This is a genomic window from Micromonospora sp. NPDC127501 (genome assembly GCF_040302185.1).
Classification (GTDB): domain Bacteria; phylum Actinomycetota; class Actinomycetes; order Mycobacteriales; family Micromonosporaceae; genus Micromonospora.
In genome coordinates this window covers 339075-452320 of sequence record NZ_JBEORJ010000002.1, presented here as the reverse complement: position 1 = coordinate 452320, position 113246 = coordinate 339075, and the positions used below count along the sequence as shown (strand labels likewise).

105 protein-coding genes, 1 tRNA gene and 1 riboswitch (2 of these 107 cut by a window edge) are annotated in these 113246 nt (G+C 71.4%); of the genes, 55 read left to right on the top strand and 51 right to left on the bottom strand.

The window, feature by feature from the left end; genetic code table 11:
- On the bottom strand, window positions 1–223 hold the 5' end (the start) of the coding sequence (locus ABTW72_RS06090; protein WP_350854901.1) for a class E sortase. The gene continues 1475 nt to the left of window position 1, outside the view; only the first 223 of its 1698 coding nucleotides appear in the window; its start codon is at window positions 221–223; its stop codon lies beyond the left edge, outside the window.
- Window positions 220–1020: a DUF881 domain-containing protein gene (locus ABTW72_RS06085; RefSeq protein WP_350854898.1), complete on the bottom strand. Its 801-nt coding sequence runs from the start codon at window positions 1018–1020 to the stop codon at window positions 220–222. The genes ABTW72_RS06090 and ABTW72_RS06085 overlap by 4 nt, the downstream gene beginning before the upstream one ends.
- A gap of 221 nt (window positions 1021–1241) precedes the next feature.
- Here ABTW72_RS06085 and ABTW72_RS06080 point away from each other — a divergent pair, with 221 nt between their 5' ends.
- The 5 genes from ABTW72_RS06080 to ABTW72_RS06060 all read left to right on the top strand — a co-directional run bounded on the left by ABTW72_RS06080 (window position 1242) and on the right by ABTW72_RS06060 (window position 7514).
- Complete coding sequence (locus ABTW72_RS06080; protein WP_350854895.1) at window positions 1242–1505, top strand: cell division protein CrgA; 264 nt, start codon at window positions 1242–1244, stop codon at window positions 1503–1505.
- Between the two features lie 205 nt (window positions 1506–1710).
- Window positions 1711–3909: a (Fe-S)-binding protein gene (locus ABTW72_RS06075; protein WP_350855437.1), complete on the top strand. Its 2199-nt coding sequence runs from the start codon at window positions 1711–1713 to the stop codon at window positions 3907–3909.
- Window positions 3910–4013: 104 nt separating this feature from the next.
- The gene (locus tag ABTW72_RS06070; RefSeq protein WP_238410867.1) at window positions 4014–5339 is read left to right on the top strand and encodes a hemolysin family protein; all 1326 of its coding nucleotides are present in this window, start codon (window positions 4014–4016) and stop codon (window positions 5337–5339) included.
- A complete protein-coding gene (locus tag ABTW72_RS06065; protein ID WP_091396333.1) occupies window positions 5332–6333 on the top strand; it encodes a hemolysin family protein in 1002 nt (333 codons plus the stop codon). Before ABTW72_RS06070 ends, ABTW72_RS06065 begins: the two co-directional genes overlap by 8 nt.
- Window positions 6334–6500: 167 nt before the next feature.
- A complete protein-coding gene (locus ABTW72_RS06060) occupies window positions 6501–7514 on the top strand; it encodes a C40 family peptidase (protein WP_350854891.1) in 1014 nt (337 codons plus the stop codon).
- A gap of 55 nt (window positions 7515–7569) precedes the next feature.
- On the opposite strand, the gene ABTW72_RS06055 is transcribed toward ABTW72_RS06060, so the two are convergent.
- On the bottom strand, window positions 7570–9552 hold the full coding sequence (locus ABTW72_RS06055; protein WP_350854888.1) for an N-acetylmuramoyl-L-alanine amidase: 1983 nt from the start codon (window positions 9550–9552) through the stop codon (window positions 7570–7572).
- 235 nt (window positions 9553–9787) lie between these two features.
- Window positions 9788–9923, top strand: a riboswitch (cyclic di-AMP (ydaO/yuaA leader).
- Between the two features lie 76 nt (window positions 9924–9999).
- Between ABTW72_RS06055 and ABTW72_RS06050 the strand changes: the two genes are divergently transcribed.
- A complete protein-coding gene (locus ABTW72_RS06050) occupies window positions 10000–10977 on the top strand; it encodes a C40 family peptidase (RefSeq protein ID WP_350854885.1) in 978 nt (325 codons plus the stop codon).
- A gap of 74 nt (window positions 10978–11051) precedes the next feature.
- Here ABTW72_RS06050 and dcd read toward each other — a convergent pair whose 3' ends face one another.
- The gene (gene dcd, locus ABTW72_RS06045) at window positions 11052–11630 is read right to left on the bottom strand and encodes a dCTP deaminase (protein ID WP_030332009.1); all 579 of its coding nucleotides are present in this window, start codon (window positions 11628–11630) and stop codon (window positions 11052–11054) included.
- Between the two features lie 99 nt (window positions 11631–11729).
- Between dcd and ABTW72_RS06040 the strand changes: the two genes are divergently transcribed.
- On the top strand, window positions 11730–12287 hold the full coding sequence (locus ABTW72_RS06040) for a pyridoxamine 5'-phosphate oxidase family protein (protein WP_350854882.1): 558 nt from the start codon (window positions 11730–11732) through the stop codon (window positions 12285–12287).
- Between the two features lie 231 nt (window positions 12288–12518).
- Window positions 12519–12592: transfer RNA gene (locus tag ABTW72_RS06035), tRNA-Gly, on the top strand.
- Window positions 12593–12909: 317 nt separating this feature from the next.
- On the opposite strand, the gene ABTW72_RS06030 is transcribed toward ABTW72_RS06035, so the two are convergent.
- Both ABTW72_RS06030 and ABTW72_RS06025 read right to left on the bottom strand, forming a co-directional pair.
- Window positions 12910–13479, bottom strand: a complete 570-nt coding sequence (locus ABTW72_RS06030; RefSeq protein WP_350854879.1) for a 2'-5' RNA ligase family protein — start codon at window positions 13477–13479, stop codon at window positions 12910–12912.
- Window positions 13480–13492: 13 nt separating this feature from the next.
- On the bottom strand, window positions 13493–14431 hold the full coding sequence (locus ABTW72_RS06025) for an LD-carboxypeptidase (protein WP_350854876.1): 939 nt from the start codon (window positions 14429–14431) through the stop codon (window positions 13493–13495).
- 208 nt (window positions 14432–14639) lie between these two features.
- Between ABTW72_RS06025 and ABTW72_RS06020 the strand changes: the two genes are divergently transcribed.
- Window positions 14640–17777 carry an ATP-binding protein gene (locus ABTW72_RS06020; RefSeq protein WP_350854873.1) on the top strand — a complete coding sequence of 1046 codons (3138 nt, stop codon included), beginning with the start codon at window positions 14640–14642 and terminating at the stop codon, window positions 17775–17777.
- Here the strand turns inward: ABTW72_RS06020 and ABTW72_RS06015 are convergent.
- Window positions 17761–18510, bottom strand: a complete 750-nt coding sequence (locus ABTW72_RS06015; protein ID WP_350854870.1) for an ABC transporter permease — start codon at window positions 18508–18510, stop codon at window positions 17761–17763. The two genes, ABTW72_RS06020 and ABTW72_RS06015, sit on opposite strands and share 17 nt — an antisense overlap.
- Complete coding sequence (locus ABTW72_RS06010; protein ID WP_350854867.1) at window positions 18507–19451, bottom strand: ATP-binding cassette domain-containing protein; 945 nt, start codon at window positions 19449–19451, stop codon at window positions 18507–18509. The genes ABTW72_RS06015 and ABTW72_RS06010 overlap by 4 nt, the downstream gene beginning before the upstream one ends.
- Window positions 19452–19616: 165 nt before the next feature.
- Between ABTW72_RS06010 and ABTW72_RS06005 the strand changes: the two genes are divergently transcribed.
- Window positions 19617–19958: a VOC family protein gene (locus tag ABTW72_RS06005; RefSeq protein ID WP_238669724.1), complete on the top strand. Its 342-nt coding sequence runs from the start codon at window positions 19617–19619 to the stop codon at window positions 19956–19958.
- A gap of 25 nt (window positions 19959–19983) precedes the next feature.
- Here ABTW72_RS06005 and ABTW72_RS06000 read toward each other — a convergent pair whose 3' ends face one another.
- The 4 genes from ABTW72_RS06000 to ABTW72_RS05985 all read right to left on the bottom strand — a co-directional run bounded on the left by ABTW72_RS06000 (window position 19984) and on the right by ABTW72_RS05985 (window position 22440).
- Window positions 19984–20628: a dihydrofolate reductase family protein gene (locus ABTW72_RS06000; RefSeq protein WP_350854864.1), complete on the bottom strand. Its 645-nt coding sequence runs from the start codon at window positions 20626–20628 to the stop codon at window positions 19984–19986.
- A gap of 32 nt (window positions 20629–20660) precedes the next feature.
- Window positions 20661–21365, bottom strand: a complete 705-nt coding sequence (locus ABTW72_RS05995; protein ID WP_350854862.1) for a dihydrofolate reductase family protein — start codon at window positions 21363–21365, stop codon at window positions 20661–20663.
- A 77-nt stretch (window positions 21366–21442) separates the two neighbouring features.
- Window positions 21443–21871 carry a hypothetical protein gene (locus ABTW72_RS05990; RefSeq protein ID WP_350854859.1) on the bottom strand — a complete coding sequence of 143 codons (429 nt, stop codon included), beginning with the start codon at window positions 21869–21871 and terminating at the stop codon, window positions 21443–21445.
- A 74-nt stretch (window positions 21872–21945) separates the two neighbouring features.
- Window positions 21946–22440, bottom strand: coding sequence for a GNAT family N-acetyltransferase (locus ABTW72_RS05985; protein ID WP_350854856.1), 495 nt, complete (start codon window positions 22438–22440; stop codon window positions 21946–21948).
- Window positions 22441–22461: 21 nt separating this feature from the next.
- Between ABTW72_RS05985 and ABTW72_RS05980 the strand changes: the two genes are divergently transcribed.
- A complete protein-coding gene (locus ABTW72_RS05980; protein WP_350854853.1) occupies window positions 22462–23370 on the top strand; it encodes an LLM class flavin-dependent oxidoreductase in 909 nt (302 codons plus the stop codon).
- Window positions 23371–23402: 32 nt separating this feature from the next.
- On the opposite strand, the gene ABTW72_RS05975 is transcribed toward ABTW72_RS05980, so the two are convergent.
- The 3 genes from ABTW72_RS05975 to ABTW72_RS05965 are packed head-to-tail and all read right to left on the bottom strand — an operon-like array spanning window position 23403 to window position 25522.
- Window positions 23403–23834, bottom strand: a complete 432-nt coding sequence (locus tag ABTW72_RS05975) for an ASCH domain-containing protein (RefSeq protein ID WP_112700111.1) — start codon at window positions 23832–23834, stop codon at window positions 23403–23405.
- Window positions 23835–23890: 56 nt separating this feature from the next.
- Window positions 23891–24937 carry a questin oxidase family protein gene (locus tag ABTW72_RS05970; protein ID WP_350854850.1) on the bottom strand — a complete coding sequence of 349 codons (1047 nt, stop codon included), beginning with the start codon at window positions 24935–24937 and terminating at the stop codon, window positions 23891–23893.
- A gap of 33 nt (window positions 24938–24970) precedes the next feature.
- Window positions 24971–25522: a phosphoribosyltransferase family protein gene (locus ABTW72_RS05965; RefSeq protein WP_350854847.1), complete on the bottom strand. Its 552-nt coding sequence runs from the start codon at window positions 25520–25522 to the stop codon at window positions 24971–24973.
- Window positions 25523–25709: 187 nt separating this feature from the next.
- Between ABTW72_RS05965 and ABTW72_RS05960 the strand changes: the two genes are divergently transcribed.
- The 4 genes from ABTW72_RS05960 (at window position 25710) to ABTW72_RS05945 (ending at window position 30033) form a co-directional block, all read left to right on the top strand.
- Entirely contained in the window at window positions 25710–26348 is a 639-nt protein-coding gene (locus tag ABTW72_RS05960; protein ID WP_350854844.1) for a septal ring lytic transglycosylase RlpA family protein, read from the top strand.
- Between the two features lie 104 nt (window positions 26349–26452).
- A complete protein-coding gene (locus ABTW72_RS05955) occupies window positions 26453–27577 on the top strand; it encodes a PP2C family protein-serine/threonine phosphatase (protein WP_350855434.1) in 1125 nt (374 codons plus the stop codon).
- Between the two features lie 129 nt (window positions 27578–27706).
- Window positions 27707–29563, top strand: coding sequence for an acyl-CoA dehydrogenase (locus ABTW72_RS05950; RefSeq protein ID WP_350854841.1), 1857 nt, complete (start codon window positions 27707–27709; stop codon window positions 29561–29563).
- Between the two features lie 200 nt (window positions 29564–29763).
- Entirely contained in the window at window positions 29764–30033 is a 270-nt protein-coding gene (locus tag ABTW72_RS05945; RefSeq protein WP_030487564.1) for a DUF6458 family protein, read from the top strand.
- Between the two features lie 48 nt (window positions 30034–30081).
- Here ABTW72_RS05945 and ABTW72_RS05940 read toward each other — a convergent pair whose 3' ends face one another.
- Window positions 30082–30621, bottom strand: coding sequence for a SixA phosphatase family protein (locus ABTW72_RS05940; RefSeq protein WP_350854838.1), 540 nt, complete (start codon window positions 30619–30621; stop codon window positions 30082–30084).
- Window positions 30622–30733: 112 nt separating this feature from the next.
- On the opposite strand from ABTW72_RS05940, the gene ABTW72_RS05935 reads away from it, so the two are divergent.
- Window positions 30734–31021, top strand: coding sequence for a DUF6458 family protein (locus ABTW72_RS05935; RefSeq protein ID WP_350854835.1), 288 nt, complete (start codon window positions 30734–30736; stop codon window positions 31019–31021).
- Window positions 31022–31432: 411 nt separating this feature from the next.
- On the opposite strand, the gene trhA is transcribed toward ABTW72_RS05935, so the two are convergent.
- Window positions 31433–32110 (bottom strand): PAQR family membrane homeostasis protein TrhA, encoded by a 678-nt coding sequence (gene trhA, locus ABTW72_RS05930; RefSeq protein WP_350854832.1) that lies wholly within the window; start codon window positions 32108–32110, stop codon window positions 31433–31435.
- 107 nt (window positions 32111–32217) lie between these two features.
- Here trhA and ABTW72_RS05925 point away from each other — a divergent pair, with 107 nt between their 5' ends.
- From ABTW72_RS05925 to ABTW72_RS05915, 3 genes are read left to right on the top strand one after another with little or no spacing between them, the layout of a single operon-like run.
- Window positions 32218–32949 (top strand): 5-oxoprolinase subunit B family protein, encoded by a 732-nt coding sequence (locus tag ABTW72_RS05925; protein WP_350854831.1) that lies wholly within the window; start codon window positions 32218–32220, stop codon window positions 32947–32949.
- On the top strand, window positions 32847–33809 hold the full coding sequence (locus ABTW72_RS05920; RefSeq protein ID WP_502892169.1) for a 5-oxoprolinase subunit C family protein: 963 nt from the start codon (window positions 32847–32849) through the stop codon (window positions 33807–33809). The genes ABTW72_RS05925 and ABTW72_RS05920 overlap by 103 nt, the downstream gene beginning before the upstream one ends.
- The gene (locus ABTW72_RS05915) at window positions 33793–34542 is read left to right on the top strand and encodes a LamB/YcsF family protein (protein WP_350854826.1); all 750 of its coding nucleotides are present in this window, start codon (window positions 33793–33795) and stop codon (window positions 34540–34542) included. The genes ABTW72_RS05920 and ABTW72_RS05915 overlap by 17 nt, the downstream gene beginning before the upstream one ends.
- Window positions 34543–34565: 23 nt before the next feature.
- Here the strand turns inward: ABTW72_RS05915 and ABTW72_RS05910 are convergent, their stop codons facing one another.
- The 6 genes from ABTW72_RS05910 to pdhA form a co-directional block, all read right to left on the bottom strand.
- Entirely contained in the window at window positions 34566–36398 is a 1833-nt protein-coding gene (locus ABTW72_RS05910; protein WP_350854823.1) for an NHL domain-containing thioredoxin family protein, read from the bottom strand.
- Between the two features lie 117 nt (window positions 36399–36515).
- Window positions 36516–39182 carry an LppU/SCO3897 family protein gene (locus ABTW72_RS05905; RefSeq protein ID WP_350854820.1) on the bottom strand — a complete coding sequence of 889 codons (2667 nt, stop codon included), beginning with the start codon at window positions 39180–39182 and terminating at the stop codon, window positions 36516–36518.
- A gap of 343 nt (window positions 39183–39525) precedes the next feature.
- On the bottom strand, window positions 39526–39663 hold the full coding sequence (locus ABTW72_RS05900; protein WP_165435866.1) for a hypothetical protein: 138 nt from the start codon (window positions 39661–39663) through the stop codon (window positions 39526–39528).
- Between the two features lie 218 nt (window positions 39664–39881).
- Entirely contained in the window at window positions 39882–41378 is a 1497-nt protein-coding gene (locus ABTW72_RS05895; RefSeq protein WP_350854817.1) for a dihydrolipoamide acetyltransferase family protein, read from the bottom strand.
- Window positions 41375–42364: an alpha-ketoacid dehydrogenase subunit beta gene (locus ABTW72_RS05890; protein ID WP_091396229.1), complete on the bottom strand. Its 990-nt coding sequence runs from the start codon at window positions 42362–42364 to the stop codon at window positions 41375–41377. Before ABTW72_RS05890 ends, ABTW72_RS05895 begins: the two co-directional genes overlap by 4 nt.
- Entirely contained in the window at window positions 42364–43539 is a 1176-nt protein-coding gene (pdhA, locus tag ABTW72_RS05885) for a pyruvate dehydrogenase (acetyl-transferring) E1 component subunit alpha (RefSeq protein WP_091396226.1), read from the bottom strand. The genes ABTW72_RS05890 and pdhA overlap by 1 nt, the downstream gene beginning before the upstream one ends.
- Window positions 43540–44065: 526 nt before the next feature.
- Here pdhA and ABTW72_RS05880 point away from each other — a divergent pair.
- Window positions 44066–44959, top strand: coding sequence for a hypothetical protein (locus ABTW72_RS05880; protein WP_350854814.1), 894 nt, complete (start codon window positions 44066–44068; stop codon window positions 44957–44959).
- Between the two features lie 65 nt (window positions 44960–45024).
- A complete protein-coding gene (locus ABTW72_RS05875; RefSeq protein ID WP_350854812.1) occupies window positions 45025–45648 on the top strand; it encodes a phosphatase PAP2 family protein in 624 nt (207 codons plus the stop codon).
- Between the two features lie 99 nt (window positions 45649–45747).
- Here ABTW72_RS05875 and ABTW72_RS05870 read toward each other — a convergent pair whose 3' ends face one another.
- Genes ABTW72_RS05870 through ABTW72_RS05860 form a run of 3 tightly spaced genes read right to left on the bottom strand, consistent with a single transcriptional unit; the run spans window position 45748 to window position 50531 of the window.
- Window positions 45748–46971, bottom strand: coding sequence for a hypothetical protein (locus ABTW72_RS05870; protein ID WP_350854809.1), 1224 nt, complete (start codon window positions 46969–46971; stop codon window positions 45748–45750).
- 57 nt (window positions 46972–47028) lie between these two features.
- Window positions 47029–48714: a GTPase gene (locus ABTW72_RS05865; RefSeq protein ID WP_350854807.1), complete on the bottom strand. Its 1686-nt coding sequence runs from the start codon at window positions 48712–48714 to the stop codon at window positions 47029–47031.
- Entirely contained in the window at window positions 48711–50531 is a 1821-nt protein-coding gene (locus ABTW72_RS05860; RefSeq protein WP_350854804.1) for an ABC transporter, read from the bottom strand. The genes ABTW72_RS05865 and ABTW72_RS05860 overlap by 4 nt, the downstream gene beginning before the upstream one ends.
- Before the next feature lie 220 nt (window positions 50532–50751).
- Here ABTW72_RS05860 and dnaK point away from each other — a divergent pair, with 220 nt between their 5' ends.
- From dnaK to ABTW72_RS05835, 5 genes are all read left to right on the top strand, one after another.
- A complete protein-coding gene (dnaK, locus tag ABTW72_RS05855) occupies window positions 50752–52620 on the top strand; it encodes a molecular chaperone DnaK (RefSeq protein WP_350854801.1) in 1869 nt (622 codons plus the stop codon).
- 48 nt (window positions 52621–52668) lie between these two features.
- Window positions 52669–53424, top strand: coding sequence for a nucleotide exchange factor GrpE (gene grpE / locus ABTW72_RS05850; protein WP_350854798.1), 756 nt, complete (start codon window positions 52669–52671; stop codon window positions 53422–53424).
- An 85-nt stretch (window positions 53425–53509) separates the two neighbouring features.
- The gene (gene dnaJ / locus ABTW72_RS05845) at window positions 53510–54691 is read left to right on the top strand and encodes a molecular chaperone DnaJ (protein WP_350854795.1); all 1182 of its coding nucleotides are present in this window, start codon (window positions 53510–53512) and stop codon (window positions 54689–54691) included.
- Window positions 54692–54721: 30 nt separating this feature from the next.
- Window positions 54722–55162: a heat shock protein transcriptional repressor HspR gene (locus ABTW72_RS05840; RefSeq protein WP_030332087.1), complete on the top strand. Its 441-nt coding sequence runs from the start codon at window positions 54722–54724 to the stop codon at window positions 55160–55162.
- 136 nt (window positions 55163–55298) lie between these two features.
- Window positions 55299–55490: a hypothetical protein gene (locus ABTW72_RS05835; RefSeq protein ID WP_350854792.1), complete on the top strand. Its 192-nt coding sequence runs from the start codon at window positions 55299–55301 to the stop codon at window positions 55488–55490.
- A gap of 327 nt (window positions 55491–55817) precedes the next feature.
- On the opposite strand, the gene ABTW72_RS05830 is transcribed toward ABTW72_RS05835, so the two are convergent.
- The 4 genes from ABTW72_RS05830 to ABTW72_RS05815 all read right to left on the bottom strand — a co-directional run bounded on the left by ABTW72_RS05830 (window position 55818) and on the right by ABTW72_RS05815 (window position 59522).
- The gene (locus ABTW72_RS05830) at window positions 55818–56249 is read right to left on the bottom strand and encodes a hypothetical protein (RefSeq protein WP_112677468.1); all 432 of its coding nucleotides are present in this window, start codon (window positions 56247–56249) and stop codon (window positions 55818–55820) included.
- 299 nt (window positions 56250–56548) lie between these two features.
- Window positions 56549–57763, bottom strand: coding sequence for a cation:proton antiporter (locus ABTW72_RS05825; RefSeq protein WP_350854789.1), 1215 nt, complete (start codon window positions 57761–57763; stop codon window positions 56549–56551).
- 5 nt (window positions 57764–57768) lie between these two features.
- Complete coding sequence (locus ABTW72_RS05820; protein ID WP_030332098.1) at window positions 57769–58269, bottom strand: cation:proton antiporter regulatory subunit; 501 nt, start codon at window positions 58267–58269, stop codon at window positions 57769–57771.
- Window positions 58270–58385: 116 nt separating this feature from the next.
- Window positions 58386–59522: an epoxide hydrolase family protein gene (locus tag ABTW72_RS05815; protein WP_350854786.1), complete on the bottom strand. Its 1137-nt coding sequence runs from the start codon at window positions 59520–59522 to the stop codon at window positions 58386–58388.
- A gap of 85 nt (window positions 59523–59607) precedes the next feature.
- Here ABTW72_RS05815 and ABTW72_RS05810 point away from each other — a divergent pair, with 85 nt between their 5' ends.
- The 9 genes from ABTW72_RS05810 to ABTW72_RS05770 all read left to right on the top strand — a co-directional run bounded on the left by ABTW72_RS05810 (window position 59608) and on the right by ABTW72_RS05770 (window position 67911).
- Window positions 59608–60252, top strand: a complete 645-nt coding sequence (locus tag ABTW72_RS05810) for a TetR/AcrR family transcriptional regulator (RefSeq protein WP_350854783.1) — start codon at window positions 59608–59610, stop codon at window positions 60250–60252.
- An 85-nt stretch (window positions 60253–60337) separates the two neighbouring features.
- On the top strand, window positions 60338–62929 hold the full coding sequence (gene clpB, locus ABTW72_RS05805) for an ATP-dependent chaperone ClpB (RefSeq protein ID WP_350854781.1): 2592 nt from the start codon (window positions 60338–60340) through the stop codon (window positions 62927–62929).
- A gap of 236 nt (window positions 62930–63165) precedes the next feature.
- The gene (locus ABTW72_RS05800; RefSeq protein WP_350854778.1) at window positions 63166–63537 is read left to right on the top strand and encodes a hypothetical protein; all 372 of its coding nucleotides are present in this window, start codon (window positions 63166–63168) and stop codon (window positions 63535–63537) included.
- A 232-nt stretch (window positions 63538–63769) separates the two neighbouring features.
- Window positions 63770–64348 carry a DUF4178 domain-containing protein gene (locus ABTW72_RS05795; RefSeq protein WP_350854776.1) on the top strand — a complete coding sequence of 193 codons (579 nt, stop codon included), beginning with the start codon at window positions 63770–63772 and terminating at the stop codon, window positions 64346–64348.
- 102 nt (window positions 64349–64450) lie between these two features.
- Window positions 64451–65218 carry a hypothetical protein gene (locus ABTW72_RS05790; protein ID WP_350854773.1) on the top strand — a complete coding sequence of 256 codons (768 nt, stop codon included), beginning with the start codon at window positions 64451–64453 and terminating at the stop codon, window positions 65216–65218.
- A gap of 72 nt (window positions 65219–65290) precedes the next feature.
- Window positions 65291–65947 (top strand): hypothetical protein, encoded by a 657-nt coding sequence (locus ABTW72_RS05785; RefSeq protein WP_350854770.1) that lies wholly within the window; start codon window positions 65291–65293, stop codon window positions 65945–65947.
- A gap of 10 nt (window positions 65948–65957) precedes the next feature.
- Complete coding sequence (locus ABTW72_RS05780; protein ID WP_350854767.1) at window positions 65958–66767, top strand: SDR family NAD(P)-dependent oxidoreductase; 810 nt, start codon at window positions 65958–65960, stop codon at window positions 66765–66767.
- A 169-nt stretch (window positions 66768–66936) separates the two neighbouring features.
- Window positions 66937–67476, top strand: coding sequence for an orotate phosphoribosyltransferase (gene pyrE / locus ABTW72_RS05775; protein ID WP_091396156.1), 540 nt, complete (start codon window positions 66937–66939; stop codon window positions 67474–67476).
- Window positions 67477–67533: 57 nt separating this feature from the next.
- The gene (locus ABTW72_RS05770; protein ID WP_030332125.1) at window positions 67534–67911 is read left to right on the top strand and encodes an ArsR/SmtB family transcription factor; all 378 of its coding nucleotides are present in this window, start codon (window positions 67534–67536) and stop codon (window positions 67909–67911) included.
- Between the two features lie 165 nt (window positions 67912–68076).
- Here the strand turns inward: ABTW72_RS05770 and ABTW72_RS05765 are convergent, their stop codons facing one another.
- Window positions 68077–68898, bottom strand: coding sequence for a DedA family protein (locus tag ABTW72_RS05765; protein WP_350854763.1), 822 nt, complete (start codon window positions 68896–68898; stop codon window positions 68077–68079).
- Window positions 68899–69027: 129 nt separating this feature from the next.
- A complete protein-coding gene (locus ABTW72_RS05760) occupies window positions 69028–70587 on the bottom strand; it encodes an LPXTG cell wall anchor domain-containing protein (RefSeq protein WP_350854760.1) in 1560 nt (519 codons plus the stop codon).
- A 179-nt stretch (window positions 70588–70766) separates the two neighbouring features.
- Here ABTW72_RS05760 and ABTW72_RS05755 point away from each other — a divergent pair, with 179 nt between their 5' ends.
- Window positions 70767–71246: a SigE family RNA polymerase sigma factor gene (locus tag ABTW72_RS05755; RefSeq protein ID WP_350854757.1), complete on the top strand. Its 480-nt coding sequence runs from the start codon at window positions 70767–70769 to the stop codon at window positions 71244–71246.
- A gap of 2 nt (window positions 71247–71248) precedes the next feature.
- Window positions 71249–72307, top strand: coding sequence for an LCP family protein (locus ABTW72_RS05750; protein WP_350854755.1), 1059 nt, complete (start codon window positions 71249–71251; stop codon window positions 72305–72307).
- Window positions 72308–72382: 75 nt separating this feature from the next.
- Here ABTW72_RS05750 and ABTW72_RS05745 read toward each other — a convergent pair whose 3' ends face one another.
- Together ABTW72_RS05745 and ABTW72_RS05740 are read right to left on the bottom strand one after the other, a co-directional pair.
- Window positions 72383–73960, bottom strand: coding sequence for an LPXTG cell wall anchor domain-containing protein (locus ABTW72_RS05745; RefSeq protein ID WP_350854752.1), 1578 nt, complete (start codon window positions 73958–73960; stop codon window positions 72383–72385).
- A 147-nt stretch (window positions 73961–74107) separates the two neighbouring features.
- Window positions 74108–74320, bottom strand: a complete 213-nt coding sequence (locus ABTW72_RS05740; RefSeq protein WP_350854749.1) for a hypothetical protein — start codon at window positions 74318–74320, stop codon at window positions 74108–74110.
- Between the two features lie 124 nt (window positions 74321–74444).
- Here ABTW72_RS05740 and ABTW72_RS05735 point away from each other — a divergent pair, with 124 nt between their 5' ends.
- Together ABTW72_RS05735 and fbaA are read left to right on the top strand one after the other, a co-directional pair.
- Window positions 74445–74828, top strand: coding sequence for a phage holin family protein (locus ABTW72_RS05735; protein ID WP_350854746.1), 384 nt, complete (start codon window positions 74445–74447; stop codon window positions 74826–74828).
- Window positions 74829–74964: 136 nt separating this feature from the next.
- The gene (gene fbaA, locus ABTW72_RS05730; protein ID WP_350854743.1) at window positions 74965–75990 is read left to right on the top strand and encodes a class II fructose-bisphosphate aldolase; all 1026 of its coding nucleotides are present in this window, start codon (window positions 74965–74967) and stop codon (window positions 75988–75990) included.
- Window positions 75991–76042: 52 nt separating this feature from the next.
- Here fbaA and ABTW72_RS05725 read toward each other — a convergent pair whose 3' ends face one another.
- The gene (locus ABTW72_RS05725) at window positions 76043–77236 is read right to left on the bottom strand and encodes an LOG family protein (protein ID WP_350854740.1); all 1194 of its coding nucleotides are present in this window, start codon (window positions 77234–77236) and stop codon (window positions 76043–76045) included.
- Between the two features lie 249 nt (window positions 77237–77485).
- On the opposite strand from ABTW72_RS05725, the gene ABTW72_RS05720 reads away from it, so the two are divergent.
- Window positions 77486–77914: a DUF3151 domain-containing protein gene (locus ABTW72_RS05720; protein ID WP_091396135.1), complete on the top strand. Its 429-nt coding sequence runs from the start codon at window positions 77486–77488 to the stop codon at window positions 77912–77914.
- Between the two features lie 43 nt (window positions 77915–77957).
- Here the strand turns inward: ABTW72_RS05720 and ABTW72_RS05715 are convergent, their stop codons facing one another.
- Both ABTW72_RS05715 and ABTW72_RS05710 read right to left on the bottom strand, forming a co-directional pair.
- Window positions 77958–79784, bottom strand: a complete 1827-nt coding sequence (locus ABTW72_RS05715) for a MinD/ParA family ATP-binding protein (RefSeq protein ID WP_502892168.1) — start codon at window positions 79782–79784, stop codon at window positions 77958–77960.
- A gap of 705 nt (window positions 79785–80489) precedes the next feature.
- A complete protein-coding gene (locus tag ABTW72_RS05710) occupies window positions 80490–81548 on the bottom strand; it encodes a diacylglycerol kinase family protein (protein ID WP_350854736.1) in 1059 nt (352 codons plus the stop codon).
- A 124-nt stretch (window positions 81549–81672) separates the two neighbouring features.
- Here ABTW72_RS05710 and ABTW72_RS05705 point away from each other — a divergent pair, with 124 nt between their 5' ends.
- From ABTW72_RS05705 to ABTW72_RS05685, 5 genes are all read left to right on the top strand, one after another.
- Window positions 81673–82962, top strand: coding sequence for an adenylosuccinate synthase (locus ABTW72_RS05705; protein WP_091396127.1), 1290 nt, complete (start codon window positions 81673–81675; stop codon window positions 82960–82962).
- 163 nt (window positions 82963–83125) lie between these two features.
- Window positions 83126–84055, top strand: coding sequence for a type IV toxin-antitoxin system AbiEi family antitoxin domain-containing protein (locus ABTW72_RS05700; protein WP_350854732.1), 930 nt, complete (start codon window positions 83126–83128; stop codon window positions 84053–84055).
- An 89-nt stretch (window positions 84056–84144) separates the two neighbouring features.
- The gene (gene purD / locus ABTW72_RS05695) at window positions 84145–85395 is read left to right on the top strand and encodes a phosphoribosylamine--glycine ligase (RefSeq protein WP_350854730.1); all 1251 of its coding nucleotides are present in this window, start codon (window positions 84145–84147) and stop codon (window positions 85393–85395) included.
- Between the two features lie 61 nt (window positions 85396–85456).
- A complete protein-coding gene (locus ABTW72_RS05690) occupies window positions 85457–85978 on the top strand; it encodes a SigE family RNA polymerase sigma factor (RefSeq protein ID WP_350854727.1) in 522 nt (173 codons plus the stop codon).
- Entirely contained in the window at window positions 85971–86762 is a 792-nt protein-coding gene (locus ABTW72_RS05685) for a hypothetical protein (RefSeq protein WP_350854724.1), read from the top strand. Before ABTW72_RS05690 ends, ABTW72_RS05685 begins: the two co-directional genes overlap by 8 nt.
- A gap of 19 nt (window positions 86763–86781) precedes the next feature.
- Here ABTW72_RS05685 and ABTW72_RS05680 read toward each other — a convergent pair whose 3' ends face one another.
- From ABTW72_RS05680 to ABTW72_RS05670, 3 genes are all read right to left on the bottom strand, one after another.
- Entirely contained in the window at window positions 86782–88344 is a 1563-nt protein-coding gene (locus ABTW72_RS05680) for an AMP-binding protein (RefSeq protein WP_350855427.1), read from the bottom strand.
- Window positions 88345–88541: 197 nt separating this feature from the next.
- Entirely contained in the window at window positions 88542–89756 is a 1215-nt protein-coding gene (locus ABTW72_RS05675; RefSeq protein WP_112677494.1) for an acyl-CoA dehydrogenase family protein, read from the bottom strand.
- Between the two features lies 1 nt (window position 89757).
- The gene (locus tag ABTW72_RS05670; protein ID WP_030332160.1) at window positions 89758–90210 is read right to left on the bottom strand and encodes an SCP2 sterol-binding domain-containing protein; all 453 of its coding nucleotides are present in this window, start codon (window positions 90208–90210) and stop codon (window positions 89758–89760) included.
- Window positions 90211–90277: 67 nt separating this feature from the next.
- On the opposite strand from ABTW72_RS05670, the gene ABTW72_RS05665 reads away from it, so the two are divergent.
- The gene (locus ABTW72_RS05665; protein WP_350854720.1) at window positions 90278–90916 is read left to right on the top strand and encodes a TetR/AcrR family transcriptional regulator; all 639 of its coding nucleotides are present in this window, start codon (window positions 90278–90280) and stop codon (window positions 90914–90916) included.
- On the opposite strand, the gene ABTW72_RS05660 is transcribed toward ABTW72_RS05665, so the two are convergent.
- Window positions 90891–91556 (bottom strand): DedA family protein, encoded by a 666-nt coding sequence (locus tag ABTW72_RS05660; RefSeq protein ID WP_502892160.1) that lies wholly within the window; start codon window positions 91554–91556, stop codon window positions 90891–90893. The genes ABTW72_RS05665 and ABTW72_RS05660 overlap by 26 nt on opposite strands.
- Window positions 91557–91726: 170 nt before the next feature.
- On the opposite strand from ABTW72_RS05660, the gene ABTW72_RS05655 reads away from it, so the two are divergent.
- Together ABTW72_RS05655 and ABTW72_RS05650 are read left to right on the top strand one after the other, a co-directional pair.
- Window positions 91727–92878, top strand: coding sequence for a sensor histidine kinase (locus tag ABTW72_RS05655; RefSeq protein ID WP_350854718.1), 1152 nt, complete (start codon window positions 91727–91729; stop codon window positions 92876–92878).
- Entirely contained in the window at window positions 92875–93516 is a 642-nt protein-coding gene (locus ABTW72_RS05650; protein ID WP_350854716.1) for a response regulator, read from the top strand. Before ABTW72_RS05655 ends, ABTW72_RS05650 begins: the two co-directional genes overlap by 4 nt.
- Window positions 93517–93522: 6 nt before the next feature.
- Here ABTW72_RS05650 and ABTW72_RS05645 read toward each other — a convergent pair whose 3' ends face one another.
- The 7 genes from ABTW72_RS05645 to ABTW72_RS05615 all read right to left on the bottom strand — a co-directional run bounded on the left by ABTW72_RS05645 (window position 93523) and on the right by ABTW72_RS05615 (window position 100623).
- The gene (locus tag ABTW72_RS05645) at window positions 93523–94158 is read right to left on the bottom strand and encodes a DedA family protein (RefSeq protein WP_350854714.1); all 636 of its coding nucleotides are present in this window, start codon (window positions 94156–94158) and stop codon (window positions 93523–93525) included.
- Window positions 94159–94320: 162 nt separating this feature from the next.
- Window positions 94321–95583: an adenylosuccinate synthetase gene (locus ABTW72_RS05640; RefSeq protein ID WP_350854711.1), complete on the bottom strand. Its 1263-nt coding sequence runs from the start codon at window positions 95581–95583 to the stop codon at window positions 94321–94323.
- Window positions 95580–96539, bottom strand: a complete 960-nt coding sequence (locus ABTW72_RS05635; RefSeq protein WP_350854708.1) for a hypothetical protein — start codon at window positions 96537–96539, stop codon at window positions 95580–95582. The genes ABTW72_RS05640 and ABTW72_RS05635 overlap by 4 nt, the downstream gene beginning before the upstream one ends.
- A gap of 9 nt (window positions 96540–96548) precedes the next feature.
- The gene (locus ABTW72_RS05630) at window positions 96549–97517 is read right to left on the bottom strand and encodes a BUD32 family EKC/KEOPS complex subunit (RefSeq protein WP_350854705.1); all 969 of its coding nucleotides are present in this window, start codon (window positions 97515–97517) and stop codon (window positions 96549–96551) included.
- On the bottom strand, window positions 97514–98266 hold the full coding sequence (locus ABTW72_RS05625; protein WP_350854702.1) for an NUDIX hydrolase: 753 nt from the start codon (window positions 98264–98266) through the stop codon (window positions 97514–97516). Before ABTW72_RS05625 ends, ABTW72_RS05630 begins: the two co-directional genes overlap by 4 nt.
- A 102-nt stretch (window positions 98267–98368) precedes the next feature.
- Complete coding sequence (locus ABTW72_RS05620; protein ID WP_350854699.1) at window positions 98369–99235, bottom strand: MaoC/PaaZ C-terminal domain-containing protein; 867 nt, start codon at window positions 99233–99235, stop codon at window positions 98369–98371.
- Window positions 99235–100623, bottom strand: a complete 1389-nt coding sequence (locus tag ABTW72_RS05615) for a 3-oxoacyl-ACP reductase (RefSeq protein ID WP_350854696.1) — start codon at window positions 100621–100623, stop codon at window positions 99235–99237. The genes ABTW72_RS05620 and ABTW72_RS05615 overlap by 1 nt, the downstream gene beginning before the upstream one ends.
- Window positions 100624–100678: 55 nt before the next feature.
- On the opposite strand from ABTW72_RS05615, the gene ABTW72_RS05610 reads away from it, so the two are divergent.
- Window positions 100679–101971, top strand: a complete 1293-nt coding sequence (locus ABTW72_RS05610) for an acetyl-CoA C-acetyltransferase (protein WP_112586187.1) — start codon at window positions 100679–100681, stop codon at window positions 101969–101971.
- A gap of 66 nt (window positions 101972–102037) precedes the next feature.
- On the opposite strand, the gene ABTW72_RS05605 is transcribed toward ABTW72_RS05610, so the two are convergent.
- Window positions 102038–104347 carry a PKD domain-containing protein gene (locus tag ABTW72_RS05605; protein WP_350854692.1) on the bottom strand — a complete coding sequence of 770 codons (2310 nt, stop codon included), beginning with the start codon at window positions 104345–104347 and terminating at the stop codon, window positions 102038–102040.
- Window positions 104348–104670: 323 nt separating this feature from the next.
- Here ABTW72_RS05605 and ABTW72_RS05600 point away from each other — a divergent pair, with 323 nt between their 5' ends.
- The 3 genes from ABTW72_RS05600 (at window position 104671) to purB (ending at window position 109605) form a co-directional block, all read left to right on the top strand.
- Window positions 104671–105708, top strand: coding sequence for a glycosyltransferase family 2 protein (locus ABTW72_RS05600; RefSeq protein ID WP_350854689.1), 1038 nt, complete (start codon window positions 104671–104673; stop codon window positions 105706–105708).
- Window positions 105701–108097, top strand: coding sequence for a hypothetical protein (locus tag ABTW72_RS05595; protein WP_350854686.1), 2397 nt, complete (start codon window positions 105701–105703; stop codon window positions 108095–108097). Before ABTW72_RS05600 ends, ABTW72_RS05595 begins: the two co-directional genes overlap by 8 nt.
- Before the next feature lie 83 nt (window positions 108098–108180).
- Window positions 108181–109605 (top strand): adenylosuccinate lyase, encoded by a 1425-nt coding sequence (purB, locus tag ABTW72_RS05590; RefSeq protein WP_328651494.1) that lies wholly within the window; start codon window positions 108181–108183, stop codon window positions 109603–109605.
- Window positions 109606–109726: 121 nt separating this feature from the next.
- Here purB and ABTW72_RS05585 read toward each other — a convergent pair whose 3' ends face one another.
- Both ABTW72_RS05585 and ABTW72_RS05580 read right to left on the bottom strand, forming a co-directional pair.
- Window positions 109727–110290 carry a YbjQ family protein gene (locus ABTW72_RS05585; protein WP_350854682.1) on the bottom strand — a complete coding sequence of 188 codons (564 nt, stop codon included), beginning with the start codon at window positions 110288–110290 and terminating at the stop codon, window positions 109727–109729.
- A gap of 24 nt (window positions 110291–110314) precedes the next feature.
- Window positions 110315–110995 (bottom strand): S1 family peptidase, encoded by a 681-nt coding sequence (locus tag ABTW72_RS05580; RefSeq protein ID WP_350854679.1) that lies wholly within the window; start codon window positions 110993–110995, stop codon window positions 110315–110317.
- A 358-nt stretch (window positions 110996–111353) separates the two neighbouring features.
- Between ABTW72_RS05580 and purS the strand changes: the two genes are divergently transcribed.
- The 3 genes from purS to purL form a co-directional block, all read left to right on the top strand.
- Window positions 111354–111617, top strand: coding sequence for a phosphoribosylformylglycinamidine synthase subunit PurS (gene purS, locus ABTW72_RS05575; RefSeq protein ID WP_350854676.1), 264 nt, complete (start codon window positions 111354–111356; stop codon window positions 111615–111617).
- Window positions 111614–112297: a phosphoribosylformylglycinamidine synthase subunit PurQ gene (purQ, locus tag ABTW72_RS05570; RefSeq protein ID WP_091396055.1), complete on the top strand. Its 684-nt coding sequence runs from the start codon at window positions 111614–111616 to the stop codon at window positions 112295–112297. Before purS ends, purQ begins: the two co-directional genes overlap by 4 nt.
- A 67-nt stretch (window positions 112298–112364) precedes the next feature.
- Window positions 112365–113246, top strand: the start of a protein-coding gene (purL, locus tag ABTW72_RS05565) for a phosphoribosylformylglycinamidine synthase subunit PurL (RefSeq protein WP_350854673.1). The gene runs 1788 nt beyond the window's last position; only the first 882 of its 2670 coding nucleotides appear in the window; it begins with the start codon at window positions 112365–112367; its stop codon lies off the right edge, out of view.

Here is a 113246-nt window from a genome sequence, read left to right as displayed (position 1 = left end):
CGGGGGCCCCGGTCGGCTCGGGTCGCGTGGCGCTCGGCGGCGGCTGTTCGGCTCGCGGCGGCTGCTCGGTTCGCGGCGGGTGCAGCACCGGCTCGGGCCAGTTGCTGGCCGGGGTCGGTCGGCCGGGTGCCGACTCGGGCCGGTCGAACTTGGGCAGGAAGGCGGTCGGCTCGTCGGTCTGGTCCCGGTGTCGCCCGTCGCGTCGTTCGTCCGGCCCGCTCACTTGGGCACCGTAGCCGAGCGCAGGGCGGTGGAATCCTCGAATGCGGGAACTCGCACCGTGGAGGCCGTCTCCTTGTAGCCAAGCTGGTAGTCGTCGACCGCGTCCTTGAACAACCGGACTCCCTGGGAGCTGGCGAGGGCCTGCTGGAGGGCAGCGGGATCGCCGATTGCTACGATCTTGAACGGTGGGGAGTACACCCGGCCGTGAAGTAGCAGGGTGTTTCCGACGCAGCGTACCGCGCTGGTGGTGAGCACGCGGACATTCATGATTGACATGGCCTCGGCCCCGCCGGCCCAGAGCGCGTTGACCACCGCCTGTACGTCCCCCTGATGCACCACCAGGTCGTCGTTGCTGGCGTCCGGCTGCGTCTGGTCGAGCTGGGGCGCGTCGTTCAGCTCGACGGTGACCCCGGGCCCGCTGAGGGCGGTGAACCCGGCGTCCTGGAGGCTGCCCTGGGCGCGATTCTGCTGAGCCTTGATCGGGGCGTCCGAGCCGGCCAGCGTGTTGGTCCGTTGCTCGACCTCGCCGCGCAGCGTGGCGGCGCGGCGCTCGCTGGCGGCGACCTGTTCGCGGCGGTCCTCGATGAGCTGGTTGAGCTGGGGGCGCCGGTCCTCCCGGAGAGCGGTGCCGCCCGCGGTGGTCGCGGTGGTGGTGAAGAGCAACCCGGCCGCCGCGGCGATCAGGGGCACCCCGATCGACCAGCCCGGACGGCGTTGGCGCGGTCGCCGGGGCAGCAGCCCGGCGGCGGCCCGTCGGAGGACCTTCTGCCAGGAGGTTGCGCCGGATGTGTACTCCACCGAGCGTTCCTTCCGCGTGTCGGGGATCGGTCCGTGCCGGCTGGGCCGGTGATGCGAACAGTCCCGCCTCTTTCGGTCACTCCGTGCACCGGCCTGACCCCATTCGTGGTCCAGGCGGCCAATCGGGACTACGCTAGCTCTCGAACATTATTGGCCATGGACCGTCGCCCCCGCGCCCGGTTGTCAGGCCGGACGAGGTCGTCACCCCTCTGGAGAGCGCCGTGCCCAAGTCTCAGGTCCGTAAGAAGAAGGTGTACACCCCGCCGACGGACGTCCGTCCGACGACGACGTCGTCGTCGCGCAAGCCTAGCCCGGTGTGGTTGCCGGTCACCGCGGTCGCGTTGATCGTCGTCGGGATCGGCTGGCTGGTGCTCTACTACCTGTCCGAGCAGGAGTACCCGGTCATGGCGTGGGGTTACTGGAACCTCGCCGTCGGCTTCGGTGCGATGGTCGCCTCGCTGGCGTTGCTCTCTCGCTGGCGCTGATCCGAGCAGACCGTCGCGTCGGCGGTCCCACGTCACCCCGTGAGCCCCTGCCCGGCAGGATCGGGTGGGGCCCCCTATGGTGTGCGCAGGCAGCGCGGCCTACTGCGAGATGACTCACGTTACCGCTGGGTAACCTTCGCGTAGGCTGCACTGCATGACCGAGCAGAGCGAGGTCATCAGGCAGCAGACCGGGGAGGCCAACTCGATGGGCAGCGTCCAGATCGTCACCACGATCCTCGCGGCCGCCATCACCGCCGTGGCGGTGTGGCTTGCGGTACGTGCGGTCCTGAAGATGGTGGCAGTCATCCGGCTCGGGCAACCCGCGCCGGAGCGGTTCTCCGACAAGGTCGCCCGCGCCAGGACGATGCTGGTGGAGACGGCCGGCCACACCCGAATGCTCAAGTGGGGCGTGGTGGGCGCCGCGCACTGGTTCGTGATGGTCGGCTTCGTCGTGCTGTCGCTGCTGGTGCTCGAGGCGTACTTCGAGGTGGTCACCACCGACGGTGGTCTGCCGATCATCGGGCACTGGGCGATCTTCGGTCTGGTCACCGAGATCATCGGGGTGCTGGGTCTGGTCGGCATCCTGGTGCTGATGGCGATCCGGCTGCGCAACCGGCCGACCCGCCCGGGCGGGCGGTCCCGGTTCACCGGCTCGACCATGTGGCAGGGCTACTTCGTCGAGTGGATCGTGCTGCTGGTCCTGATCTTCGGCTTCGTGATCCGGGGCTTCAAGGTCGCCACCGACCACTTCGAGTTCCCGTTCTGGGCCACCCCGGTCAGCCACGCGGTCGGTGCGGTGCTGCCGGACTGGGCGGACGGCGTCAGCGTCGCCGCGGCCATCAAGATCATTATTTCGATGACGTGGCTGATCGTCATCTCCCTGAACGTCACGATGGGCGTCGCCTGGCACCGCTTCCTGGCGTTCCCCAACATCTTCTTCAAGCGAGAGCCGGCCAAGCCGGCCGGCTCCGGTCTCGGCGCGCTGCGCCCGATGACGAGCCAGGGCAAGCCGCTCGATTTCGAGGAGGCGGACCCGGAGAAGGACCAGTTCGGCGTCGCCCACGTCGAGCAGTTCAGCTGGAAGGGCCTCCTGGACTTCAGCACCTGCACCGAGTGCGGTCGCTGCCAGTCGCAGTGCCCCGCCTGGAACACCGGCAAGCCCCTGTCGCCGAAGCTGCTGGTGCTGAGCCTGCGCGACCACGCGTACGCGAAGGCGCCCTACCTGCTGGCCGGCGGCGGCAAGGACCTGACCGGCGAGGAGAAGGCCACCCAGGCGCAGCTCGCCCACCTGGACGTGCTGGCCCTCGCCGAGGCGGACAAGCCGTTGATCGGCACCGCCGAGGAGGGCGGTGTCATCGACCCGGACGTGCTCTGGTCCTGCACCACCTGCGGTGCCTGCGTCGAGCAGTGCCCGGTGGACATCGAGCACGTCGACCACATCGTCGACATGCGCCGCTACCAGGTGCTGATCGAGTCGAGCTTCCCGTCCGAGGCCGGGGTGATGCTGCGCAACCTGGAGAACAAGGGCAACCCGTGGGGCGCCCCGCAGAACACCCGCGAGGACTGGACCAAGGGCCTGGACTTCGAGGTGCCCCGGGTCGGCGAGGTGGACGACTTCGAGTACCTGTTCTGGGTCGGCTGCGCCGGCGCGTTCGAGGACCGGGCCAAGAAGACCACCCGCGCGGTGGCCACGCTGCTCAACGAGGCGGGCGTGAAGTTCGCGATCCTGGGCGAGGGCGAGACCTGCTCCGGCGACCCGGCGCGACGGATCGGCAACGAGTTCGTCTTCCAGATGCTCGCTCAGCAGAACGTGGAGACGCTGAACGAGGCGTTCGAGGGCCGGGACAAGGCCAAGCGCAAGATCGTCGCGACCTGCCCGCACTGCTTCAACACCCTGGGCAACGAGTACGGCCAGCTCGGCGGTGAGTTCGAGGTGGTCCACCACACCCAACTGCTCGCGCACCTGGTCGCCACCGGCAAGCTCACGCCGGTGCAGCCGGTCGACGGGGGCGTCACCTACCACGACCCCTGCTACCTGGGTCGGCACAACCGCGTCTTCGCGGCCCCCCGGGAGGTCCTCGGCGACGCCATCGCGGGCGACCTGACCGAGATGCCGCGGAACAGCGAACGCTCCTTCTGCTGCGGTGCCGGCGGCGCCCGGATGTGGATGGAAGAGAAGATCGGCAAGCGGATCAACGTGGACCGCGTCGAGGAGGCCATGGCCACCGGGGCGAAGACGGTCGCGGTCGGCTGCCCGTTCTGCTCGACCATGCTCAACGACGGGGTCAACGGCAAGGGTGCCGGCGAACAGGTCGAGGTGATCGACGTGGCCAGCGTGCTGCTCCGCTCGGTCAAGCCCGAGCAGCCGCAGGGCGGCAAGGAGACCGCGCCGGTCGGCGGCTGAGACGCGTACCCCTGGGATCTGTTCATCGACGGCGGCGGCCCCTCAGGGGCCGCCGCCGTCGTGCAAGAATCTCGCCGAGGTGAGGCGACATCGACGGCCTACTCTTGACGACGCTGTTGCCCCTGGTCGGCTTCGTAGCCCTGACCGCGGGCAACGCGTTCTTCGTCGCGGCCGAGTTCGCCCTGGTCACAGTCGACCGGGCGGAGATCGACCGGCGGGCCGCCGCAGGCGACCAGGCCGCCCTGACGGTACGCACAGCGCTGCGTGAACTCTCCTTCCAGCTCTCCGGGGCGCAGCTCGGCATCACCATCACCGCGCTGCTCACCGGCTACCTGGCCGAGCCGGCCCTGGCCCGGCTCTTCACCCCGCTGTTGCGCCCGCTGGCCGGAGACAGCACCGAGCGGCTCACCCCGTTCCTCGCGTTGGCCCTGGCCACGCTGATCTCCATGCTCTTCGGCGAGTTGGTGCCGAAGAACGCGGCGCTGGCTCGGCCCATGCCGGCGGCGCTGGCCACGGCCGGTCCGATGCACACCTTCTCCCGGACGTTCGGCTGGGTGATCCGGGGGTTGAACGGCTCGGCGAACCGACTGGTCCGGGCGCTCGGCGTGGAGCCGCAGGAGGAATTGGCAAGCGCCCGCTCGCCGGAGGAGTTGGGCCTGCTGGCGGGCATCTCGGCGCGGGCCGGCGCGCTGCCCACGGACACCGCGATGCTGCTGCGTCGCACCATCCGCTTCGGTGACAAGCGGGCCGCGGAGGCGATGACCCCCAGGGTGGACGTGGTCGCGCTGCGCGCCACCGCCACCGTGGCGGAGCTGCTGGAGGAGTCGCGGCGGACCGGGCGGACCCGGTTCCCCGTGTACGAGGAGACCCTGGACCTGGTGACCGGCGTGGCCGGCGTGCCCGACGCGCTGGGCGTGCCGCTGGCCGACCGCGCGTCGACCCGGGTCGGCTCGGTGGCCCGTGAGCCGGTCTACGTGCCGGAGAGCCTGAACCTGGACGGTGTCCTGGCCGCGCTGAAGGCCGCCGGGGCCGACCTGGCCATCGTGGTGGACGAGTACGGCGGCACCGACGGCGTGGTGACCGTCGAGGACCTCGTCGAGGAGTTGGTCGGAGAGATCGCCGACGAGTTCGACCCGGCGAGCGTGGACGACCACGGGTCGGCCGAGCTGACCGTGCCGGGCGGAGAGCGCACCGTGCTTGTCGACGGTGTGCTCCGCTCCGACGAGTTGGCCGAGCAGACCGGCTTCCGGCTGCCCGAGGGGCCGTACGAGACCCTGGCCGGGTTCCTGATGGCCCAACTCGGCCACATCCCGCTCGCTGGCGAGACGGTCGAGACGGACGGCTGGGAGTTCACAGTGGTCGAGGTGGAGCGGCATCGGATCGAGCAGGTCCGGGTGCTGCGCCCGGCGGATCCGGACGACGATGACTGAGCTGCTGGTGACAGTGCTGCTGCTGCTCGGCAACGGGTTCTTCGTGGGCAGCGAGTTCGCGCTCATCGCGTCCCGCCGGACGGTGATCGAGCCGCTGGCCGCCGGGTCGAAACGTGCCCGCTGGGCGTTGTCGGCGATGAACCAGATCCCGCTGATGATCGCTGGCGCGCAGCTCGGCATCACGGTCTGCTCGTTGGGTCTGGGGGCGATCGCCGAACCGGCGCTGGCTCACCTGCTGGAGCCGCCGTTCCACGCGGCCGGCCTGCCGGAGCGGGCGGTGCACCCGGTGGCGTTCGTGCTGGCACTGGGCGTGGTGGTCTTTCTCCACACGGTCGTCGGTGAAATGGTGCCGAAGAACATCACGCTTGCCGGTCCGGAGGTCTCCGCGCTCTGGCTCGGCCCGGCGATGCTGGCATTCTGTGTGGCCACCAAACCGTTGTTGCTCGCGATGAAATGGGCGGCCCGGCGGGTGCTCGCGTTCTGGCGGATCGAGGCGTCCGAGTCGGTGAAGACGGTGTTCACCGCCGAAGAGTTGGCGGGCCTGGTCTCCCAGGCGCGGACCGAGGGGCTGCTCGACGCGGAGCAGCACGCGCGGATCACCGGCGCGCTGGCCCTGCACGCCCGGACGGCGGCGGACGCGCTGCAACCGTGGTCGACGGTGGTGACGGTGGCCGAGGACGTCTCGCCGGCGTCACTGGAGGTGCTGGCGACCCGGACCGGCCGGTCCCGGTTCCCGGTGGTGCAGCGGTCGACCCGTCGGGTGCTCGGCTTTGTGCACGTCAAGGACGTGCTCGGGTACGCCGGGCAGGGCCGCCGGTCCCCGGTGCCGGCCGACGTCTACCGGCCGCTGGCGGTGGTGCCGCCGGACCGTACGCTTGCCGACCTGCTGCTGGCTATGCGTCGCGAACGACGGCACATGGTGCTGGTCAGCGACGGGCGACGCCCACTCGGTGTGGTCACTCTTGACGATGTATTGACCGCAATCGTTGGGTGATGGACCAATACCCTTGGTGTGCAAGCGGTTGCACGACAGTGATGGTTACCGCGCTCGCCTTGATTACCGCCCGCAGCTTCCCTAATGTGGGGCACCGACCGCTGTGGGTCGTCTGCCTCGGCCCTTCCCTCACGCGAGGCGCCCGGCGGTCGGTTGCAAAGGAGTCGGTGCCGGTGGCAACCATGCCCCCTCATCGTCACGACCTGAACGCGTCTGCTCGCTCTGGTGGCCTGCGTCGCGTCGCGCATCGGGTGCTGATCCTGGTCGCCGCCGCGGCGGTTGGCGCCGGTCTGCTGACCGCGCCGGCACATGCCGCGCCCACGGTCGACGAGATCGAGGCGCAGATCGACAAGAAGTGGGAGCAGTTGGAGCCCACCATCGAGCAGTACAACAAGGTCCGGGCGCAGCTGAAGGTCAACCGGCAGAAGTCGGCGAACCTCCAGAAGAAGATCGAGCCGCTGGCGCTGCAGAGCGAGCTGGCGCTCAACCGGGTCGGCGACCTCGCCTCCCGCTACTACATCTCCGGCCCGTCGCACGACATCGGCGCGCTGCTGGTCAGTGCCAAGCCGGACACGCTCACCGAGCAGCTCACCATCCTCGACCGGCTCGCTTCGCAGGAGCGCAAGGAGGTCGAGGGTGTGCTGGCCGTGCGGGCCAAGTACGACGGCGAGAAGCAGAAGCTGGACGCGCTGATCGTCACCCAGACCAAGCAGCAGAACGAGCTGGCGGCCAAGAAGAAGCAGATCGATGCCGAGATCAAGCAGCTCGAGGCGTCGATGCCCAAGACGACGGTGGTGACCGCGGCCTGCCCGACCATCAACGGGGTGGTCAGCGCGGCGGCCCGTACCGCGATCAGGACCGCCTGCGGCAAGGTCGGCAAGCCGTACGTCTGGGGTGCCACCGGGCCGAACTCGTTCGACTGCTCGGGGCTGACCCAGTACGCCTACAAGGCGGCCGGGATCTACCTCACGCACCACACCGGTGACCAGTGGAACGAGGGCAAGGCCATCTCGCGAGGCGATGCCCGCCCCGGTGACCTGGTCTTCTTCTTCTCCGGTCTGAGTCATGTCGGGCTGTATCTGGGTAACAACCAGATGGTGCACGCGCCCCGCGCCGGTAAGCCGGTGCAGGTGTCCAGCATCAACACCATGCCCGTCGCCGGGTTCCGCAGACCCGGCTGATCCACCTCGCGCGACACGACGGCCCCCGGTCACCGACCGGGGGCCGTCGTGGTTCTCAGCGGGGAGCGCCCACCGGGGACGGCAACAGCTGCACGTCGGCGAGGTCGACGTACATGATCCGGTGGCCGAACTGGATCTGCGCGTACCGGTTCTTGCCGCGGATCACCGTCCAGTCGCCAGGTGAGGAGCCGTCGAACGTGCTGGCCCGGTAGTACTCGCCGGCCAGCACCGCGCCGACGGCGTACCGCTGCCCGGCGGCCAGGGTGTACTGGAGCGGCGAGATCGCCTGGTAGGGCACCCCTTCCGGGTACGCGGACTGCTCCGGGTACGCCCGTCCGTAGACCGGAACGGTGGTCCGTCCGGGCTTCGGCGTGGCCACGACGCCGACGGTCCAGCTGGCGGTCGGCGCGGACGCCGGGTTGTGGAACCAGGCCCGCTGCCCGAGGTACCAGATCGCCGTCCAGTCGCCCTGCCGTCCGGCCAGCGCGTACGTCTGCCCGGCGGACGCCCGGGCCCCGTGGTCCGACACGACCATCGTGTTCGGGCTGCCGTCCGGGCGGAGCGCGATGTCGTTGACCAGCGGCGCGTCCGCGGACGGTGCGCTGCGTAGCACCACCGCCGAGGAGCCGCGTGGCGCACAGGGCACGCCCGGGGTGACGCAGTCGGTGAACGCCGGCTGGTTGGTGGTGTAGTCCGGGTCGATCCGGACCATTCCGGTGGCCGGGGTGCCGGTGTCCAGTCGAGGGGCGTGCAGCAGGTCGAAGTAGTGCGTCCAGTCCCAGTACGGGCCCGGATCCCAGTGCATTCCCCGCACTGTCGAGGCGATGGTGCCGGGCACGTTGTCGTGCCCGATGATGTGCTGGCGGTCCAGTGGGATGCCCAGCCGCAGCGCCAGGTGCCGGACCAGCTTCGCCGAGGTCCGGTACATCGCCTCGGTGTACCAGGTGCCCTGCGCCGCGAAGCCCTCGTGTTCCAACCCGATCGACTTCGCGTTGACGTACCAGTTGCCGGCGTGCCAGCCGACGTCCTTGGTCTTCACGTGCTGCGCGATGTGCCCGTCGACCGAGCGCAGCGAGTAGTGCCAGCTCACGTAGGTCGGGTCCTGGACGAGTTTCAGGGTCGTCGCCCAGCTCGCCTCGGTGTCGTGGATGACGATGTACTCGATCTTCTGCCGTGCGGGCCGGTCGGAGAGGTCGTGGTTGCCGTAGTCGCCGTCGCCGAACGCCTCGTAGGGCGCCGGGATCCATTCGCAGGAGATGGTGCGCGGGCACTCCACCCCGTCCGGGCGGGCCAGGCGGCGCAGGCCCAGCCGGTCCAACCAGGAACGCTCGGGCCGCACCACGCGGGCTGGCAGGGTGACACGCTGGCCGTCGTCGGTCACCCGGGCTTCGCCCGCGCCGATGGTCGTGAAGACCTCGTCGGCGAAGGCCGCTGCGGCGTCGGCGCTGTCCGCGCCCGAGTAACGGGCCACCGCGCCGTACCAGGCCGCCGGGTCGGTGTCCGCGCCCACCGGCGCGCCCAGCTCCCTCTGGTACGCGCTCAGCAGCGCGGCCCCACCCCGGATGTTGAGGCCCGTGTCGGTGCGCAGTGCCTCGGGGGTGGTGCCGGTCAGCGTGGCGGCGGCGTCCACGGTCTGCAACGCGGCGGTGGACGGCGCGGGTGCCTCGACCGGCCGGGTCGCGGGCACCCGGGCGGGACGGGAGTCGTCGCCGCGTGGGTCCTCGGCGCCGGCGTCGTGGTGGCCGCGCCCGGGTAGGGCGGCCACGTGCCGCGCGTCGGTCAGGTGCATCGGGCCGTAGCCGCCACTGGTGCTCGGTGTGCCGGCGTTGGTGTCCCAACGCGACTCCAGGTAGGAGACGCCGAGCAGCACGACGGCCGGCACGCCGTACTCGGTGGCCGCTGCGGCGTACTGCTGCTGGCGGTCGGTGGTGGGCGCGGCGGCGGCCGGGCCGCTGGAGAGTGGCACCGTGGTCGCGGCGGCGACCACGGTGGCGGCGAGCAGTGCGCGCCAGCCGGTCGACAGGGTTGGATGGTGCATCGAACCCCCTAGATTCTCGCGGAGTGAGGTCAGGTCACCATCGCGCCGTCCGGGAGGTCGCGTCAATACCTTTCCATCTATCGAAGCATGCGGAAAGAATTCTTCACACACGGTCGGTGACCTCGTCCAATCCGTACGGAGTGTCACTGCCGCACGGGTTGCGGATCGGTAACAAGCGTCTCTACTCTGGTCATTCGTCGGCCCGACAGCAGCTCCGCCCAGCCCGGGCGGTAACGGACCGACACCGCCGAGTCGTTTCCGAGCGAACCGGGGACCCAGGTCCCTCGGGGTGAATCCGCAGCCACTGCGGTAGGGCGCCGACTTCCCGCCCGAACCCGTCAGCTAACCCGGTAGGCGGTCAGGAAGAAGGAGTACGGAACCCCGGTGGCACTCCATGCCCCGCGGCCGTCGTCCGAGCGGTCGGCATCAGCCGGCACGCCGTCGATCGTGCCGCGCCCACGCTGGTCCCGCTTCACCACCGCACTCGCCGCGCTGGCCGGCGTCGCCGTCGTCCTGACCGGCAGTGCCACGGCGGCCCACGCCGACCCGTCCGTCGCCGAGATCGAGCGCCAGATCGACGCCGACTGGAACAAGCTCGAACCGATCATCGAACGGCACAACGCCACCCGCATCGACCTCGCCGCGAAGCGCAAGCAGGCCGACGCGCTGGCCGCCCGGATCACTCCGCTGGAGCGCCAGGTCGACGCCGCGATGGACAAGGTCAGCGCCCTGGCCGTACGCGCCTACAAGGGTGAGAACGTCTCGACCGTCAACGCCGTGCTGGGCAGCCGGTCGCCCAGCGAGGTGGTCGGCCAGCTCGAAATGCTCGACCGCTTCGCGCACAACCAGCAGAAGGACGTACGCCAGGTGGCCGACCTGCGCGACCAGCTGGCCGCGCAGAAGGCGCCGCTGGACGAGATGGTGGCCCAGCTGACCCGCACGGAAGCTCAGCTGGCGGCGAAGAAGAAGCAGATCAACGACGAGATCGACCGCCTGCAGAAGCTGCGCCTCAAGGTGTACGGCAGCGGCGGGGGCGGTCCGCTGCGCCCGGCGCCCTGCCCGGGGAGCTACCCCGGCGGCGCCGCGGGCACCGCTGTCAAGTTCGCCTGCGCGCAGATCGGCAAGCCCTACGTCTGGGGTGCCGAGGGCCCGAACTCGTACGACTGCTCCGGGCTGATGCTGGCCGCCTGGGCGAAGGCCGGCGTGTCGCTGCCGCACAACGCCGCCGCGCAGAGCCGGGTCACCAAGAACGTCAGCAAGGGCGACCTGCGCCCCGGCGACCTGGTCTTCTACTACAGCGACATCCACCACGTCGGCATGTACGTCGGTGGCGGCTGGGTGGTGCACGCCTCGCAGGCCGGTCAGCCGGTCAAGATGAAGAAGGTCGACGACGGCCCGATCCACAGCTACGGCCGTCCAGGCTGACCCAGGATGACCGAAGGGCCCGTCGCGATCACCTCGCGGCGGGCCCTCGTCGTCTCGGTCCTGGCGGCTGAAGCTCAGCGGGTGGGCCAGGTGCGCCAGTGCTGCCAGGCGCGGCTGGGTGTCGGCCCCCGCTGGCCCTGGTAGCGCGAGCCGTAGACCACCGAGCCGTACGGGTGCTCGGCCGGCGAGGAGAGCCGGAAGATGCAGAGCTGCCCGATCTTCATGCCCGGCCACAGGGTGATCGGCAGGTTCGCCACGTTCGAGAGTTCCAGCGTCACGTGACCGGAGAAGCCCGGGTCGATGAAACCGGCGGTGGAATGCGTGAGCAGCCCGAGCCGGCCCAGGGAGCTCTTGCCCTCCAGTCGGCCGGCGAGCTGGTCACCCAGCGAGATGACCTCCAGTGTCGAGGCGAGCACGAACTCCCCCGGGTGCAGCACGAACGGCTCGCCGTCGGGGACCTCGACGGCCGAGGTCAGGTCGTCCTGCTGCATGGCGGGATCGATGTGGGTGTAGAGGTGGTTGTTGAAGACCCGGAACAGCCGGTCGAGTCGGACGTCGATGCTGGACGGTTGGACCAGAGTGGGCTCGAACGGCTCCAGGCCCAGCGTGCCGGCCTTGATCTCGGAGACCAGGTCGCGGTCGGAGAGCAGCATCGGACCACCATAGCCGCGTTGCCGAAAGTGGCCGGATTCGGTGCCGGTGACCAGCGCGTCGAGGTCGCTGCTCGTACATTTGTTCGATAGAATGCCCACATGGCTTCCTGGTCCGAATTCGCCGCCGACGAGCCCCGACTCGCCGACGGGATCCGCGTTCTCCTCCAGCAATACGGGCCGGGCTTCGGCTATCTGGCCACGGTCCGTGCCGACGGCGGGCCCCGCGTCCATCCGGTCTCCCCGGTCATCACCGCCGAGGGGCTGTTCTGCTTCATCATCGACTCGCCCAAGCGCCGCGACCTCGAACGTGACGGCCGTTACGCGTTGCACTCCTTCCCCGCGGAGGAGAGCGACGACGAGGCGTACGTGGCGGGGCACGCCCGTCCGGTGACCGATCCGGTCCTCGTGGCGCAGTTGGCGCACAGCGCCCGGGCCGAGCCGCAGGTCGACTGGAGGCTCTTCGAGTTCACCGTCGACGTGGCCATGCTCACCCGCCGCGAGCAGCACATCGCGGGCATTCCGGGCCTCGCGCCGGGTCGACCGGCCGTTCGGGTCTGGCTCGACCCAAACGCCCCGTCGGCGGGGGCCGTGCCCCTCGCCGTCCCGCAGGCGCGCCCGACCCGCCTCAGCCGTGACGTCCAGTGCACGGCCGCCTGACCACAACCGGAAGGTTCATCGGTGCCGGCTCCGTCGTAACGGAGCCGGCACCCGCATGATCACCTAGCTTTCAATGAAATCGCGGTGTCCCAACGCTCCGGATGCCCCGACTTCCAGAAAGCCGAGTGGATCAACCCGGGGTCGACCCGGGCGGAGCGGTACGCGGACGGCAGCGGTCGGCGGGGGACCTGGGTGCACGGGCTCGACGACTCGGGTACAGTGGTGCCGCTTGCGGGTGTAGTTCAATGGCAGAACATCAGCTTCCCAAGCTGACAGTGCGGGTTCGATTCCCGTCACCCGCTCCACCACGAAGGCCCTGGCCAGGACGAGAGTCCCCGCCAGGGCCTTCGATGCTGTTGCGGCCAGCAGCGCTCGCGGCCGACAAGGCCCTGAAGGCCCCTCAACCCCGGCCGTTCCTGCGTTAACCTCGCCTACCTCCCAGAGCGTTCAAGTGGTGGGAGGTACACACACCATGCAACGACCTCGGGAACTGGCGCCACCGGAAGGCTTCGCCGAGTTCGTCGCGGCGCGCTCCGATGCACTGCTGCGTTCGGCCTGGCTGCTTACCGGTCCTGTAGGGCGGGCGTTCCGGGGAAATCCGGCCACCGGCCGTGCGTGGAGGTCATGCCGAAACCGCCTGGAGCCCCGTACCCGCCGCCGTTGGTGGTCGGGCGCCCAGCGGGAACTCACCGACGGTGCGCCAGGGGCTTACGTCAGGTGTTCCGGCGATGAGTCGGACCGTGTCGATGGCCGCGTTGATCGGCAGGTGCGCGGAGATGGTTTCCGCGGCGTGGCTCAGCACGGGCTTGGCGGCGTCGTGACCGATGGTCAGGTGCGGCACCACCTCGCTGTGCGCCCCCGCGTACGGGGGTGCATCGGGAAACCGTTGCCACACCGCCTCGGTGAGGTCGCGGAAGGGCCGATCTGGCTGCGGAGCAAGCCAGACGACCGTGTCACCGAACCAGTCGACGTGCGTCAGTGCGACGTCGAACCGTGGTATCTCGGCGATGGTGTCACGCAGCACGGCCAAGGCATGCTCGTCGATCTGCTGCGGAGGCAGGAACGGGTAGAGCACTGTCACGTGCGCTGGCACGCCCCACCCGGCGGCTCGGTCCAGCGATGCCCGGAACCGGCCCACCGCCTCCTCAGCCTCGGGTATCGGCACGATGAGCGCGGTCTGTGTCGGTTCCATGCCCTGCGGCCTCCTACTGGTAGTCGGCGAAGACTCGACGCTCCACGCCGTCCACGGTGACCGGGCCACCGTGGGGAAGGATCCACTGTGGTCTGGTGTGACCGAACGGGATGCCGACGCAGACGACCGCCTCGGGGTTGTAACGGGTCACCACGTCGACGACCGTGTCGCGCTGCTGCTCGCGGAGCCGTGCCCGATCCGCGGCCGGGGGTCGACGGGTGTGGTCGGAGACCGGCGGACGGGCGACCAGGACCGCGTCGACGGCGCTGAGAAGACCGCGCTCACCCAGCGATCGGACGATCCAGCCGACCTCGCGGGCGGGGAGAAGCTCCTCCGACGTCTCGATGATCAGCACCCCGCCCTGCAGGACCTCCGGGGGAAACGGGAAGCGTCCCGCTGTCAGGATCCACTGGATGACTTCCAGGCAGCCACCCCAGGTGGGGCCGGTGACTGCGCGGGACGGCCCGTGCCAACTCCACGGCTCCGTCGGCTCGCGCTCCCCAAACGACTTCAACGCCTGCGGATCTGCCCAGTCGATGCCGATGTCCTCGGACTCACCCGGGTCGGTGATCTCCAGCCGCTCCCCGGTGAGTAACGCCGCTCGCAGCGAGCGGACGTGGATGTCGTCGACGGCAGGCCCGGGGCCGAGGTGCACCTGGGAGGATCCGCCGTAGAAGCTGGCGATGCCGAGGCCCCAGAGCCAGTGGTGCAGATTGGTGTTGTCGCTGGTGCCGAGGAACGGCTTCGGGTCGGCTCGGGCCAGGTCGGCGTCCAGGTGGGGGATGACAGTGATCTGGTCGTCGCCGCCAATGACGGCGAGAATGCCGCGTACCTGGGGGTCCGCGAAGGCGGCGTTGATGTCCGCCGCCCGCGCTGCCGCGCTCGCGCCCACCTGGCGGGTGGTGGGATATTCAACCGGGACGAGGCCGGTCAGGTCGGCAAGCCGTCGCATGGCCTGCTCGTGGATCCCGGGATAGGCACCGGCCGCAGCGAAGGACGGTGAGAGGACCGCGAGGCGGTCTCCCGGGCGTGCCTTCCGAGGACGAACAAGCTCATGCACCATGTCGAGATCCAACAGGTGCGCGAGCCCGTACGCATCTCATTTCGTACGGGTTCCAGGAGAACCGGATGCTTCTCACGTTCGTGGCAAGATCTGCCAGGTGCAGGTCGCGATGCTTGGTCCATTCGAGGTTCGCACGGACGTCGGCACCGTCATCGACGTGCCGGGTGCGCGGCTGCGCGGGCTGTTGACCGCCCTCGCGCTCAGCCCGGGTCACGTGGTCCCGAAGGGGATCCTCGTCGACTGGATCTGGGGCGAACACCCGCCAACTGACGCGGCGAACGCCCTGCACCGCCTGGTTTCCCGGCTACGCAAGGCGCTGCCGGAGGGGTCGATCGAGGGACAGACGGACGGCTACCGGTTGATGGTCGAACCCGACGTCGTCGACGCCGTACGGTTCGAACGCCTCGTCGGCCTGGCTCGCGATGACGAGGGCCCGCAGCGGGTACGGCGTTTGCGCGAGGCCCTCGACCTGTGGCGCGGGGCGGCGATGCAGGACGTCGGTCTGGTCGGCAGCACGGCGCTCGATGCGGCGGTCACCCGATTCGACAGGCTGCGCCTGACCGCCCTGGAGGATCGCTTCGACGTGGAGGTCAGCCTCGGCCACGGTCCGGAGTTGGTCGCGGAGCTGACCGATCTGGTGGCCGAGCACCCGGTGCAGGAACGGTTGGTTCTCGCGTTGATGCGGGCCCTCGCCGCGAGCGGCCGAGACAACGAGGCGCTGCTCGTGTATCAGCGGACGAGTGCGGCCCTGGCCGACGCGCTGGGCGTCGATCCCTCGCCGGAACTGTCGGCGTTGCACGTCGCGCTCCTGCGGGGCGAGGTGCGACGGCGCGAGGAGAACCGGCAGACCAACCTTCGTGCCGAATTGAGCAGCTTCATCGGCAAGGACGAGGCGGTTGCCCAGGTCGGCGCGCTCGTCGCCGAACACCGGCTCACGACCCTGATCGGGCCGGGTGGCTCCGGGAAGACCCGATTGGCCACGGAGACCGCGCGCAGAATGCTCGACGACCTGCCGGACGGCGCCTGGCTGGTCGAGTTCGCCGCGATCGGCGCGGACGGCGACGTGGTGCAGGCGACGCTCACGGGGCTCGGACTTCGGGACGCTCTGCTCGGCGAGCCCCCGAGCATGGAGTTGGTCGACCGGCTCGTCGCCGCGATCCGCGAGCGGGAGGCATTGCTGATCCTGGACAACTGCGAGCACGTGATCGAGTCGGCGGCAATGCTCGCTGACCGGCTGCTCGGGGAGTGTCGGCGACTGCGGATCCTCGCGACGAGCAGGGAACCGCTCGGCATCACCGGTGAGGCGCTCTGGCCGGTCGCGCCACTGGCCCTGCCGGACGTCGACGCCGACCCGTGCGAGATCGAAACCTCTCCCGCTGTCCGGCTGCTCCGGGACCGGGCGGGCGCGGTGCGGAGGGATCTGGCGGTCGACACCTCCACGTTGTCGACGATGGCGCGGATCTGTCGGGCGCTGGACGGGATGCCGCTGGCGATCGAACTGGCCGCCGCCAGGTTGCGCACCATGTCCATCGACCAGCTCGCCAGGCGGCTCGACGATCGGTTCCGCCTGCTGACCGGCGGCAGCCGTACCGCGTTGCCCCGGCACCGAACGCTGCGCGCGGTGGTCGACTGGAGTTGGGAGCTGCTGACCGACGCCGAGCGGACGGTCCTGCGCCGGCTCTCGGTGTTCTCGGGCGGGGTGAGTCTGGAAGCGGCCGAGCGGGTCTGCGCCGGCGACGAGGTCGAGCAGGAGGACGTGCTCGAGTTGGTCACAGCGCTGGCCGAGAAGTCGCTGTTGGTCGCCGAGGGCGGCGAAGCCCCGCGTTACAGGATGCTCGGCACGATCAAGGAGTACGCCGCGCACCGCCTCGCCGAGGCGGGGGAATCGGACCTCGCGCGGCATGCGCACCTGGCGTACTTCACCGAACTCACCGAGACCGCGGAGCCGCAGCTTCGCCGCGCGGACCAGGTGAAGTGGCTCGCCATTCTCGAAGTCGAGCACGACAACATCGGTTCCGCGATGCGCGGTGCCCTCGCTGCCGGTGAAGCGCACGCGTCCATGCGGCTGGCTGCGGGTGCCGGCTGGTACTGGTGGCTCGGTGGCCACCGGACCGAAGGCATGGAGTTGATCACGGCGGCCACCGAGACGCCTGGTGAGGTCGGCGACGAGATCCGGGCCACGGTGTACGCGCTCGTCGTGCTCTTCATCAACTCGGGGCCGGGCGACGAGCACCAGGCGGCGGAGTGGATCCACAAGGCGTACGAGTTCAGCCAGCGCAGTAACGGGGGCCACCCGGGGATGGCGCTCGTCGTCCCGCTGGAACGCATGTTGCGAGCCCCGGACGCGATCCTGCCCGCATGGGAACCGCTGCTGAACGACGAGGATCCCTGGGTACGCGCACTGGCCCGGTTGCAACTCGGCAAGATGCGGATCATTTTCGGCCAGGACGGTCCGGAGGTGGACGAGTATCTCGTGGCGGCGCTCGCCGAGTTCCGGGCACTCGGCGAACGGTTCGGGATCTCATTCGCCCTGACCGAGCTGGCGGAGCTGATTGCCGTACGCGGTGAGTTCGCCGGTGCGTGCGAGCTCTACGAAGAGGCGACCGCGGTCGTCACCGAGGTCGGCACCGTCGAGGACATCATCCGGATGCGGTCCCGGCAGGCTCAGCTGTACTGGTTGCTTGGCGATGAGGAGTCCGGCGCGGCTGCCATGGCCGAGGCGCGACGATGCGCGGAGCGGGTCACGTGGCCGGGTGCGCTGGCCGTGCTGGCTCTGTCACAGGCGGAACTCGCTCGCTGGAGTGGCGATGCCGAGGAGGTGGCCCGGCAGGTCGGTGTCGCGACGACCCTGCTGCGCGACGAGGCGAAGCAGGCGCACATCCGCGTGGTGACGCACGACCTGCTCGGGTATGTCGCGGACGATCTCGGTGAGGCACGCAGACACCACTCTTCGGCCTGCGAGGCGGCAGCCGAGACCGGGCACGCACCCTCGATCGCGCGGGTACTCGTCGGCGTCGCGGACCTGGCCCTGCGCCGTGACCAGTACGAGCACGCCGCCCGGTTGCTCGCGGCCAGCAGCGCTGTGCGCGGACGGCAGGATCATTCGCAGCCGGATGTGGCCCGGATCGAGCAGGAAGTACGGCGCCGCCTCGGCGAAGTGAGCTTCGCAGAGGCGGCGCGAGAAGGCAGTCGGACGGACTGGAACCGGTTGGTCGCTGTCACGCTCGCTTCGTGAACGTGGAACGTGCCCACAGGTAGCCGACGAGAGCGATGCCGACGCACCAGGCGAGGGCGGGGATCACGTCACCGCTGGACGGTGTCCCGTTGAGGAACCCGCGCAGAGTTTCGATGATCGGCGTGAAGGGCTGGTATTCCGCGAACTCCCGCAGCCCGGGCCCCATCTTGTCCGCCGGCACGATCGCGCTGCTGAAGAACGGCAGCATGACCAGCGGTACGGAGGCCAGACCCGCCGTTTCCGGAGACTTCGCCGAAAGACCCAGGGCGACCGTGAGCCAGCCGGCGGCGAAGCCGAGCAGCACGATGATGCCGAGCGCGCCGAGCCAGCCGAGGAGGCTCGCCGACGGGCTGAATCCGAGCAGGAAGGCCACCCCGACAAGGGCCGCGATGGCGACCAGGTTGGTCAGCACGCTGGCGACGACGTGACCGGTCAGCACGGCACCGCGGGAGACGTGCATGACTTTGAACCGGTTGATGATGCCCTTCGTCATGTCGGAGTTCACCGCGGTCGCGGTGGCTCCCAGCCCGTAACAGACCGCCAGCAGCATCAGTCCGGGAGTCGCGTAGTCGATGTAGTCGACACCGACGTTGAAGGCGTCGCCGAACATGTAGACGAACATCAACATGATCACGATGGGCATCAGGACCGCGTTGAACACCGAGGTCGGGTTTCGGGCGATGTGCTTGAAGTTGCGACGCAACATGACGATCGAGTGGGACCTGGTGCTCATTTCGCGGAAACCTCCTGGGTGCGGCTGCCCGTCAGGGCGAGGAAGACGTCGTCGAGGTCCGGCGTCTGCACGGAGAACCCTTCGGCGCTGATCGCGTACTCGTCGAGCCGGTCGAGCAGGGCCCGCAGCGAGGCCGTGTCGCCATCGCTGGGAACCCGCAGCGTCAGTGCCTCGTCGTCCCGGGTGGCGTCGGTGAGCACCCGGGCGGCCGCGTCGAGTTCGGCGACGGTGGTGAACCGCAGCCGGACGTGAGTGCCGGGGATCTGGCGTTTGAGCTCGTCGGGCGTGCCCTGGGCGACCAGACGCCCCTGGTCGAGTACGGCGATCCGGTCGGCGAGCTGATCAGCCTCCTCCAGATACTGGGTGGTGAGGAAGATCGTCACGCCGTCGGCCACCAGATCACGGATGATCGACCACATCGTGCGGCGGCTACGTGGATCCAGGCCCGTCGTCGGCTCGTCGAGGAAGATGATCCGAGGGTCGCCGACGAGCGTCATCGCCAGATCCAACTTGCGGCGCATACCACCGGAATAGGTCGACACCGGCTTGTGCGCCGACTCCACCAGATCGAACCGCTCCAGCAGCTCCGCGACGACCCGCCGGCCGTCCTTGCCGGGAACCTGACTGAGATCCACCATCAGCTGCAGGTTCTCTCGGCCGGTCAGCAGCTCGTCCACCGCCGCGAACTGACCGGTGACGCCGATCGCCGCGCGCACCGCCTTGGCCTGGGTGGCGGCGTCGTGCCCCGCGATGCGTACGGTCCCACCGTCGGCCTTCACCAACGTGGTCAGCACGTTCACCGTCGTCGTCTTACCCGCCCCGTTCGGACCGAGCAGGGAGAAGATCGTGCCCGCACGGACATCCAGGTCGATGCCATCGAGCACGACCTTGTCCTTGTAGGCCTTCCGCAGCCCGGAGACTGCAATCGCTGAACTCGTCATGCACCTACCATCGGCGGCTGGGCTGTCACCCCCCTGTCATGGCTCTGACACGGCCACTGACACCGTGTTCCCCCTTGTCGCGCCCCGTGGTAGTTCCAGTCGGACCTCGGCACCGACTAGGGTCCGGCTTGGAGGTGGTCCGTGTTCACCGAAGCCTTTCCGATCGTGACGACACCCGACCTGCCACGACTGATCGCGTTCTACCGGGACGTGGTCGGCTTCGAGCTGACCTACCGGTTCCCGGACGAGGGTGCCCCGGAGTTCGTCGCTCTGCGACTGGGCAGCAGCGAGCTCGGCCTGGCCGCCAACCCGGAGGCTGGCGGGCCGGCCGACTCGCACCGCTGGGAGTTGTGCGTCTACGCCGACGACTGCGATGCAGCAGTGGGCGCGCTGCGCACGGGTGGGGCGACAGTCACCGAGGAGCCGGTCGACCAGCCCTGGGGTGAGCGGTCCGCCCGGGTCACCGACCCCGACGGCAACCGGTTGCTGGTGCTGGCCCGGCTCTAGACGACAGTGCCGGAAAGGAGGGCGCTCATCGCCTCCAGAACAGCAGATGGGTGACTCCGCTGGGGCTGGGCACCGACTCGAGGTGGAAGCGGTCGAGCAGTTCGTCAGGGCTGTCCCACAACCGCTCGCCCCGGTGAAGGTCGACGGGCGCGACGGCGATGTGCATCGTGTCGACCAGGTCGGCCTCGATGAACTCGCGGATGGTGGCTACCCCACCGCCGAGGCGTACGTCCCGACCGTCGGCTGCCTGCTTCGCCTCGGCCAGTGCCTCGGCCGGGCTGACATCGCGGAAGTGGAACGTGGTGTCGGACAGGCTGAACGACGGGCGCACGTGGTGGGTGAGCACGAAGACCGGCGTGTGGAACGGCGGGCTGTCCCCCCACCAGCCCTGCCACTCGTGGTCCTCCCAGGGACCACGCTGGGGGCCGAACTTGTTGCGACCCATGATCTCCGCGCCGATGTTGCACTCGGCGTCGCGGGTCAGGTAGTCGTCCAGACCACGGGTGCCGCCCGGTTCGGTGCGGTACACGAAGCTGGCGGTGGCGGCGCGCCAGGAGAACAGTGGGGTGGGGTCCGCGTGACCGAAGGGCCGTTCCAGGCTCTGGCCCTCTCCGGTCCCGAACCCGTCGCGTGAAACGTTGAAGCACTGCACCCGCAACAGTTGCGCCATGGTGTCTCCTCCTTCCTTCGATGGGCCGTGATTCAGCTCGCGGTCACCGTCGGGCCGCCTCCGCTGCCCCGGTCGTCGAGCACGAGCGGGGCGCGACCGCTCACCGCGTACCGGATGTGGGTCACCTGTGGGGTGGCAAGGACGCGGGTCGGCGTCAGCTCGATCCCCTCCCGGTCGCCCAGGTCGAGGTCCGCGTCGAAGAGCCGCAGGCCGGTGCCGAGCACGACCGGTACGACGTGCAGCTCCAACTCGTCGAGCAGGCCGGCTTTGAGAACCTGCCGCACCAGGCTGCCGCCTCCGGCCACCGCGACGTCCTTGCCGCCGGCCACGGCGCGCGCCTGCTCGACGGCGCTGGCCACGCCATCGGTGACGTAGGTGAAACTGGTGCCCCCGCCCTTCACCAGCCGCTGGCGGGGGCGGTGGGTGACGACGAAGACCGGCGCGCGAAACGGCGGCTCCTCACCCCAGGGGATCTCACCCCCGTCGGCCATCCGGCGTCCCATGACGTACGCGCCGGCCGCCCCGAACGACTCGGCGATCACCTCGGAGTTGGTGTCCTGCTCCCCGCCGGCGAAGCCCTGCCGTTCGCGCCAGGCCGCCGCCTCGGTCGCCCACCGGGTGACCCGGAAGAATTTCGCACTCTCCGCCGAGTCCATCCAGTTGCCGTTCCCGTCGAACTGCGGGCCGGCGTAGAAGCCGTCCACGGACACCGACAGTTGTGCGGTCACCTTCGTCATCGCGCCCTGGTCCTCTCCTCGGGCGGCACCCCGCCTGGGTGCCGCTCCCCGAGGGGTCGGAGCCGATCGCGGTGTCCCTACCGGGAAGAAGTGTGACCTGTGCCACTCACAGGCTCGGTCAGGTACCAGGTCCCGGCGTGTTCCGGGTCGCGTGACCAGCGCATCCGGGCCCTCTCCTCCGGGCGGGGGCTCCAGTCCCGGTAGGGCGCGAGGGTCACCCGCCAGGCGATCACCGCGAAGACGTAGATGCCCGGGCCGACCAGCCAGAGCAGGGCGTCGCGTCGCCGATAGGAGGCGTACGGCGCCAGCCACGCGGTCGCCGTCATCGGCACCGCGACCGCGCTGAAATCGGCGAGCGGTCCGCTACCGAACCAGGCCTCGATCAGCTCGCGGAGAATCAGGGATGGAACGACCACCCCGACCAGCAACGCCACAGTGCGGACCACGCGGACCCGACGCGCCCCGCGATCCGGGGATACACGGGCAGCAGGTCCTTCGGCGGGCATCCCCGGAGGGTACGGGCTGGCCGCAACGGTGGATCTACGACTTCCGGTCGGCGAAGGTGTCCCGGACGCTCGCCCTAACCGGCGGATCGCCTGACCCACGAGGTGCCGGAGGGTGCGTAGCCGTGCCGGCGGTAGAAGCGCACCGCGCTCGCATTCCGGTGGTGGATACCGGCCGACAGGTAGGAGAGCCCGTGCTCGGCCGCCCATCGGTTCGCCGCGACGAGCAGTGCGGAGCCGACCCCGCTGCCCCGGGCCTCGCCGAGCACCACAGTGTGGATCTGCGCCGAGGGCTCGGGGCGAAGGATCTGGTGTGCGGGCGGTTCGGGCTGGCGCAGCACCTCGACCATCCCGACCACCTGCCCGTCCTGCTCCGCGACAAGAACCGCGTCCCGGCAGGTCGCGTCGCTGAGGACGGCGGTGAAGTGCGCGATGACCGCAGTGCGCCGCGGCAGGCGGTAGACGTCGGGGTCGAGTGCGAGGTGCGCTTCGGCGTTCGCCAGGCGCAGCGCCACCAGCGCCGGCACGTCAGCAAGGCTTGCCGCTCGCACGGCTGGCCCGGTCCCCTGCATGAATGTGATGCTAGGGCGCGGATGTCCGGCCCGACTAGGGTGGCGATCATGCGGATTGGCATCGTGATCCTGCCGGACCAGCGGTGGGCGGAGTCGCAGCGTCGCTGGCGGCAGGTCGACGAGTGGGGTTTCGACCACGCCTGGACGTACGACCACCTGGGTTGGCGTGACCTGGTCGACGGCCCGTGGTTCGATTCGATGGCCACGCTGACCGCGGCCGCCACGGTGACCTCGCGGGTTCGACTGGGCACCCTCGTGGCGTCGCCGAACTTCCGGCACCCGGCCGCGTTCGCCCGGCAGATCACCACCGTGGACGACGTTTCCGCCGGCCGCCTGCTGCTCGGCCTGGGAGCGGGTGGCATCGGCTTCGACTCGGCGGTGCTGGGTGGTGAGACGCTGCCGCCGCGTCAGCGGGTCGACCGGTTCGCCGAGTTCACCGAGTTGTTGGACCTGATCCTGCGGGAGGACGGCACCACCTGGCGTGGCGACTGGTTCGCCGCGGTGGATGCCCGCAACAACCCCGGCTGCGTGCAGCAACCTCGGGTGCCGTTCGTGGTGGCCGCCAACGGGCCACGGTCGATGCGGTTGGTGGCCCGCTTCGGGCAGGGCTGGGTGACCACCGGCACCGGTGACGACAACGACCTGGCGGGCTGGTGGGCCAGCGTGTCGGCGCTGTCCGCGCGAATGGACCGGACCCTGGACGAGGCCGGCCGCGACCCGGCCAGCCTGGACCGCTACCTCTCGCTGGACGCGGCGCCGGTCTTCTCGCTCAGCAGCGCACAGTTCTTCGCCGATCAGGTCGGCCGCGCCGCCGAGCTGGGCTTCACCGACGTGGTGACGCACTGGCCGCGCGCCAGCAGTTGGTACGCCGGTGACGAGGCGATCCTGGTGGACGTGGCGACGCGGTTGCTGCCCCAACTACGCGGCTGAGGCCGCCGCACCGAGCCGGCTGGGGCGGCCGGTCAGGTGCCGAGGTCGCCGCTGGCCACGCCGCCCTCGCCGCCGGAAACCAGGCGAAAGCGCAGGCAGACGATCGGGGTGTCGCCGTCGACCGGCGTGCCGAGCCGCGCCCAGTAGGTCGAGTGCCCGGCCCGCCACTCCTCGATCGAGCGGTCGCCCTCGCCCTCGGCGTGGGCGAAGTCCCAGGGCACGTCGGCGAAGCGGACCACCTCGACTCCGGTGATCTCCACGACGCCGGCCAGTGCGTTGTCGTCGTCGACCAGGGCCAGGCGTTCGCCGACGTGCTCCAACTCCTCGCCTTCTTCCGCGTACTCGGCGAGCCGGCCGGCCGTCGCCGTCTTCACACCGGCCAGCACCAGGGTGTTGAGGGTTGACCGCAACTCACCGGGGGTGCCGAGGGCGAGGGCGCGCAGTTCACCGATCCGAGGCCACATCCTGCCGAGGCTAGGCCAGGGCGGCCCGGGCCGCCGCCGCAATACCCGTCGCCCGCTCAGATCAGTTGGCCGGCGTAGCCGGGTGCGGTGAGGAGCCGCTCGTCAGGGCTGGTCGCGTACGCGTCGAGGATCGCGTCTGCCAGCTTGACCACGTGCTCGTCGCCGTGACGGGCCGCGCGGGCGAAGACCTCCGCCGGCGTGGCGGGGGTCACTGTCGGTGGCGCGATGCCGTTGGCCGGGGCGTACACGGAGGTCATGGCCGCCGTCGCGGCCCAGGCCGCGGCGAAGCTCGGTGCCCACAGACCCCGGTCCAGTGCCGGCAGGGTACGCAGCACGGCGGTCGGCGCGGTGACCGCGTGCACCAGCATGACCGGCGCGGCGTGTCCGAAGCGCAGGTAGTCCAGGGCGGCCCGGTGCACCAGCGTGGTGAGCCCGCGCTCCGCCTCGGCCGGGCTCCGCACGGGGCGCAGCGTCGCGAGTGCCGGCTCCCATCGGGGTACGCCCGGCAACTGCTCCAGCCGATCCCGGACGCCGCCGGTCTGGTCGTCGATCCGGGGCAGCCCGGCCAGCGCGGCCGCCACGTCGATGTCGTCGGTGCCCGGCTGGTCCGTTTCGCCGGTGAGCAGCCGGTCGGTGCCGGGGATCGACTGCCAGCGGGCCGCCCAGTAGCCGAGTGCCTGGCCCAACTCGGTGAGCCGCTGTCGGTTCCCGTCGTCCGGGTCGAGCGCGCGTACGGCGTGCCCGACCCGGATCACACCGTGCGTGGCACCGGCGGCGATGCCGGGCAGCAGCCGGGGCCACCAGGTGCCGAGCACCGCACGCCACGGGTGTTCGCGCAGTTGCCGGTCGAAGTAGGCGAGCCAGTCGCCGGCGCGCTTCGGATCGCCCAGCGCCGACCGCCAGTCGTCGATCGGGTGCAGCCCTCGGGGCAACTCGTCGAGGCGGCCGAGGTAGTCGTCGAGCCAACGGTGTACCCGGTGCGGGTGCCCGTGTCGGACCAACGCCTCGACGGCCATCGGCCCGTGGTTGGACAGCCAGCCCTGATATTCGGGACCGGTGCGGTGCAGCCGCTCGTACGCCTCGTCGAGAACTCCGTCGCTCATCCGCCGATCGTCGGTGCTGAACCTCGCTTCAGGTCAAGAGGGCAGATCCGCGGCGCCGATCAGGCCGGTGATCCGTAGGTCGGCCGCGACCTCGGGCGGGCAGTCCACGGCCACCACTGCGGTGCCCAGCACCTCTGCGCCCCGCGCGGCGCAGATGTCGTAGAGGGCGCGTAGCTGCGCGCCGGTACGCACCCAGTCGTCCACCACCAGCACCCGGTCGTCGGGGCCGAGGTGTCGGTCCCGTACGGCGAGGTCCACCCGTCGGCCCCGGTAGTCCGGTGGGCTCTGCGCCCAGGTGAGTGGCCCGGCCGGCAGCCGCCCGTCACCGGGCTTGTGGGCGGCCACGAAGCCGACCCCGAGGGCGGTGGCGGCCAACGGCCCGAGCAGCAGCCCGGTGACGGCCGGCGCGAGCACCACAGTGGGCCGGGCGGCCCGGTGCGGCGCCACCAGGGCCGGCCCCAGCTCGGCCAGCACCGCCGGGTCCCGCCACCAACCGGAGATGTCGCTGACCAGGTGGCTGGTGCCCGGGCCGGGGTCGATCCACTGGAAAAGGGCGGCCAGGCGTTCGGTCAGATCGGCGGGCATCCGCTCATCCTGCGGCACGGGCGGCGGGCGTGGCGGCACCCGGGCCACCCGGCCCACCCCGGGTCGGATGATCGGCTACACGTATCTGGGTAAATACGGGCATACCACCATGATCACGTTGACTTCGGAAGTGCTTCTCTCGTTACGGTCCGACCCGGTTTGTTCAGACGACGAAAGGACCGGGCCGGTGGCAGGCAAGCACTCCCGTACCCGCATCTTCTCCTCCCCGGCGGGCATCGTGGCCACCGCGGCGGTCGGCGTCGCCCTCGCCGTCGGAGGCACGGTAAGCGCCGTGCAGTTGGTCTCCGGCTCCGACCAGTCCGGGCAGGTAGCTCTCGACCTCACCCCGACCACCGCCGCGAGCAGCCTCACCCCCAGCTCCCCGGCCGTCACCCCGAGCGTCAGCGCCTCGCCCAGCGTGACCGCCAGCCCGTCGGCGACCCGGTCGCAGCAGGCCGCCTCCCGGGGCAAGGAGCGCACCTCGTCGCCGAAGCCGAAGCCGAAGCCGACCGTCAAGAAGACCACGGCCGCGGCGAAGGTGCTGGAGAGCGGTTCGTGCGGCGCCTCGTTCTACTCCGACGGGCAGCTCACCGCCAACGGCGAGTCGTTCAACCCCAACGCGCTGACCGCTGCGCACAAGACACTGCCGTTCAACACCAAGGTCCGGGTGACCAACCCGGCCAACGGCAAGTCGGTGACGGTGCGGATCAACGACCGCGGCCCGTTCATCGACGGTCGCTGCCTGGACCTCTCCCGGGCCGCCTTCGCCAGCATCGCCTCGGTCGACGTGGGCGCGCTCACCGTCCGCTACGAGGTTCTCGGCTGAGCGGGACCGGCGACGTCGATTCGGCTGGACGACTGGGCCGGCCGGACAGAACCTCCTCGGACGACGGGTCAGGTTCATTCACCGGTTCACGTGGATCAGGCAAACTGTCCCTCGTACCCACGCGACTCCTCCAGTCGGGCCGTCGCCCGCTGAGCCCCGGATCCCGCGCCGGCCTCGGCGCGGCCCTCGTTCTGCTCGCGATCGTGTCGGCGGTGGAGGCGGCGGACGGCCGCAAGGTGCACTACGTCGCACTCCTGGCGGCCGCGCCGGTTCTCGCCGCCGCCCTGGCGTCCTGGCTGGTGGTCCTGGGGGTGGGCGTCGCGGCGACAGTGATCGGCATCGGCTTCGCGCTGGTCGCGCCGAAGGTCTCGTTGGTCACCTCGGTCGACGTCGTCGCGGTCGCGCTCGTCACCGGGATGGCCGTGGCGGTGGCGTGGGTTCGCCAGCGGCAGGCCGAGCGGATCGTGGAGTTGACCAAGCTCGCCTCGGTGGCCCAGCAGGCGGTGTTGCGCCCGCTCGGGCCGCAGGTCGGCACGCTGTCGGTCGCGGGACGCTACATCTCCTCCACGGCGACGGCCGAGATCGGCGGCGACCTGTACGAGGCGATCGACACGCCCTACGGCGTCCGCATGATCATCGGAGACGTGCGAGGCAAGGGCCTGGACGCGGTCCGGCTGGCCAGCATCGTCCTCGGTTCCTACCGGCACGTGGCGTACGAGCGTGCCGACCTGCGGGCCGTCGTCGCCGACCTGGACCGCGCGGTGGCCCGCAACGTCGGCGACGAGGACTTCGTCACGGCGGCGCTGGTCGAGGAGCGTGGTGGCACCCTCACGATCGTCAACTGCGGGCATCCGCCACCGCTGCTGCTACGCCGGGGTGCGGTGATCCCGCTGGAACCGCCGGCCCCGGCGCCTCCGCTCGGGTTCATGCCGGTGGTTCGCCCCCGGGTCGAACGCCTGGAGCCCGGGGACCGGCTGCTGCTGTTCACCGACGGTCTCGGCGAGGCGCGACGGGACGGCGAATTCTTCCCCACCGCGGACCGGGCCTGGCGACTGCTCGGCCACGGCACGGTCGCCGACGGGCTGGCATCGCTGGAGACCGCCCTGGTCGAGTGGGTGCACGGTCGGCTCGACGACGACATCGCGCTGGTCCTGATGGAGTACGTCGGTGCCCGTACCGGCGCGGCCGTCGCGGTCCCGAGCTGGGAGGTCGGCGCCGCCGAGAGCTGAGCCGGCCGACCGCGCCCGCAGGTGTGTAATCGCCGTCACTTGGGTGATCCGCTTGTCGCTGCCTACCCGCGAGTAATACAGTCGGGGTTACTGATCGGTAACACCTGTCCGGAAGCGGGGCCAGCGAGCATGACCCACTACAAGAGCAACCTGCGGGACCTTGAGTTCAACCTGTTCGAGGTCTTCGGGGCGGACCAGGCGTTCGGCCAGGAACCGTACTCCGAACTCGACGCCGACACCGCCCGCAGTTTCCTCTCCGAGCTTGATCGCCTCGCTCGCGAGGACCTGGCCGCCAGCTACACGGACAGCGACCGCAACCCGCCGGTGTTCGACCCGGCGACGCACACCGCGCCGCTCCCGGCGTCGTTCAAGAAGTCCTACCAGGCATTCATGGACTCCGAGTTCTGGCGCCTGGACCTGCCACCGCACCTTGGCGGCACCAACGCGCCGCGCGCCCTCTGGTGGGCCCTCGCCGAGCTGGTGCTCGGCTCGAACGCCCCGATCTGGATGTACGCGTCCGGTCCGTCCTTCGCACACGTGCTGCACGTCGAGGGCACCGAGCGGCAGAAGAAGTGGGCCAAGCTCTTCATCGACAAGCAGTGGGGCTCCACGATGGTGCTCACCGAGCCGGACGCCGGCTCGGACGTTGGCGCCGGCCGCACCCGCGCCATCCAGCAGGCGGACGGCACCTGGCACATCGAGGGCGTCAAGCGCTTCATCACCTCGGGTGAGCACGACCTCAGCGACAACATCGTGCACTACGTGCTGGCCCGCCCGGTGGGCGTGGAGGGCGTCGGTGGCCCCGGCACCAAGGGCCTGTCGCTCTTCGTGGTGCCGAAGTTCCACTTCGACGAGACCACCGGCGAGCTGGGTGAGCGCAACGGCGTCTACACCACCAACGTCGAGCACAAGATGGGCCTGAAGGTCTCCAACACCTGCGAGCTGACCTTCGGCGAGCACGGCGTACCGGCCAAGGGCTGGCTGCTGGGCGACAAGCACGACGGCATCCGGCAGATGTTCATGATCATTGAATACGCCCGGATGCTGGTCGGCACCAAGGCCATCGCCACCCTCTCCACCGGCTACCTCAACGCCCTGGAGTACGCGAAGAACCGGGTGCAGGGCGCCGACCTGATCCAGCAGGCGGACAAGACCGCGCCGCGGGTCACCATCACCCACCACCCGGACGTGCGCCGCTCGCTGCTGCTGCAGAAGTCGTACGCCGAGGGCCTGCGTGCCCTGGTTCTCTACACCGCCACCTGGCAGGACAAGGTCGCCATCGCCGAGGCGGCCGGCGACGAGAGGGCCACCAAGCTGGCCAAGCGGGTCAATGACCTGCTGCTGCCGCTGGTCAAGGGCGTCGGTTCGGAGCGGGCGTACGAGATGCTCGGGCACGAGGCCCTGCAGACCTTCGGCGGCTCCGGCTTCCTCCAGGACTACCCGCTGGAGCAGTACGTCCGGGATGCCAAGATCGACACCCTGTACGAGGGCACCACCGCCATCCAGAGCCTGGACCTGATCTTCCGCAAGATCGTTCGGGACAACGGCAAGGCCCTCATGGCGGTCGCCGGCGAGATCCAGGAGTTCATCTCCTCCGAGGCGGGCAACGGCCAGCTCAAGGAAGAGCGGCAGGCGCTCGGCAAGGCGCTCGGCGAGGTGCAGAACATCCTCGGTGTGATGACCGGCTGGCTGGGCGAGGCGCAGGGCGGCGACACCCGCGCCCTCTACAAGGTCGGGCTGAGCAGCCGGCGGTTCCTGCTGGCGATCGGCGACCTGGTGGTCGGCTGGCTGCTGCAGCGGCAGGCCGAGGTGGCGCTGAAGGCGCTGACCGGCGAGGTCTCCGCCAGCGACAAGGCGTTCTACACCGGCAAGGTGGCCGCCGCCCGCTTCTTCGCCCGTGAGGTGCTGCCCCGCATCGGTGCCGACCGGCGGATCATCGAGGGTGCCGACCTCGACATCATGGACCTCCCGGAGGAGGCCTTCTGACAGGTTTGACGGTTCCGGGTCGCACCACCCGGCATCGCGACGGCCGGTGGGGCTTCTGCCCCGCCGGCCGTCGCCGTCTCACCCGGGCGGCGGCACGTATTGGCCGAGCCCGGTCGGGTATGCCGCTGGCGTGGCGGGTAACCGTCGCGTGACCTCGAAAGGGAACGCCCAGAGCCACCGCACGGGGGAGTGCAGCGCACATGGGTGTAGGAAGCGGCATTTTTCTCATCGCGATCGGCGCGATCCTGACCTTCGCGCTGAGAGCCAACGTCTGGTGGATCGACGTACGCGCGGTCGGCTGGGTGTTCATCCTGGCCGGGCTGGCCGTACTACTGACCACGGTCTGGTTCTGGCAGGACCGGCGCAAGCGGGCTCGGACCCTCATCGTGGAGGAGAACCGGCTGTCTCATCCGACGGCGATGATGCCGCCACCGCCGGACCCGCCGCCACCAACCGCGCCGCCGTCCTGATCCCCGCACACGCGTACCCCTGAGCCACCCGTCGGACCGGCGGGTGGCTCAGTCGCGTGCGGTGTGCCGAGCCGTGAGCGGCGCTCCGGCCCTGCTCAACTCCATCCAGCTGGGCGGGCAGCGGTGCACCGCCAGCTCGGCGGTGCGCAAACCCTCGGCGTCCACTCCCTCGGGATCGAGGAGCGCGGAGAGCAGCGAGATGCCCGGATTGTGGGCAATGAGCAACGCCGTTCGGGCCGTCGGGTCCACCGTGCGGACCAGCGACAACAACTCTTCGGGATGCGCGTCGTACGCACCCGGCTCATAACGGACGGTCGGGCGAGGGCCGGTCGGGCCACCCTCCGGCGGTGAACCGGTCATCCCCATCGCCACCTGATGCCAGGTCTGCCGCGTGCGTCGGGCGGTCGAGCAGATCACCACGTCGGGCAGCAGCCCATGGTGCGCCAACCAGGCCCCAGCCGCAGCCGCGTCGGCGTTCCCGCGTGCGCTCAGCGGCCGCTCCGCGTCGTCCGCCGCGTCGCTGCCCTGCTCGGCCTTCGCGTGCCGCAGCAACACCAGTGTCCGTGTGTCGGGGTCGACGTCCGTCATGCACCCAGCTTGCCCGATTGGCGATCTCCGTGCCTGGGTAAGTCGATGGATGCCGCACCCCTACCGACGGCCGCGGCGCGACGTACGCCAGGTTAGAGCCGAGGAGCGAGACATGGGCATTGGTGGCAGCATCTTCTTGATCGCATTAGGCGCGATCTTCGCGTTCGCAGTGGAGGCCGACCTGGGCTGGCTGGACCTGGCCGTGGTCGGCTGGGTGCTGATGCTCGCCGGCGTCGCCGGCCTGCTCGCCACCCTCTACTTCTGGAACAGCCGCCGCCGCCCGGTGGTGGCCGCGCCGGTACGCGAGGAGCGCGTGGTGGCCGACCGGGTCGTGCCGGTCCAGGACAACCAGGTCGTGCAGGAGTACCGCGAGGTGCGTCGGCCGGGCCGACCGGTCTGATCCTCGCCCGCACACTCCGGGGTCCCGCAGCGTCGCGGGGCCCCGGCTCGCGTCTGCGCCCCGCTCGTGTCTTGAGGTTCGGGTCCCGATCCCAGAGCGGTGACCGGCCGAAGATCGTGCTCGATCCAGGAAGTAGGGCTTTCGGGTGCGAGCGAGGCCACTACATCAATGATCGAGCACGATCATGGATGTAGTCGTGGCGTTCTCGCCGAGTGGCGTTGCCGGGACCAGGAGGCCGGGCTGCGTTTGCGCCGGGCTGCGTTCGCGCCGGGGTGGGTTCGCGCCGGGGTGGGTTCGCGCCGGGGTGGGTTCGCGCCGGGGTGGTTCGCCGGGCCGCCTGGGTCGTGGCGGTTCGGGCCGTGCCTGCGCCGTGGCCGTTTCGTGCCGCGCCCTACGACCGGGCCGGTCGGGTCAGGCGAACAGCGCGAAGTAGATCGCGATGTGATGACAGAGCGCGGCGAGCAGCGTGCAGGCGTGGAAGAACTCGTGGTGGCCGAAGACGGTCGGCCACGGATTGGGTCGGCGCAACGCGTAGAAGACCGCGCCGACGCTGTAGATAGCGCCGCCGACGACCAGCAGCACCAGCGCTGCGACGCCGCCCCCGTGCAGGATCTCCGGCAGCATGGCCACCGCCACCCAGCCCAGCGCCAGGTAGAGCGGCGCGGACACCCAGCGCGGCGCGTGCGGCCAGATCACCTTGACCGCCACGCCGGCCAGGGCGCCGCCCCAGACCAGGGCCAGCATCACGGTGGCCGGCCGGAGCGCGAGCAGCATCGCGCAGAGCGGTGTGTACGTGCCGGCGATGAACACGAAGATCATCGAGTGGTCCATCCGGCGCATCACCTGGTAGCCGCGCTCTGACCACACGCGACGGTGGTACAACGCGCTCGTGCCGAAGAGCCCGCAGACCGTCAGGCTGTAGATGAGGCAGCTCACCAGGGGTGCCCACCCCGGGCGGGTGGCGGCGATCGAGCAGAGCACGATGCCGCAAACCACGGCGACGAAGAAGGCGTACGTGTGCAGCCAGCCGCGCATCCGGGGCTTACCGATGTCGACCGGCTTCAGGCGAAGCGGGGCGGAGGTGGTCACCCACTCAGGTTACGGCACCGTAGGTTACTTTTCAGTAGTGGCGTTGGTGACACCCGGCACCGTCACCGTGAACACCGGATCGACTCGACATCGGCGAGGATGAGCGGATGCGGATCCGACCCGTCGGGGCGCACGCCCTGCTACTCGACTGCACCGCCCCCGCCGACACCCCCGAAGCCGTGGCCGACATCCCGGAGACGGCGTTTGTCGAAGCGTGGCGGGCCGAGCTGTGGCGGCGTCGGGAGCAGGGCGACCTGATCGCCGTGGAGATCGTGCCGGCGGCCCGGACCGTGCTGCTCGACGGCCTGCCCGACCCGACCGCCACGGCCGAGCAGCTGACCCGATGGACGTCCGCCGTCACCGCCGCGATCACCCGCCCGCACCGGACCGACGCCAAAGCCCATGCCCAAGACCACGACGCCACAGCCGAGGACAGGGCCGGGGACAGGGCCGACGACGCGGCGGACGTCGTCGTACCGGTCACCTTCGACGGGACGGACCTGCCGGCCGTGGCGGAGCACTGGGGCGTGGACGTGCCGGCAGTGCGGCACCGGTTGACCCGCACCCGGTTCCGGGTCGCCTTCTGCGGCTTTGCTCCCGGATTCCCCTACCTGACCGGGCTGCCCGCCGAGTTGGCGCTGCCCCGGCTGCCCACGCCCCGTCCCCGGGTGCCGGCCGGCTCGGTCGCGTTGGCCGGCCCGTACGCCGGCATCTACCCGGGCGCTTCCCCGGGCGGCTGGTTGCTGGTCGGTCGGACCGACCTGGTGCTGTTCGACGTGGCCACCGACCCGCCGGCCCGACTCGGTCCGGGCACCACGGTCCGGATGGTGGTGGCGTGACCCACCCGGCCACCATCGAGGTGCTCCGCGCCGGTGCGCTCACCACAGTGCAGGACCTGGGCCGGCCCGGCTGGGCACACCTGGGCGTACCCCGGTCCGGCGCCCTCGACCCGGGTGCCCTGCGGTTGGCCAATCGACTGGTCGGCAATCCGGAGCACGCGGCTGGCCTGGAGATCACCCTGACCGGCTGCACCCTGCGGTTGACCCGGGCCGCCACGGTGGCGGTCACCGGAGCCGAGGTCCCCGTCCAGGCGGGTGCTCGACCCGGTGACACCGGGCGCCCGCTCACCGTGCCGGCCGGGACGGTGCTGCGGATCGGTCCCGCCCGACGGGGCGTACGGAGTTGGCTGGCGGTGGCGGGCGGCATCGACGTGTCACCGGTGCTCGGTAGCCGGGCCACCGACACCCTCTCCGGGCTCGGCCCGCCCCGGCTGCGGGACGGTGACCTGTTGCCGCTCGGTGATCCGGTCGGCACCCCCGCGCCGGTGGACCTGACCGTGTGCCCCACGCCGCCTGAAGAGCTGCACCTGACGTTGGGCCCCGGTCCTCGCGAGGACTGGTTCACGCCGACCGCGTTCGACCGGCTCTTCGGCAGCGCGTACACCATCAGCCCGGTGAGCAACCGGGTCGGCGCGCGGCTCGCCGGCGCGGCGCTGCCCCGCGCGGTGGCCGGCGAACTCCCCAGCGAGGGCATCGTGCTCGGCGCGGTGCAGGTGCCGGCGGACGGACAACCCCTGATCTTCCTCGCGGACCATCCGACCACCGGTGGATACCCCGTCATCGGGGTGGTCACCGACGTGACCCCGCTCGCGCAGGCCCGGCCAGGTACTACCGTCAGATTCCATGGACCTCAACGCTGACCTGGGCGAGGGATTCGGCATCTGGCGACTCGGCGACGACGAGGCGCTGCTGGGCCTCGTCACCTCCGCCAACGTCGCCTGCGGCTTCCACGGCGGCGACCCGTCCACCATGCGGCGGGTCTGCGAGGGCGCCGCGCGCCGTGGGGTCGCGGTGGGCGCGCAGGTCGGCTACCGGGACCTGGCCGGCTTCGGCCGGCGGCACATCGCGTACGACTTCGCCGAGCTACGCGACGAGGTGACCTACCAGTTGGGGGCGCTGGACGCGTTCTGCCGGTTGTTCCGCACCCGGGTCCGCTACCTCAAGCCGCACGGCGCGCTCTACCACGCGGCCAGCACCGACGAGTCCCAGGCGGCGGCGGTGGTCGCCGCCGTGAGCGGTTACGACCCCGAGATGCCCGTACTCTGCCTTCCCGGCTCGACGCTCGCTCAACTCGCCGTGGGCGCGGGCCTGCCGGTGGTTGCCGAGGCGTTCGCCGACCGCGCCTACCTGCCCAACGGGGCGCTGGTGCCGCGCGGCACCCCGGGCGCGGTGATCACCGACCCCGAGCAGGTCGCCGAACGGGCGGCGCGGATGGCCACCGAACGCAGCGTGGTGGCGGTCGACGGCACCGTCATCCCCTGCTCGGTCGACTCGATCTGCGTGCACGGCGACACCCCGGGCGCGGTCTCCGCCGCCGAACTCGTCCGCGCCACCCTGATCGACGCCGACATCACACTGGCCCCCTTCGCCTGACCGGAGGGGCCCAGCCGGCCACGTCAGGCGTCCAGGCCGCGAAGCACCAGCGGCAGCCGGGTCACGCCGCCGTCCACCACCCGGACCGGTACGCCCCAGTCCTGCCGGGTCAGGTGGCACGCCGCGTGCTCGACGTCCGCGTCACAGGTCGCCGCCTGCGCGGTCACCTGAAGCACCCCCGCGGTAACCTCGCCGTTGAGCACCAGCCGGCGGGACAGTTCGGTGCCCGTGCCGGCACCGTCCACCAGCAGCTCCGGCGGGGACGCGGAGACCACCAGCCGGGTCGACGGCCCGTATGTCTCGTCAAGCTTCTGCCCCGGCGCCGGGGTGAAGACGATCTCCAGGGTGACCTCGCCGGCGGCGAGGTCGGTCGGCTTGCGCTCGGTGCGGTGCCGAGGCCCGTCCACCGTGCTGGCACCCGCCGCCGACAGGGCACCGGGGGCGAGCCGGGTCAACCGGTGCGCGGCGGACTCCACCACCAGCACCTCACCGGACGGGGTGAGCACCAGGTCGCTCGGCTCCGCCAGCCCGTCCGCGACGGTGGAGACCTGGTTGCTGGCCGGGTCGAAGCGGCGTACCGCGCCGTTGTACGTGTCCGCGATCAGCACCGAGCCGTCCGGCAGCGCGCACACGCCGAGCGGGTGCTGGAGCAGCGCCGACTCCGCCGGACCGTCCACGTGCCCGAAGTCGAACAGGCCCTGCCCGACGGCGGTGCCCAGCACACCGTTCTCGACGTACCGGACGGCGCTGGACTCGCTGTCGGCCACCCAGAGCCGGGTGCCGTCGGCGGAGGTGGAGAGCCCCGACGGCTGGGCCATCCACGCCTCGGCCGCCGGACCGTCGCGCAACGCCTCCACTGTGGTGCCGGCGTACATGCCGGCGGTCCGCTTGATCGGGTCGAACCACCAGAGCTGGTGGATGCCGGCCATCGCGACGATCAGCTTGTCGTCGTACCAGGCCAGGTCCCACGGGGAGGAGAGGTCCACGGCGAACGCGTCGTGGGCGTGGTCGTCGACCTCGGCGCGCCACTGCCGCCCACTGCCGGCCACGGTGACCACCTCGCCGGACTCCAGCCGTACGCCGCGCAGCAGGTGGTTGACCGTGTCGGCCACCACCAGGTCGTAACCGGCCACCTCGGCGACGTGCGTGGGCAGCAGACACACCCCCTGCGGCTCGGAGAACGTCGCCGCGGCGGCCGGTCCGTCCGCCCGGCCGCGCTCGCCCGAGCCGATCCGACGCACCGGCGTCTCGCCGTCCGGGTCGATCTCGACCAGGGAGTGCCGGGCCGAGTCCGAGACCAGCAGGTTGCCGTTCGGCAGCAGCACCGCCTTACCCGGGAAGCGCAGCGCGGTCTCCGGTGCCGGCGGCGGGACGTACGGGCCGTTCCCCCGGTGCAGGGTGCCCTTGGCCTCGTGGGTGGCGATCAACTCGTCGATCAGTCGGGCCAGCCCCTCGGCGTGCCCCTCGCCGGCCATGGTGGCCACCACGTAACCCTCGGGGTCGATCACCGACAGGGTCGGCCAGGCCCGGGCCGCGTACTGCTGCCACATGTCCAGCTCAGGATCGTCGAGTACGGGGTGGTGCACCCCGTACCGCTCCACCGCGGCGGCGAGCGCGTCGGCGTCCTTCTCGTGCTCGAACTTCGGCGAGTGCACGCCGATCACGACGAGCACGTCGCCGTACTTCTCCTCCAGCGGGCGCAGCTCATCGAGCACGTGCAGGCAGTTGATACAGCAGAACGTCCAGAAATCCGCAATGACGATCTTGCCGCGAAGGTCGGCGAGCTTGAGGTCGCGTCCACCGGTGTTCAGCCAGCCCCGACCGCGCAGTTCGGGAGCCCGTACTCGTGCGCTCATGCACCCATCGTGCCTGACCATCGGCCCGCGTCCGGCCGGAGGGGGCGAGATTCGGTACCACCTGCGGGTACGACGACGGCGGGGTCACGGTTGCCCGTGACCCCGCCGTCGGTGCAGCTACTTCGTGGCCGGCTTCAGGCAGAGCACCCGGTTGGTGCCCTCACCCGGCAGCACCACGTGGGGCTGCGTCGTGTCGGTGCACTTCTCCTTGGCGTCCACCTTCGAGACGATCGTGAACGCGCCCGCCTCGCCGCAGTCCGCCGCCGAGGCGCCGCCCTGCCCGGACTGCTTCACGCAGGTGCCGACCGCCGGGTCGAAGGTTGGCGTGTCGTTCCCGCCGACCTTGCCGAGCAGCAGCAGCAGGCCGAGTGGCACCGCCAGGATGAGCATCGCGGCGATCAGCACCGCGGCCAGCACCCGGCCGTTGCGCACCTTCGGCGTCGGTGGCTCCACCTTCGGCTCGTCGGCGTCCGGCTTGAACGCGTCGAACCGGCCCTGGTCCCCCTGGCCGGTCTCCTGGCCCCAGGACGGCGCGGACTGCGGCGGTGGCGGGAACGACGGCGGGAAGCCGCTGCCCGGCACCGGTTCGGTCGCCGGCCCGGAGCCCGGGCCACCGAAGTTCGGCGCACCGAAGGTCGCCGTTCCGTTCGCGGTGCCGGTGGCAGGCGCCCCGGGGCCGCCGAACTGGTCCGCCGGCGGTTCGGCACCGGAGTGCGGGCGGGTGCCGTTCACCGGCCTGTTGTTGCCCGGGGCGTCGACGAAGGACGGCACACCGGGCGGGAACGCCGGCGGTGCCGACGGGGCCTCGTTGAACGCGTTCGGTGCGGGCTGCCGGTCGTCGAAGCGCGGATCGGCCGGGGACTCGCCGCCCCAGCCGGGCCCAGCCTGCCGCTGCGCGTCGTTCTGCCAGTCGGGTGCGGACTGCTGCCGCTGCCCCTCGTGCTGCCAGTCGGGCGTGGCCTGCCGTGGCGCGTCGTTCTGCCACTCCGGAGCACCCTGGCGGTCGGCGCCCGAGTCGCCCTGGAACGCCTCCGGCTCCGGCTCGGCCTCCGGCTCCGATCGTGCCGGACGGCCGTACACCCGGGGTTGCGGGGTGGCCGTGCCGGTCGGTCGGATGGCCTGGTCGGTCGGGGGCATCACCCGGCTGGCCAGCGGCACCGAAGCGCTCGCCGTGGCCCGGGCCGCTGCGCCGGCTGCCGACTCGGCGTCCGACACCGGTACGACCGCGCGGCCCGCTCCGGACTCCGGAGAGGTACGCGGGGCGGGCACCACAGCGCCGCTCGCGGAGACGTCCTCGGGGCGGCCACCGTACTGCGCGGCGGCGTCCGGGGTCTCGTAGGCGGGCTGCTCGGGGATCGGAGCGAACTGGGCCTGCGGCGCGTAGTCGGACGGCGGGGCGGCAGCCAGGCTGGCACCCGGGACGCGCTGCTCCTGCGGGGGCAGCGGCACCGCGTTCGCCGGCGAGATGCCCGGCGCGGGCCCGGGCTGGTAGGACGGTGCCTCGTCGCCTCGGTCCGCCTCCCAACCGCCGCGGGACTGGGCGGAAGCTTCGGCCTCCGCGCGACCCCACACCTCACCGGGGGCCCACGGCTCGACCTCCGGCACGCCGCCGGAGTTGCCCTGGGCGGCGTTGTCCGGGCCGGCGGCCCAGTTGGGCGCGCCACCGCTGGTGGGCACGCTGGCGCTGGCCCGGGCGGGGAGGTTGCTCGGCTCCGCCGGGGTCCACCCTGCCTGCTCCGGCCGCTCGGTCGGCTGCTCCGGTTGCGAGAGCACCCAGTCGGGCTGCTGCGGACGGCCCTCTGCCTCGCCCCAGGCGGCCGGCTGCGCGGGCTGGTCCTGCCGCGCGTCGTTGCCGTCGTTCCACCCGGCGGGCTGCGCCTGCTGCTGCTGCGCGGCCCACCCGCCGGAGTTGGCCGGATCGTCCTGTGCGGGCCAGTTCGTCGTCGGGGCCGGCACCTGGGCCGCGCCACGGGCCGGGTTCGGCTGGGCGGCCTGACCCCAGCCGGGGGCGGGCTGCTCGGTCGCTTCGGCGGGCTGACCCCAGGTCGGTGGCGACTGCTCCGCCGGCGTCCACACCGGCTGGTCGTCACGCGCGGCGCCGGTGGCGGGCCAGCCGCCATTGCCAGCGGCCTGGTCCTGCTGGGCGCCGCCGGACCAGCCGGCGGCCTGCGGTGCATCGGATTGCGGAGATTCGGTCGCCCGCCAGTCAGCGGCGGGCGGGCTGGCCTGCGCCGCGCCGCCCCAACCGCTGGCCCGGTCCTCCTGGGCGGGCCAGGCGGCGGTGGCCGGGGGAACCTGCGCGGCACCCCGTGCGGCTGGCTGGGCCTGCACCCAGTCCGGCTGCTCTGCGGGGGCGTTCGGGGTCCAGGTCGGGGCGGGTGCGCCCTGCTCGGCGGGCGTCCAGCCCTGCTGCTGCGCGGCCCAGGGGTCGGGCTGTGCCGGAGCTGGCGCGCCGTCGTTGCCGGGCCACGTGCCGGGCTGCTGCTGCGGCGGCTCGCTCGCGCCACCGCCGGCGGCCCAGGCGGGCTGCGCCGGGTCGTTGGGCTGCCCAGCGGCGGCGGCACCCCAGGCGGGGGCCGACGGCTGCTCGGACTGGGTCGCCCATGCCGGCGCCGACGGGTTGGGCCGCGTCGGGGGCGGGGGTGCCCAGCCCAGGTCGGGGCCGGCGGCGTTCTGGCCGTTGTCCGGCTGTGCCGGGCGGTCGCCGTACGGCGCCGGTCCGCCGGCGCCCGGCGACACCTCGTCCGGCTCTTGGCCGGGTCGGTGCGGGCCCTCGGACGTCATGGGTGCGCCTCCTCCATCACATGTCGGCTCGCCGGTGCCGATCGGTCTCCTCGGCGTGGCTGCCGGCGTCACCGGCGTACCGCTGTGCCGGCTCCCCGCACGGTATCGGGTGGTGGCACGACACGTCCAAGGAGCACTGGTCGTCACTCACCGTGGCCGGTTGATGTCGAGCAGTTTCTGTCGGCTCGGCCTCTGCCGGGTCGGCGGGCGGCGACCGAAGCCCACCGTACCGGGCGCTGCGGCAGGGCGGAATCCCGGTGGTGGTGGTTGGGAAACGCCGATGGCCCACCCGGTGGGCCGGGTGGGCCATCGATCTGGAGGAGGTGAGGAATGTCGTGGAGCGTCAGCTCATGTGACGCTGGGCGATGACGAGGATCTCCTCGCGAACCGCCGGCGAGTTCGCCGAGCGCAGCGCGTGCTCGATGGCACGGGCGCGGCGGGTCGCGTCGCGGTGGTTGCGGATTCGCTCGATCATGCTCATTGGTGGGTCCCCCTAGCTATTCGGTTGTCAGCCCCTGATGCATCTATTCAACAACAGAAGCCGGCGAAATTCCATCGATTATTAGGTGAGCTGAGACACCTGCCTAACAATCAAAGGTCAACAGGCCGTCTGACCGACGGTTCCGTCGCCCAATGGACACGGCCGGTGTGCCGGGCGTTAACCCGTGGCACACCGGCCGTGGCTGGCGTTCGAAACGATCAGGTCCAGGCGAGCAGCGCCGCCTCCGGATCCGCGAGGAAGTCGCCGACGTCCCGCAGGAACTTCGAGCCCAGCTCACCGTCGATGATCCGGTGGTCGAAGCTCAGCCCCAGCGTGGTGACCTGGCGAACCTTGACCTTGCCCTTGTGTACCCAGGGCATCTCCCGCACCGCGCCGAAGGCCAGGATCGCGGACTCACCCGGCGGCAGGATCGGTGTGCCGGTGTCCACCCCGAACACGCCGACGTTGGTGATGGTCAGGGTGCCGCCGGACATGGCCGCCGGCGAGGTGCGGCCGGACTTCGCCGTCTGCACCAGGTCGGTCAGCGCGTCCGCCAACTCCCGCAGCGAGAGTCGGCCGGCGTCCTTGACGTTGGGCACGATCAGACCGCGCTCGGTGGCCGCCGCGATGCCAAGGTTGACGTACTCCTTGACCACGATCTCGTCGCCGGCCCAGGTCGAGTTGACCATCGGGTGCCGTTGCACCGCCAGCAGCACCGCCTTCGCCACCAGCAGCAGCGGCGAGACCCGTACGTCGCGCCACTCCCGCCGGCCGCGCAGCCGGTCCAGGGCCTTCATCGCCCGGGTCACGTCGACGGTCAGGAACTCCGTCACGTGCGGGGCGGTGAACGCCGAGCGGGACATGTTCTCGGCGGTCAGCTTGCGGACGCCCTTGACCGGGATGCGCTGCTCCCGGTCCGTGCCGAAGCTCGCGGCGCTGGTGGCCGCCGACGTCACCGTGATCGGCTCCGCCGCCGCCACGGCACCGCTCGCGGCCTGCTGCACGTCCTCCCGGGTGATCGAGCCGAGCGGCCCCGACCCGGTCAACGTGCCAAGGTCGACCCCGAGATCCTTGGCGAGCTTGCGCACCGGCGGCTTCGCCAACACCGCCCCGCCGCTCGCCCCATTGCGTCGATCATGGACTTGTGCCGCCGGACTTGTGGAGGTGGCAGCTGGTTTGTCACCCGCCACAACTGCATGATCGACCCCAGCAGGGGTGGGAGCCGTGGCCTGCGCCGGGACGCCGCCCTTGCGCGGACGACGCTTTGCGGCAGTCGTGCGGGGGCCGTAGCCGACCAGGACCGCTGTCCGCCCGCCCGGGGCCGCACCGCCGATCAGGCCGGGCTCGATCATGCCCTCGGCCGGTGCCACCTCCACCGCCGCCAGCGAGGCCGCCGACGGGGTGGGCAAATCACCGCTCGGCGTGGCCGTGGTCGACGGCGCCTCCAGCGGCCCGGCACCCGGGTCGGTGTCGATCGCGATGATCGGCGTACCGACCTCGACAGTGGTGCCCTCCGGGTGGTGGATCGCCTGGACCTGGCCGGCCCACTTCGCCGGGATCTCCACGGCCGCCTTCGCCGTCTCCACCTCGACGATCGGCTGGTTCAGCTCGATGGTGTCGCCGACCTTGACCAGCCAGGCCAGGATCTCGCCCTCGGTCAGCCCTTCGCCCAGGTCGGGCAGGTTGAACGTCTTGATCCGGGACATGTCGCTCACCAGCCGAAGGTGCGGTCGACGGCGTCGAGCACCCGGTCGAGATCGGGCAGGTACTCCTCCTCCACCCGGGCGGCCGGGTAGGGGGTGTCGAAGCCGGTCACCCGCAGCACGGGCGACTCCAGGGAGTAGAAGCACTCCTCGGTGATCCGGGCGGCCAACTCGGCGCCGAGGCCGATGTTGGACGGCGCCTCGTGCACCACGACCACCCGACCGGTGCGCTTCACCGACTCGTACGCCGCGGTCAGGTCCAGCGGCGAGAGCGAGCGCAGGTCGATGACCTCCAGCTCCCGGCCGTCCTCGGCGGCGGCGGTCGCCGCATCCAGGCAGGTCCGCACCATTGGGCCGTAGGCCAGCACGGTGACGTCGGTGCCGGGCCGCACGACCCGGGCCGAGTGCAGGGGGTACGCGTCGGACAGCGGCGCGTCCAGGTCGACCTGGCCCTTCTCCCAGTAGCGCCGCTTGGGCTCCAGGAAGACGATCGGGTCGTCCGAGGCGATGGCCTGCTGGATCATCACGTACGCGTCCTGCGGGTTGGAGCAGGTCACCACCTTCAGGCCGGCGGTGTGCGCGAAGTACGCCTCCGGCGACTCGGAGTGGTGCTCGACCGCGCCGATGCCGCCGCCGAACGGGATCCGGATCACCATGGGGATGCTGAGCCTGCCGCCCGAGCGGTAGTGCATCTTCGCCACCTGCGACACGATCTGGTCGTACGCGGGGTAGACGAAGCCGTCGAACTGGATCTCGCAGACCGGCCGGTAGCCGCGGATGGCCAGACCGACAGCGGTGCCGATGATGCCGGACTCGGCCAACGGGGTGTCGATCACCCGCTGGTCGCCGAAGTCCTTCTGGAGGCCGTCGGTGATCCGGAAGACGCCGCCGAGCTTGCCGACGTCCTCGCCCATGATGACGACCTTGGGGTCGTTCTCCAGGGCGCGGCGCAGACCGGTGTTGAGGGCCTTGCCGATGGTGAGCGTCTCCGTGGCCATCAGTGGGCGCTCCCCTCGAACGACTCCATGTAGCGGCTGAACTTCGCGCGCTGCTCGTCGAGCAGCGGAGACCCGTTGGGGTAGACGTGGTCGAACATCGTCACCGGCTCCGGGTTCGGCATCTCGAGCACCCGCTCGCGCAAGTGCACCGACTCGCGGCGGGCCTGCTCGTCGACCTCGGCGAAGAAGTCCGCGTCGGCGATCTGCTGCTTCTCCAGGAAGGCCTTGACCCGGGCGATCGGGTCCTTGGCCTGCCACGCCTCGACCTCGCTGGCGATGCGGTAGCGGGTCGGGTCGTCGGAGGTGGTGTGCGCACCCATCCGGTAGGTGTACGCCTCGATCAGGCTCGGGCCCTGCCCGAGGCGGGCGTTGTCCAGCGCGGTGCGGGTGACCGCGTACGTGGCGAGCACGTCGTTGCCGTCCACCCGTACGCCGGGGAAGCCGAAGCCGGCGGCCCGCTGGTAGAGCGGGACACGGGTCTGGCGCTCCAGCGGCTCGGAGATCGCGTACTGGTTGTTCTGGCAGAAGAAGACCAGCGGCGCGTTGAAGACGCTGGCCCAGACGAACGCCTCGTTCACGTCGCCCTGGCTGGTGGCGCCGTCGCCGAAGTAGGCGATCGCCGCCTCGCCGTCGTCGGTGCCGGTCTTGCCGTCGATGGTGATCCCCATCGCGTAGCCGGTGGCGTGCAGGGTCTGCGCCCCGATGACGATGGTGTACATGTTGAACTTGAACTCGTTCGGGTCCCAGCCGCCCTGGTCGACGCCGCGGAACAGGCCGAGCGGCATGATCGGGTCGATGCCCCGGCAGTAGAGGACGCCGTGCTCCCGGTAGGTCGGGAAGGCCATGTCCTGGGTACGCAGCGCCCGCCCGGAGCCGACCTGGGCGGCTTCCTGGCCGAGCAGGCTGGCCCAGAGGCCCAGCTCGCCCTGACGCTGGAGAGCTGTCGCCTCGGCGTCCAACTTCCGGACCAGCACCAGGTCGCGGTAGAGACCGCGGTACTCCTCGTCGGTGAAGTCGACGCGGTACTCGGTGCCGTCCGGCCCGGTGGCGCTGTCGATCCGCTCGCCTTCGGGAGTGAGTAGCTGCACCAGCGCGGGGTCGCCGGCCGCGCCCTTCCTGGAGCGGGATGCAGCCCGCCTGCTGCGGGTGGTGCCCCCGGGGTCGCCCTTTGCCATCGGTCTCTCCCTGTCGTGTCTGCGTCGGCACCGGGGGGTCACCCGGCCGCGCAACTCGTGCGCCTGCCCGGCTGCTGCCGGACCGGTTCCTGGCGGCCGCGCCTAGCCCCGGTGGGGGTTGCCGCACGGCGTGATCCGGGTTCTGGCCGAACCCGGATCGGGAGCGCCGGCGCCGGGCCGCGCCTGCCGCGAGGGTGCGCGGAGGTCACGGCTGCGTTGCCGTCGTGCTCCATATTCGCAGAGCAGGTGAGCGCGCCCACAGTACGCCTGCCCCCGCAATGCGGCCGCCCACGCTTTGACGCCGTTTGTCGCCATCATGCCGGCCCACGTCTCCCATGCGTTGCGGCACGATTCGTCACCGTTCGGGCAGCATCGCGTGTCGACACGCTGTGGGGGTTGGCTGACGCAGTGTGACTGCGCGAGGCTGATTCCCGCAGGATCGCGCCCTACCAGGTCATTTGTCGGGTTTTTGCCCCCTGGCGGCGTCCATTCATGTCCTCCGACGGCCGACGACTAGGGGTGTGCGGTGTACGAGCCAGGTGACGGTCCCGGCACACCAGCGCTTGGTCGACACCGGTCGGCTGGCGGCTACCGCCGGGTGGTCGGTGTCCACCGGGCTCCCGGCGCCGGTGGCCCCTCCCGCGGTTACCTGCTCACCGTCGCGCTGCTGGCCGGCACGGCGTCGATGCCCATCCTCGCCGCGATCAGCGCGGGCTCGGCCACCCCGGGCAGCACCGCCCTACCGGACAGCAGCACCCCGTTCATGCCGACCCCGTCCGTCGGGCCGGTGGTGATTCCCATGCCGGTGACCAGCCAACCACCGCTTCCCCCGCTCGGCACGCCCAGCGTCGGCCCCACCAGCGGCTGGCTGCCGGCCGCGCCGTCGCGTCCACGGGAAGGGGCCGCCGCCGTTCCCGGGCCCGCCCGGTGGACGGCCCCGCCGGTGGCACCGAAACCCACGCGGAGCACCTCGCCGCCGGTACCCCCGCCCGTCGCTCCACCACCGCCTACCGACCCGGACCCCGACCCCGACCCGACCGACCCGACCGATCCGCCGGACCCGGACCCGACCGACCCGGACCCGACCGACCCGGACCCGACCGACTCGCCGGACCCGGACCCCACCGACCCGGACCCGACCGGCTCGGCCGATCCCGATCCGACCCTGACGGTGGACCCGACGCCCACACTGGAGCCGACACTGGGGCCGACACCCACGCCGACCGACGACGCGACCGCGACCGCCCTGCCGACCAGCACCCGATCCGTCCCGGCTCCCACACCCACGCCGCCCGCTTCACCGACGCACCGACCCAGTCCGGCGATCCCGTCGCCGTCGGCCGTCGCCTCGAAGCCCAGCGTCAGGCCGGCGCCCCTGGCCGTACCGACGTATCCTGCGGGTTGGCCGGCGGTACGGTGACGATCAGACGCGGCCCGTCCGGCGACGGCGGCGTTCGACGGTAGGCGCGTACCGGAGGGGGTGGCGTGGGCGGCGGTGCGGAACCCCGCCCGGTCACCACCCGGCCCGGCCCGGGGTTGCGGATCGCCCGGCTGGTCACCGAGGTGACCGCACCGGCGGTGCTCGTCTCGCTGCTGATCATCACGGTGAGCTGGCACAGCGCCAGCCGCCCCGGTCAGGGCCTCGTCTGGGGTCTGCTCGCCACCCTCTTCGTCACCGGCATCCCGTTCGCCTACATCGTCGGCGGGGTACGCCGTGGCCGGCTCACCGACCACCACGTCGGCCGTCGGGAACAGCGCCGGGCGCCGTTGCTGGTCGGCCTCGGTTCGGTCGCGGCAGGGCTCGCCCTGCTCGGCGTGCTCGGCGCGCCCCGCCCGGTGCTGGCACTGGCGGTGTCCGGCCTCGTCGGCCTCGTGGTGGCCGTGTCGGTCAGCCACTGGTGGAAGATGTCGATCCACTCGGCGGTGGCCGCCGGGACGCTGGTCATCCTGATGCTGACCTTCGGGACGCGGCTTGTCGTCGCCGCACCGCTGCTGGCGCTGGTCGGCTGGTCCCGGGTACGGCTGCGGGACCACACGCTCGCGCAGGTGCTGACCGGAGGTGCGCTCGGCGCCCTGATCGCCGCGGTGATCTTCGGCCCGCTGCGCTAGCCCGCCCCAGGGCGGGCGGTGGGCCGCTCGGCCCCCTGGCGGGCGATGCCGGCCCGCCCCAGGGCGGGCGGCACGTAGCCGCCCACCCCTCGGACGCCGTCAGGCGCCGTCGTCGGCGAGGCGGTGGCGGTTCGCCTCGATCCACGCGTCCAGCGCGGCGGGGTCGTCAGGGTCCACCCCGTCGGCCATCAACTGCGCCACCGCGGCGGTGGCCGCGCTGCGCCGCTCACCGGTCGAGTAGAGGCGGGCGAACTCCGGCACCATCTCCTCGATCGCCTCGTCGGTGCGCGTCGCCGCCGCCTCGGGCAGCCCGCGCTGGCGCGACGCGTACCGCGCCCAGGCCCGCAGCACCCGGGGAAGCATCGCCGCGTCGTCCATGTCCAGTACGGCACGGCGGTGCACCCAGTCGAGCAGGAAGAGTCCGGACACCGCGGGACTCCAGCGCATCGGATCGGCATCCGGGAAGCTCGCCGAGTGGTCCAGCAGCAGGCTCAGACAGAAGTGCAGGGAGGCCAACTCCGGGCCGTCGACGGTGTCCAGCCCGAAGCGGGCGGCCTCCGGCGCGGCGAGGAACCGCCGGACCAGGTCGGTGCGCTCGGCCGCGGAGAGCGGCTCGACCTCCGCCGGACCGGTCGGGTCGGCCGCGGTGGGCAGTATCGCCAGCCGGGCCCCGACCAGTGCGCGGTCGGTGGCGAGTGACCCTTCGCCAGGCAACTCGCCCAGGTCGTCGGTGACCGCCAGATGGCGTGCCACCTCGCCCCGGAACCGGGCTGGATCTTCGGTACGGAACCAGGTCAGCTCGTCGTCGGCGCACATCTGCCGGACCTGGTCCAGGATCCGTTCGGCCGGCCCGCCCACGAAGATGTCCTTGGTGATCCCGATGTTGTGGTCCACCAGGGCCACCAGCGCGTGCTCCGAGCCGCCGGACTCGTCGTCGTAGGCGAAGGTCGCGAGGTACGAGGTCTGGTCGCCGTACACGTCGCCGTACGCCCAGGTGCCGGTGAGGTGCACCCGGCCCAGCTGGGCCGTCCAGGTGGGCGCCTGGCTGCCCGGACGCACCCGATCGGTGCCCTCGGCGGTCGGGACGAGGGTGGCGAAGACCTGCCGGATGGTGGTCGCCGCCGCGATCCTGCGGCGGGCGGTGGCGGCGAGGAAGCCGGTGACGAACTCCCGTACGGCGGCGTCACGGTCGGTCTCCGCGATCGCGTAGACACTGCCCAGCAGGGCACTGCCGAGCATCTCGGCGTCGAGAGCGGACTCCAGCTTGGTCACGTCGCGTGCGGCGTGCAGCACCGCGTCGTAGGGGGTCTGAGGCGTGGCCATGCTCCGACCCTACGCCGCCTGAGGCGTACGCAGAGCGGTAGCGAGCCGTGCGAAGCGTCAGCGGCGTGCGGCGTCCCGCAGCGCGTCGCGTGCCTGCGCGTACGAGCCGAGCACGACCCGTACCGGTGTCAGCACGTACTCGTCGCCCACCTGGGCGACCCGCGCAGTCAGCCGCTGGTCGGCGCGGGCCCGGGCGCGCCGGGCGGCCCAGCGCACCACCGGCCGGGTCAGCGCCGCCACCAGCAGCCCGGCCAGCAGGCCGCCGAGCAGCAGCACGGTCGGCAGCGGCACCTGGCCGACCATCGGGTTGTCCAGCGCGGGCAGGCCGAGCGCCCGCAGCGCGTAGCCGAGCACCAGCCAGCCCAGCCCGACCACGGCGGCGAGGGTGACCAACCACTGCACACCGCCGACGAACCGCCACCACAGCGGGCGACGGTCGAGGCCGAGGTCGGTGCCGGCGATGGTGCGATCCAGGGCGTCCGGCAGGTCGCCGAGGCGGGACCGGGCGGCGGAGGTCACCGCACCGGGCCAGGCGGCGGGCAGGTCGGCGGCGGCCCGGTCGGCCACCGCGCGGATGGCGAGACCGAGCGCCGAGCGCTGGGCGGCCGTCGGGTCCGGTACCGAGGTGGCCGCCACCAGGCTCTCCGCCGGGTCGGTCTGGTCGCCGGTCGGGCCGGGCAGGTGCAGCCGACGCAGCGGGTCGGGCCGCAACCGCCGCCAGCCCCGCACCACGGGCCAGCCGGTGGCCGCGCCGGCCCGGTGCCGGTACGCCCGCTCCACGGCCTCGGTCACCGCCGGCACCCCGGCCGCCCCGGCCAGCGCCCGGTTCAGCCCCTTGACGGCGGTGTCGTCCGGCCCTCCCGCCGGCCGGGCCGAACCGACCAGCTCGTCCAGGCCGGCGACGACCGTGTCGACGTCACCCGCGAGCCGACGCAACGCCGCCTGCCGCTCGGCGACAGTGCGCTCCAGCGCGTTGCGCAGCCCGACCATCCCGGTCGGATCGATGGCGGTGGTGGCCAGCAGGGGCACCCCGGTCAGCCCGTCGGTGTCGAGCAGCCGACGCAGGTCGTCCAGGACCCGGGGCACCTCGGCCGGGGGCAGCCGGTCGGCCTGGTTGAGCACGACCAGTGTGACGTCGCGGTGCCGGTGGAACTCGCGCAGGTAGCTGTCGTGGATGACCCGGTCGGCGTACTTCTGCGGGTCGACCACCCAGACCACCTGGTCGACCAGGCCGAGGAGTCGGTCCACCTCGAGCCGGTGCGATCGCTGCACCGAGTCGAAGTCGGGCAGGTCGAGCAGGATCAGCCCGTGCAGGGCCGTCTCGTCGTCCGCGTCCAGGGCGCTCTCCCTGACGAAGCGGTGTCGGGGCAGTACGCCGATCCAGTCGAGCAGATGGTTGGCGCCCTCCAGCGGCCCCCACACACAGGCGTGGGTGACGCCGGTGGTCGGCCGGCGGACCCCGACCGGCGAGAGTTCCAGTTGGGCCAACGCGTTGAAAAGGCTGGACTTGCCGCTGCCCGTAGCACCGGCCAGGGCGACCACTGTGTGGTCCCGGGAGAGTGCGAGCCGGGTGCCGGCCCGTTCGACCAGGGTGTGCGCGGGCACCAGGTCGGCGTCGGGCAGCAGACCGTCCACGGCGGTCAGGAACCGGCGTACCGCGTCCAGGCGGGCGATCAGCGCGTCGGCGTCGACCCGCTGGTCTCCGCGGAACACCTCGCGTACCCGGCCGGCGATGTTGCTCACCGGGAACCCTCCTCGTCGGCGGCGGACAGGCCGCTGCGGTGCCGGGCCAGCTCGACCCGGCCGGCGGCCCGGCGCAGCCCGTCGCCGGCATCCTCGGCGGGGCGGGCGTCGGCGGTGCGGCTCAAGAAGCGGTCGGCCTCCGTGTCGAGCAGCGTCCGCACCCGGTCCAGTAGGTCGGTGCGGGCCTTGGCGGCGAGGGTACGCACCGCCTGGTCGCCGAAGATCGCCTGGAGGACGGCCTGTGCGGCGACCGTGGTGCCGGCCCCGGTGGCCAGCTCCAGCCCGGTCGGGATGAACGCGGTGGAGGCGAAGACGGCGATCATCACGGCCAGCCCGGTGGCGTTCACCGCGTACGCGGCGGTGCGGGCCACGAACCGTTTGTCACCGCCCTCGACCCGGACCAGTTCCAGCACTCCGCGCTGCCAGTCCCGGACCATGCGCTCGGCGCGTTCGGGTAGGTCGGCGCTCGGGTGGGCGAGCGCCGGGTCGAGCAGCCCGGCGCCGGCCGGGTGTGCCTTCCACCCGGTGTACGCGGCCTCGGCGGCCTCCGAGGCCACCCCGCGCAGCAGCGTCACCAGTTGGGACTCGATGGCGTTGCGCAGCTCGGCTGCGGGTGCCGGCCGGCCGGTGACGGCGGCCACGACCCGGTCCCGGAGGCGGCCGATCCGTGCCTCCAGCGTGCGGAACAGCTCGCCGGTGCCGACGAACTCCTGCCAGCGGGCGAGCACCTCACCCCGCAGCAGCCGGCCGTCCTGGAGCCCCTGCTCGACGGTCCGCTCGGCACCCCGGTAGGCGGCCCGGACCCGTTCGTCCAGCCCGTCGGCGGCGGCGAGCTGCTCGTCGGCGGCGTCGGCCAGATCCTCCACAGCGGGGTGGAGTGCGGCCAGCGCCCCGTCGAGGGTCTGGCGGACCACCGCCGCCCGCGCGTCCACGTCGGCGGCCAACCGGGCGAACCAGTCGGCCAGTGGGGCGGTGACTCCCTCGGGCAGCAGCCCCTGACCGTCGACCCAGGTCTCGGGCAACACGAACAGCGGCGCGCGCCCGAGGTCCTGCTCGGCGAGCATCTCGGTCAGGTGCGCGGCGATCTCGTCGGTGGCCTCGGCGGGCACCCGGTCCAGCACCATGGCGATCACCGCGCCGCGCGCCCGGGCACTGCGCAGCAGCTCCCAGGGCACCGCGTCGGCGTACCGGGCGGCGGTGGTGACGAAGAGCCACAGGTCGGCGGCGGCCAGCAGTTGGGTGGCGAGTGCCCGGTTGGCGTCGACGACCGAGTCGATGTCGGGCGCGTCGAGGAAGGCCAGCCCGGCGGGCAGGGCCGGGGCGGTGACGAGGTGCAGGGCGCGCGGATCGTCGCTCGGCTCGGTGGTGCGGGTCAGCCCGGGCAGGAGGTCACCCTGCCGGAACCAGGCCGCGTCGGACGGGTTGCAGACCAGCACCGGGGAGCGGGTGGTCGGCCGGAGCACGCCGGCGGCGCTGACCCGGGCCTTGACCAGGCTGTTGACCAGGGTCGACTTACCCGCGCCGGTGGAGCCGCCGACCACCACGAGCAGTGGGGCGTCCAGCCGGGCGAGCCGGGGCAGCAGGTAGTCGTCGAGTTGGTCGGTGAGTGCCGCGGCGGTGTGCCGGGCAGAGTTGGCAGAGGGCAGCGCGAGGGGATACCGGGTCGCGCCGATCGCCTCCCGGAGGCCCGACAGTGCGCCGGGGAGGCTGTCGTCCCCGGTGGTGGCGGGCGGCTCCTCCGCGGCGTCCGGCGGGTCGGTACGGGCTGCGACGGCGGGCGCACCGGAACTGGTGGCGGGATCGCCGTGCGTCGTCACCGCTAAAGCGTGCCCGACCGATGCAAGGGAAGACAACCGGACGGTAATAACGGCTGGGTTGCGTCGGGTTGACTCAAGTCAACTTGACGATTGGCCAACGCGTGGCACTATTGAGTCAAGTTCACTCAACTTGTGGTGGGGCCCGCTGCGGGCGGTGCTCGCCAGCAGCCCACGGGCGACGCCCGTCACCTGCACAACCTTACGAAGCGAGGAAGCGAAGATGGCACGTGCGGTCGGTATCGACCTCGGCACGACGAACTCCTGCGTCAGCGTTCTCGAGGGCGGTGAGCCCACCGTCATCGCCAACGCTGAGGGGTCGCGGACGACTCCTTCGATCGTCGCGTTCGCCCGTAACGGCGAGGTGCTCGTCGGTGAGGTCGCCAAGCGCCAGGCGGTGACCAACCCGGACCGGACGATCCGTTCGGTCAAGCGGGAGGTCGGCACGAACTGGTCCGTCGACATCGACGGCAAGAAGTACACCCCGCAGGAGATCTCGGCCCGGACGCTGATGAAGCTCAAGCGGGACGCCGAGGCGTACCTGGGTGAGCAGATCACCGACGCGGTGATCACCGTTCCGGCCTACTTCAACGACAGCCAGCGCCAGGCCACCAAGGAGGCCGGTGAGATCGCCGGCTTCAACGTGCTGCGGATCGTCAACGAGCCGACCGCGGCCGCCCTGGCGTACGGGCTGGACAAGGGCTCCAAGGAGCAGACCGTCCTGGTCTTCGACCTCGGCGGCGGCACCTTCGACGTGTCGCTGCTGGAGCTGGCCGAGGGCGTCATCGAGGTCAAGTCGACCAGCGGTGACAACCACCTCGGTGGCGACGACTGGGACCAGCGGATCATCGACCACCTGGTCAAGACGTTCCGTGGTGAGCACGGCATCGACCTCGGTCAGGACAAGATGGCCCTCCAGCGGCTCCGTGAGGCCGCCGAGAAGGCCAAGATCGAGCTGTCCGCCGCCACCACCACCAACATCAACCTGCCGTACATCACCGCCGGCGCGGCCGGCCCGCTGCACCTCGACGTGACGCTCAGCCGCGCCGAGTTCCAGCGGATGACGCAGGACCTGCTGGACCGTTGCAAGGGCCCGTTCGAGCAGGCCGTGAAGGACGCCGGGATCAAGATCTCCGACGTCGAGCACGTCATCCTGGTCGGCGGTTCGACCCGGATGCCCGCCGTGACCGACCTGGTCAAGCAGCTCACCGGTCGCGACCCCAACAAGGGCGTCAACCCGGACGAGGTGGTCGCCGTCGGCGCCGCTCTCCAGGCCGGTGTGCTCAAGGGTGAGGTCAAGGACGTCCTGCTGCTCGACGTGACCCCGCTGAGCCTGGGCATCGAGACCAAGGGTGGCATCTTCACCAAGCTGATCGAGCGCAACACCACCATCCCGACCAAGCGTTCCGAGGTCTTCACCACGGCGGACGACAACCAGCCGTCGGTGCTGATCCAGGTGTTCCAGGGTGAGCGGGAGATCGCGGCGTACAACAAGAAGCTCGGCACCTTCGAGCTGACCGGCCTCCCGCCGGCGCCGCGCGGCGTGCCGCAGATCGAGGTCGCCTTCGACATCGACGCCAACGGCATCGTCAACGTGCACGCCAAGGACCTGGGCACCGGCAAGGAACAGAAGATGACGATCACCGGCGGCTCCTCGCTGCCGAAGGACGACATCGAGCGGATGCGCCGGGACGCCGAGGAGCACGCGGAGGAGGACAAGCGCCGCCGCGACGACGCCGAGACCCGCAACGTGGCTGAGGCGCTCCAGTGGCAGACCGAGAAGTTCCTCGCCGAGAGCGGCGACAAGCTGCCCGGTGAGAACCGCGAGCAGCTCAATGAGGCGCTCGGCGAGCTGCGTGGCGCCCTCGGCGGTCAGGACATCGAGAAGATCAAGTCGGCGCACGAGAAGCTGGCTCAGGTCTCCCAGCAGGCCGGTTCGCTGCTCTACTCGTCTCAGGCCGAGCAGGGTCAGCAGCCGGGTGGCGAGCCCGGCCCGGGTGCGACCGGCGCGACCGGTGCGACCGGCGCGCAGGCCGGCGGCTCCGACGACGTGGTCGACGCGGAAATCGTGGACGAGGACGGCAAGAAGTGACCGTCGGCCTCCGACACGTTTCCACCGCGAAGGGGATGAGGTAGCCGCATGACGCAGAAGCCACGAGCCGCCGACCCGGGCGACACCGGGTCGACGCCGGGTGGCTCCGCGAACACGGAGCCGACCGGCGACGGGGAGCGGGTCGTCATCCGCAACAACCGCAAGCTCGTCGACACCGCCGAGCCGGAGGGGACCGCCGCCGACGCGGAGAGCGGTGTGCCGGCCGAGGGTCTGGTCGAGGACGCCGAGGTCGTGGTCGACGAGATCGAGGTCGAGGTCAACTCCACCGACGGGCCGGAGCCGTCCGGTCCGCCGGTGGTGGACGCCCCGGCGCAGCCGGTGGACGGCGGCGGCGCGGGCACCTCGCTCGGCGCCGAGCTGGAAGCGCTCCGGGCCGACCTTGACGAGCGGACCAGGGACCTGCAGCGGGTGTCGGCGGAGTACGCCAACTACCGCAAGCGGGTCGACCGTGACCGCAGCCTCGTACAGGAGCAGGCGACCGGCTCGGTGTTGGCCGCGCTGCTGCCGATCCTGGACGACCTGGACCGGGCCCGGGAACACGGCGACCTGGTCGGGCCGTTCGGCACGGTGGCGGAACAGCTCACCACCGCGCTGGGCAAGTTCGGCCTGAACGCCTTCGGCGAGCAGGGCGACCCGTTCGATCCGACCCGGCACGAGGCGGTCGCGCACCAGACCTCGGCCGACGTCAGCGAGCCGACCTGCGTACAGGTCATGCGACGCGGCTACCAGCTCGGTGAGCGGCTGCTGCGCCCCGCGCTGGTCGCGGTCGCGGATCCGGAATAGTGCCAGACAGTGACCGGGCCGTCCCGCCCACCGTTCAGCGGTGGGCGGGACGGCCGGGCCACCAGGGTCGGAAGGAGGTGGACCGGTGAGTTCGAAGGACTGGATCGAGAAGGACTTCTACGCCGTGCTCGGCGTGGACAAGGCCGCCTCCGCGGATGACATCAAGAAGGCGTACCGCAAGGTGGCCCGGGAGTCGCACCCGGACCACAACCCGGGCGACCCGAAGGCCGAGGAGCGGTTCAAGGCCGCGTCCGAGGCGTACAACGTGCTGTCGGACAGCGGCCGCCGTCGCGAGTACGACGAGATGCGTTCGCTCTTCGGCTCGGGCGCGTTCCGGCGCAACGCCCGGGGTGGGGGTCAGCCGGGCGGCATGCCGTTCGACGTCTCCGACATGTTCGGCGGCGGCGCGGGCGGTGATCGTCGCTTCGGCGGCGCCGGCTTCCAGGACCTGTTCAGCTCGATCTTCAGCGGCGGTCAGGCCGGTGGGCAGGCCGCACCGCGCGGTCCGGCCCGTGGTCGGGACGTGGAGACCGAGGTGGCGCTGGACTTCGGCGACGCGGTGCGCGGAGTGACGCTGCCCCTGACGCTGCGCGCGCCGGGAGTCTGCGACACCTGCCACGGCAACGGGGCCAAGCCCGGCACCCAGCCGCGTACCTGCCCGGTCTGTCATGGCGCCGGCGTGACCACCCGCAACCAGGGGTCGTTCAGCTTCTCCGAGCCGTGCCGCAACTGCCAGGGCGTCGGCACCGTGGTCGAGGAGAAGTGCCCGGAGTGCCACGGCAGCGGCGGTGTCACCAAGACCCGCACCATGAACGTGCGCTTCCCGGCCGGTGTGGCCGACGGTCAACGGATCCGGCTGGCCGGGCGTGGCGAGCCGGGCGAGCGCGGTGGCCCGGCTGGCGACCTCTTCGTGCACGTCAAGGTTCGGCCGGACGAGCTGTTTGGGCGTACCGGGGACGACCTGACGCTGACCGTGCCGGTCACCTTCGCGGAGGCCGTGCTCGGCACGGACCTGAAGGTGCCCACGCTCGACGGCGCTGTGACCCTGCGGGTGCCGCCGGGGACGCCGAGCGGGCGGGTGCTGCGGGCCCGGGGCAAGGGTGTGGTCCGACGCGACGGGCAGGCCGGTGATCTGCTGGTCACGCTGGACGTGGTGGTGCCGGCCCGGTTGTCGGACGAGGCGCGCACGGCGCTGGAGTCGTTCGCCGAGCAGACCCCGCCGGCGGCCCGGGAACATCTCGACGCACGGGTGCGTCGAGTCAGTTAGTCCGGTGGAATGGACGCGGAGGTGAGCGGGATGTCGGGCGAGTTCCTCGGTTCGGGCGACCCTGCCTACGAGGCCAAGGTGCTGATGATCTCGGTAGCGGCACGGATGGCGGGGATGCACCCGCAGACCCTGCGCCAGTACGACCGGCTGGGGCTCGTGCAGCCCGGCCGAGCCGCTGGTGGCGGGCGTCGCTACAGCGTCCGCGACGTGGTGCTGCTGCGCGAGGTGCAGCGGCTCAGCCAGGACGACGGGATCAACCTGGCCGGCGTCAAGCGGATCATCGGCCTGGAGCGGCTGCTGGAGCAGGCGCAGCAGCGGGTGGCCCGGCTGGAGGCGGAGCTGGACGCCGCGTACCGCCGGGTGGCGGAGCTGGAGTCGTTGGCCCGCTTCCCGGGCCGGGATCTGGTGCCGACCAACCGCACGTCCACCGCCCTGGTGGTGTGGCGTCCCCGCCGGACGCCCGATCGCTGACCTGCCACTCACCCGGATCTGTCTTCTCGGCCCGGACCGCGCTGGATTCCCGGCGCGGTCCGGGCCGCTTCGGTTAGCCTGTCGATACGGGTCCAATCGGCTTAATCCGGACCTACCGGCATGGCGAGGGGGAGCGATGGCGGAACCGGCGAAGAAAGTGGCCCAGCAAACCGAGGACCGGTTGGAGAACCTGGCCGAGACCGTCCGCGAGAAGTTCGACAAGGTGACCGAGGGAAAATACCGGGACCGGATCGTCGCGGGCCGGTTCGCCGAGGACGGCGACGCCGGCGAACGGGACCGAGCCGAGACGGAACGCAAGCAGGACTGACCGGTGACCGACGTGCGGGCCGGGACCCACGGGGGGTCCCGGCCCGTTCGCCGTAATCGGGGGTCCCAGCCAGCGGCCGTAAGCGGGGTGCCAGCCCGTTCGCCGTTGTCGACTGCGGACCGGTGGCGCCGCTTCCTGGGTGCCAGGCCGGCGCGCAGGTCCTTTCGAGCTGAATCGTTTACGACATCACGTCACACCGCTGCTTCGACCGACCTCGACCGATCCTGGCCGGGCCGGGCGTGAATCGTTTGCGACATCAGCTCCAAAGGGCCGCGAACAGCAACGCCACCCCCGCGGCCGCTGGCCGAGGGAGCCGCCTGAGCGGTCTCAGCCGAGGCGGCGGTTCTCGCGGACCAGGCCGCCTTCGCACCAGTCCCGGTAGACGAAGAGGTCCGGTCGGGCCAACAGCACCCGGCCGTTGTGCGCCCAGACCTTCATCAGCTCGTCGCCGTCACGCTCGGCCTGTTCGACGAGCTTGCGGAAGCGCCGCTTGGGGTGGGCGCGGAAGTTCGTCCGGATGCCGTCGGCCGCGTAGATGTAGAGGCAGTGCAGCGCGAAACGCCGGGCCGGGCAGGTTGGATCCATCGCTAACTCGAAGAGCGTCAAGACCAGCCGGTCGCCGGAGACCAGCAGGTCCCAGTCGGGTGGCATCGAGGCCAACGGCACCGAATCGGGCTTGTACGCCCAGGCTCGCAACTCCGCCGGAGTCGGATCGACGGGGTTGGCGAAGCCGTGGAACGTCGACTCCTGCACGCTCACCGGCCAACCTTCCGCTCTCGCCCGCGTTTGGCAACGCTGCCTGCGGACCCTGGCTGCTGGGGCGAAACGGTAACCCGCCGTCGGGTGCTGCGGTAGTACCCGTGGGGAGCAATTCCGCAACCGTTGGCACGGACGGGTCCATTGCATCGACAGGGCAGCCGATGATGCTCCTATGACAATCCATGTTGGACGTCCCGGGGACTGGGACCGCGACCGCGCCGTCGAGCGGACCGCGCAATTGCTCGCCCACGAGGGCGTCGTACTCGTCGCCGCGCGCTCCGATGAAGATCAGGTGGAGGTCAGTGCATTGAGTCGACGACCGGGATCGGCTCCCGCCGTTGGGCCGCCGCGCGGTTGCGCAGCCACCGCTTGAACCACGGGAAGTCGGGCAGTCGGGCCAGGATCGGACCGGTCACCACGGTGATCAGGACGTACGTCGCGGCCAGCGCTGCCAACCGCGGCTCGACGCTCCCGGCAGCCACCGCGAGACCGGCGATGACGATGGAGAACTCACCTCGGGGTACGAGTGCCAGGCCGGCCCGCCATCGACCAGGTTCCGCGATGCCGACCCGGCGGGCGGCGAGGTAGCCGGTCAGCGTCTTCGTCGCCATGGTGACCACTGCCAGCGCGAGCGCCGGCAGCAGCACCGGCGGGATGTCCCGTGGGTCGGTTACCAGGCCGAAGAAGACGAAGAACACCGCCGCGAACAGGTCCCGCAGCGGCGAGAGCAACTCGGTCGCGTGGTGCGCCACCGGGCCGGAGAGCGCGATGCCGACCAGGAACGCGCCGACCGCCGCCGACACCTGGAGCTTCGCCGCGAGCCCGGCGATCAGCAGGGTCAGACCGAGTACGCCGAGCAGCAGCGCCTCCGGGTCCTTCGCCGACAGGGCGGAGGAGATGAGGTGGCCGTACCGGATGGCGACGACCAGCACGAGCAGCACGGTGCCCACCGCGACGGCGAGTGCGATGCCGCCACCGAGCAGGCCGGTGCCGGCCAGCACGGCGGTGACCAACGGCAGGTAGAGCGCCATCGCCAGGTCCTCGATCACGAGGACCGACAGGATCACCGGGGTTTCCCGGTTACCGAGTCGTCCCAGGTCGGCAAGGACCTTGGCGATCACGCCGGAGGAGGAGACCCAGGTGATGCCGCCGAGCACCAGGGCGGCGACCCAGTCCCAGCCGAGCAGCAGGGCGAAGGCCGCACCGGGCAGCGCGTTGAACACGCCGTCGATCAGCCCGGCGGGGGCCGCCGACCGGAGGTTGCCGACCAGTTCGTTGGCCGAGTACTCCAGGCCGAGCATCACCAGCAGCAGGATGACGCCGATCTCGGCGCCCACCGCGAAGAACTCCTCGCTGGCGGCGAGCGGGAGCAGCCCACCGTGCCCGAAGGCCAACCCGGCGAGCAGGTAGAGGGGGATGGGTGACAGGCCTACCCGGCGGCTCAGCCGACCGAGGACGCCAAGCAGCAACAGCAGCGCGCCGACTTCGACGAGCAGAGTGGTGGAATCGTGCATCCGCCTCAGCCGTCCGGGTCACTGTCGGCGAGGATGGCGGACACGCCGTCGAGACCTCTACGGGTCCCGACAACGACCACCACATCGCCGGCCGCGAAGCGGAAGGAGGGGAGTGGAGAGACGATCACTTCGCCTTCACGCAGTACAGCCACGATGGAGGCGCTGGTGCGGGTACGCGCCTTGGTGTCCCCGAGCTTCCGGTTGACGTACGGGGAACCGGCCGTGATGGCGATCTGCTCGGTGAGCAGACCGGCGGCCTGCTCGCGGAGCCCGGAGAGTTGGCCGAGCATCAGCGACGCGCCGAGGATGTCGGCCAGAGCCTCGGCCTCGTCGTCGGTCAGCGGAATGTCCGACTGGCAGGCGTCGGGGTCGTCGGGATCGTAGAGAACGAGATCACGGCGACCATTGCGGTGGGAAACGACGCCCAGGCGACGTCCGGACTCCGTCACCAGATCGTGACGTACCCCGATCCCGGGTAAGGCGGTCTGCTCGACACGTACTCGCACCCTCCAAGGCTACCGCTTTGTGAACAGAGCGCAGATCTTGGAGGTACAGCCCTCCACGAACCGACGTCGGCGCCCGCCCCGGTCGAGCGGAGCGGGCGGGCACCGATCAATTCGCGTCAGCGGAGGCTGGCGAAGAACTCACGGATGTCGGTGACCAGCACCTCGGTGGCCTGGTGGGCCGCGTAGTGGCCGCCGACGTCGCCCCGGCCGTCGACGTCGGTCTCGTACGCCGTCCACCGGACGATGTTCGCGTGGTCCCGCTCGGCGAAGCGGCGGATGGACTGGAAGTCGCCGGGGAACATGGCCAGCGCGGTCGGAACGGTGGTCGGCTCGGTCGGCGGCTCGCCGGCGTGTGCGTCCTCCCAGTAGAGCCGGATCGCCGAGGCGGCCGTGCCGGTGAACCAGTAGAGCGCCACGTTGGCCAGGATGAAGTCGGCGTCCAGGCTCTCGTCGAAGAGCTGGGCGTTCCAGGCGAGCAGCCCCACCGGCGAGTCGGCCAGCGCGAACGCCAGGGTCTGCGGCTGCTGACTGTGCACCTGGTTGAAGGAGAACTTGTTCTCGTAGAACCACTGGAGGTGCCCGAGGGCGGCCTGGTCGGCCTCGGAGAGCCCGGCGAACTCGGCCGGGTCGCCGGAGGGAAACGAGAAGAGTTGGGTGACGTGTACGCCGAGCACCCGCTCCGGATCGACCCGGCCCAGCTCCGGCGCGATCATCGAGCCGGCGTCGTTGCCGACCGCGCCGTAGCTGTCGTACCCCAGGCGGTTCATCAGCTCGGCCCAGGTGCGGGCGATGCGGAACCGGTTCCAGCCGGCGCCGCGGGTCGGGCCGGAGAAGCCGAAGCCCGGCAGTGACGGGACGACCACGTGGAAGGCCGGCGCGTCCGGGTCGGCCGGCTCGGTGAGCGGGACGATCACGTCGAGGTACTCCAGCACCGAGCCGGGCCAGCCGTGGGTGAGCACCAGTGCCGTGGCGTCCGGCCGGGACGACCGGACGTGCAGGAAGTGGATCTGCTCGCCGTCGATCTCGGTGACGAACTGCGGGTGAGCGTTCAGGCGGGCCTCGACGGCACGCCAGTCGAACCCGCCTCGCCACCGGTCGGCGAGGGTGCGCACCCGGCCGGTGCTCATTCCGTACGAGTCGCCGGTGCCGGGCAGGTCGGCGGGCCAGAGGGTGCGGTCCAGCCGGGCGGCCAGGTCGTCGAGGGCGGTCTGCGGGATCTCGGCGCGGAACGGACGGATCGCGGTGTCGCTCATGCTGGAACTCCTTCGGAACGGAATGTTTCGTTCTGCAACCACCATAGCAGAGCGGAACGATCCGTTCCACTGTTAGGCTGGAGGCATGTCAACGACTTCCGGCAGGACGCTGGGCGGTCGCCGCGCCCAGGCCGCCCGCAACGACGAGGTAATCCTCGAAGCCGCACGCGCCGTCTTCCTCGACGACCCGAAGGCCCCGATCGCCGCCGTCGCGGAGCGTGCGGGCGTCGGCATCAGCGCCCTCTATCGGCGCTACGCGGGCAAGGAGGACCTGCTGCGCCAGCTCTGCCACGACGGGCTGCGCCGGTACGTCGCGGAGGCCGAGACCGCCCTCGACGAGCCGGACGACTGGGCCGCGTTCACCGGCTTCCTGGCGCGGGTGGTCGACGCCGACGTGCACTCGCTCACCGTCCACCTGGCCGGCACCTTCACCCCGACCGAGGAGATGGGCCGGGACGCGATGCGCGCCGGTGAGTTGGCCGCCGCCCTGGTCGACCGGGCCCGCGCCAGCGGGCGGCTGCGCCCCGACGCCGTCGTACACGATCTGGGGTTGTTGTTGGAGGCGTGCGCAGCGGTCCGCGTACCCGATCCGGAGCGGACCCGCCAACTGCGCCGCCGGCAGCTCGCGGTCCTGCTGGCCGGCCTGTCGTCGGTGCCGGACGCGGACCCGCTGCCCGGCCCGCCCCCCGCAGCCGGCGAGTTCGACTGGCGGTGGCGGCGCCGGGAGTGATGGGCGTCACGCGCTAAGGTTGAGCGGAATACGCTCAACTCTGGTTGTGTCCAACCCAATGGACAACGCCGATCCGGGGGAGCCCATGAACACCGAAAGACTCACCACCAAGAGCCGCGAAACCATCACGGGCGCTGTCGCGCTGGCCAACCAGCGTGGTCACGCCACCGTGGAGCCCTGGCACCTGCTCCTGTCACTCCTGGACACCGACGGCTCGACCGCCACCGGCCTGCTGCGCGCCGTCGGGGCCGACCCGACCGAGCTGCGCCAGGCCGCCCAGCGCGCGGTCGACAACCTGCCGGCCGCGCGCGGCTCCAGCATCGCCGAGCCGACGTTGGCTCGGGAGTTCGTCAACGCCATCGGCGCCGCCGAGCAGATCGCCCGGCCGCTGGGCGACGAGTACACCTCCACCGAGCACCTGCTCGCCGGCCTGGCCCGGGTGGGCGGAGCGGTGTCCGGCGCGCTGAAGACCGCCGGTGCCACCGAGGAAGCCCTGGTCGCCGCCTTCCCGACCGTTCGCGGTGGGGACCGTCGGGTCACCACCGCCGACCCCGAGCAGACCTACCAGGCCCTGACCAAGTACGGCGTCGACCTCACCGCCAGCGCCCGGGACGGCAAGATCGACCCGGTCATCGGCCGGGACTCCGAGATCCGTCGGGTCATCCAGGTGCTCTCCCGGCGTACCAAGAACAACCCGGTGCTGATCGGTGAGCCCGGCGTCGGCAAGACCGCGATCGTCGAGGGCCTGGCCCAGCGGATCGTCACCGGCGACGTGCCCGAGTCCCTGCGCGACAAGAAGCTGATCTCGCTGGACCTCGGTGCGATGGTCGCCGGTGCGCAGTACCGGGGTCAGTTCGAGGAGCGGCTGAAGTCCGTTCTGGAGGAGATCAAGAACTCCAACGGGCAGGTCATCACCTTCCTCGACGAGTTGCACACCGTGGTCGGCGCCGGCAAGGGCGAGGGCTCGATGGACGCCGGCAACATGCTCAAGCCGATGCTGGCCCGTGGTGAGCTGCGGATGGTGGGCGCCACCACGCTGGACGAGTACCGCGAGCACATCGAGAAGGACCCGGCGCTGGAGCGCCGTTTCCAGCCGGTGCTCGTCGGTGAGCCGACCATCGAGGACACCATCGGCATCCTGCGCGGGCTCAAGGAGCGCTACGAGGTGCACCACGGCGTACGGATCACCGACGCCGCGCTGGTCGCCGCCGCGACCCTCTCCGACCGTTACATCACCGACCGGTTCCTGCCGGACAAGGCGATCGACCTGGTCGACGAGTCCGCGTCCCGACTCCGGATGGAGATCGACTCCCGTCCGGTCGAGGTGGACGAGATCGAGCGGGCGGTCCGCCGGTTGGAGATCGAGGAGATGGCCCTGGCCAAGGAGCCGGACGCCGCCTCCGCCGAGCGGTTGGAGCGGCTCCGCAAGGAGTTGGCCGACAAGCGCGAGCAGCTCACAGTGCTCTCCGAGCGCTGGCAGACGGAGAAGAGTCACATCACCAAGCTCTCCACCGCCAAGGAGGAGTTGGAACGCCTCGGCGGTGAGGCCGAGCGGGCCGAGCGGGACGGCGAGCTGGAACGCGCCGCCGAGCTGCGCTACGGCCGGATCCCCGCCCTGAAGGTCGAGCTGAAGCAGGCTGAGGAGGAGCTGGCCCAGCTCCAGGCCGACGGCGCGATGCTCAAGGAGGAGGTCGGCGCGGACGACATCGCCGCGGTCGTCGCCTCCTGGACCGGCATCCCCGCCGGCCGCCTGCTGGAGGGTGAGACGGCCAAGCTGCTGCGGATGGAGGAGTCGCTGGGCGGCCGCGTGGTCGGCCAGACCGAGGCGGTCGGCGCGGTCTCCGACGCGGTACGCCGTGCCCGGGCCGGTATCGCCGACCCGGATCGCCCGACCGGCAGCTTCCTCTTCCTCGGCCCCACCGGCGTCGGCAAGACCGAGCTGGCCAAGGCTCTCGCCGAGTTCCTCTTCGACGACGAGCGGGCCATGGTCCGCATCGACATGAGCGAGTACGGCGAGAAGCACTCGGTCGCTCGCCTGGTCGGTGCCCCGCCCGGCTACGTCGGTTACAACGAGGGCGGTCAGCTCACCGAGGCGGTGCGCCGACGGCCGTACTCGGTGGTGCTGCTGGACGAGGTGGAGAAGGCCCACCCGGACGTCTTCGACGTGCTGCTCCAGGTGCTCGACGACGGCCGGCTCACCGACGGCCAGGGCCGCACCGTGGACTTCCGCAACGCCATCCTGATCCTCACGTCCAACCTCGGGTCGTCGGTGATCAGCGACCTGACGCTCGCCGACGAGCAGCGCCGGGAGGGCGTGCTGGCCGTGGTCCGTTCGCACTTCAAGCCGGAGTTCCTCAACCGGCTGGACGACATCGTGGTCTTCGCCTCGCTGCGCGGGGACGACCTGCGCTCCATCGTCGACATCCAGTTGAACCGGATGCGGCGGCGGTTGGCCGATCGCCGGCTGGGTCTGGAGATCACCGATGCCGCCCGGGACTGGCTGGCCGAGCACGGCTACGACCCGATCTACGGTGCGCGTCCGCTCCGTCGCCTGGTCCAGACCGCAATCGGAGACCAACTGGCGAAGGCCCTCCTGTCCGGCCAGATCCGCGACGGCGAAACGGTGAAGGTGGACCGCGCCACCGACACCAACACCCTTTCCGTAACCGCCGCCTGATCCGTCGCACCCGGGCCGATCCCGCCTCGCAGGCGGGGTCGGCCCGAGCCGTTTCTCCGCTCCCACCGGAGGCCCGCCAGGACGCTCCGTAACTGCCGCATCACCTGACAATCGACCCCACCATCTGGCGCCTGAACACGGTGACCGTGTCAGGAGAGAGTCCGCTCATGGCGCAAACCTCTTGATTAACGGGGTGGAGTGGGTGCGGACGGGGAAAGGGTGGAGGCATGTTTGGGATGCGGAAGGCTTGGGAGCGCGAATTGGGCGCCGCCGTCGACGAGTTGGTGGCGGCTGACACGCTCGCCTTTGGTGGGGTGGGGATCGCGGGCACGCTGTTGCCGGTGACCGAGGCGTACCACCGGGTCGAGGCCGCCCTCGGCGACCACCCCGAGGAGGTACGCCGCCAGCTCGACCGGGTGCTGGCCGACGGCACACCCGCCGGCCGGGCGTACGCGGCCACGCTGCTGGAGCGGGTCGACCCGGAGGCGGCCCGGGCGGCCTGGACGTCGCTGCGGGACGACCCGAGCGAGTTCACCACCTTCGTCGGCTGCGTGATGGACCGCGAAACCCTGGGCACCTACGCCAGTCGGCGGCTCGCCGCAGCATGATCCATTCGCCGGTCGGTGCCACCCGATTGGTCGTGCCGATCGCCGACGACGCGCCGGACGTTGCGAGCTCTGAGCCCGCCGACCGCCGCGCCGCGTCCGACCGGCCCGCCGCCGACGCCACCGGAGGACGCACCCGACGGCCTCCGTCAGCTGAGCTGTCGGCCACAGCGCGGGCCTTCCCGGTGCCGAAGGTTGTTACCGTCTGCGCCGACGTACCTGGGGAGGTGGTCGGGTGGACGCGCTGGTGACGTGCCTGGTGGCGGCTGTTGCCGTACTCGCGGTGGTAGTGGTCGTCGTGCGGGTCCGCCGACGGCCGTCGGGCCGGCCCGACGGCCAGCCGGCGGAGCCACCGCGCGGCGGCCCGCTCCGCCTGACCCCTGGCGACCGCGTGCGGATCCGCGAGCGGGAGTACGCGGTGAGCGCCACGATCCGTCTGGTCGAGGGCGACTGGAGTTGGGTGCAGCACCTCCTCGACGACGACTCCGGCACCCGTCACCGGCTCTCCGTGGAGGACGGCCCCGAACTCGAGCTGGTGTTCTGGACCGCCGAACCGGGCGCCACCGTCACCCCGGGCGCCCCGACCATCGAACTCGGCGGGCGGCGCTACACCTGGGCCGAGACCGGGCAGGCGCGTTACACCGCCACCGGAGAGACCGAGTTGCCGTCGGCCGGGACGATGCGCTACCACGACTACCAGTGCGGTGGCGCCGCGCGGCTCTCCTTCGAGGCGTACGGCGAAGAGGGTTGGCGGGTCGCCCGCGGTGACCTGCTCGACCCCGCCGACCTGACGATCCGTCCGCCCCGTGCCTGAGGCCCGCTGAGCCGGACCGGGCGGACGCGCCGGGCTCGTCACGGCATGCCGAACTGGCCGGTTGTCGATACGGTGTGGGCGCGATCTTAGGGAAGGAGAATCGTGGTCGATTCCCAGAGCACGCCGGCCCGTCAGCGGCCATCCATTGTGTCGATTTCCAGTTACCTGCTCTTCCTGTTCCTGGCGCTCCAGGTGATCAGTCTGATCATCACGCTCAGCACCTTCGGCAAGACGCGGGACGCGCTTCGTGCGGCGTACGCGGACAGCGCCACCGATGGTGACCAGGTGGCCGACGTCTTCGCCGTCATCGGCATCGGTGGCAGCATCGTCCTGCTGCTGCTCGCGGTCGTGCTGGGCGTGCTGGCCCTGTTCAACAACCAGGGCCGCAACGGTGCCCGGATCACCACCTGGATCGTCGGCGGCATCATGGTCTGCTGCGTCGGCGGTGGCCTGCTCAGCAACGCGGCCGGCGGTTTCAACACCGGTGGCGGGAGCACCGGCGACGGGCCGAGCCCCGAGGAGATCCAGCGCCGCCTGGAGGAGGCCCTGCCCTCCTGGGTCACCCCGGTCAGCCTCCTGCTCGGCGTGCTCAGCCTGATCGCGCTGATCGCGGCGCTGGTCCTGCTGGCGCTGCCGAAGGCCAACCCGTTCTTCCGCAAGCAGGCCGCGGGCTGGGAGCCGCCGACCCCGGGCGCCAGCTACCCGGGCAACCCGCAGGTGCCCGGTCAGCCGGGCTACCCGCAGGCGTCGGGTGAGCCGGGTTATCCGTCGAGTGGGGAGCCGAGCTACCCGCCGCCACCGGCCGCCAACCGGCCGGACGACACGCCGCCCACGGACCGGCCCGGGTCAAACCCGCCGCCGACCAGCTGACGGCTCGATAAGCACGACGCCGACGATCCCTCCGAGTAGGTTGCAACCCGACGCCTACCGGAGGGATTCGTCGTGTCGTACCCGGAATCGGCACCGGCCCGCCGGCCCGCCGCCGTCGTGTCGGCCGCGGCCGTGCTGGTGGTGATGGCTGTCGCCGCGCTCGCGTACGCAGTGGTCGACCTGGTGGTGCTGGGCGGGACGGTCGACGCGTTCCGCTCCGCCGCCCGCGACACCTCGGCGAGCCCGGAGCAGATCGACGACGTGGTGACTCTGCTCCGCGCGTCAGCGGTGCTGTCGGCGGTGGTGGCGGTGCTCTCCGCGCCGTTGCTCGCCGGCCTGGGCCTGGGGCTGCTCACCGGTCGCAACGGTGTCCGGGTGGCGACCTGGGTGGTCAGCGGGCTCGGTCTGCTCGCCGGCTGTTGCAGCGTGGCGGTGGTCGTCGGCGAACGGTCCGCGCCACTGCAACTGGGCTCCGGCGAGCAGGCTCTCGCCGAGTTGCTCGGGCTGATCGGCGACGCGTACCCGTCCTGGTGGATCCCGCTCAACGTCGGGCTTTCCGTCGCACAGGCGCTCGGTTACCTTGTAGTAGCTACGCTGCTGGCGCTGCCGGCGGCGAGCAGCTGGTTCCGCCGCCACCGCTCGACGGCGCCAACCGCACCGCCCATGTTCACGCCCGCCCCGCACCAGCCCCCGTCGGCGTCGCACACGCCCCCGTACCCGCCCAGGTGAGGACCACTCCGTGACGCTCGACCCCACGACTGCCGAGCGCCGAGCCCTGATCACCGGGGCCACCGCCGGCATCGGCGCGGCGTTCACGCGACGACTGGCCGCCGACGGCTGGCACCTGGTGCTCGTCGCCCGCGACGCGGCGCGGCTGACCGAGTTGGCCACCGAGCTGGGTTCCGCGTACGGACGCGAGGTGGAGACGATCCCGGCGGATCTGTCCACCGACGACGGCTGTGCCACGGTGGAGAAGCGGCTCGCCGACGGCAGCCCGGTGCACCTGCTGGTCAACAATGCGGGGATCAGCCTGAACAAACCGTTCCTGCGCTCCACGGCGGAGGACGAGGCGCGACTGTTGCGACTCAACGTGCACGCGGTCATGCGGTTGACCCTGGCGGCGCTCCGACCGATGACTGAACGGCGAAATGGGGCAGTGATAAATGTCTCTTCGGTTGCCGGTTTCGGTACGGCCATGCCCGGATCGACGTACTCCGCCAGCAAGGCGTGGGTGACCAACTTCAGCGAGTCCGTCGGGCAGTCAACGCGGCCGTTCGGCGTTCAGGTGATGGCCCTCTGCCCCGGCTACACCCGCACCGAATTCCATCAGCGGGCCGGCATCAACATGTCCAAGACGCCGGAGTGGCTGTGGCTGCGGGCCGAGGATGTCGTGGACGAAGCCCTGCGTGACCTGCGCAAAGGCAAGATGGTCAGCATCCCCGCGTGGAAGTACAAGGTGGTCGTCGCCGGCATGCGACACGCGCCGCGGCGGCTGCTCCAGGCGGTCGCGCGGGACACCCGCGGACGGATCGGTCGCGACGAGCGCTGAGCGTCGACCGGCCCGTCGACCCCCGGCGAGTGGTGGGACGGCGTTGGCGCGCCGCTGTTGGGCCAGTTGCTGAGCGTAGTCGAACATCGCCAGTCATCGGTTCCCCTCGGGGCTGATCAGGGTGGACCCCGCACACGGCGTTCAGAGTTGCGCAGTAACCTCTATCGCCATGGGGGACCACGACGACCTGCGTAAATTCATTACCGACCTGGCTGTGGTCCACGGGCGGGTCGTGCTCTCGTCGGGGCGCGAGGCAGACTGGTACGTGGATCTGCGGCGCGTCACGCTCCATCACCGGGCCGCTCCTCTGGTCGGCCGGGTGATGCTCGACCTCACCGCCGACTGGGAGTTCGACGCCGTTGGGGGCCTCACCCTGGGCGCGGACCCTGTCGCGCTCTCGATGCTGCACGCCGCCGCTCCGACCGGCCGGGCCCTGGACGCCTTTGTGGTGCGCAAGGCGGGCAAGGCTCACGGTCTACAGCGGCGGATCGAGGGACCGGAGGTGGCTGGCCGTCGAGTGTTGGCGGTGGAGGACACATCCACGACGGGCGGAAGTGTTTTGACGGCTGTCGAGGCGCTTCGCGAGGCCGGGGCGGAAGTCGTGGGCGTGGTGGTTATTGTTGATCGAGGCGCCGGCGACGCGGTGCGAGCCGCCGGATTGCCGTACCGGGCGGCCTATACGTTGGCTGACCTCGGCCTTGTGGCGTAAAAGTCTGCCGATTCGGATCTGCTGATATGCAGGCGGATCGATGCTGCTGGTGGAAGGATGGAATACGTGGGAACTGCGTTGGCCGAAATGACTATGCCTCAGATCTCGCCGCTAAACGGCGAGCCGATCGAACGTGCCGATGCCGAGCGTCTTGCCGGGGTCCTCAAGGCCCTTGCTGATCCTGCTCGGTTGCGGCTGCTCAGCCTGATCCAGTCGGCCCCCGAGGGCGAGGCGTGCGTCTGTGACCTGACGGCGCCGCTCGGCCTCTCTCAGCCGACGGTCAGTCATCACCTGCGCATCCTCACCGAGGCTGGCTTGTTGCAGCGGGAGAAGCGCGGTGTCTGGGCGTACTACAGCCTGGTCCCGAGTGCGATCGCGACGATCGCCGACCTGCTGACCCCGCCGCGTAAGCGGGCCACCAAGAAGGCCCGCTGACGTAGGCACTACACGCCGTCCGAGCCTGGGCGGCGTCCGGTGGCGAGCCAGGGGTGGCGCCACCGGTGGTTGACACCTGCTCGTCCCCGGTCGCACCACCGGAGGCCGGGTTCGACATGCCGACGGCCGACCCCCTTGCCAGGGGGCCGGCCGTCGTCGTACCGCTCAACGGTCCTGACCGTGCTCCGGGCGCTGGCGGCCGTGCTGGTGCCCGTCGTGGTCGAACGCCTCGCGGGCCGCCTCCACGGCGCCGGCGGCACTGGCCGCCGCGACCACCGCGACCGCCTCGCCGCGCTTACGAGCCCGCCTGTCGCGCAGGAACTCGAAGAAGATCGGCAGCACCGAGATCAGGATGATCAGGGCCACCACCGGCAGGATGTAGTGGTCGATCTTGTCGCCGATGGCCTGGTAGATCTGCTCGGCCAGCAGGTAGCCGATCAGCAGGATGCCGTCCACCCAGAGCACCGCGCCGACGATGTTCCAGAGCAGGAACTTCTTGGCCGGCATGCCGAGCGCGCCCGCGACCGGGTTGAGGAACGTCCGGACGATCGGAATGAAGCGCGCCAGCACGACGGCCTTCGCCGGGCCGAACTTCTGGAAGTAGTACTCGGCCTTCTCCACGTACTCCTTCTTGAAGAGCCGGGAGTTCGGCCGCTCGAACATCGGCCGGCCGTACCGCGCGCCGAGCCAGTGCCCCAGCTGGGCGCCGAAGATCGCGCAGATCGGCCCACCGATCAGCAGGCCGGCAAGGGAGAGGCGGGTGCCGTCGCCGAAGATCGCGTCCGCCACCGGTGACGAGGCGACCCCGGCGAGGAACAGCAGCGAGTCACCCGGGAAGAAGAAGCCCACCAGCAGGCCGGTCTCGGCGAAGAGGATCACCCACACGCCGATCAGCCCGAAGGTCTGCAACAGATCCTTGGGATCGAGCGGGTTCAGGGCGACGCTCTCCACGAGAGCGCGGGTCTTCTCAGCTGTGTCCACGGCCACAAAGGGTACCGAAGCCCAGGGCCCCGGCCGCGCCGGACCGGCCCGTCACCACCCGCCCGCGCCGTGGGGTCCAACGACGGTGCCCCGCCGACCGTGGCGGTCGACGGGGCACCTGTGGTGCGGGGTGGGTCAGGCGACGAAGCGGGTCCGGCGGCGCTTGGCCACCAGGTAGCCGCCGACGCCCGCGGCGAGCAGCAGGGCGCCGAGGCCGGCGATCAGCCCGGTGGACTGACCGGTGATCGGCAGAGTGCCGCCGTCACCGCCGCCCGTGCCACCGTCGCCACCGTTGGCCGCGCCCTTGATCACGAAGGCCGCGGTGTCGTTCTTCGAGTCCAGGTCGGCCACGGTCGACCCATTTCCGTCCAGGTTGAAGTGCCGCAGGTGAACAGCACCCGCTGCGCCAGCCAGCTTGTCGATGCGCAGACCGAACTCGAACACCGCACGGTCACCCTTGTGCAGCGTCTCGTACCACTCGCAGAAGTAGAGGCGAGCGCCCGGCTCGCCGTACCCGCCAAACTCTTCGCCGTCCTTGACCGGCACGCACTCTTCCGGCGCCGTCACGGCGGTGGCACCGGCCGGGATCGTGATCTCTGCGGTGGTGACCAGTTCGTCCGGAGAGTACGAGTTGATCATTGCCGGGCCGTTGTTGACGAACCCGACCTTGGCATTCACGGTCTTGCCGACGGCGCCGCTCACTTCGGCCCCGGTGGCGGCCGCGTCGGCACCCTGGCTGCCGGTCACGGTCGCCATGATCGCCGTGGCGTTGTTGCTGGAGTCCTTGTCGGTCTGCCGGAGCCGGTTGGCCTGTGCGCTCGATGCCGGCACCAGGGTCAGCTCAGCGCCGGTCCCCTTCTCCCACTGGTCGACCGGGATCGGGAAGTCCGCGAGGAACTCCGCCCAGTCTCCATCGGCGAACCACCAACCCGAGCCGTACTGCAGGCCCGGCGCCCAGGCGTCTGAGGCGATCTTCAGCGTGGACGACGAGTCCAACTGCAGGACCGCGCCAGGCTCGATCTTCTGGTCGTACGAGCACTGAGCAAAGTTCGTCCCGAATGCCTGCAGGTATGAGCAGTTCGAGTGCCGCGAGGTGGCGATACCGGGAGTGGACGTGATGAGGAGGACGGCGCCGTTGGTGGGCTTGTCACCCACGTTCGCGACCCGCAGTGGCGCCTTCAGCGTCGACCCCGGTGCGCCCGAGACTTCGAGAGTCTCGTCGGCCTTCAGGTCCACACCCTCGCCGACCTCGATGGTGGACCTGGTGGTGACGGTCGCCCTGTCCTTCGCCGCCAAGGTGAGGGTCAGGTCGCCCTTCTTCCCGACCGATGCGGAGTCCTTGGCCTTGACGGTCAGATCGAGGACGTAGTCGATGGTGTCGGCGCCCTTGAGCGTGCAGGTGATGACCGATCCGGCCTCCGAGCAGCCCGGCAGCGCGTCGGTCAGGGTGACCTCGGCGAAGTCCGTCACGGCCGCGCGGTCGACAGTGATGGTGAAGTTCTCGGGCAGTGCCTCGGTGAAGGCCTGCAAGGTGACCGCCTTGGCCTCGCCGCCGGATGCGACGAGCACGTTGTTGGCGTAAAGGAAGACCTCGTTCGAGGGCTCTTCGGCGACGGCCGGGCTGGCGGAGGCAGCGACGAACGCGCCTGCTACGCCCAGTCCGGCGAGCCAACGCCGGGTGGAGTGGGTGAGCATGAGGGGTTCCTCCAGTTGGGGGATCAGGTGGAGCCTGCGGATCTTAAGGAACCGTTAAGGCTGGCTGCAGCCCTCGGAGCCACCCACTGAGCAAAACGAACCGAAAGGTTGATCAGAGTCACCGCAATGTTCGGCCGCTCCACTCCCGTCATCTGAGGCAGGAGCCCCCGGGAGGTGCAGTGACGTACGAGGAGTTCGCGGACGCGCGGCTGGCCCCGCTACTGCGGTACGCGGTGATGCTGACCGGCGAACCACACCAGGCTCAGGATCTGGTCCAGGAGACCATGGTCCGGGTCCAGCTCAACTGGCGTCGGGTCGCCCGCGCGGACTCGCCCGAGCGCTACGTACGCCGGATGCTCACCAACCAGTACGTCGACTGGCGGCGCGGCTCGTGGGTCCGCCGGGTGCTGCTGCGCGGTGAGCCCGACGCGTCGGTGCCGTTGCCCACCGACCACGCCCAGTCCGCCGTGGACCGGGACCAGGTCTGGTCCTGGCTGTCCCGGCTGCCGCGTCGGCAGCGGGCTGCTCTGGTGCTGCGCTACTACGAGGACCTGCCCGACGTCGAGATCGCCGACATTCTCGGCTGTGCCGTCGGGACCGTCCGTTCGTCCATCTCCCGGGCCCTGGCCACGCTCCGGGCCGAGTACGTGGAGGCGTGAACATGATCGAGGACGACCTGCGTGCCGCGTTCGCCCGGCACGAGACGTTGACCCCGTCGACCGGCCCGCTGCGGGTCGCGATCGACCGGCTCGCCGCTGTCCGCCGTCGCCGCCGGCAGCGGTTCCAGGCCGCTGGCGTCACCCTCGCCCTGCTCGGCGCGCTCGGAGTCGGGGTGCCGCAACTGCGTCCCGATCGGCCGGCGGAGGGCCCCGCGTCCGGTCAACCGGCTGTCGGGCAGTCCGGGTCGTTGAACGTCCTGTTGCTCGGGGTGGACGGGTTCGGCGAGCAACCGTCGTACCGGTTGGCGGACTCCGTCCTGCTGGTGCACATCCCGGCCGACCGGAGCCGCCCGTACCTCATCTCGTTGCCGCGCGACCTGGAGGTCTCGATCCCCGGCCGGGGGACCGAGAAGCTCAACAGCGCGTTCTACAGCGGTGCCGGCGAGCCCCGGCCCGACCTGGAGGCCGGCTACGACCTGACCCGCCGGGTGGTCGCCGACCTGACCGGGGTACGCGTCGACGCCGGCGCCGTGCTGACCTTCGCCGGTCTGCGCCGGATCACCGATGCGGTCGACGGGGTGGAGGTGTGTCTACCGAAGGAGGTTCGCTCCTGGCACACCCGCCGGACCTTCCCGGCCGGCTGTCAGCGTCTCGACGGAGCCGCCTCCGTGGACCTGCTGCGGCAACGGCGGTACCTGCCCGACGGCGCGTTGGACCGGGACCGTAACTCCCAGCGTTACGTCGCCGGGCTGGTCCGGCGGGTGGTCGCGCGGGACGTCCTGACCAATCCGGTACGGCTCAACGCACTGCTGTCGGCCCCCGGCAAGGGTCTTGCGGCCGACGACGACGGCCTGCCGCTGACCAGGCTGGTGGCGGTACTACCCGAGCTGAAGAGCGTCGACCCGGTGGGGCTCAGCCTGCCGGTCGGCACCCCGGTGGACGACGCTTCGCGGCTGCCGCTGGACCTGAAGCAGGGCCCCGACTTCCTCGCCGCGCTGCGCGAGGATCGGTTGGCGCAGTGGGTGGCGCAGCACCCGGAACAGGTCAATCCCGTCCGGTGACGGACGGGGAGTTCGCGACGACGCCCCGCCGTCCGGGTACGGGACGGCGGGGCGTCGTCGGGCGAGCGGATCGAATCAGGCGGTGAAGCGGCTGCCCTGGCGCCGGGCGAGCAGGTAGCAGCCCAGACCGGTGACGAGCAGCAGGGCACCGAAACCGGCGATCAGGTTGGCGGGGGCGCCGGTGATGGGCAGCGAACCGCCGCCACCGCCACCGCCACCGCCGCCACCGTCGCCATCGCCTTGGCCACCGCCGCCCTGGGCCGCGTTGACCACGATGGTGGCCCTGTCGTTGGCCGGTTTGATGTCGTCCTGGAAGCCGCCGCCGGCGGGGCACTCGCACGGCGCGTTGACCCGCACCGCGCCCCGGGCGTTGGGGATGACCTTGTCGATGCGCAGCCGGAACTTCATGGTGTAGGCCTGTCCGGCCACCAGGAGCATCTCCGAGGCGCACAGGTACGTGCGGGTGGTGTTCTGCCGCAACCAGCAGTTGTCGGGGACCTCGACGGCGGTGGTGCCCGGCGGTAGCTCGACGTCGGTGTGGGTGGCGGCCTCGAAGTCTGCGTTCGTTCGGTCGAGCGTTGCCGGGCCGTTGTTCCGGAAGCCGACGGTCGCCGTGACAACGGTGCCGGCCGTGCCCTTGAGCGTGGCGCCGATAGCCGCGAGGTCGGTGCCGTTCTTGCCGGTGGCCTTGATGGTCCACCCCGTGTGGTCGTAACCCGGGCCGACGTCGGTCTGGTCGGCCTGCCGCACCCTGCCGGGTGCCTCGGCCAGAGTCAGTTTCGGGCCGTTGCCGGGGGTGGCCGCCCGAGCGCCGACGGCCGTCCGCACCCGGGTCAGGTCCTCGAAGTCGGCAGTGGTCATGAACTGGGCGTAGCCGGAGTGGTTGGCCGGCGCGTAGGTGTCCTTGACGAATTCGAGGTTCAGCGTGGTGGCCAGCCCGGTGCCCACCGGGATGTCCTCGTCGAAGTGGCAGGAGACCAGGTGGTCGTCGGAGTAGCGGCAGTTGCTGAACCGGTCCCTGGTTCGGATCGAGTAGGGGAGGTCGAAGACCGCGACGAATCCGGTGACGGTCTTGTCACCGGCGTTGGCCACGACCAGCGGCACCGTGAACTTCCCACCCGGCTTGGCGGAGAGGCTGGTGAACTGTCCGCCGGCCAGGTCGACCCCCTCGCCGACCCGGACCCGGGAGGTGTAGCTGCCGCGCCGTCCGCCGGCTGCCTGGAAGCTGACCGCGACGTCGCCGGAGTCGCCGAGCTGCGCCTCTTCGGTGAGGCCGAGGTGCACCCGTTTGGCAGCGTTGCGGTAGATCCCGCTGCCGAGCGGCGGCATCTCGTACAGGACGACATCGGAGGGCTCAGTGCAGACGAGAACGCCCGCCTCCGGCGCGGTGCACTTCTGGCCGTCGGCAGGAGTCACAGTGACCTTGTTGGCCAGGGAGCGGTAGTCGTACCGCACGGAGACGTCGGTGAGGACCGCCGGCTCGTCGGCGTACAGCAACAGGCCACGGATGGTCGCCTCCGAGCCGATGGCCAGGGTGGCGTCCTGGAAGTAGGGCTCGATCGTGGGTGCGGCGACGGCGGGGGTGGCGGAGGCGGCGATCAACGCGCCTGCGGCGCCGAGCCCGGTCAGCCAGCGGAGCGAGTGCTTGAGCATGGGGGTCCTCCCGTGGGGATACAGGTGGCGCTCGTCCAACCTAGGGACGCCCCGACTCCTCCGGTAACCCCTTCGGATCGATATTTGTCTAATGACCCGAACGGCTGGACGCCCCTGTCGCAACGGGCAGCCGCCCCCGCGACGGAATCAGCGGTAGTCGTCCTCGTCCCCGGTGACCACCCGGGCCTGCTCCATCGCGTCCCAGTCGTCGACCTCCAGGCCGCGGTGCGGCTCACTGTCGGCGTCGGCCGGGCCGGCGACCGTGGCCTGCTCGACCGCGTCGGCCGGGTCCGCCTCGGGGTCGCGTTCGTCGGGCGCGAGGTGGTCGCCGGGGGTGAAGTCCTCGTCGGGCTGACCCATCATCCCTCCCGGGGGTCTCGGGGCACGGTCCCCACCCACCGTACGGGTTGGGCCGGCGCACCGCCCGGAAGCGGAGTAGGCGGAATCAGCCCTCGGTGACGCGACCCGGTGCCAGGATGGTGCCGTGGGCTTCCTCATCAGACTGGCGATCACCGCGGTCGCGTTGTGGATAACCACGCTGATCGTGCCCGGGGTCGACGTGCATGGACGCTCGGGTGGCAACACCGCCCTCACCCTGATCGTGGTGGCGCTGATCTTCGGCGTGATCAACGCGGTGCTCAAGCCGGTGATCCGGGTCGTCGGTTGTGTGTTCTACCTGCTCACCCTGGGCCTGTTCGCGCTGGTGGTCAACGCGTTGCTGTTCCTGCTCACCGACCGGATCGCCCGCGGGCTCGACCTGCCGTTCCAGGTGGACGGATTCTGGCCGGCGTTCTGGGGAGCCATCGTGATGACCGTGGTGACCTGGTTGATCAGCGTCATCGTGCCGGACAACCTGGACCGCCGGTGAACGGCTAGCACCCGGGTCGGTTGTTCCGGCGCACCTCACCTACGGGATACTTCCGAGCGGAGGACAGCGCGGTCCGGCGCACAAATGAAGAACAGCGGCCAGCACGGCCGAGAGTGGTAAGTAAGGAGCACATCACATGCCCATCGCTTCCCCCGAGGCTTACGCGGAGATGCTGGACCGCGCCAAGGCTGGCCGGTACGCGTACCCCGCGATCAACGTGACCTCCTCCCAGACGCTGAACGCGGCGCTCAAGGGCTTCGCCGACGCGGAGAGCGACGGCATCATCCAGGTCTCCACCGGTGGCGCCGAATACCTCTCCGGCCCCTCGATCAAGGACATGGTCACCGGCGCGGTCGCGTTCGCCGCGTACGCGCACGAGGTCGCCAAGAAGTACTCGGTGAACATCGCCCTGCACACCGACCACTGCCCGAAGGACAAGCTGGACGGGTTCGTGCGTCCGCTGATGGGCATCTCGCAGGAGCGGGTGAAGCGCGGCGAGCAGCCGCTGTACCAGTCGCACATGTGGGACGGCTCGGCCGTGCCGGTCGCGGAGAACCTTGAGATCGCCGCGCAGCTGCTCGACGAGGCCGCCAAGGCCAAGATCGTCCTTGAGATCGAGGTCGGTGTCGTCGGTGGCGAGGAGGACGGCGTCGAGAACGCCATCAACGACAAGCTCTACACCACCACCGATGACGGCCTGGCCATGGTCGAGGCGCTCGGCCTCGGCGAGAAGGGCCGCTACATGGCGGCGCTGACCTTCGGCAACGTGCACGGCGTCTACAAGCCGGGCAACGTCAAGCTCCGTCCGGAGATCCTCAAGCAGATCCAGGACGCCGTCGGCGCCAAGTACGGCAAGGACAAGCCGCTCAGCCTGGTCTTCCACGGCGGCTCGGGCTCCCTGCTGAGCGAGATCCGCGAGGCTCTGGACTACGGCGTGGTGAAGATGAACATCGACACCGACACCCAGTACGCCTTCACCCGCCCCGTCGTGGACCACATGCTCCGCAACTACGACGGCGTGCTGAAGATCGACGGCGAGGTCGGCAACAAGAAGCAGTACGACCCGCGCGCCTGGGGCAAGGCCGCCGAGGCCGGCCTGGCCGCCCGGGTCGTCGAAGCCTGCGAGCACCTGCGCTCGACCGGCACCACGATGACCAAGTAACGACGTCCCACCCGACGGCCGGCTCCCCGCACGGGGGGGTCGGCCGTCGTCGTCAGGTCGTCAGCAGGCGTACGGCCTCGCGAACGTCGTCGGTGAGGTGGATCGTCGACGACAGGTCACCGAACGGGGACGCGGCCAGCAGCGGACGCAACAGCGCCTCCACCGGCAGCTCGACCGTCCAGTAGGCGCGGTCCAGGAAGATGTACGCCCCGCTGGCGCCGTCGGTGCCGTAGTAGGTCTTGGTGGCCGCCTGGAACACCTCCTGCACGGTGCCCGCCCGACCCGGAGCGAAGACGATGCCGCCCCGGGCGAGGCGCAGGATGGTGTCCTCCCGGATCGCGTTCGAGAAGTACTTGGCGATCCGCCCGGCGAACAGGTTCGCCGGCTCGTGCCCGTACAGCCAGGTCGGGATGGCGAGACCACCCGCACGCGCCCAGCCCAGGTCGTCGCCACGTTGCCGGGGCACCCCCGCGTACCGCTGACGGACCGTCAGCGCCGTGGCCGTGTACCGGTGGTGGTCGGTGAAGTCGGGGGCGGTGGCCAGCAGGTCGATCGCGGCCGTCACATCGGTCGCCGGCCGGTCCGCCAGGTAGGCGCCGAGGTTCGCGGCCTCCATCACACCCGGGCCGCCGCCGGTCACCACCAGCCGGTCGGCCCGCGCCAGCTCCCAACCCAGCACGGCCGCCATCCGGTACGCGGGACTGCCGCGCCGCACCGCGTGCCCGCCCATGATGCCCACCACCGACTGCGGCCCGTGTGCGGCCAGCCAGACCCGGGTGGCGTCGGCCAGCGCGTTGTCCACGCCGTGGTCGTGCAGCCGCTGACCCAGCGCCTCCTTGACGTCCGGCAACGCGCCGCCGTGCGCCCGGTAGTGGTCGTACACCCGGGTGTCGTACATCCCGGTGAACCCGCCCTCGGCGAACCCGGCGGCCAGTTCGTCCGGGGTGTAGAGGTGCGTCGGCTGGGTCGGGTACGGCAATCCGGAGAACGGCGGCACCACGTTCGCGCCACGCCGGACCAGGTCGGCTCCCACGTCCCGGGACGCGAACCGGCAACCGACGAAGAGGGTGCCGGCGACGTCGACGCTGGTCAGGTCGGGCACCGGCACGAGGTCGAGCCGCAGGCCCTGCACGGTCAGCCCGGTCAGCCGACCGGTGGTCAGCTGTTGGTCGAACTCTGCCCGGGTCTGGATCTCACCGGCGTGCAGGTGCGGCTCGATGACGTCCGCGGGAGGTGGGGTCGGCACCCGGCCATCCTGCCCCTCCGCCAGGGCCGGTCAAACCTCGGGCCAGGGGTGGAACCGACAGGAGCCCGGTGGTCGTGGCCACCGGGCTCCTGCATAACCGGTTCCTGGGGAGGCTCCGGACCATTAGTTGTAGTGGAAAACACCAGGCAGCGGCATAGGCCGCAGGCGTGACCAACTCCTCAGCCGTTCAGCGGGACACGTCGGCCGACCCGCTCGCGTGTCGCCCTGCCCAGCGGGTTGAATGGGGCGATGCAGAACCTTTTGCCAGAGCCACCGGCCACCCGCCTGCCCGTGAACGACGAGGCCGACGCCGCCCTGGCCGCCGCCGACGAGGCCGGCACCGATGAGGCGTACGCCAACGTGGCGGCCGGCTTCCCGACCTACAGCGCGGCCTGGGCGGAGCTCGCGGCGCGGGCGTTCGCGCAGGGCCAGGTGGTGACGGCGTACGCGTACGCCCGCACCGGTTACCACCGGGGCCTCGACCAGCTGCGCCGCAGCGGTTGGAAGGGGCACGGCCCGGTGCCGTGGTCACACGAGCCCAACCGGGGCTTCCTCCGCTGCCTCTACGTGCTGTCCCGTGCCGCGGACGAGATCGGCGAGGCCGACGAGGCGGCCCGCTGTGCCCAGTTCCTGCGCGACTGCGACCCGGAAGCGGCGGACGCGCTGGCGAGCAACTGACCCCGCCCCGACGGCCGGCCGGAACGGGCCGGCCGTCGGCGGGTCACAGCCCTTCGGCGACCGCGGCGGCGATCTTCAGCCAGGCGTCCCGGGTGGCCGAGGAGAGCCCGCCGTACCGGATGGGCTCGCCGCTGTCGATGAGCCGCTCGTACGGGGCCAGCAGCACCGCCCGGGTGCGGGCCGCGAAGTGCTCCTGGATGGCCGGCAGGTCGATCTCCTTGCGGGACGGCGGCATCGACACCACCGTCACGGCCTGCCGGACCAGCCGTTGCCGGCCGCTCTGCTCCAGGTGGTCGAGCATCCGGGCGGCGGTCTCGGCGGAGTCGTTACGGGCCGACATGGTGACCACCAACTGGTCGGTGGCGTCCATCGACGCCTGCCAGTTCTGCGCCCGGACGTTGTTCCCGGTGTCCACGAAGATCAACTTGTAGAACCGGCTGACCACCTCACGGATCTCGGCGAACGCGGCGGCCGTCAACATCTCGCCACCGGTGGCCGACTCGTCCGAGGCCAGGACGTCGAACATCCCCTCGCCCTGCGAGCGGACGTACTGCGACAGGTCGCCGACCCGCCCGTGCGCGCCCTGGAACTGCCCGAGGTCACGCAGCATGTCCCGCACCGTGCGGGAGTGGAAGTCCTGCTGGGCGCGCATCCCGAGGGTGCCCTGGGTCTCGTTGTTGTCCCAGGCCAGTACGTAGCCGCCGCGCTTCTGACCGAACGTCATCGCGAGCAGCAGAATGGCCACCGTCTTACCGGCGCCGCCCTTCGGGTTGACCACGGTCACCTGCCGCAGACCGCCGAAGTTGCGGCGCACCATCTCGATGTCCCGTTTGAGCTCCTGCTCGTGCCGCCCCGGAGAGAGCCGGAGCAGGCCCATCTTGTTGACCACCGCGCGTACACCCATGGTCGCCACCGGGTCGGCGGGTCGAACCTGGCGGCGTCGGGCGAAGTCCTCGGCGGTCGGTGCGGCGGTGGTGTCCGGTGTCCAGCTCGCGTCCGGGTACGCGGTCGCGTCCGGGTACGCGGGGGCCGGCATCCGGGTCACCCCGTCGGCCTCCTGGTACGGCTGCCCGGGCGTGCCGCCGGGCGAGCCCTGCTGCCAGGGCGGTGGGTACCAACCCGGCGAGGGCGGGAAGGGCCCGGGCGGCGAGGTCGCCGGCCCGGTTTGCCCAGGAGCGTGCTGCGGTGCGGTGAGGCCGTGCGGTGGGTTGCTGAACTGCGTCACGTCCGGCGGCGGCGGAATCTGCGCCGGGTCGGCCTGGCCGGGGATGGTCGGGGTGAACGGCTGCCCGGGGTGTGCCTGTGCGGGACCGGCGTGCGGGACGACCGGCGGAGGCGGAATCGGAGGCGTCGCGCCGGCCTCGTCCTGAGCGGGCGCGGCCGCGCCGGCCGGGCGTTGCGGCGGGTACGCCCACGGTGACTCGGCGATCGGCCGCGCCGGCCCGTCGGCCGACCCGTCCGCACCGGGCCCACCAGCCTGCTGCCCCGGCTGGCCGGACTGCGGTGTCGGCCCACCAGCCTGCGGCGCGGTCCCGCCGGCCTGCGGTGTCGGCCCGCCGTTCTGTGGTGCCGGCCGGCCAGTCTGTGGTGTCGGCCCACCAGCCTGGGGCGCCGGCCCACCAGGCTGCGGTGCCGCCCCGGCCGCCGCGAGGGCTGCGGCCGAGGAGCCTGCCGGCGTGGGGCCGGCGGCCGTCGCGCTGTCGCTGGCGTCCGGGCCGGCGGCGGACGCCGTGGCCGCTGGGATGGGCCGGTCGGTCGCTGCGGCAGTGGTGGGGCGGTCAGCGGGTGCCGATGCGGCGGGGCGGTCGGTGGCGGCGGTCGGATGGTCCAGGGTGAACGGCAGGTTCAGGTCGACGCCGCCCGGGGTGATCGGCGCGCCGCTCGGGCCCCGGTCGCCGGGCTGTACCTGCGTCGCGTCGCCGGCCTGGCTGGCCGGATCGGGCGCGGCACTGCTCGCGGCGGGCCGACCGTCCCTCGGCGCGGAGGTGGTGCTCGGTGTGGCGGCGGCGGAGACGCCGGGGGCGCTTTGCCCGCCGTTGCTCCCCGGGCCGGCCGACGGCGGCGTCGGCCGGGCACCGGTCGCTGGCGGAGCGGGCGGTGACGCGGCGGCTGGGCCCGTCGGCGGCGGCCAACTCGGCTGCGCCGGCGCCCAACCCGACCCTGCGCCGGACGGGCCGCTGGCCCCCCACCCCCCGGGCGCCGGGACGGCGCCGGTGAGCGACGGGTAGTCCGACGGCGAGGGCGGCGGCTGGGCCGCAGCGCCGGGCTGGCCGGGAACCGGCGGTCGCCCGATCGGCGGCGCGGCCACCGGTGGCGTGACCGGCGGTGTGACCGACGACGGCCCACCACGCTGCTCGGCGACCGCAGCCCACGGCGGCACCGCGCCCCGGTCGCCCGGATCTGGCGGCCAGAGTGGTTCGACGTCCCGCTCCGGCACCGGCTGCTGGCCGGGCACCTGCGCCCGGTCGGCGTTCTCGTCCATTACGGCCCTCCCCAGTCCTCCTGCGAGGATAGGCCCAATCGCCCAACAGGGCCGATCGGCGCAGGCAGGTCGGCCGGTCGATGCCGGTCGAGGTCAGATCGACCAGACCGCCCAGGCGCCCGGCTCGACCCACCAGGAACGCTTACGGGTCAGCTCGCCCTCGACACCATCGTCGAGGTACGGCACCTTGCCCTCCCTGGGCAGCACCGACACCGCCCGCCCACGGGCCCGCCGGACTTCGAGGCGTACCCGCTTGCGCCCCCACGCCGAGCGGACGACCACCGGCACGGCCACCGCGACCTCGACCTGGCCGTCGGCCGGGTCCGGCGCGGTCAGCAGCGCCACGTCGTTGAGCGTCGCGTACCTGCCGGCGTTGCCGACCGCGCAGGCCAGCAGCGGTTCCGCACCGTCGGTGAGGATGGTGTCGTCGACCTCGACCCGGGCGCGCCAGTGCAGCGGCCGGCCGGCGTCGTCGGCAGCGCCGAGGAGCGCGCCGTCCAGGGTCACCGAGCCGCCGTCGTTGCGCAGCAGGTCCAGCCGGCGGGGCGTGCCGTCCAGCACCGCGGCGGCCACCGCCGCAGGGTCACGGGGCAGCCCGAGCTGCGCGGCCAGGTCCCGGTGGGTGCCGCCACGGGCCGGGTCGAGCGGGAGTACGGCCACCGGCGGCAGGTCGGGCAGGGTCCGGTTGCCGGCCAGATCCGCCGGGCGCTTGCTCGGCGCCGGGGCGTACCGCTTGACCAGCCGGCGCAGCACGGCACGCAACTGCCCGTCGCTGGCCGTGGCGACGACCAGCCGGGTCTTGCTGTCCGGGTCCGGCCAGGTGAGGCCGTCCGGGCGGGCCGGGCCGTCGAACCGGGCCAGCACCGCGTCGATCTCGGCGTCGGAGCGGGCGGTGACCGTCTCCACCCGGGCGCCCCGGGCGTTCAGCGCGTCGGCGCACGCCAGCACCGGCACCCGTGGCCGTTCCGTCGCGCACTGCTCGGTGTCGGTCTGGCCGGTGTCGGTCTGGTCGCTGCTGGTCTGGCCGGTGTCGGTCTGGCTCGTCGGGTCGGTGTCGGTCCCGGTCGCGCCGCCGCAGCAGGCCCCACCGCTGCCACAGCCCCCGGGAGCGTCCCGCTCCGAACCGAGGGTGAGCAGCACCACGTCGTACACGGAAGGAGCCTCCTGCCTCTCGACGCGACCCCTGCCGGCCACGCCGTCACTACTTGTTAACCTGACACCCCGGGCTCGCCGAGCGGTCGCCACCTGGCACCCGAGCCTTCTGGAGGCGGAAAAGATGCCAGCGATCGTGCTCATCGGCGCTCAGTGGGGCGACGAGGGCAAGGGCAAGGTTACCGACCTGCTGGGTGAGCGGGTCGACTACGTCGTGCGCTACTCCGGCGGCAACAACGCCGGGCACACGGTGATCACCCCGGACGGCCAGAAGTACGCGCTGCACCTGATGCCGTCCGGCGCGCTCTCGCCGGACGCGATGATCGTCATCGGCAACGGTGTGGTGGTCGACCCGAAGGTGCTGCTCGCCGAGATCGACGGCCTGGCGGAGCGCGGTGTCGACGTGTCCCGGCTGCGGATCTCCGGTGACGCGCACCTGATCATGCCCCACCACCGGGCGCTGGACCGGGTCATCGAGCGCTACCTCGGCTCGTCCCGGATCGGCACCACCGGCCGAGGCATCGGCCCGGCGTACGGCGACAAGGTCGCCCGGATCGGCATCCGCCTCCAGGACCTGCTCGACCCGGGCATCCTGCGCAAGAAGCTGGAACTCGCGCTGCGCGAGAAGAACCAGATCCTGTTCAAGGTCTACAACCGCAAGGCGATCGACCTCGAGGCGACCGTCGAGGAGTACCTGGCGTACGCGGAGCGGCTCAAGCCGTACATCGCGGAGACCCGGGCGATGCTCTGGGACGCCCTGGACCGGGGCGAGACGGTGCTGCTGGAAGGCGCCCAGGCCACCATGCTCGACATGGACCACGGCACCTACCCCTTCGTGACCTCGTCCAACCCGACGGCCGGTGGCGCCTGCGTGGGCGCGGGCATCCCGCCGACCGCGATCAACAAGGTCATCGCGGTGAGCAAGGCGTACACCACCCGGGTGGGTGCCGGGCCGTTCCCGACCGAGCTGTTCGACGCCAACGGTGACCACCTGCGCAAGATCGGCGCGGAGTACGGCACCACCACCGGGCGGGAGCGCCGGTGCGGGTGGTTCGACGCGGTCGTCGCCCGGTACGCCTGCCGCCTCAACGGCGTCACCGACCTGGTCATCACCAAGCTGGACGTGCTCACCGGCCTGCCCAAGGTGCCGATCTGCGTCGGCTACGAGATCAACGGCGTCCGGGTCGACGACATGCCGATGAGCCAGACGGACTTCCACCACGCCAAGCCCGTCTTCGAGGAACTCGACGGCTGGTGGGAGGACATCACCAAGGCCCGCACCATCGACGACCTCCCGGAGAACGCCCGCCGCTACATCGCGAGGGTCGAAGAACTCTGCAACACGAGGGTGAGCGTGGTAGGCGTAGGCCCCGGCCGAGAAGAAAACGTAGTCCTCCACCCCCTCCTCCCCTAACCCCGCCCCCGCCGCGATCGCCTCGGTGATCATGGGGTTAACGGGCTATTCGATCTACAAGAGTCCCGTTAACCCCATGATCACTGAGATGGTGGGCACCGTTGTCCACAGGGTTGTCCACAGGGCTGGTGGTTGGGGTGGTTGAGCGGTCAGCGTGGGCTCTGTGGATCGCGCAGAGTTTGTTCGCTCGGTTGCTGCCACGCAGGATGGCCTGATCACCCGAGCGCAGGCGCTCAGAGCCGGCTTCAGCCGGCACGACATCGACCGTCTGGTAGCTGGTGGTCGTTGGCAATCACTTGCTCGAGCGGTCTATCTGACGCGCGGCCCGCACGATGACCCACCTGCTCGTCGGTGTCGCATTCGTGCTGCCGTTCTCTCGCTGGGCCCGACGGCTCATGCGGTGTTCGGCACCGCGGCCGAGTTGTACGGCATCGCCGGACTGCCGCGTCGGGACGAGATCCATGTGGCGCTGCCGGGCAGGGCGGCGAAGATGGCGCGGGTGTCGGACCCCGCTATCGTGCTGCACCAACTCGAACGCCCTCCGGGCGCGGTGGTGCAGGTGAACGGGATCGCGGCTACGGAGCCACGGCTGACCGTTGCCGAAATCATCCTGCGGGAGTGCCGGTACGCGGCGGTGTCGGTGCTCGATTCCGCCCTCAACCGCGGGCAACTCACGCCCGAATGCCTGGCAACCATTCCAGCGCTGATTCGAGGCCGACGTGGTGCGGTCGCAGCACGCGGCTACCTCGCTGAGGCGGACGGCCGGGCCCAGTCGCCACTGGAGACTCGCTCTCGGCTGCGATGCGTTGACGGGGGAGTTCCGCCGGACACGCTGCAGTTGGAGGTGCGCGACGATGACGGCTATCTGCTCGGCATTGGCGACCTGGGCTGGCGCGGCCCAAGGCTGATCGCCGAAGCGGACGGCCGAGACGCGCACGGCACCCCGGAGGCCGCCTACGCCGACCGCCGTCGCCAGAACCGCCTGGTCAACGCCGGCTGGACCATCCTCCGTTTCACCTGGCAGGACACCCTCCACCCCACCTACATTCCCCACACGGTCCGCCAAGCGATCGCAGCCCTTCGTGCCCGTTGATCATGAGGTTGACTGGCTAGTGGATCACCAGATGACCCGTCAACCTCATGATCAACGGCGAGGTAACGGGGGACAGTAGGATCTCGGGCGTGCGGGTTCTTTTGGTGGGTGGTGGCGGGCGCGAGCACGCGCTTGCGCTCGGGTTGGTGGGCGATCCAGGTGTTTCGGCGCTGATTGCGGCACCGGGTAATCCGGGGATCGCCGGCGTGGCTGAGCTGCGAGCGGTCACTCCGACAGATCCGGCCGCTGTGGCGGCGTTGGCCGTGGAGGTGGCGGCTGACCTGGTGGTGGTCGGGCCCGAGGCGCCGCTGGTCGCCGGGGTTGCCGACGCGGTACGGGCCAAGGGCATCGCCGTGTTCGGTCCATCCGGTGCGGCCGCACAGCTGGAGGGCTCGAAGGCGTTCGCCAAGGACGTGATGACCGCCGCCGGCGTGCCGACCGCACGGGCGTACGTCTGCGCGGACGAGGAGAGCACCGCTCGGGCGCTGGACGAGTTCGGCGCACCGTACGTGGTGAAGGACGACGGGCTCGCCGCCGGCAAGGGCGTGGTGGTGACCGACGACCGGGCCGCCGCGTTGGCGCACGCCAACGAGTGTGGACGGGTCGTCATCGAGGAGTTCCTCGACGGCCCGGAGGTCAGCCTCTTCGTGGTCACCGACGGCGAGGCGGCGCTGCCGTTGTTGCCGGCACAGGACTTCAAGCGGCTCGGCGACGGCGACACCGGGCCGAACACCGGCGGCATGGGCGCGTACGCACCGCTGCCCTGGGCCCCGTCCGGCCTGGTCGACGACGTGATGCGCGATGTGGTGCACCCGACGCTCGCGGAGATGCGTCGCCGGGGCACCCCGTTCGCCGGCCTGCTCTACGTCGGGCTCGCGATCACCGCCGCCGGCCCTCGGGTGATCGAGTTCAACGCGCGCTTCGGTGACCCGGAGACCCAGGTGGTGCTCGCGCTGCTGGAGACCCCGCTGGGTGGGCTGCTGCACGCCGCGGCCACCGGCACGTTGGCCGAGCACCCGCCGCTGCGGTGGCGGGACGGCAGCGCCGTGACCGTGGTGCTCGCCTCGGCGGGCTATCCGGCCGCGCCGCGCACCGGTGACGTGATCACCGGTGCGGACCGTCCGGGCATCATCCACGCGGGCACCGCCCGCCGGGCCAGCGACGGCGCGTTGCTCTCCGCCGGCGGCCGGGTCCTCTGCGGTACGGCCACCGGCGCCGACCTGGCCACTGCGCGGGACGCCGCGTACGCGCTGGTGGACGGGGTGGAGTTGGCCGGCTCGCAGCACCGCACCGACATCGCCACCGCCGCGATCGAGGATCGGATCACGATTCCCGGCTGAACTCAGGCAACCCCCGGCCACCCCGCTGCCGTTTGAGCGGTGAGACGAGGGGGTGGCCGGAATGCCGGTCGATGTCGAGAGTTACCGCGACTACGTCAGCGCACGGCTGGAGCCGCTGCGTCGCACGGCGTACCTGCTCTGCGGTGACTGGCACACGGCCGACGACCTGGTGTCCACGGCGTTGGTCAAGTTGCTCCGGCACTGGTCACGGGTGTCCGTCATGGACAACCCGGACGCGTACGTCCGGCGGACCCTGCTGCGGGTCTGGTTGGACGAGCGGCGTCGGCCCTGGCGGCGGGAGGCTGCCTGGGCCGAGGTGCCCGATCGCGCGGTCGCGCCCGCTGGTACCGACGGCGCGGCTGACCGCCTGACCATCCTCGCTCTGCTGGCCGAGCTGCCGCCGCGCCGCCGTGCGGTCCTCGTGTTGCGCTACTTCTGCGACCTGTCCGTCGAGGAGACCGCGCGGGAGCTCGGCTGCACTCCAGGCACCGTCAAGAGCCAGTCGGCGCGTGGCATCGAGGCGATGAGAGCTCGCCTCGCCCCGATGCCGGATCGAGTCGAGGAGGTACGCAACGATGGATGAGCTCTACGACCAGCTGCGTGCGGCGGTGGCCCAGGCGCCGCCGACCCGGATCGACGTGGACGAACTGATCCTGGCCGACCGGCGTCGCCGCCAGCACCGGGCGTGGGCGTTGACCGGCTCCGGGGTGGCGGTGGCCGTGATCGCACTGACGTCGACACTGATCACCGGGCCGTACCGGGATTCGCGGGAGCCGACGGCGAACACCGGCCCGTCGCTCTGTGCCCCGCTGAACGCGTCTCCCAGCGGGCAGGTGTCGCCGTTCGAGCGGTACGGCTCGGCGCCCCCGTTCCCGTCGGAGCAGCCGGCCACAGCGGCGGTGCGGCTGACGGTGGCGCTGCGCGACGCCCTGAGCGTCAACCTGCCTCGGGACCTGACTGTCGAGTCGGGGGTGCCGGGGTGTCCCCTGCCGCAGCTGTCGTACGAGCGCACGGTGACGGGGTACGTCTACGGGGTGACGGTCAAGCTGTCCCGGGGCGATGATCGTGGCGATCTGGTCATCGGGCTGAGTCCGGCCCTCGGGGCGGTACCTGCCTGCATGCTGCCCATGCATCCGACGAAAGACTGCTCAACAGATCAGCTCCCGGACGGCACCCAGATGGCGTTGGGCACCGAGGTCGACCCGGCGGCGGGCACCAGCCGCCGCTCTGCGACGGTGCTGCGTCCCGACGGGACGTCGGTGACGGTCAAGCTGGTTCAGGCCGGTGCGTCAGTGGACGACCTGTTGCTGACCGAGGACCAGTTGGTGACCATCGGCCGGTGGCCGGGTTTCAACCTGTACCCGTGAGCGACGCGCCTCCCCACCGTCAGCCGTAGTAGCGGCGCAGCTCTCGGGTGAGCACCTTGCCGGTGGCGTTGCGGGGCAGGTACTTCACGAAGATCACGTCCCGGGGGACGCTGAACCGGGCCAGGAAGTGCCGGACATACTCGCGGACCGCCTCGGGGTCGAGCGTCTCGCCGGGGTGCAGCGCGAGGAACGCGGAGAGGCGCTGACCGTACTCGGGGTCGGGCACGCCGATCACGGCCGCCTCGCGGACCTGTGGCAGTTGCGCGAGCAGGTCCTCCACCTCGGACGGGAAGACGTTCTCGCCGCCAGAGACGATCATGTCGTCGGCCCGGCCGTCGACGAAGAGCAGCCCGTCGGCGTTGAGCCGGCCGAGGTCGCCGGTGTCGAGCAGGCCGTCGCGGGTTTCCCGGCTGGCACCGGAGGTGTAGCCCTCGAAGAGCATCTCGTTGCCGACGAAGATCCGCCCGACCCGTCCGGCCGGTACGGGTTGGCCGTCGTCGTCGAGCAGCTCCAGCCGGGTGCCGTGCGGCGGGCGACCAGCGGCGGTGGGTGCCTGACGCAGGTCCTGCGGGCCGGCGATGGAGGCCCAGGAGACCTCGGTGGACCCGTAGAGGTTGTAGAGGACGTCTCCGTAGACGTCCATGAACTTGGGGGCCAGCCCGCCGGGCAGGGCGGAGCCGCTGACCGCGACGACAGTGAGTGGGGGGCGCGGGTCCGGCGGGGGCACCTCCAGCAGCCGTTGCACCATCACCGGTACGGCGAAGAGCGCGTTGCACCGGTGCGCGGTCAGGGCGGCGAGCGTGGCGGCCGGGTCGAAGCGGCGGTGCAGCACGATGGTGGCCCGTAGTGCCAGGCAGACCTGGAGGGCGGCGAATCCCCAGGTGTGGAAGATCGGTGCGGCGATCATCACCCGGTCCCGGGCGTGCAGCGGGATGCGGTCGATGATGGACACCAGTGGGCCGAAGCCGCTGGGCGTCGGCCGGCGGGCGCCCTTGGGCGTACCGGTGGTGCCGGAGGTGAGCACGATGATCCGGCCGTCGCGCTCGGGCGGGTGAAGGTCACCCGGCAGCGCCCCGGCCACCAACTCCTCGCGGGCGCGTTCGTCGAGCCGGTGCAGCTCGGCGGGGAGGCCGAGGACCCGCTCGGCGAACTCGTCGTCGTGCACGAGGAGCCGTAGCCGCTGCTCCTCGGCGACGGTGCCCAGCTGGGCGGCGCTGAGCCCGGTGTTGACCAGTACCGCGTCGACGCCGAGCAGGGTGGCGGCGACGATCGTCTCGATCAGCCCGTGGTGGTTGCGGCAGAGCACGCCGATCCGGTCGCCGGCCTGTACGCCGAGCCCGGCCCGCATCGAGCGGGCCATCCGTTCGGCCCGGTCGAGCAGGTCGTGGTAGGTCAGCTCGACGCCGTTCTCATCGATGACGGCGGGGCGGCCCGGGTCCCGGGCGGCTGCCTGGCGTAGCTCGCCTGCCAGGCTCCAGCCCCACGTCCGCAACGCGTTGAGCTGCGAGGCGACCCGGACCGGGCTGCCGGGGGTGAGTAGCCCGCGACGGGTCAGCGTGGCAACGATGAACGGCAGGTCCATGCCGCAGACCTCCTCGGGGTGGTGCGCGGACGGGGCGGCGGCCGGCCCGTCCATCAGGGCTTCTTTCCTTGATCATGCACTGGGCGCGGCTGAGGGCCCAGTTGGCGTCGGCGTGGGGTGACAAAGACGGCACGGATCGTGGAATCCGGGCCACCGTCGGCCCGACCCCCGGTCGAGGAGGGCTGGGCCGGCGGCGGTCAGCGGATCTGCATCCCGGAGATCGCCCGGGAGATGACCAGTCGTTGGATCTCCGAGGTGCCCTCGAAGATGGTGTAGATCTTGGCGTCCCGGTACCAGCGCTCGACCGGGTGGTCACGCAGGAAGCCGGCTCCGCCGAGCAGTTGTACGGCCTTCTCGGTGACCGACACGGCCACCTCGCCGGCCTTGAGCTTGGACATCGACCCTTCGCCCGCGGTGAACGGGCGGTTGTTGCGGCCCATCCACGAGGCCCGCCAGACCAGCAGCCGCGCCGCGTCGATCTCCATCCGCATGTCGGCCAGCGCGAACGCGACCGCCTGGTTCTCGATGATCGGGCGTCCGAACTGGACCCGGTCCTTCGCGTAGTCGAGGGAGTATTCGTAGGCGGCCCGGGCCACGCCGAGCGCCTGGGCGCCGACGGTGGGTCGGGACAGCTCGAAGGTGCGCATCGCGGCCTGTCCGGTGGCCCGCTGACCGGAGCGGGCCCGGTCCAGGCGTTCCAGCAGGGCGTCCCGTCCGCCGAGCAGGCAGCGGCCGGGTACGCGTACCCCGTCGAGGAAGACGTCGGCGGTGTGTGACGCGCGGAGGCCGAGTTTGCGCAGCTTGCGGGTGGCGGCCAGGCCGGGGGTGCCCGGTGGTACGACGAACGCCGCCTGACCCCGGGAGCCGAGCGCGGGGTCGACGGAGGCGGTGACCACGTGCACTCCGGCGATTCCGCCGTTGGTGGCGTACGCCTTCTGGCCGGTGAGCACCCACTCGTCGGTGGCCTCGTCGTAGACGGCCCGGGTGCGCATCGCGCCGACGTCGGAGCCGGCTTCCGGCTCGCTGGTGCAGAAGGCGGCGACGGCCGGCGAGTCGACGTCGCCGAAGCACTGTGGCACCCATTCGACCATCTGGTCGGGGGTGCCGGCGCCGTAGATGGCGGCGACAGCGAGCGAGGTGCCGAAGATACTCAGGCCGATGCCGGCGTCACCCCAGAAGAGTTCCTCGCTGGCGATCGGCAGGGAGAGCCCGGTCGGGTCGGCCCAGCAGGTGGCGAGGAACTCGAAGCCGTAGAGGCCGACCTTGGCGGCTTCCTGGATCACCGGCCACGGGGTGTCCTCGCGCTCGTCCCACTCGGCGGCGGCTGGGCGCACGACCTCGGCGGCGAAGCCGTGCACCCAGTCGCGTAGATCCCGCTGTTCCTCGTTCAGGTCGAGCGAGAACTCAGCCATGTCAGGCCTTGGGGATGTCGAACAGGTTGGCGATGTTGGCGGCGAGGCCGAGGTCGCCCTTCGCCTTCAACTTGCCGGTCATGAACATCATCACCGGGTTGGCGCCACCGGAGACGATCTTCAGGAACTCGACCGGGCCCATGGTGAGGCTCAGCTTCGGGTCGTGCTGCGGGGTCTCGTTCACGACGCAGGTGCCGTCGGCGATGACCACCTCGTAGGTGTCGCTGCCGCCGTCGGGGCGACCGGTGATGATCCAGTGGATGACCGCGTTGGTGGAACCGGCCCGGTCCGCGCGGAACAGCGACGGCATCCGGCCGAACACCTCGCCCAGGACCTTGTCGCGCATGTCGCCGGACATCACCTGGGCGATCTTGTCGTCCGGGGTGGACTTGACCAGCTGGGCGAACTCCTTGGGGCCGACGTTGGCGAAGGTGGCCGGGTCGAAGTCAGTCATCAGGTGTGCCTTCCGGAAGATTGGCTACTCGCGCGTAACCCTACGCACGAGTAGGTATGCTCGCAAGGTGTCCAGCGTCCCCGCATTCAAGCGCCTGCCTCGCGCCGTCCGCGAGCAGCAGATGCTCGACGCGGCCGTCAAGGTCTTCTCCCGACGTGGCTTCCACGCCGCCAGCATGGACGAGATCGCCGAGGACGCCGGCATCTCCAAACCCATGGTGTACGCGTACCTCGGCACCAAGGAGGAGCTCTTCGTCGCCTGCCTGCACCGGGAGGGCACCCGGATGATGCAGGCCATCGCCGGGGCGGCGGCCCCCGACCTGCCGGCCGACGAGCGGCTCTGGCGCGGGCTGAGGGCGTTCTTCGGCTTCGTGGGCGCCCACCGGGACGGCTGGGCGGTGCTCTACCGGCAGGCCCGGGGCGAGCAGCCCTTCGCCGGCGAGTTGGCCGCCATGCGGGCCCGGCTGGTCGACGTGGTCGCCGGAATGCTCGACCACGCGCTGCGCGCCGAGGGCCGCGAGATCGCCGCCATCGACCTGGAGGTCGTCGCGTACGCCCTGGTCGGCGCCACCGAGTCGTTGGCCGACTGGCTCGCTGACCACCCGGACGCCGACCCGGAGAAGACGGCCACCCGGATGATGAACGTGGCCTGGCTCGGTGCCGCCCAACTGCTGCACGGCGTCACCTGGCGTCCGCCGGCCGACTGACGGCCCCGCCGGGAAGAGCGTCGGTACCCGGCTCGCCGGCCCGCGCCGTACGGCGGCGGTTGCGGAGCCAACGGACCACCTCGACGACCACCGTCACCGTCAGGGCGAGGCCCAGACCGAGCAGGAGACCACGCAGCGGGTCCTGCTCGAAGGCCAGCCCGCCGACGTAGCCGACCAGCGCCGAGTAGAGCCCCCACGAGCCGGCGGCCAGCGCGTCGAAGGCCAGGAACCGTCGCCGTGGATAGCGCACCGCCCCCATGGTGAGGGTGACAGCGGTCCGGCCACCCGGAATGTAGCGGGCCACGGTGAGGATCAGACCGCCCCGGGTGGCGATCCCCCGACGGGCCCGGTCGATGGCGGCTCGGCGTCGACCGTCGGGCGGCAGCCGGTCGAGCAGCCGGGTGCCGCCACCCCGCCCGATGGCGTACGAGATGTGGTCGCCGACCAGCGCCCCGGCGGCGGCCACCAGGATCACCGCCGGGAGGTACGGCGCTCCGGAGGCCGCGAACACCCCCGCGGTGATCACCGCCGTCTCGCTCGGCACCACCGGGAAGAAGCCGTCGAGCACCGCGATCGCGAAGATCGCCAGGTACACCCAGGGCGAGGACATCGTGTCGTGCAGCAGGTCGAGCAGATCCATGATCCCGATGCTGGTCGGGGCGGCGGCTCCCGACATCGGCCAGTGGTCAGGTGGGCGGCACTACTTAGGTAGCGGCAGGCCCGGACTGTGCCTCGGGGTCATCCCCCACCTCACCCCGGTACGGCGCTGCGGGGCGACCCGATGCGTCGGCTGAGCCCTAGGCTCGCTGCGTGGCCTCCAGCGCCGTCGCCCTCCGGCGGGTCGTCCATCGGTACGCCCCGCCGCTGCTCGCCGTCCTGGTCGCCGCGGCCGTGTGGGCCAGTGCGACCGGTGACATCGGGGTCCGCTCACCGCTGCCGAGCGTGGTCGTGCTGCTGATCGCACTGGGCTCGGCGTGGGCCGCCGCCACGGTCCGGACCCGCCGCTGGCCGTTGTTCCTGGCTGCGGCGGTCGGCTGGTTGGTGCTCGCCGCGGCGGCCGCCGGGGTGCTGGCCTCGTACCAGGCGGGTCTGCGGTTGCGCGGTCGCCAACTCGCCGGCTACCTCGCCGGGGCGGCTCTGGTGCTGACCGGCGGGGTGCTGGTCGGGCTGGCGGTGGGTGGCGTACGCCGGATCACCACCGCCAGCACCGGCAACGTCCTGCTGCTCGCCGCCTGCCTGGTGGGGCTTCCGTTGGTCTTCGGCCTCTGGGTGCGGGCCCGTCAGGACACGCTCGCCGCTCTGCGAGACCGGGCCGAACGGCTGGAACGCGAGCAGGAAGCCCGCGCCGACCGGGTCCGCGCCGAGGAGCGGACCCGGATCGCCCGGGAGATGCACGACGTGGTGGCGCATCGGGTCTCGTTGATGGTGGTGCATGCCGGGGCGCTGGAGGTGACCGCCGTGGACCCGACGACCGTCGAGGCCGCCGCGCTGATCCGGACGACCGGCCGGCAGGCCCTCACCGACCTGCGCGAGGTGCTGGGTGTGCTGCGCCAGGCCGGCCCGGCCGTGACACCGGAGCGGGGGCTCGACACGTTGGACGAGTTGATCGGGGAGTCCCGTGCCGCCGGGCTGCGGGTGTCCCGGCAGGACGAGGGTGTGCCGATGGCACTTCCGGCGACGCTGGGGCGTACCGCGTACCGGGTGGTCCGTGAGGCGTTGACCAACGTACGCAAGCACGCGGCCGACGCCGAGACGACGGTCTGCCTGCGCTACCTGCCCGACGGGCTGGAGGTGCTGGTCCGCAACGGCCCGTCCGAGGGCGGGTCGACGCTGCCGGGTGCCGGGCAGGGGCTGCTCGGGCTGCGTGAGCGGGTCGAGCTGCTCGGCGGCCGGTTGGAGGCAGCTCCCGTGGACGGCGGCTTCCTGGTCCGGGCCCTGATCCCGCTGGCGGGTGCGGCGTGATCCGGGTGGTGGTGGTCGACGACGAGCAGCTTGTTCGGGCCGGGCTGCGGCTGATCCTCGAAGCGGCGGAGGACATCACTGTCGTCGGTGAGGCAGCGGACGGCACCGGCGCGCTGGAGCAGGCCCAGCGGTTACGCCCCGACGTGGTGCTGCTCGACGTGCGGATGCCGGGCGTCGACGGGCTGACCGTGGCGCCCGACGTGGTCGCCGTCGGCCCAAAGGTGATCATGTTGACCACCTTCGACCTCGACGAGTACGTGCACCGGGCGCTGCGGGCCGGCGCGGTCGGCTTCCTGCTCAAGGACACCCCGCCCCGCGAGTTGGCCGCCGCCGTTCGTACGGTTGCCGCCGGTAACGCGATGCTCGCCCCGACGGTGACCCGGCGCCTGATCAGCTCGTTCGCCGAGCGTGGTCCGGCCCGCCGGGACGCGGCCCGTGAGCGGCTCGCACCGCTGACCGAGCGTGAGCTGGCGATCGTCCGGGAGGTGGCGCGCGGGCACGGCAACGCGGAGATCGCCCGGCGGCTGACGATGAGCGAGGCCACCGTCAAGGCGCACGTCAGCCGGGCGCTGGCGAAACTCCACGCGGGCAATCGGGTGCAGCTGGCCATCCTGGTGTACGACGCCGACCTGCTGTGACGGGTGTCAGGTCGATCCGGCCCGGTCGGTGGTGGCGGCGGCGCGGCGGCGCGCCCGGTGGCGCAGCCAACGGATGGCCTCGATGCCCAGCGTGACGATCAGTGACAGGCCGATCCCGGCGAGGACGCCCTTGACGGGGTGCCGTTCGAAGGCCAGCCCACCGAAGTAGCCGAGCAGTCCGCAGTACAGGGCCCAGGTGACCGCCGCGATCGCGTCGTACAGCAGGAACGACCGGCGGGGATAGCGCACCGCGCCCATGGTGAGGGTGACGGCGGTCCGCCCGCCCGGCAGATACCGGGAAGTGGTCAGGATCAGCCCGCCGCGCCGGTTCAGCGCGCGCCGGGCCCACTCCGAGCTGGCTCGTCGGCGGCTGCCGTCGGGAAACCCGGCGAGGCGTCTCGCGCCGCCACCGCGTCCGATGGCGTACGAGACGTGGTCACCGGCGCAGGCGCCCAGCGCGGCGGCGACGATCACCGCCGCCAGCTGGGGATTTCCGCTGGTGGAGAGGACGGCGGCGGTGATGACGGCCGCCTCGCCGGGTACGGCTGGAAAGAACGCGTCGACCGCCGTGAGCCCGAAGATCAGTAGGTACACCCACGGTGAGGTGACCAGCTGTCGGAGCAGGTCGAGCGCGGAGTCCATGCCCCCATGCTCGCCGGGTGCGACCGGCCCGGTGGCCGAAGCCGCGGGATGACCCCACCTCTCCCCGTGCCGATCTTGCACTTCGTGTTCGAACCGACCCCTGCGAGAGCCGCAGGACAACGACCCGGAAGTGCAAGATCGACGGGGTTGGGGCGGGGTGGGTCAGGCCGTGCGAGCCAGGGCCGGTGGGGCGAGCAGCTGGCCGTGCGTCGTCTTGTCGTCGGCGGTGGGGCCTCGCGAGGTGAGCAACACCGGGGTGTCCAGCTCCGCGCGTACCGCTGCCGGCCAGTCCGTCGGCGCTTCGTCGTACACCGGGCGGGAGCGCAGCAGGCGGGCGGTGAGCGCGGCCTGCCGGTCCAGGTCGCCGGGTGGGCCTGGGGTGAGCCGGTCGGTGGTGTCGTAGCGGCGGCAGATCCGCAGGTCGGGGCCGGCCAGGTCGAGGTGGGTCAGCGCCAGGCCGTCGACGCCGCCGGCCGCGGCGAGGGCGTACCGGTGGGCGACAGCGTCGAAGTGGCCGAACCGGAACCGGCCCTGCCACGGGTTCGTGCCGTTGTGCGCGTCGGCGAACGGCAGGCTCGGGTCCTCGGTCACCAACGGGCCGTGCCCGTGCCGGGTGGTGACCACGCGGAGCACCCCGATCCGGGTCACGTCGCCGGGCCGGCCCGCATCGGCGAGCAGGCTGTCGACGTTGGCGAACGTCGTGGTGCTCCAGGTGGTGTACGGGTGGAAGCCGTGCCACTCGTCGAGCAGCACCCCCTGCGCGCCCTCGAAGACGCAGGTCCCGGTGCGCAGCGCCCCGGCGAGCCAACTGCCGTCGACGACGGCGACCCGGTCGGCGAACCCGGTGTACGCGGGGAGGCAGTCCTCGATCGGTGGCGCGTCCAGCGGGCCCAGCTCGGCGGTCAGCCGGTCCCGCAGGATGGTCAGCCTGCGGCGCAGCAGTGCCGGGTGGTGGCAGTCGGCGACCCGGGGCGCGTCGTCGGGGTGGGCGAGACCGTACGCGACGGCCTCGCCCACCCCCAGCCCGCAGGAGCCGTGCCGGTCGGCTCCCCGGGCGATCTCGCGGGCCCGGTTGGCGGCCCGGTGGTACGGAGTGGCGAGCAGTGCGTCCCCGTCGACGGTCAGCCGGTCCAGCGCGTCGGGCACCCCGACCGTGGCGAGGTGGTCGGCCTCGGCGGCCAACGCCAGCGGGTCCACCACCACGTGCCGGGACAGGTGCGTACGCACACCGGGATGGAACGTGCCGGCGCCGAACTGTGCGAACGTGTGGTGCCGCCCGTCGCGCAGGACGACGTTGTGTGCCGCCTGCGCGCCCCCGTTGAAGCGGACCACCGTGTGCACGGGACGGGTGGCGCAGAGCCAGTCCACCACCGTGCCCTTGCCGGCGTCGCCGTAGCCGAGGTCGACCACCGCCACGTGGTTCACAGCCGGGTCACCCCGCTGGCCGTGTCGGTGAACGCCGGCAGCGTCGACACCTCGGCCCGCCGTCCCCGGCCGAGGCGGGCCAGCGCCTTCGACACGGTCCCGGTGGCGCCGGAGCCGGCGCGGTCCAGGTCACGCAGGCCCTCGTCCAGGTCGATGGCCTGTTCGCCGAGGCCGATGGTGAGCGCGATGGTCTCGCAGACCGCGTCGAGGTCGTCGAGCACGACGGTGTTCTGCCCGAGCAGGTCCCGCCAGAAGTCGAGCACCGTGGCGTTGCCGGAGTAGTGGCTGCCGGTGGGGAGCAGGTAGTAGGTGTCCCAGCGGCGGGTCACCTCGTCGACGACCTGCCGCAGCGGCACGTCCTCGGAGAGGTCGTCCCCGATCAGGCCGGCCACCTCCCGGGCCTTCACCCGCTGGTACGCCAGCTCGTCGCCGATGATGAACAGGTAGCCGCGCCGGCCGCGCTTCTCCCAGTTGTCGGTGACGGTGTGCCGGGCCATGAAGTACATGGCCAGCTCGTACGACTCGCTCATCTGTCCGCCGCCACCGCCCTCCAGCACGATCCGGCCGAGGTCGTCGTCCATCCGGTTGTCCGACTCGAACTGGCCCACCTGCAACGGCACCCGGTCGCAGGTGGCGTCGCCGATGGCACCGAACATGATCTGCGGGTCGCTGGCGTAGCCCTGCCGTTGCAGCAGCCCGAGCAGTTGCGGCAGCTTGGTTTGCAGGACCCGCGGCACCGTGCGCATCGAGCCGGTCACGTCGAAGAGCACCGCGACGGGCGTCGACCGGGGGTGCTCGTCGGAGTCGCGGCTCTCGCGGGTCGCGTCCCGGGGGTCGAGCGCGGGGTGCACGGTGCGCGCCCCGCTGTCGCTGTAGGAGAAGGCGCTCCTGCCGGTGGACCGGCGGTAGCGGTCGGCGGCGTCGTACACGTCGGTGGACCAGATTCCACTGCCCATGACAGCTCCTTAGGGGGTGAGGGTGAAGGGTCGGAAGGCGCGTGGGCCGTAGAGCCGGTCCAGCACCTGGTCGAGTTCGCGCAGCAGGCGCCAGGCGTCGTCGGGTCGGGCGTCCAGGGACCGTTGCCGGCAGCCCTGCGCGAAGGTGTGCAGCTCGCGGGGCGCGCGCGGCCCCATCAGCCAGCTCATGCAGTGGCTGGCCATCGCGATGTCGGTGCCCGGCCCGCATGGGCGCTTCTTGAGGACTTCCTCCGGGTCCCAGCCGTGGCCGGGCACGACCGCCGGGATCGTGCTCCCGACGGCCGCGGAGAAGCACCAGTCGATCAGCACCACGCCGTGGGCGTCCGGCTCGATCAGCACGTGCCGGGGCACTACCGCGCCGTGCACCACGCCCGCCCGGTGGGCCAGGCCGAGCACCACCAGCAGCCGGCGCCACATCCAGGCCACATCCCGGGCGTCCAGCCCGTCGGGGTACGCGCGCCGCACCTCCTCGAGGTCGTGCAGGCCGGGTGCGGCGGCGAGGACGTTGATCCGCCGTTCCGCGCCGGTGGCGGTGTCCCGGTGCCGGAACTCGTCGACCAGTCGGGGCACGTACGGCAGGTAGCGCGGGTCGCCGCGCTCGGCGATGGTGCGCAGGGCGTGCGCCTCGCGGGCCATCAGGTCGTTGTCGGTGGGCCGTCGAGGAAGCTTGAGCAGCCGGTCGTCGCCGACGTCGTAGAGGTCGGCCAGGTCACCCGAGTGGGCCGGCACGCCGAGCCGGTAGTCGCCGAGGACGGTGGTCTGCCGTGCCTGCCACCGGGTGGTGACGTGGATGAACGCGTCGATGGCTTCGGCGCGTACCGCCGGGTCGGTCGGCAGGCGGTCGGGGTGCAGGGCCGCGACCAGCTCGCGGTAGCGGCGGGCCGGCTGGTCGGCGCCGAACAGGTCCGCGTCGGTGCGGGCGGCCGTGACCAGGCGAATGGCCTCCGCGGCCCTCACCGTGCCGTCTCCTCGCGGGCGGGGCGCAGCAGCGCCGGGTGCAGCAGACGGGCGTCGCCGGCCCGGTAGAGCCGGGCGCGCGGGCCGCCTCGGGCACCACCGCGCTCGGTGCTGGCGCCGGTGCTCTCCACGAAGCCCGGCACGGAGAGCACCTTGCGGTGGAAGTTGCCGGCGTGCAGCGAGTGCCCCCAGACCGTCTCGTAGACGGCGCGCAGTTCGCTGATCGTGAACTCGGCGGCGAGGAAGCGGGTGGCGAGCGGGGTGTACTCCAGCTTGGAGCGGGCCCGTTCCAACGCGTCGTCGATGATCCGGCCGTGGTCGAAGGCGAGCTGTCGGCTGGTCAACGCGGTCACCGGCAGCCAGATCGCCTCGTCTGCGTCGCTGCCGGCGGCCGGGTCCGGCAGGTCGGGGGCGAACGCGAGGTGGGCGATCGAGACGATCCGCATGCGCGGGTCACGGTCGGGAGCGCCGTAGCTGCCCAGCTGCTCCAGGTGTACGCGGCGCAGCGCCTCGCCGCCGAGCCCGGTCTCCTCGGCCAACTCCCGTCGGGCGCCGGCGGTCAGGTCCTCGTCGGGGCGGACGAAGCCCCCGGGCAGCGCCCAGTGCCCCGCGAAGGGTGCCTCGCCGCGCCGGATCAGCAGCAGGCGCAGTGCGCCGTCGCGGATGGTCAGCGCCACCACGTCGACCGTCACGGCGACCGACGGATAGGCCCGGGGGTCGTACGCGGCCAGGAACTCCTGCTCGTTCATCGGGTCTCTCTCATCTTGAGAACATCTCGCTGTGAGAACAACTTAGCGCAGAAGTGCGCGCCTGCCAAGGGCACCTCACCGCACGAACCCGGTGAGGTGCGCTCAGCGCACGGAACCGGTCAGGTGGGGTCGGCCACGGGAGTCGTGCAGGGCGAACCCGCCGTCCGGCAGGAGCGCGAAGCTCACGGTGCTCGGCAGCGGCACGGGCAGCTTGAAGGCGACCTCGACGGTGTACGCGTCCGGCAGGCGGGCCTCCAGCGCGGCCAGGCAGCGCGCCTTGCTCCACATGCCGTGCGCGATCGGCCGGCGGAAACCGAACAGCCGCGCCCCGAGTCGGGAGGTGTGGATCGGGTTGTGGTCGCCGGAGACCCGCGCGTACTCCGTACCGATACGCGGTTCCACCCGCCAGCGGGCGGTGGCCGTCGGCGCCGCGGGACGTTCGCCGGGCTCGCGCCCGCCCGACGTGCGTTCCCGACCGAGGTACGTCGAGACGCCGCGCCACACCTCCTCCCCGTCGACCGAGCCGACCAGCACCACGTCCACCTGCCGCCCCCGGTCATGGGGGCGCAGGTCCTCCGCGTACGTGGTGAAGTCGAGGGTCTCGTCGGCGGTGATCGGGCGGTGCGTGGTGATCCGGTTGCCGACGTGCACCAGGCCGATCAGCGGGAGGGGGAAGTCCGGCGCGGTCATCAGGCGCAGGGCCAGCGGAAAACCCATGACGTGCGGGAACGTCGCGGGCAGCCGGTCGGTGAGCCGGAACCCGCAGACCCGGTCGTAGTCGGCCAGCTGCGCCCGGTCGACGCTCACCCCGCCCACTGTCAACTCGACCGCCGGCAGGTCGGGCCCGCGCCGCCCACCGCCGAGGCCCGGTAGCGCGCCGAGCATCGCCCGCCGGTGCAGCGCCCCGACCGCCGGCATCCGGGGCAGTTCGACCCGGGTACGGCTGCCCGACTCCGGTCGCGCGCCCATCACGCCCCCAGCAGGCTCTGGCCGCAGACCCGGACCACGTTCCCGCTGACCGCGCCGCTGGCCGGCCAGGCCAGCCAGCCGATCGTCTCGGCCACGTCCACCGGCAACCCGCCCTGGGCCAGGCTGTTCATCCGCCGGCCCGCCTCGCGCACCGCCAGCGGGATACGCGCGGTCAGCCGGGTCTCGATGAAGCCGGGGGCCACCGCGTTGACGCTGATCCCGCGCTCCCGCAGGACCGGTGCGAGTGAGTCGACCAGGCCGATCACGCCGGCCTTGCTGGTGGCGTAGTTGGTCTGCCCCCGGTTGCCGGCGATCCCGGCGATCGAGGAGACCGAGATGATCCGCCCGCCGGCCGGGATCATTTCCCGCTCCAGCAGTACGTCGTTGATCCGCTCCTGGCTGGAGAGGTTGACGTCGATCACCTGGTCCCACCGGTCGGCGTCCATCCGGCCGAGCGTCTTGTCCCGGGTGATGCCGGCGTTGTGCACCACCACGTCGACCCGGCCGTGCCGGCTGGCCAGGTGCTCGGCGAGTCGGGTCGGCGCGTCCGGCGCGGTCAGGTCGAGTTGGACGGCCGTGCCGCCGATGTCGTTCGCCACCGCGGCGAGCGCGTCACCGGCGGCCGGAATGTCCAGGGCCACCACCTTCGCGCCGTCGCGGGCGAGCACCTTCGCCAGCGCCGCACCGATGCCCCGTGCGGCGCCGGTGACCAGCACGACCTGTCCGTCCAGCGGGCGGTCCCAGTTGGCCGGGACGCTCGCCGCGCCGCCGCCGACCCGGATGACCTGCCCCGACACGTACGCGGACCGGCCGGACAACAGGAACCGGACTGTCGATTCGAGGCTCGTGATCGTCCCAGTGGAGTGGGCCGGATCGTCCGCCGCGGTACCGCTCACGTAGACGAGTTGCGCGGTGGTGCCCCGGCCGAACTCCTTGCCGATGCTGCGGACCAGCCCTTCGAGGGCGCGCTGGGCGGTCGCCTCGCGGGGTGTCGGGCACTCCTGCGGCGGGGTGCCCAGCACGATCACCCGGCCGCTGGGCAGCACGGCCCGGGCCTGCGGGTGGAAGAAGTCGTAGAGCTGGCGCAGCTCGGTCGAGTCGGTGATCCCGGTGGCGTCGAACAGCAGTGCCCCGTACCGCTGCGGGGCGTCGCCGTGCGCATGGGCGGCGGCGGCCGGGTCGGCCAGCTCGACCCCGGCGGCGGTGAGGATCTTGGCGATCGGCTCGGCGAGCCGGCCGCCGGTGGCCGCGCCGAGCAGGGCCGGGCCGGCCAGCAGTGGGTCGCCGGGGTGGTGCCGGCGCAGGCGGGGCGGGTCGGGCAGCCCGAGGCGCTTGACCAGCGCGCGGCCGGCGGCCGATTGGACGAAGCTCGCGTACCTGTCGGTCATGGGCGTAGCCTACTGGCGAGTAGGGTTCGAGCAACACATGTCGAGGAGGCGGATCGTGCAGAGCATCCGGCGGGTCGCGGTCATCGGGGGCAACCGCATCCCCTTCGCCCGTTCCAATGCCCGCTACGCGGACGCGTCGAACGCGGACCTGCTCGGCGCGGCGCTCGACGGCCTGATCGCCCGCTACGGGCTGGCTGGGCAGCGCATCGGCGAGGTGGTCACCGGGGCGGTGCTCAAGCACTCCCGCGACTTCAACCTCACCCGCGAGGTGGTCCTCGGCTCCCGGCTCGACCCCCACACCCCGGCGTACGACATCCAGCAGGCCTGCGGCACCGGCCTGGAGGCGACCATCCTGGTCGCCAACAAGATCGCCCTCGGCCAGCTCGACGTGGGCATCGCCGGCGGTGTCGACACCACCTCGGACGCCCCGCTCGCCGTCAACGAGGAGATGCGCCGCACGCTGCTCAAGCTCAACTCGGCTCGTACGCTGGGGGAACGGCTCAAGATCGCGGCGAAGCTGCGCCCACTTCAGCCGTTCAAGCCGGAGATCCCGCGCAACGCCGAGCCGCGTACCGGCCTGTCCATGGGCGACCACGCCGCCCGGACCGCCCTGCGCTGGCAGATCGACCGGCGCTCCCAGGACGAGCTGGCGCTGCGCTCACACCAGCGCCTTGCGGCCGCGTACGACAGGGGTTTCTTCGACGACCTGATGACGCCGTACCTGGGGCTCACCCGGGATCAGAACCTGCGTCCGGACAGCAGCCTGGAGAAGCTCGCCTCGCTGAAGCCGGTCTTCGGCACCCGCGGCCCGGACGCTGAGCAGGCCACCATGACGGCCGGCAACTCATCGCCGCTCACCGACGGCGCGTCCACGGTGCTGCTCGCCAGCGAGGAGTGGGCGGCGGCGCACCACCTGCCCGTGCTGGCCTGGTTCAGCTGGTCGGAGACGGCGGCGGTGGACTTCGTGCACGGCGACGAGGGGTTGCTGATGGCACCCGCGTACGCGGTGCCCCGGATGCTGGCCCGCGCCGGACTGACGTTGCAGGACTTCGACTACTACGAGATCCACGAGGCGTTCGCGTCGCAGGTGCTGGCCACCCTCGCCGCCTGGGAGTCGCCGGAGTTCGCCAAGGACCGGCTCGGGCTGGACGCGCCGCTGGGCGCGATCGACACCGACCGGCTCAACGTCAACGGTTCGTCGCTTGCCGCCGGACATCCGTTCGCCGCCACCGGCGGACGGATCGTGGCGACCCTGGCGAAGCTGCTGGCCGAGCGGGGCAGCGGGCGCGGGCTGATCTCCATCTGCGCCGCCGGTGGTCAGGGCGTGACAGCCATCCTGGAGCGCTGAGCGGAGTGTGCATGGCGACGCCCGCCGGACCCGAGGGTCCGGCGGGCGTCGATCGTGCGGTAGGGCTCAGCCGAGGATGAACCTCTCCCAGGTGCTGATGGTCGAGCGGTTGGCGATCAGGGGCTTGCTGCCGGCACCGTCGGCGCTGACGTACAGGTTGTTGACGCTGGCCTTGAGGCTCACCGTGCCGTCGCTGCTGCGGACCAGGGTGAACCGCTCCCAGGTGCTGGCCGTCGCGGCTTTCGCGATCAGCGGCTTGGCACCTGCGCCGTCGGCGGACACGAAGCGGTTGTTGGCGCGGGCGAAGAGGGCGATCTGCCCATTGCCGAGGTCCGCGAAGTCGAACCGCTCCCAACTGCCGGCGGTCGCCGCGCTCGCGATCAGCGGCTTCACACCGGCACCGTCGGCTATCACGAAACGGCCGTTCACGCCGGCCTTCAGCGACCTGTTCGCGTCGGCGACCGGAACCTGGTGGAACTTCTCCTGGGCGCTGATCGTCGACCGGCTCGCCGACAGCGTCAGAGCACCGCTGGGGTCGGCGGTGGCGTACAGGTTGTTGCTCGCCTTGAGGCTGACGGTGCCGTCACTGTTGCGGACGACTGTGAACTTCTCCGCGACGCCGACCGCCTGGCTTTCGGCGTTGAGCGACTCGTTGGGCAACTGGGTGACGTATCGACCGTTGGCCCGTGCGACGAGGGCCACCTGTCCGTTGCCGGCGTCCGCCAGATCGTACTGCGCGGCCGCGGTCAGGCCGGCCTGGTTCGGTCGCATGGGCACGGCACCGACGTAGCGGAGGGTGGAGAGCGCGAGCAGACCCACGGAGGCGGTCCGCCGCAGCACGCTGACCTTCTCGGTGCTGCTGCCGGCCAGGCCGTCGGTCCCCCGGGGGCTCACCGTCACGTCATAGGTGCCCGGTGTGGCGTACTTGTGCGTGGCGATCGGAGTGGACTGGGTGACGGAGGTGCCGTCGCCCCAGCTGAACTCGTACATGTCGATCGGGGTGAAGCCCGGCGTGGAGGCGGAGGCGTCCACCCTGACCGTGCTCGTGCCGAGATCCACTGTGGCGTCGAAGGACGCCACCGGGTGCTTGACGCTCTCCGCAGTCCCACGGTCGGCGTACGCGATCGGGCCGGCGCCGGTGTTCGGCACGGCCGGATCGTCCCGGCGTGGCTTTCCCTCGGTGTCGAGATCCTGGTAGCCGGGCGCCGTCGAGTTCGCCGAGTCGACATTCTCCCGGACGTCCGCCGTGTACCGGTCGTGTGCGGCCTGCCCGGAGGCGGTGCGGAACTGGGTGAGACCCATCCTGGTGCCGTTCCAGGAGTAGCCGGTCGCGGACGTGGACTGGTGCCAGGTGTTGTTGTAATCGATCACCGTGCCGCTCAGAGCCGCGTCGTAGACCCCGATCTCGGCTCCCTCGGGGGCCTGCGGGTCGCAGTAGCCCTGGTTGAAGGCGCCGTTGTTGCGGAGCACGTTGTTCTGCACCGATACCTGGGACGACGCCCCGTCGACCCGGATGCCGCCCAGGCAGCGGTCCTGGATGTCGTTGTTGGCGATGGCCGTGCCGACGGCTCCGCGGTTGTGGATGCCGTATCCGATCCCGCCCTTGATCCGGTTGTTGGCGATCACCGTCGAGGAGGCGGCAGGGCCCACCGAAACGGCAGCTCCGGAGAAGCCGGCAACATCGCCGCCGACGATCGTGTTGCGCGGCCCGTCGATTCGAATGCCCACGCCGCCACCGGCGGGGACGTGCTTCGGGTCGGTCGCCACCAGCGTGTCGTCAACGATCACGTCGCTGGTGGAGGCATCCATGGTCAAGCCGCCGGCGAGCGCCGTCCCGGTGGCGATGATCGCTTCCAGCGCCGCCATCGTCACATTGGCGAGTCGGATGGCGGGCGCGGTCGCGACGGTCGCCATCGTGAAGTCGCCGCCCGAGATCAAGATGTTCGAGACGTTACGCAGATCGATGGCGGGTACATCGGCAGACCCACTGACATTGAATTCCTGGATGTAGATGTCGTGCTGGCCGTCGACGACCAGGCCCGCGGTCGGACCGACAAGCGTCACCCGTGTGCGCGGGGTGTTGGCGATGAAGGCGATCGGCGCCTCCACCGTGCCGGAGCGGGTGATGGTGACGCGCTCGGCGTAGGTGCCGCCGTCGACAAGGACCGTCGTGCCGGCGGTCACCACGGCGGCTGCTGCACCGATCGTGCAGAACGGCGCGGTCGCCGAGCCGGGCCCCTGGTCGGAGCAGTTCGCGTCGGCCTGCTTGACGTACAGGACCTCAGGATCGGCTGCCTGGGCGGGTGCGCCGGTGGCCAGCAGGGTGCCGCCGGTCACCGCGATCGCGGTGAGGCCGGCGAGGGATCTTCTACGCATGCATGCCCTCTGTCGAGAAGGTGGATTCGGCGTCGCCGGAGATCAGATGGAGACCATGATCCGATACCGGCTGGTAGCGCACCGCCCCGGACGACAAAACGGCCATCGGGCGCACCGGCACCCGCCCTGAGTCGATAGCCCGCACGGCGTGACCGCCATCCTGGAGCGCTGAACGCGACATCATCCCTTACCGGGGTGACCGCCAGCAGGCGTTAACGGACCGTTCAGCGGGTGGTCCGCTGGTGGAGGGTTTACCACGCGATGGTGATCGTTGCCGCGCCTCCGGCGCGATTCGATCACTCCTGCGTGCGGAACGGGGCCGTATGACCATGGAGTCCGTCGTTCCACGGACGGCCACCCTCTCGGTGGTCATCCCGATGTTCAATGAGACCGCGGTCATTCCGGCACTGGTCGCCCGGCTGCGGCCGGTGCTCGACGCACTCGGCGTCGACTACGAGGTGGTCGCCGTCGACGACGGCAGCCGAGACGACACCGTGTCGGTGCTCTTCGACCACGGCCGGGACTGGCCGCAGCTGCGGGTGCTCCGGCTGCGGCGCAACAGCGGCCATCAGGCGGCGTTGACCGCCGGTCTGCACCGGGCTGTCGGCCAGTGGGTGGTCAGCCTGGACGCCGACCTGCAGGACCCGCCGGAGACCATCGCCGAGATGCTCCGCGTGGCCCGCGAGGACGGGGTCGATGTCGTCTACGGCGTTCGCGCCGACCGCAGCACCGACACTGTCTTCAAGCGCAACAGCGCCCGTGGCTACTACTGGGCGATGCGCCGGCTCGTCGGCGTCGACCTGCCCGCGCAGGCCGGTGACTTCCGGTTGCTCAGCCGGGACGTGATCGAGGTCCTGCGCCGGTTGCCCGAACGCTCCCCGGTCTACCGGCTGCTGGTGCCGTCGCTCGGCTTTCCCAGCGCCGAGGTGCGCTACGACCGCGAGGCCCGCGCCGCCGGCGAGACGAAGTATCCGCTGCGCCGGATGGTGGCCCTGGCCTGGGAGAGCACCGCGAACTTCTCCGCCGCGCCACTGCGCCTGGCCACCTGGCTGGGGATGTCGAGCTTCCTGCTCTGTCTCGCGCTGATCGTGTTCGGCATGGTCGCCCACGTCTCCGGCACCACCATCCCCGGCTGGACCTCGATGTTCGTGGCGGTACTGCTGCTCAGCGGGGTGCAGCTGGTCTGCCTCGGCCTGCTGGGCGAGTACGTCGGCCGGATCTACGCCACCGTGCAGAACCGGCCCGCGTTCCACATCGGGTTCGACTCGCGGGATGAGGCCCCGGACGCGGAGCCGTTCGCCCGGAACCGTGACGTCTCCGGTACGCCGAGCCTCGATTCGGCGGTCGGCGTCCGTGGCTGACCTCCTACTGGCCGAGCGATCCGACGCCCCGGCCCCGGCGCCGGGTCGGAACGTTCCCGGGTCGGTCCTCAGCGCGCTCCCGTGGGTGCTCGTGATCGCCGCGCTGCTCCTGGTCTGGTCCCGCGGCAGTGTGCCCGCCCCGGACCTCGCGCGGTTCTCCGCGTACTGGGTCTTCGCGCTGGTGCTCCCCGGCACCCTGGTGCACCGCGCGCTGCGCGGCAGCCGGGGCAACCTCCCGGAGGACCTCGGCTACGGCGCGGCCACCGGTCTGCTGCTGGAGATCATCGCCTGGGCGTTGGCCGCGGCGACCGGTCAGCAGTCCCTGCTGCGATGGTGGCCGCTGCCCGTCCTCGTCGCGTTCGCCGCCGTCCCCCGGCTGCGCCGGCACTGGCGGGTCGAAGAGCGCCGTCCGCTGCCACTCGCCTGGCACTGGGGGATGGGCGCGGCGCTGCTGGTGGTGCTCGCCTGGGGATACACCCAGTGGCGGATGGTCCCGCTGCCTCCGGTGTACGGCAGCTACTACCAGGACGTGCTCTACCACCTGGGTCTGGTGCAGGAGCTGACCCGGGCGATGCCGTTCGAGTTGCCGCACGTCGCCGGGGAGGCGCTGCGCTATCACTACCTGTCCGACGCGCACATCGCCAGTGGCAGCATGATCACCGGAATCTCACCGGCGGTGGTGCTGCTGCGACTCTGGCTGGTGCCCGTGGTCGGTACCGCGGTGCTGCTCGCAGCCGGGCTCGCCCGTGACCTGAGCGGGTCCGTCTGGGCCGGCCCGGTGGCCGCCCTCGCCGCCTTCATCGGAGCGGGGGTCACGCTCGGCTCGCCGGTGGGTGCGTCCGGCGAGATGCCGCTGTCGTACGCCAGCCCCTCCCAGACGTACGTGCTGGTGCCGTTGCTGCTGCTCGCCGGGCTCATCGTCGACGTGGTCCGGGGGCGTTCCCTCGGCCGGGCCTGGCCCCTGGTTCCGGTGCTCGGGCTGATCTGTGCGGGGGCGAAGTCCAGCGCGTTGCCGCCGTTGATCGCCGGCCTGGGTCTCACCGCCGTCGTGTTCTGGTGGCGGAAGCGGCAGGCCCCGCGACCCGCCCTGGTGGCGCTGGCCTGCCTCGGGGCGGCGATGGCGCTCGGCTTCCGACTGTTCGCCGGTGGCGGGGCCGGCACGCTGCGCGTGCAGGCGTTGGCGCTGCTGCACTTCATCGCCCCGTACTCCGAGACCCTCGGAACGGGTGACGGAATCTGGCCGAGCGCCCCGTTGCCACCGGGCATCAACGACGGGGGCATTGTCGGGTGGCTGCTGGCGTTCGCCGTGGTCGCCTGGTGGGTGCTGGCTCAGGCACCCCGGTGGGTGGGCATGAGCCTGCTCGCCGACGGCGGGCAGCGGGCCGACCCGGCCGTCTGGCTGCTCGCCGGCACGGTCCTGGCTGGTGCCGCCACCACCTGGGTGTTCCAGCACCCGTCGATCAGTCAAATCTACTTCTGGATGGGCGTCATCCCGGTCGGCGTCGTGCTGACCACCTGGTCGCTCGCCCAGGCCCGAGCGCCCTGGCCGGCAATGGTGGTGCCCGCCGTGGCCGGCGCCCTGGCGGGAATCGCCACGGCCGGCACGGTGGTGGGCTTCGCCGCGCCGAGGATCAGCCGCCCCGGCACCCCCACCACCTCGACCATCGAGGGGTGGCTGCGGGTGCTGGGTCTCTCGGCCACCCGGTACGTGCTGTTCGTGGCGGTGGCCGCCGCGCTCGCCGTCGGGGTGGCCGCCCGCTGGCGGCGCCGCGTCCCGCCGCCGACGGCTTCGGCGGCGGGCTCGGAAGGTCGTCGGCGGGCGGTGACGATCGCCCTGGCCGGGGTCACCGCGGCGATGCTCGGTGCCAGCGCCGCCGTCGTCGTGGGCGGGACCGTCCGCTCGGTGTTGACCGAGCCGGTGCCGGCCACCGGGCCGCAGCCGTACGCGCTGACCGCCGACGAGATGCGCGCGGCGCTGTGGCTGGACGACAACGCCGCCGACGACGACGTGGTCGCCACCAACGTGCACTGCCAGCCGGTGCGGACCACCCCGCACTGCGACGCCCGTGCGTTCTGGGTGACCGGCCTCGGTGGGCACCGCACGGTGGTGGAGAGCTGGAGCTACACCGACGCGGTAGTGGCCGCGCACGGCGTCGAGAACCTCGGGTACGCCCGACAGAACTTCCCCGACCCGGCGCTGCTCGCGCTCAACGACGGGGTGTTCCGCACGCCGACCCAGGCCGACCTGGACCGGCTCCGTACCGAGCACGGGGTCAGGTGGTTGTTCGCCGACGCCAGGGCGGGCGCGGTGTCGCCGGAGCTGGCCGCACTGGCCCAGGTCCGGCTGGTCGCCGGCTCGGTCACCGTCTACGAGCTGAACCGCCCCTGACGGCCTGACCAACCCGCCCGGTCCCGCTGGTCGACCCCGGCCCGGTCCCGGTCTCGACCAGCGGGTGCGGGACAATGAGGTACGTGACGACGATCCCCAACGTGCTGGCCAACCGGTACGCCTCGCCTGAACTGGTCGCCCTCTGGTCCCCGGAGGAGAAGGTCCGGATGGAGCGGCGGCTCTGGCTCGCCGTTCTCCGCGCTCAGCGCGACCTGGGCGTGCCGGTGCCGGACGGCGTGGTCGAGGCGTACGAGCGGGTGCTCGACCAGGTCGACCTCGCCTCGATCGCCGAGCGGGAGCGGGTCACCCGGCACGACGTGAAGGCCCGGATCGAGGAGTTCAGCGCGCTCGCCGGGCACGAGCACGTGCACAAGGGGATGACCTCACGGGACCTCACCGAGAACGTCGAGCAGCTCCAGGTGCGCGCCTCGCTGGAGCTGATCCGCGACCGGGTGGTGGCCACCCTCGCCCGGCTGGCCTGGCTGGCTCACGAGCACTCCGAGCTGGTCATGACCGGCCGTTCGCACAACGTGGCGGCGCAGGCCACCACGCTGGGCAAGCGCTTCGCGTCGGCGGCGGAGGAGTTGCTGATCGCGTATGAGCGGCTGGAGGAGCTGATCGCCCGCTACCCGCTGCGGGGGATCAAGGGACCGGTCGGCACGGCCGCCGACCAGCTCGACCTCTTCGACGGCGACGCCGACAAGGTGGCCGAGCTGGAGCGACGGGTCGCCGAGCACCTGGGCTTCTCCCGGGTGCTGGACAGCGTCGGGCAGGTCTACCCGCGCTCGCTCGACTTCGACGTGCTGGCCGCGCTGGCCCAGACCGCCGCCGCGCCGTCGTCGCTGGCCACCACGATCCGGTTGATGGTCGGCCAGGAGTTGGCGACCGAGGGCTTCAAGCCGGGTCAGGTCGGTTCCAGCGCGATGCCGCACAAGATGAACACCCGTTCCTCCGAGCGGGTGAACGGCTTCGCCGTGATCATCCGGGGTTACCTGTCGATGGTCGGTGAGCTGGCCGGTGACCAGTGGAACGAGGGGGACGTGTCCTGCTCGGTGGTCCGCCGGGTGGCACTGCCGGACGCGTTCTTCGCCGCCGACGGGCTGTTCCAGACGTTCCTCACCGTGCTCGACGAGTTCGGCTCGTACCCGGCGGTGATCAACCGGGAGCTGGAGCGCTTCCTGCCGTTCCTGGCCACCACGAAGATCCTGGTCGCGGCGGTCCGGCGGGGCGTCGGCCGGGAGGTCGCCCACGAGGTGATCAAGGAGCACGCGGTGGCGGTGGCCCTGGCGATGCGCGAGAAGGGCTCACCGGAGAACGACCTCTTCGACCGCCTGGCGGCGGACGGCCGACTCGGCCTGTCCCGCGCCGACATCGACACCCTGGTCGCCGACCGCAACGCCTTCGTCGGTGCCGCCCAAGCCCAGGTGGCAGCGGTGACGAGCCGCATCACCACTGTGGTGACCGCCCACCCCGAAGCCGCCACCTACAGCCCGCCCCCCATCCTCTAACCCCACCCCTCCCACCCACTCCCCACCCGGGTGATCAAGAGGTTTGCGTCATTGTCGATCTCTCTGATGACCGAAACCTCTTGATCAACAGGGGAAGGGGGCCGGCGGGTGGGTGAGTTGGTTATTCGCCGGTTGGGGTTTCGGCGGCGGTTCTCAGGTTGGGGGCGCTGGCCGGTTCGGCGATGCCGCCGGGAGACCCGGTGAAGCCCGCGGTCTCCGCGGTCTCCGCGGCGACCGCCGGCTGGTCGGCCGGCATGACCTCGGGCATCTTGGGTACGGCGACCACGGCCGTCCCGTACGCGCAGATCTCCATCCACATCTCGCCGCAGTCCCGGCTGTCGAACCGCATGCCGATCACCGCGTTCGCGCCGAGCCGCAGGGCCTCCTCGCCGAGGCGGGCCACCGAGTCGGTGCGCCACCGGGTCAGGTTGTCCGGTGCCATCGGGTCGTACGCGCCACCGCGCAGGTTCTTCACACCCTCGCGGTACGGGTTGCGCGTCCTGGCCATCGATGACACCACCTCACCGAGAATCTGGCGGATCTCGTAGCCGGGCAGTTGCTCTGTCGTCACGACCAGCACGGTTCCGATGCTGTCAGGAGTGGCGCGACCCGATCGTGTGCATTGTTCACCTGATCGGATGCTGCAAAACGACGCGGCGCGGACGGCCGGCACGCGGCCGACCATCCGCGCCGAGCGGGGCGCTAACCGTCAGACACCGGCCACCGAGGTGATCCAGGCCCGGTTGTACGCAACGCTGCCGTAGTTCTGGATGCTCGACCCGTCGGCGGTGGAGGCGACGCCGACCTGCTGACCGTTGTAGAACTGCGGGCCGCCGGAGTCACCGCGCCAGGCGTTGCCGTTGATCCGGGTGCTGCGGATCGCCTGGCCGCCGTAGGCGTCGGTGGCGCTGTTGCTGGTCACCCGGACGGTGGCGGTCTTCAGCTGGGTGGACGCCGAGCAGCCGCTGTAGCAGGTCATGCCCCAGCCGTAGATCGAGTTCGTCGAGTTGATCGGCGGGTTGCTGCTGGCCAGGCTCACCGCGGAGGTGCTGACGCTGCTGGAGAGCCGCATGAGCGCGAGGTCGTTGCGGGTGTAGGTGGCGCTGACCGTGCGGGTGACCCCGCCGGAGGTGCGGTTCACGCTTCCGACGCGCACCGACATGGTGCCGCTGATGCAGTGCCGAGCGGTGAGCACCCACTGCGCGGCGATGACGCTGCCGGAGCAGGTGAACGAGCCGTTGCTGAGCACCGCGGCGGCCCAGGGGGCGGACGAGACGGTGCCGCCGCCGATGATGTTCGGGCTGGGCGGGGTGGCGGACGCGGCGGACGCGACGCCGAGGGTGCCGACCAGCGCGGTGCTGAGTACGGCGAGCAGGGGGCGGATGCGCATCGGGTGGACTCCTTGGACGGGGCGGGCCCGGGGTCGCCGGGTGCGGGTGGTGCCGGGCGGCGGGGGTTCCCGGAGCCGGCGGAATCGACTTGCGTCGATGTAGAGTAGGACGCGACACGATCGTTATCAAGGAGCTGATCGAGGTTGCCCAATGTAACGATTCGGCCACCCGCTGCGCCGTATATGTCCTGCTGGGGCCACCTGTCGTGCCGGACAGGTCCGACTGGGCGTCAGTAATGTCGATCACTGCCTGAACTGCACCCGGCCGGTGCGTCCGCGGCGATATCTGCCAGGTACGCTGGCTGCGCTCGCCCATTGTGGGTCGGCACCCAACTGCGTACACAGTCAGGAGTGCCCAGTGCCTCGCGTCGTCGTCGACGTCATGCTCAAGCCCGAGATCCTTGATCCGCAGGGCCAGGCCGTCGCAAACGCGCTGCCCCGGCTCGGCGTCGGTGACGTCGCCTCGGTTCGGATCGGCAGGCGGATCGAGATCGAGTTCACCGGTGAACCGGACCTGGACCGCGCTCGGGAGATTGCCGACAAACTGCTCGCCAACCCGGTCATCGAGGACTTCACCGTCCGCGTGGTCGAGGCCGACGAGACTGCGGACGCCCGCTCGTGACCGCCCGGGTCGGTGTGGTCACCTTCCCCGGCTCGCTCGACGACGGGGACGCGGCCCGGGCCGTCCGGATCGCCGGCGCTGAGCCGGTCCGGCTCTGGCACGGCGACCCGGAGTTGCACGGTGTCGACGCGGTCGTCCTGCCCGGCGGCTTCTCCTACGGTGACTACCTGCGGTGCGGCGCCATCGCCCGGTTCGCCCCGGTGATGGAGACGATCGTGGACGCCGCCCGGGGCGGTCTGCCGGTGCTCGGCATCTGCAACGGCTTCCAGATTCTCTGCGAGGCGCACCTGCTGCCCGGCGCGCTCACCCGCAACCAGCACCTGCACTTCCGCAACCGGGACCAGGTCCTGCGCATCGAGTCGGCCGGGACGGCGTGGACCAACGCGTTCCAGCCCGGCCAGGAGGTGCTCATCCCGGTCAAGAACGGCGAGGGCTGCTACGTCGCGGACACCGCGACGCTGGACCAGCTCGAAGCCGAAGGTCGGGTGGTCGCCCGCTACGTCGGCGGCAACCCCAACGGGTCCCAGCGCGACATCGCCGCGATCACCAACGCCGCCGGCAACGTGGTCGGCATCATGCCGCACCCCGAGCACGCGGTGGAGGCGCTCACCGGCCCTTCGCTGGACGGCCTCGGCTTCTTCACGTCGGTCCTCAAGCACCTGGTGGGGGCGCCGGCATGACCGGCGGCACGATCATCGGTCAGCTCAACCGCCGGTCTGGCGGGCACGAGCGCAGCGAGGAGAGGTCATGACCACCCATCCGGACCCGGTACGGGACACACCGGAGGCGTACTCCGCCCCGGCGCAGCCGGCCGAGCCGAGCCCGGCGCAGCCGATCGCACCGGCGACCGCTCCCGCCCAGCCGGCCGCCGCCGTCTGGACCGAGGGCGTGGACACCGTGCCGCGCGCCGGTGGCACCCCGGGCGAACTTCAGCCGTACACCGAGCTGGGCCTGCGTGACGACGAGTACGACCGGATCCGGCAGATCCTCGGCCGCCGGCCCACGCAGTCCGAGCTGGCGATGTATTCGATCATGTGGAGCGAGCACTGCTCCTACAAGTCGAGCAAGGTGCACCTGCGCCAGTTCGGCGAGAAGGCCCCGCACAGCGACCGGCTGCTCGCCGGCATCGGTGAGAACGCCGGTGTCGTGCAGATCTCCGACGAGCTGGCGGTGACCTTCAAGGTCGAGTCGCACAACCACCCGAGCTTCGTCGAGCCGTACCAGGGCGCGGCGACCGGCGTCGGCGGCATCGTCCGGGACATCCTCGCCATGGGTGCCCGCCCGGTCGCGGTGATGGACCCGCTGCGCTTCGGTGCCGCGGACCACCCGGACACCGCCCGGGTGCTCACCGGCGTGGTCGCCGGCGTCGGCGGCTACGGCAACTGCCTGGGCCTGCCCAACATCGGTGGCGAGTTGGTCTTCGACCCGTCCTACCAGGGCAACCCGCTGCTCAACGCGCTCTGCCTGGGCGTGCTGCCGGTCAACCGGTTGCAGAACAAGGCCGCCGCCGGCCCGGGCAACGTTGTCGTTCTGATGGGCGCCAAGACCGGCCGGGACGGCATCGGTGGTGTGTCGGTGCTGGCCAGCGCCACCTTCGACGAGGGCAGCGAGGCGCGCCGACCCGCCGTG

What these genes read in the sequence shown, in the direction of transcription:
- ABTW72_RS05935 (WP_350854835.1), top strand. Translation starts at nt 30,734, where the DNA reads ATGGGCATTGGTGGCAGCATCTTCTTGATCGCATTAGGCGCGATCTTC.
- ABTW72_RS05940 (WP_350854838.1), bottom strand. Translation starts at nt 30,621, where the DNA reads ATGACGGACGTCGACCCCGACACACGGACACTGGTGTTGCTGCGGCAC.
- ABTW72_RS05685 (WP_350854724.1), top strand. Translation starts at nt 85,971, where the DNA reads ATGGATGAGCTCTACGACCAGCTGCGTGCGGCGGTGGCCCAGGCGCCG.
- ABTW72_RS05770 (WP_030332125.1), top strand. Translation starts at nt 67,534, where the DNA reads ATGGAATACGTGGGAACTGCGTTGGCCGAAATGACTATGCCTCAGATC.
- ABTW72_RS05810 (WP_350854783.1), top strand. Translation starts at nt 59,608, where the DNA reads ATGTCAACGACTTCCGGCAGGACGCTGGGCGGTCGCCGCGCCCAGGCC.
- ABTW72_RS06025 (WP_350854876.1), bottom strand. Translation starts at nt 14,431, where the DNA reads ATGCGACGGCTTGCCGACCTGACCGGCCTCGTCCCGGTTGAATATCCC.
- ABTW72_RS05670 (WP_030332160.1), bottom strand. Translation starts at nt 90,210, where the DNA reads ATGACTGACTTCGACCCGGCCACCTTCGCCAACGTCGGCCCCAAGGAG.
- ABTW72_RS06055 (WP_350854888.1), bottom strand. Translation starts at nt 9,552, where the DNA reads ATGCACCATCCAACCCTGTCGACCGGCTGGCGCGCACTGCTCGCCGCC.
- ABTW72_RS05600 (WP_350854689.1), top strand. Translation starts at nt 104,671, where the DNA reads ATGACCATGGAGTCCGTCGTTCCACGGACGGCCACCCTCTCGGTGGTC.
- ABTW72_RS06030 (WP_350854879.1), bottom strand. Translation starts at nt 13,479, where the DNA reads ATGGAACCGACACAGACCGCGCTCATCGTGCCGATACCCGAGGCTGAG.
- pyrE (WP_091396156.1), top strand. Translation starts at nt 66,937, where the DNA reads ATGGGGGACCACGACGACCTGCGTAAATTCATTACCGACCTGGCTGTG.
- ABTW72_RS05620 (WP_350854699.1), bottom strand. Translation starts at nt 99,235, where the DNA reads ATGGGCGCGCGACCGGAGTCGGGCAGCCGTACCCGGGTCGAACTGCCC.
- grpE (WP_350854798.1), top strand. Translation starts at nt 52,669, where the DNA reads ATGACGCAGAAGCCACGAGCCGCCGACCCGGGCGACACCGGGTCGACG.
- ABTW72_RS05995 (WP_350854862.1), bottom strand. Translation starts at nt 21,365, where the DNA reads ATGACGAAGGTGACCGCACAACTGTCGGTGTCCGTGGACGGCTTCTAC.
- fbaA (WP_350854743.1), top strand. Translation starts at nt 74,965, where the DNA reads ATGCCCATCGCTTCCCCCGAGGCTTACGCGGAGATGCTGGACCGCGCC.
- dcd (WP_030332009.1), bottom strand. Translation starts at nt 11,630, where the DNA reads ATGCTGCTCTCCGACCGCGACCTGGTCTCCGAGATCAAGGCCGGCACG.
- ABTW72_RS05975 (WP_112700111.1), bottom strand. Translation starts at nt 23,834, where the DNA reads ATGTGGCCTCGGATCGGTGAACTGCGCGCCCTCGCCCTCGGCACCCCC.
- ABTW72_RS05800 (WP_350854778.1), top strand. Translation starts at nt 63,166, where the DNA reads ATGCGGAAGGCTTGGGAGCGCGAATTGGGCGCCGCCGTCGACGAGTTG.
- ABTW72_RS06010 (WP_350854867.1), bottom strand. Translation starts at nt 19,451, where the DNA reads ATGACGAGTTCAGCGATTGCAGTCTCCGGGCTGCGGAAGGCCTACAAG.
- ABTW72_RS05840 (WP_030332087.1), top strand. Translation starts at nt 54,722, where the DNA reads ATGTCGGGCGAGTTCCTCGGTTCGGGCGACCCTGCCTACGAGGCCAAG.
- ABTW72_RS05900 (WP_165435866.1), bottom strand. Translation starts at nt 39,663, where the DNA reads ATGAGCATGATCGAGCGAATCCGCAACCACCGCGACGCGACCCGCCGC.
- ABTW72_RS05705 (WP_091396127.1), top strand. Translation starts at nt 81,673, where the DNA reads ATGCCAGCGATCGTGCTCATCGGCGCTCAGTGGGGCGACGAGGGCAAG.
- ABTW72_RS05605 (WP_350854692.1), bottom strand. Translation starts at nt 104,347, where the DNA reads ATGCGTAGAAGATCCCTCGCCGGCCTCACCGCGATCGCGGTGACCGGC.
- ABTW72_RS05660 (WP_502892160.1), bottom strand. Translation starts at nt 91,556, where the DNA reads ATGGATCTGCTCGACCTGCTGCACGACACGATGTCCTCGCCCTGGGTG.
- ABTW72_RS05825 (WP_350854789.1), bottom strand. Translation starts at nt 57,763, where the DNA reads ATGCACGATTCCACCACTCTGCTCGTCGAAGTCGGCGCGCTGCTGTTG.
- ABTW72_RS06040 (WP_350854882.1), top strand. Translation starts at nt 11,730, where the DNA reads ATGGCTTCCTGGTCCGAATTCGCCGCCGACGAGCCCCGACTCGCCGAC.
- ABTW72_RS05675 (WP_112677494.1), bottom strand. Translation starts at nt 89,756, where the DNA reads ATGGCTGAGTTCTCGCTCGACCTGAACGAGGAACAGCGGGATCTACGC.
- pdhA (WP_091396226.1), bottom strand. Translation starts at nt 43,539, where the DNA reads ATGGCAAAGGGCGACCCCGGGGGCACCACCCGCAGCAGGCGGGCTGCA.
- ABTW72_RS05965 (WP_350854847.1), bottom strand. Translation starts at nt 25,522, where the DNA reads ATGCCCGCCGATCTGACCGAACGCCTGGCCGCCCTTTTCCAGTGGATC.
- ABTW72_RS05925 (WP_350854831.1), top strand. Translation starts at nt 32,218, where the DNA reads ATGCGGATCCGACCCGTCGGGGCGCACGCCCTGCTACTCGACTGCACC.
- ABTW72_RS06075 (WP_350855437.1), top strand. Translation starts at nt 1,711, where the DNA reads ATGGGCAGCGTCCAGATCGTCACCACGATCCTCGCGGCCGCCATCACC.
- ABTW72_RS05635 (WP_350854708.1), bottom strand. Translation starts at nt 96,539, where the DNA reads ATGGGCAGTGGAATCTGGTCCACCGACGTGTACGACGCCGCCGACCGC.
- ABTW72_RS06015 (WP_350854870.1), bottom strand. Translation starts at nt 18,510, where the DNA reads ATGAGCACCAGGTCCCACTCGATCGTCATGTTGCGTCGCAACTTCAAG.
- ABTW72_RS05690 (WP_350854727.1), top strand. Translation starts at nt 85,457, where the DNA reads ATGCCGGTCGATGTCGAGAGTTACCGCGACTACGTCAGCGCACGGCTG.
- ABTW72_RS05740 (WP_350854749.1), bottom strand. Translation starts at nt 74,320, where the DNA reads ATGGGTCAGCCCGACGAGGACTTCACCCCCGGCGACCACCTCGCGCCC.
- ABTW72_RS05645 (WP_350854714.1), bottom strand. Translation starts at nt 94,158, where the DNA reads ATGGACTCCGCGCTCGACCTGCTCCGACAGCTGGTCACCTCACCGTGG.
- ABTW72_RS05835 (WP_350854792.1), top strand. Translation starts at nt 55,299, where the DNA reads ATGGCGGAACCGGCGAAGAAAGTGGCCCAGCAAACCGAGGACCGGTTG.
- ABTW72_RS05760 (WP_350854760.1), bottom strand. Translation starts at nt 70,587, where the DNA reads ATGCTCACCCACTCCACCCGGCGTTGGCTCGCCGGACTGGGCGTAGCA.
- ABTW72_RS06000 (WP_350854864.1), bottom strand. Translation starts at nt 20,628, where the DNA reads ATGGCGCAACTGTTGCGGGTGCAGTGCTTCAACGTTTCACGCGACGGG.
- ABTW72_RS05680 (WP_350855427.1), bottom strand. Translation starts at nt 88,344, where the DNA reads ATGGACCTGCCGTTCATCGTTGCCACGCTGACCCGTCGCGGGCTACTC.
- ABTW72_RS05945 (WP_030487564.1), top strand. Translation starts at nt 29,764, where the DNA reads ATGGGTGTAGGAAGCGGCATTTTTCTCATCGCGATCGGCGCGATCCTG.
- ABTW72_RS05625 (WP_350854702.1), bottom strand. Translation starts at nt 98,266, where the DNA reads ATGAACGAGCAGGAGTTCCTGGCCGCGTACGACCCCCGGGCCTATCCG.
- ABTW72_RS05815 (WP_350854786.1), bottom strand. Translation starts at nt 59,522, where the DNA reads ATGAGCGACACCGCGATCCGTCCGTTCCGCGCCGAGATCCCGCAGACC.
- ABTW72_RS05615 (WP_350854696.1), bottom strand. Translation starts at nt 100,623, where the DNA reads ATGACCGACAGGTACGCGAGCTTCGTCCAATCGGCCGCCGGCCGCGCG.
- ABTW72_RS05585 (WP_350854682.1), bottom strand. Translation starts at nt 110,290, where the DNA reads ATGGTCGGCCGCGTGCCGGCCGTCCGCGCCGCGTCGTTTTGCAGCATC.
- clpB (WP_350854781.1), top strand. Translation starts at nt 60,338, where the DNA reads ATGAACACCGAAAGACTCACCACCAAGAGCCGCGAAACCATCACGGGC.
- ABTW72_RS05870 (WP_350854809.1), bottom strand. Translation starts at nt 46,971, where the DNA reads ATGGCCACGCCTCAGACCCCCTACGACGCGGTGCTGCACGCCGCACGC.
- ABTW72_RS05915 (WP_350854826.1), top strand. Translation starts at nt 33,793, where the DNA reads ATGGACCTCAACGCTGACCTGGGCGAGGGATTCGGCATCTGGCGACTC.
- ABTW72_RS05990 (WP_350854859.1), bottom strand. Translation starts at nt 21,871, where the DNA reads ATGCCCGCCGAAGGACCTGCTGCCCGTGTATCCCCGGATCGCGGGGCG.
- ABTW72_RS05950 (WP_350854841.1), top strand. Translation starts at nt 27,707, where the DNA reads ATGACCCACTACAAGAGCAACCTGCGGGACCTTGAGTTCAACCTGTTC.
- ABTW72_RS05910 (WP_350854823.1), bottom strand. Translation starts at nt 36,398, where the DNA reads ATGAGCGCACGAGTACGGGCTCCCGAACTGCGCGGTCGGGGCTGGCTG.
- ABTW72_RS05985 (WP_350854856.1), bottom strand. Translation starts at nt 22,440, where the DNA reads ATGCAGGGGACCGGGCCAGCCGTGCGAGCGGCAAGCCTTGCTGACGTG.
- ABTW72_RS05720 (WP_091396135.1), top strand. Translation starts at nt 77,486, where the DNA reads ATGCAGAACCTTTTGCCAGAGCCACCGGCCACCCGCCTGCCCGTGAAC.
- ABTW72_RS05745 (WP_350854752.1), bottom strand. Translation starts at nt 73,960, where the DNA reads ATGCTCAAGCACTCGCTCCGCTGGCTGACCGGGCTCGGCGCCGCAGGC.
- dnaK (WP_350854801.1), top strand. Translation starts at nt 50,752, where the DNA reads ATGGCACGTGCGGTCGGTATCGACCTCGGCACGACGAACTCCTGCGTC.
- ABTW72_RS05750 (WP_350854755.1), top strand. Translation starts at nt 71,249, where the DNA reads ATGATCGAGGACGACCTGCGTGCCGCGTTCGCCCGGCACGAGACGTTG.
- ABTW72_RS05970 (WP_350854850.1), bottom strand. Translation starts at nt 24,937, where the DNA reads ATGAGCGACGGAGTTCTCGACGAGGCGTACGAGCGGCTGCACCGCACC.
- ABTW72_RS05980 (WP_350854853.1), top strand. Translation starts at nt 22,462, where the DNA reads ATGTCCGGCCCGACTAGGGTGGCGATCATGCGGATTGGCATCGTGATC.
- ABTW72_RS05580 (WP_350854679.1), bottom strand. Translation starts at nt 110,995, where the DNA reads ATGCGCATCCGCCCCCTGCTCGCCGTACTCAGCACCGCGCTGGTCGGC.
- ABTW72_RS05890 (WP_091396229.1), bottom strand. Translation starts at nt 42,364, where the DNA reads ATGGCCACGGAGACGCTCACCATCGGCAAGGCCCTCAACACCGGTCTG.
- ABTW72_RS06065 (WP_091396333.1), top strand. Translation starts at nt 5,332, where the DNA reads ATGACTGAGCTGCTGGTGACAGTGCTGCTGCTGCTCGGCAACGGGTTC.
- ABTW72_RS05905 (WP_350854820.1), bottom strand. Translation starts at nt 39,182, where the DNA reads ATGACGTCCGAGGGCCCGCACCGACCCGGCCAAGAGCCGGACGAGGTG.